Source organism: Georgenia sp. X1117 (assembly GCF_057784635.1).
The window spans coordinates 1,995,669-2,109,058 of the sequence record NZ_CM173492.1; the positions used below are offsets into that span (position 1 = coordinate 1,995,669).

Annotated in this window: 100 protein-coding genes, 3 pseudogenes and 1 other annotated feature (2 of these 104 cut by a window edge); of the genes and pseudogenes, 48 read left to right on the forward strand and 55 right to left on the reverse strand. The window is 72.3% G+C overall.

Annotated features, from left to right (window positions below; translation table 11 throughout):
* Nucleotides 1-488: the 3' portion of a CueP family metal-binding protein gene (locus AC3D3D_RS09200; protein WP_463663608.1), read on the forward strand. Its footprint begins 88 nt before the window's first position; 488 of the gene's 576 nt are visible here — the last part of the coding sequence; the start codon falls outside the window, past its left edge; it ends in the stop codon at nt 486-488.
* An 85-nt stretch (nt 489-573) separates the two neighbouring features.
* A protein-coding gene (locus tag AC3D3D_RS09205) for an IS3 family transposase (protein ID WP_463663609.1) occupies nt 574-1,766 on the forward strand; the annotation gives its coding sequence in 2 pieces (ribosomal slippage) (nt 574-858 and nt 861-1,766; 1,191 coding nt in all).
* Here AC3D3D_RS09205 and AC3D3D_RS09210 read toward each other — a convergent pair.
* The 4 genes from AC3D3D_RS09210 to AC3D3D_RS09225 all read right to left on the reverse strand — a co-directional run bounded on the left by AC3D3D_RS09210 (nt 1,754) and on the right by AC3D3D_RS09225 (nt 5,786).
* The gene (locus tag AC3D3D_RS09210) at nt 1,754-2,020 is read right to left on the reverse strand and encodes a DUF4193 family protein (protein WP_488512634.1); all 267 of its coding nucleotides are present in this window, start codon (nt 2,018-2,020) and stop codon (nt 1,754-1,756) included. The genes AC3D3D_RS09205 and AC3D3D_RS09210 overlap by 13 nt on opposite strands.
* Before the next feature lie 76 nt (nt 2,021-2,096).
* Complete coding sequence (locus tag AC3D3D_RS09215) at nt 2,097-2,375, reverse strand: metal-sensitive transcriptional regulator (protein WP_463663617.1); 279 nt, start codon at nt 2,373-2,375, stop codon at nt 2,097-2,099.
* A gap of 63 nt (nt 2,376-2,438) precedes the next feature.
* Nucleotides 2,439-5,534, reverse strand: coding sequence for a heavy metal translocating P-type ATPase (locus AC3D3D_RS09220; protein ID WP_463663611.1), 3,096 nt, complete (start codon nt 5,532-5,534; stop codon nt 2,439-2,441).
* 3 nt (nt 5,535-5,537) lie between these two features.
* Complete coding sequence (locus tag AC3D3D_RS09225; RefSeq protein ID WP_463663612.1) at nt 5,538-5,786, reverse strand: heavy-metal-associated domain-containing protein; 249 nt, start codon at nt 5,784-5,786, stop codon at nt 5,538-5,540.
* A 350-nt stretch (nt 5,787-6,136) separates the two neighbouring features.
* Here AC3D3D_RS09225 and AC3D3D_RS09230 point away from each other — a divergent pair, with 350 nt between their 5' ends.
* Both AC3D3D_RS09230 and AC3D3D_RS09235 read left to right on the forward strand, forming a co-directional pair.
* Complete coding sequence (locus AC3D3D_RS09230; protein WP_324653796.1) at nt 6,137-6,907, forward strand: prolipoprotein diacylglyceryl transferase; 771 nt, start codon at nt 6,137-6,139, stop codon at nt 6,905-6,907.
* A 26-nt stretch (nt 6,908-6,933) separates the two neighbouring features.
* The gene (locus AC3D3D_RS09235) at nt 6,934-7,104 is read left to right on the forward strand and encodes a hypothetical protein (RefSeq protein ID WP_463663613.1); all 171 of its coding nucleotides are present in this window, start codon (nt 6,934-6,936) and stop codon (nt 7,102-7,104) included.
* On the opposite strand, the gene AC3D3D_RS09240 is transcribed toward AC3D3D_RS09235, so the two are convergent.
* The 3 genes from AC3D3D_RS09240 to AC3D3D_RS09250 all read right to left on the reverse strand — a co-directional run bounded on the left by AC3D3D_RS09240 (nt 7,096) and on the right by AC3D3D_RS09250 (nt 9,658).
* On the reverse strand, nt 7,096-8,238 hold the full coding sequence (locus AC3D3D_RS09240; protein WP_463663614.1) for a HAMP domain-containing sensor histidine kinase: 1,143 nt from the start codon (nt 8,236-8,238) through the stop codon (nt 7,096-7,098). The two genes, AC3D3D_RS09235 and AC3D3D_RS09240, sit on opposite strands and share 9 nt — an antisense overlap.
* Entirely contained in the window at nt 8,235-8,948 is a 714-nt protein-coding gene (locus tag AC3D3D_RS09245; protein WP_463663615.1) for a response regulator, read from the reverse strand. The genes AC3D3D_RS09240 and AC3D3D_RS09245 overlap by 4 nt, the downstream gene beginning before the upstream one ends.
* Nucleotides 8,949-9,061: 113 nt before the next feature.
* Entirely contained in the window at nt 9,062-9,658 is a 597-nt protein-coding gene (locus AC3D3D_RS09250) for a M15 family metallopeptidase (RefSeq protein ID WP_463663616.1), read from the reverse strand.
* 368 nt (nt 9,659-10,026) lie between these two features.
* On the opposite strand from AC3D3D_RS09250, the gene AC3D3D_RS09255 reads away from it, so the two are divergent.
* From AC3D3D_RS09255 to AC3D3D_RS09265, 3 genes are all read left to right on the forward strand, one after another.
* A protein-coding gene (locus AC3D3D_RS09255; protein WP_463662667.1) for an IS3 family transposase occupies nt 10,027-11,291 on the forward strand; the annotation gives its coding sequence in 2 pieces (ribosomal slippage) (nt 10,027-10,318 and nt 10,318-11,291; 1,266 coding nt in all).
* Nucleotides 10,305-10,448 (forward strand) — a sequence feature (AL1L pseudoknot). It overlaps the preceding gene by 144 nt.
* A 60-nt stretch (nt 11,292-11,351) precedes the next feature.
* A complete protein-coding gene (locus AC3D3D_RS09260; protein ID WP_463663598.1) occupies nt 11,352-11,786 on the forward strand; it encodes a carboxymuconolactone decarboxylase family protein in 435 nt (144 codons plus the stop codon).
* A gap of 92 nt (nt 11,787-11,878) precedes the next feature.
* The gene (locus tag AC3D3D_RS09265; protein ID WP_463663597.1) at nt 11,879-12,217 is read left to right on the forward strand and encodes a GNAT family N-acetyltransferase; all 339 of its coding nucleotides are present in this window, start codon (nt 11,879-11,881) and stop codon (nt 12,215-12,217) included.
* A gap of 149 nt (nt 12,218-12,366) precedes the next feature.
* On the opposite strand, the gene AC3D3D_RS09270 is transcribed toward AC3D3D_RS09265, so the two are convergent.
* From AC3D3D_RS09270 to AC3D3D_RS09290, 5 genes are all read right to left on the reverse strand, one after another.
* Entirely contained in the window at nt 12,367-13,161 is a 795-nt protein-coding gene (locus AC3D3D_RS09270) for a methyltransferase domain-containing protein (protein ID WP_463663596.1), read from the reverse strand.
* A gap of 235 nt (nt 13,162-13,396) precedes the next feature.
* The gene (locus tag AC3D3D_RS09275) at nt 13,397-13,792 is read right to left on the reverse strand and encodes an ectoine synthase (RefSeq protein WP_463663595.1); all 396 of its coding nucleotides are present in this window, start codon (nt 13,790-13,792) and stop codon (nt 13,397-13,399) included.
* Nucleotides 13,793-13,880: 88 nt separating this feature from the next.
* Nucleotides 13,881-15,146 (reverse strand): diaminobutyrate--2-oxoglutarate transaminase, encoded by a 1,266-nt coding sequence (gene ectB, locus AC3D3D_RS09280; RefSeq protein WP_463663594.1) that lies wholly within the window; start codon nt 15,144-15,146, stop codon nt 13,881-13,883.
* Between the two features lie 166 nt (nt 15,147-15,312).
* Entirely contained in the window at nt 15,313-15,753 is a 441-nt protein-coding gene (gene ectA, locus AC3D3D_RS09285; protein WP_463663593.1) for a diaminobutyrate acetyltransferase, read from the reverse strand.
* Between the two features lie 248 nt (nt 15,754-16,001).
* A complete protein-coding gene (locus AC3D3D_RS09290; protein WP_463663592.1) occupies nt 16,002-17,009 on the reverse strand; it encodes an aldo/keto reductase family protein in 1,008 nt (335 codons plus the stop codon).
* 68 nt (nt 17,010-17,077) lie between these two features.
* Here AC3D3D_RS09290 and AC3D3D_RS09295 point away from each other — a divergent pair, with 68 nt between their 5' ends.
* Nucleotides 17,078-17,764, forward strand: coding sequence for an SRPBCC family protein (locus tag AC3D3D_RS09295; RefSeq protein ID WP_463663591.1), 687 nt, complete (start codon nt 17,078-17,080; stop codon nt 17,762-17,764).
* 46 nt (nt 17,765-17,810) lie between these two features.
* Here the strand turns inward: AC3D3D_RS09295 and AC3D3D_RS09300 are convergent, their stop codons facing one another.
* From AC3D3D_RS09300 to AC3D3D_RS09310, 3 genes are all read right to left on the reverse strand, one after another.
* A complete protein-coding gene (locus tag AC3D3D_RS09300; RefSeq protein WP_463663590.1) occupies nt 17,811-18,206 on the reverse strand; it encodes a DUF3021 domain-containing protein in 396 nt (131 codons plus the stop codon).
* A gap of 140 nt (nt 18,207-18,346) precedes the next feature.
* Entirely contained in the window at nt 18,347-19,258 is a 912-nt protein-coding gene (locus tag AC3D3D_RS09305; protein WP_463663589.1) for an SDR family oxidoreductase, read from the reverse strand.
* A gap of 125 nt (nt 19,259-19,383) precedes the next feature.
* Nucleotides 19,384-19,902, reverse strand: coding sequence for a ferritin (locus AC3D3D_RS09310; RefSeq protein ID WP_463663588.1), 519 nt, complete (start codon nt 19,900-19,902; stop codon nt 19,384-19,386).
* 90 nt (nt 19,903-19,992) lie between these two features.
* On the opposite strand from AC3D3D_RS09310, the gene AC3D3D_RS09315 reads away from it, so the two are divergent.
* The gene (locus tag AC3D3D_RS09315; RefSeq protein ID WP_463663587.1) at nt 19,993-20,652 is read left to right on the forward strand and encodes a GOLPH3/VPS74 family protein; all 660 of its coding nucleotides are present in this window, start codon (nt 19,993-19,995) and stop codon (nt 20,650-20,652) included.
* A gap of 28 nt (nt 20,653-20,680) precedes the next feature.
* Here the strand turns inward: AC3D3D_RS09315 and AC3D3D_RS09320 are convergent, their stop codons facing one another.
* Nucleotides 20,681-21,580, reverse strand: coding sequence for an HAD-IIA family hydrolase (locus AC3D3D_RS09320; RefSeq protein WP_463663586.1), 900 nt, complete (start codon nt 21,578-21,580; stop codon nt 20,681-20,683).
* Between the two features lie 165 nt (nt 21,581-21,745).
* Here AC3D3D_RS09320 and AC3D3D_RS09325 point away from each other — a divergent pair, with 165 nt between their 5' ends.
* The 5 genes from AC3D3D_RS09325 (at nt 21,746) to AC3D3D_RS09345 (ending at nt 26,390) form a co-directional block, all read left to right on the forward strand.
* On the forward strand, nt 21,746-22,573 hold the full coding sequence (locus tag AC3D3D_RS09325; protein WP_463663585.1) for an IclR family transcriptional regulator: 828 nt from the start codon (nt 21,746-21,748) through the stop codon (nt 22,571-22,573).
* Nucleotides 22,574-22,792: 219 nt separating this feature from the next.
* Nucleotides 22,793-24,007: a 4-hydroxybenzoate 3-monooxygenase gene (locus AC3D3D_RS09330; RefSeq protein ID WP_463663584.1), complete on the forward strand. Its 1,215-nt coding sequence runs from the start codon at nt 22,793-22,795 to the stop codon at nt 24,005-24,007.
* A 73-nt stretch (nt 24,008-24,080) separates the two neighbouring features.
* Nucleotides 24,081-24,908 (forward strand): protocatechuate 3,4-dioxygenase subunit beta, encoded by an 828-nt coding sequence (gene pcaH, locus AC3D3D_RS09335; protein ID WP_463663583.1) that lies wholly within the window; start codon nt 24,081-24,083, stop codon nt 24,906-24,908.
* Nucleotides 24,898-25,578: a protocatechuate 3,4-dioxygenase subunit alpha gene (gene pcaG / locus AC3D3D_RS09340; RefSeq protein ID WP_463663582.1), complete on the forward strand. Its 681-nt coding sequence runs from the start codon at nt 24,898-24,900 to the stop codon at nt 25,576-25,578. The genes pcaH and pcaG overlap by 11 nt, the downstream gene beginning before the upstream one ends.
* Entirely contained in the window at nt 25,575-26,390 is an 816-nt protein-coding gene (locus AC3D3D_RS09345) for an alpha/beta fold hydrolase (protein WP_463663581.1), read from the forward strand. The genes pcaG and AC3D3D_RS09345 overlap by 4 nt, the downstream gene beginning before the upstream one ends.
* A gap of 143 nt (nt 26,391-26,533) precedes the next feature.
* On the opposite strand, the gene AC3D3D_RS09350 is transcribed toward AC3D3D_RS09345, so the two are convergent.
* The 4 genes from AC3D3D_RS09350 to AC3D3D_RS09365 form a co-directional block, all read right to left on the reverse strand.
* Nucleotides 26,534-27,748, reverse strand: coding sequence for an FAD-dependent monooxygenase (locus AC3D3D_RS09350; RefSeq protein ID WP_463663580.1), 1,215 nt, complete (start codon nt 27,746-27,748; stop codon nt 26,534-26,536).
* 193 nt (nt 27,749-27,941) lie between these two features.
* Nucleotides 27,942-29,669, reverse strand: coding sequence for a (2,3-dihydroxybenzoyl)adenylate synthase (locus AC3D3D_RS09355; RefSeq protein ID WP_463663579.1), 1,728 nt, complete (start codon nt 29,667-29,669; stop codon nt 27,942-27,944).
* 14 nt (nt 29,670-29,683) lie between these two features.
* Entirely contained in the window at nt 29,684-30,769 is a 1,086-nt protein-coding gene (locus AC3D3D_RS09360) for a quinone oxidoreductase family protein (RefSeq protein ID WP_463663578.1), read from the reverse strand.
* Entirely contained in the window at nt 30,766-31,671 is a 906-nt protein-coding gene (locus tag AC3D3D_RS09365; protein ID WP_463663577.1) for a fumarylacetoacetate hydrolase family protein, read from the reverse strand. The genes AC3D3D_RS09360 and AC3D3D_RS09365 overlap by 4 nt, the downstream gene beginning before the upstream one ends.
* Before the next feature lie 98 nt (nt 31,672-31,769).
* Between AC3D3D_RS09365 and AC3D3D_RS09370 the strand changes: the two genes are divergently transcribed.
* Nucleotides 31,770-32,513, forward strand: coding sequence for a GntR family transcriptional regulator (locus AC3D3D_RS09370; protein ID WP_463663576.1), 744 nt, complete (start codon nt 31,770-31,772; stop codon nt 32,511-32,513).
* Here AC3D3D_RS09370 and AC3D3D_RS09375 read toward each other — a convergent pair.
* Nucleotides 32,510-33,427 (reverse strand): VOC family protein, encoded by a 918-nt coding sequence (locus AC3D3D_RS09375; protein ID WP_463663575.1) that lies wholly within the window; start codon nt 33,425-33,427, stop codon nt 32,510-32,512. The two genes, AC3D3D_RS09370 and AC3D3D_RS09375, sit on opposite strands and share 4 nt — an antisense overlap.
* 164 nt (nt 33,428-33,591) lie before the next feature.
* Nucleotides 33,592-34,560, reverse strand: coding sequence for an ABC transporter substrate-binding protein (locus AC3D3D_RS09380; protein WP_488512635.1), 969 nt, complete (start codon nt 34,558-34,560; stop codon nt 33,592-33,594).
* Between the two features lie 431 nt (nt 34,561-34,991).
* On the opposite strand from AC3D3D_RS09380, the gene AC3D3D_RS09385 reads away from it, so the two are divergent.
* The 4 genes from AC3D3D_RS09385 to AC3D3D_RS09400 all read left to right on the forward strand — a co-directional run bounded on the left by AC3D3D_RS09385 (nt 34,992) and on the right by AC3D3D_RS09400 (nt 38,600).
* Nucleotides 34,992-35,771, forward strand: a complete 780-nt coding sequence (locus tag AC3D3D_RS09385) for an ABC transporter ATP-binding protein (RefSeq protein ID WP_463663573.1) — start codon at nt 34,992-34,994, stop codon at nt 35,769-35,771.
* A 113-nt stretch (nt 35,772-35,884) separates the two neighbouring features.
* On the forward strand, nt 35,885-36,670 hold the full coding sequence (locus AC3D3D_RS09390) for an ABC transporter permease (RefSeq protein ID WP_463663572.1): 786 nt from the start codon (nt 35,885-35,887) through the stop codon (nt 36,668-36,670).
* Entirely contained in the window at nt 36,667-37,743 is a 1,077-nt protein-coding gene (locus tag AC3D3D_RS09395) for an ABC transporter substrate-binding protein (RefSeq protein ID WP_463663571.1), read from the forward strand. The genes AC3D3D_RS09390 and AC3D3D_RS09395 overlap by 4 nt, the downstream gene beginning before the upstream one ends.
* Nucleotides 37,740-38,600, forward strand: coding sequence for a substrate-binding domain-containing protein (locus tag AC3D3D_RS09400; RefSeq protein WP_463663570.1), 861 nt, complete (start codon nt 37,740-37,742; stop codon nt 38,598-38,600). The genes AC3D3D_RS09395 and AC3D3D_RS09400 overlap by 4 nt, the downstream gene beginning before the upstream one ends.
* A gap of 104 nt (nt 38,601-38,704) precedes the next feature.
* Here AC3D3D_RS09400 and AC3D3D_RS09405 read toward each other — a convergent pair whose 3' ends face one another.
* The 3 genes from AC3D3D_RS09405 to AC3D3D_RS09415 all read right to left on the reverse strand — a co-directional run bounded on the left by AC3D3D_RS09405 (nt 38,705) and on the right by AC3D3D_RS09415 (nt 40,362).
* A complete protein-coding gene (locus AC3D3D_RS09405; RefSeq protein WP_463663569.1) occupies nt 38,705-39,076 on the reverse strand; it encodes a thiol-disulfide oxidoreductase DCC family protein in 372 nt (123 codons plus the stop codon).
* A 33-nt stretch (nt 39,077-39,109) separates the two neighbouring features.
* Nucleotides 39,110-39,898, reverse strand: coding sequence for a cyclase family protein (locus tag AC3D3D_RS09410; RefSeq protein WP_463663568.1), 789 nt, complete (start codon nt 39,896-39,898; stop codon nt 39,110-39,112).
* 65 nt (nt 39,899-39,963) lie between these two features.
* Entirely contained in the window at nt 39,964-40,362 is a 399-nt protein-coding gene (locus AC3D3D_RS09415; protein WP_463663567.1) for a RidA family protein, read from the reverse strand.
* A 225-nt stretch (nt 40,363-40,587) separates the two neighbouring features.
* On the opposite strand from AC3D3D_RS09415, the gene AC3D3D_RS09420 reads away from it, so the two are divergent.
* Together AC3D3D_RS09420 and AC3D3D_RS09425 are read left to right on the forward strand one after the other, a co-directional pair.
* Nucleotides 40,588-42,438: a thiamine pyrophosphate-binding protein gene (locus AC3D3D_RS09420; protein ID WP_463663566.1), complete on the forward strand. Its 1,851-nt coding sequence runs from the start codon at nt 40,588-40,590 to the stop codon at nt 42,436-42,438.
* A 126-nt stretch (nt 42,439-42,564) separates the two neighbouring features.
* Entirely contained in the window at nt 42,565-43,362 is a 798-nt protein-coding gene (locus tag AC3D3D_RS09425; protein WP_463663565.1) for a sulfite exporter TauE/SafE family protein, read from the forward strand.
* 163 nt (nt 43,363-43,525) lie between these two features.
* Here the strand turns inward: AC3D3D_RS09425 and AC3D3D_RS09430 are convergent.
* Nucleotides 43,526-44,375, reverse strand: a pseudogene (locus tag AC3D3D_RS09430) (IS481 family transposase); the annotation flags it as partial.
* 61 nt (nt 44,376-44,436) lie between these two features.
* Here AC3D3D_RS09430 and AC3D3D_RS09435 point away from each other — a divergent pair.
* A pseudogene (locus AC3D3D_RS09435) lies at nt 44,437-45,623 on the forward strand (IS3 family transposase).
* A 31-nt stretch (nt 45,624-45,654) separates the two neighbouring features.
* Here the strand turns inward: AC3D3D_RS09435 and AC3D3D_RS09440 are convergent.
* Nucleotides 45,655-45,792: pseudogene (locus AC3D3D_RS09440) on the reverse strand (helix-turn-helix domain-containing protein); the annotation flags it as partial.
* A 110-nt stretch (nt 45,793-45,902) separates the two neighbouring features.
* Nucleotides 45,903-47,867, reverse strand: a complete 1,965-nt coding sequence (locus AC3D3D_RS09445; RefSeq protein ID WP_463663398.1) for a BCCT family transporter — start codon at nt 47,865-47,867, stop codon at nt 45,903-45,905.
* Between the two features lie 227 nt (nt 47,868-48,094).
* On the opposite strand from AC3D3D_RS09445, the gene AC3D3D_RS09450 reads away from it, so the two are divergent.
* From AC3D3D_RS09450 to AC3D3D_RS09460, 3 genes are all read left to right on the forward strand, one after another.
* The gene (locus tag AC3D3D_RS09450) at nt 48,095-49,564 is read left to right on the forward strand and encodes an AI-2E family transporter (protein ID WP_463663399.1); all 1,470 of its coding nucleotides are present in this window, start codon (nt 48,095-48,097) and stop codon (nt 49,562-49,564) included.
* 222 nt (nt 49,565-49,786) lie between these two features.
* Complete coding sequence (locus tag AC3D3D_RS09455; RefSeq protein ID WP_463663400.1) at nt 49,787-51,361, forward strand: FAD-dependent monooxygenase; 1,575 nt, start codon at nt 49,787-49,789, stop codon at nt 51,359-51,361.
* Nucleotides 51,362-51,410: 49 nt separating this feature from the next.
* Nucleotides 51,411-51,809 carry an acyl-CoA thioesterase gene (locus AC3D3D_RS09460; RefSeq protein ID WP_463663401.1) on the forward strand — a complete coding sequence of 133 codons (399 nt, stop codon included), beginning with the start codon at nt 51,411-51,413 and terminating at the stop codon, nt 51,807-51,809.
* A 152-nt stretch (nt 51,810-51,961) separates the two neighbouring features.
* Here the strand turns inward: AC3D3D_RS09460 and AC3D3D_RS09465 are convergent, their stop codons facing one another.
* From AC3D3D_RS09465 to AC3D3D_RS09480, 4 genes are all read right to left on the reverse strand, one after another.
* Nucleotides 51,962-53,188 carry an acetyl-CoA C-acyltransferase gene (locus tag AC3D3D_RS09465; protein WP_463663402.1) on the reverse strand — a complete coding sequence of 409 codons (1,227 nt, stop codon included), beginning with the start codon at nt 53,186-53,188 and terminating at the stop codon, nt 51,962-51,964.
* On the reverse strand, nt 53,185-53,841 hold the full coding sequence (locus AC3D3D_RS09470; RefSeq protein ID WP_463663403.1) for a 3-oxoacid CoA-transferase subunit B: 657 nt from the start codon (nt 53,839-53,841) through the stop codon (nt 53,185-53,187). The genes AC3D3D_RS09465 and AC3D3D_RS09470 overlap by 4 nt, the downstream gene beginning before the upstream one ends.
* Before the next feature lie 3 nt (nt 53,842-53,844).
* A complete protein-coding gene (locus AC3D3D_RS09475) occupies nt 53,845-54,654 on the reverse strand; it encodes a CoA transferase subunit A (protein WP_463663404.1) in 810 nt (269 codons plus the stop codon).
* Between the two features lie 187 nt (nt 54,655-54,841).
* Nucleotides 54,842-55,834 (reverse strand): ABC transporter substrate-binding protein, encoded by a 993-nt coding sequence (locus AC3D3D_RS09480; RefSeq protein WP_463663405.1) that lies wholly within the window; start codon nt 55,832-55,834, stop codon nt 54,842-54,844.
* 336 nt (nt 55,835-56,170) lie between these two features.
* On the opposite strand from AC3D3D_RS09480, the gene AC3D3D_RS09485 reads away from it, so the two are divergent.
* The 3 genes from AC3D3D_RS09485 (at nt 56,171) to AC3D3D_RS09495 (ending at nt 58,630) form a co-directional block, all read left to right on the forward strand.
* On the forward strand, nt 56,171-57,106 hold the full coding sequence (locus tag AC3D3D_RS09485; RefSeq protein ID WP_488511907.1) for a beta-keto acid cleavage family enzyme: 936 nt from the start codon (nt 56,171-56,173) through the stop codon (nt 57,104-57,106).
* A complete protein-coding gene (locus AC3D3D_RS09490) occupies nt 57,103-57,648 on the forward strand; it encodes a cupin domain-containing protein (RefSeq protein ID WP_463663407.1) in 546 nt (181 codons plus the stop codon). Before AC3D3D_RS09485 ends, AC3D3D_RS09490 begins: the two co-directional genes overlap by 4 nt.
* A gap of 103 nt (nt 57,649-57,751) precedes the next feature.
* Entirely contained in the window at nt 57,752-58,630 is an 879-nt protein-coding gene (locus tag AC3D3D_RS09495) for a PaaX family transcriptional regulator (protein ID WP_463663408.1), read from the forward strand.
* A gap of 110 nt (nt 58,631-58,740) precedes the next feature.
* On the opposite strand, the gene AC3D3D_RS09500 is transcribed toward AC3D3D_RS09495, so the two are convergent.
* The gene (locus AC3D3D_RS09500) at nt 58,741-59,439 is read right to left on the reverse strand and encodes a GntR family transcriptional regulator (protein WP_463663409.1); all 699 of its coding nucleotides are present in this window, start codon (nt 59,437-59,439) and stop codon (nt 58,741-58,743) included.
* Nucleotides 59,440-59,551: 112 nt separating this feature from the next.
* Here AC3D3D_RS09500 and AC3D3D_RS09505 point away from each other — a divergent pair, with 112 nt between their 5' ends.
* The 7 genes from AC3D3D_RS09505 (at nt 59,552) to AC3D3D_RS09535 (ending at nt 70,612) form a co-directional block, all read left to right on the forward strand.
* Nucleotides 59,552-60,526, forward strand: a complete 975-nt coding sequence (locus tag AC3D3D_RS09505) for an ABC transporter substrate-binding protein (protein ID WP_488511910.1) — start codon at nt 59,552-59,554, stop codon at nt 60,524-60,526.
* Nucleotides 60,527-60,565: 39 nt separating this feature from the next.
* Nucleotides 60,566-61,816 (forward strand): flavin-dependent oxidoreductase, encoded by a 1,251-nt coding sequence (locus AC3D3D_RS09510; protein WP_463663411.1) that lies wholly within the window; start codon nt 60,566-60,568, stop codon nt 61,814-61,816.
* A gap of 63 nt (nt 61,817-61,879) precedes the next feature.
* The gene (locus AC3D3D_RS09515; RefSeq protein WP_488511912.1) at nt 61,880-63,706 is read left to right on the forward strand and encodes an FAD-dependent monooxygenase; all 1,827 of its coding nucleotides are present in this window, start codon (nt 61,880-61,882) and stop codon (nt 63,704-63,706) included.
* Nucleotides 63,707-63,885: 179 nt separating this feature from the next.
* A complete protein-coding gene (locus AC3D3D_RS09520; protein WP_463663413.1) occupies nt 63,886-64,791 on the forward strand; it encodes a VOC family protein in 906 nt (301 codons plus the stop codon).
* Between the two features lie 117 nt (nt 64,792-64,908).
* Nucleotides 64,909-65,784 carry a fumarylacetoacetate hydrolase family protein gene (locus tag AC3D3D_RS09525; RefSeq protein ID WP_463663414.1) on the forward strand — a complete coding sequence of 292 codons (876 nt, stop codon included), beginning with the start codon at nt 64,909-64,911 and terminating at the stop codon, nt 65,782-65,784.
* A 243-nt stretch (nt 65,785-66,027) separates the two neighbouring features.
* Complete coding sequence (locus tag AC3D3D_RS09530; RefSeq protein ID WP_463663415.1) at nt 66,028-67,641, forward strand: DEAD/DEAH box helicase; 1,614 nt, start codon at nt 66,028-66,030, stop codon at nt 67,639-67,641.
* A 130-nt stretch (nt 67,642-67,771) separates the two neighbouring features.
* Complete coding sequence (locus AC3D3D_RS09535; protein WP_463663416.1) at nt 67,772-70,612, forward strand: alpha-amylase family glycosyl hydrolase; 2,841 nt, start codon at nt 67,772-67,774, stop codon at nt 70,610-70,612.
* A 77-nt stretch (nt 70,613-70,689) separates the two neighbouring features.
* Here the strand turns inward: AC3D3D_RS09535 and AC3D3D_RS09540 are convergent, their stop codons facing one another.
* Nucleotides 70,690-71,982: an integrase core domain-containing protein gene (locus tag AC3D3D_RS09540; protein ID WP_463663417.1), complete on the reverse strand. Its 1,293-nt coding sequence runs from the start codon at nt 71,980-71,982 to the stop codon at nt 70,690-70,692.
* 192 nt (nt 71,983-72,174) lie between these two features.
* On the opposite strand from AC3D3D_RS09540, the gene AC3D3D_RS09545 reads away from it, so the two are divergent.
* Together AC3D3D_RS09545 and AC3D3D_RS09550 are read left to right on the forward strand one after the other, a co-directional pair.
* A complete protein-coding gene (locus tag AC3D3D_RS09545) occupies nt 72,175-72,768 on the forward strand; it encodes an L-2-amino-thiazoline-4-carboxylic acid hydrolase (protein ID WP_463663418.1) in 594 nt (197 codons plus the stop codon).
* Nucleotides 72,765-74,117 carry a M20 family metallo-hydrolase gene (locus AC3D3D_RS09550; RefSeq protein ID WP_463663419.1) on the forward strand — a complete coding sequence of 451 codons (1,353 nt, stop codon included), beginning with the start codon at nt 72,765-72,767 and terminating at the stop codon, nt 74,115-74,117. Before AC3D3D_RS09545 ends, AC3D3D_RS09550 begins: the two co-directional genes overlap by 4 nt.
* 60 nt (nt 74,118-74,177) lie before the next feature.
* Here the strand turns inward: AC3D3D_RS09550 and AC3D3D_RS09555 are convergent, their stop codons facing one another.
* A complete protein-coding gene (locus AC3D3D_RS09555; protein WP_463663420.1) occupies nt 74,178-74,570 on the reverse strand; it encodes an ectoine synthase in 393 nt (130 codons plus the stop codon).
* A 235-nt stretch (nt 74,571-74,805) separates the two neighbouring features.
* Here AC3D3D_RS09555 and AC3D3D_RS09560 point away from each other — a divergent pair, with 235 nt between their 5' ends.
* The 3 genes from AC3D3D_RS09560 to AC3D3D_RS09570 all read left to right on the forward strand — a co-directional run bounded on the left by AC3D3D_RS09560 (nt 74,806) and on the right by AC3D3D_RS09570 (nt 78,163).
* The gene (locus AC3D3D_RS09560; protein WP_463663421.1) at nt 74,806-76,146 is read left to right on the forward strand and encodes an Nramp family divalent metal transporter; all 1,341 of its coding nucleotides are present in this window, start codon (nt 74,806-74,808) and stop codon (nt 76,144-76,146) included.
* 36 nt (nt 76,147-76,182) lie between these two features.
* Nucleotides 76,183-76,818 (forward strand): HdeD family acid-resistance protein, encoded by a 636-nt coding sequence (locus AC3D3D_RS09565; protein WP_463663422.1) that lies wholly within the window; start codon nt 76,183-76,185, stop codon nt 76,816-76,818.
* 94 nt (nt 76,819-76,912) lie between these two features.
* The gene (locus AC3D3D_RS09570) at nt 76,913-78,163 is read left to right on the forward strand and encodes an MFS transporter (protein ID WP_463663423.1); all 1,251 of its coding nucleotides are present in this window, start codon (nt 76,913-76,915) and stop codon (nt 78,161-78,163) included.
* A gap of 12 nt (nt 78,164-78,175) precedes the next feature.
* Here AC3D3D_RS09570 and AC3D3D_RS09575 read toward each other — a convergent pair whose 3' ends face one another.
* Entirely contained in the window at nt 78,176-81,478 is a 3,303-nt protein-coding gene (locus AC3D3D_RS09575) for a DEAD/DEAH box helicase (RefSeq protein WP_463663424.1), read from the reverse strand.
* A gap of 218 nt (nt 81,479-81,696) precedes the next feature.
* On the opposite strand from AC3D3D_RS09575, the gene AC3D3D_RS09580 reads away from it, so the two are divergent.
* The gene (locus AC3D3D_RS09580) at nt 81,697-81,912 is read left to right on the forward strand and encodes a hypothetical protein (RefSeq protein WP_463663425.1); all 216 of its coding nucleotides are present in this window, start codon (nt 81,697-81,699) and stop codon (nt 81,910-81,912) included.
* On the opposite strand, the gene AC3D3D_RS09585 is transcribed toward AC3D3D_RS09580, so the two are convergent.
* The 4 genes from AC3D3D_RS09585 to AC3D3D_RS09600 form a co-directional block, all read right to left on the reverse strand.
* Nucleotides 81,872-82,891, reverse strand: a complete 1,020-nt coding sequence (locus tag AC3D3D_RS09585) for a helix-turn-helix transcriptional regulator (RefSeq protein WP_463663426.1) — start codon at nt 82,889-82,891, stop codon at nt 81,872-81,874. The genes AC3D3D_RS09580 and AC3D3D_RS09585 overlap by 41 nt on opposite strands.
* Nucleotides 82,892-82,955: 64 nt before the next feature.
* Nucleotides 82,956-83,759 carry a hydroxymethylpyrimidine/phosphomethylpyrimidine kinase gene (locus AC3D3D_RS09590; protein ID WP_463663427.1) on the reverse strand — a complete coding sequence of 268 codons (804 nt, stop codon included), beginning with the start codon at nt 83,757-83,759 and terminating at the stop codon, nt 82,956-82,958.
* 139 nt (nt 83,760-83,898) lie between these two features.
* Entirely contained in the window at nt 83,899-84,747 is an 849-nt protein-coding gene (locus tag AC3D3D_RS09595) for an aldo/keto reductase (RefSeq protein ID WP_463663428.1), read from the reverse strand.
* A gap of 198 nt (nt 84,748-84,945) precedes the next feature.
* Nucleotides 84,946-86,667, reverse strand: a complete 1,722-nt coding sequence (locus tag AC3D3D_RS09600; RefSeq protein ID WP_463663429.1) for an AI-2E family transporter — start codon at nt 86,665-86,667, stop codon at nt 84,946-84,948.
* A 98-nt stretch (nt 86,668-86,765) separates the two neighbouring features.
* Between AC3D3D_RS09600 and AC3D3D_RS09605 the strand changes: the two genes are divergently transcribed.
* Entirely contained in the window at nt 86,766-88,151 is a 1,386-nt protein-coding gene (locus AC3D3D_RS09605; RefSeq protein ID WP_463663430.1) for a UTP--glucose-1-phosphate uridylyltransferase, read from the forward strand.
* Nucleotides 88,152-88,437: 286 nt separating this feature from the next.
* Here AC3D3D_RS09605 and AC3D3D_RS09610 read toward each other — a convergent pair whose 3' ends face one another.
* Nucleotides 88,438-88,707 (reverse strand): WhiB family transcriptional regulator, encoded by a 270-nt coding sequence (locus AC3D3D_RS09610; protein ID WP_463663431.1) that lies wholly within the window; start codon nt 88,705-88,707, stop codon nt 88,438-88,440.
* A 124-nt stretch (nt 88,708-88,831) separates the two neighbouring features.
* Here AC3D3D_RS09610 and AC3D3D_RS09615 point away from each other — a divergent pair, with 124 nt between their 5' ends.
* A complete protein-coding gene (locus AC3D3D_RS09615; protein ID WP_463663432.1) occupies nt 88,832-89,491 on the forward strand; it encodes a hypothetical protein in 660 nt (219 codons plus the stop codon).
* A 67-nt stretch (nt 89,492-89,558) separates the two neighbouring features.
* Here the strand turns inward: AC3D3D_RS09615 and AC3D3D_RS09620 are convergent, their stop codons facing one another.
* Entirely contained in the window at nt 89,559-91,052 is a 1,494-nt protein-coding gene (locus tag AC3D3D_RS09620) for a gluconokinase (protein ID WP_463663433.1), read from the reverse strand.
* 140 nt (nt 91,053-91,192) lie between these two features.
* On the opposite strand from AC3D3D_RS09620, the gene AC3D3D_RS09625 reads away from it, so the two are divergent.
* Entirely contained in the window at nt 91,193-91,957 is a 765-nt protein-coding gene (locus AC3D3D_RS09625; RefSeq protein ID WP_463663434.1) for a dihydrofolate reductase family protein, read from the forward strand.
* Between the two features lie 67 nt (nt 91,958-92,024).
* On the opposite strand, the gene AC3D3D_RS09630 is transcribed toward AC3D3D_RS09625, so the two are convergent.
* Nucleotides 92,025-92,867, reverse strand: a complete 843-nt coding sequence (locus AC3D3D_RS09630; RefSeq protein WP_463663435.1) for an SDR family NAD(P)-dependent oxidoreductase — start codon at nt 92,865-92,867, stop codon at nt 92,025-92,027.
* Nucleotides 92,868-92,977: 110 nt separating this feature from the next.
* Between AC3D3D_RS09630 and AC3D3D_RS09635 the strand changes: the two genes are divergently transcribed.
* Nucleotides 92,978-93,691, forward strand: a complete 714-nt coding sequence (locus tag AC3D3D_RS09635; protein ID WP_463663436.1) for a TetR/AcrR family transcriptional regulator — start codon at nt 92,978-92,980, stop codon at nt 93,689-93,691.
* Between the two features lie 118 nt (nt 93,692-93,809).
* Nucleotides 93,810-94,955, forward strand: a complete 1,146-nt coding sequence (locus AC3D3D_RS09640) for a glycerol dehydrogenase (RefSeq protein ID WP_463663437.1) — start codon at nt 93,810-93,812, stop codon at nt 94,953-94,955.
* A 40-nt stretch (nt 94,956-94,995) separates the two neighbouring features.
* Here the strand turns inward: AC3D3D_RS09640 and AC3D3D_RS09645 are convergent, their stop codons facing one another.
* Nucleotides 94,996-95,610, reverse strand: a complete 615-nt coding sequence (locus AC3D3D_RS09645) for a 1-acyl-sn-glycerol-3-phosphate acyltransferase (RefSeq protein WP_463663438.1) — start codon at nt 95,608-95,610, stop codon at nt 94,996-94,998.
* Nucleotides 95,611-95,693: 83 nt separating this feature from the next.
* Here AC3D3D_RS09645 and AC3D3D_RS09650 point away from each other — a divergent pair, with 83 nt between their 5' ends.
* Nucleotides 95,694-96,347: a CYTH domain-containing protein gene (locus AC3D3D_RS09650; protein WP_463663439.1), complete on the forward strand. Its 654-nt coding sequence runs from the start codon at nt 95,694-95,696 to the stop codon at nt 96,345-96,347.
* Between the two features lie 130 nt (nt 96,348-96,477).
* Here AC3D3D_RS09650 and AC3D3D_RS09655 read toward each other — a convergent pair whose 3' ends face one another.
* The 3 genes from AC3D3D_RS09655 to AC3D3D_RS09665 are packed head-to-tail and all read right to left on the reverse strand — an operon-like array spanning nt 96,478 to nt 99,820.
* Nucleotides 96,478-97,539 carry a zinc-dependent alcohol dehydrogenase family protein gene (locus tag AC3D3D_RS09655; protein ID WP_463663440.1) on the reverse strand — a complete coding sequence of 354 codons (1,062 nt, stop codon included), beginning with the start codon at nt 97,537-97,539 and terminating at the stop codon, nt 96,478-96,480.
* A gap of 45 nt (nt 97,540-97,584) precedes the next feature.
* Nucleotides 97,585-99,204, reverse strand: coding sequence for a patatin-like phospholipase family protein (locus AC3D3D_RS09660; RefSeq protein WP_463663441.1), 1,620 nt, complete (start codon nt 99,202-99,204; stop codon nt 97,585-97,587).
* A 28-nt stretch (nt 99,205-99,232) separates the two neighbouring features.
* On the reverse strand, nt 99,233-99,820 hold the full coding sequence (locus tag AC3D3D_RS09665) for a TetR/AcrR family transcriptional regulator (protein ID WP_463663442.1): 588 nt from the start codon (nt 99,818-99,820) through the stop codon (nt 99,233-99,235).
* A gap of 232 nt (nt 99,821-100,052) precedes the next feature.
* Here AC3D3D_RS09665 and AC3D3D_RS09670 point away from each other — a divergent pair, with 232 nt between their 5' ends.
* A complete protein-coding gene (locus AC3D3D_RS09670) occupies nt 100,053-102,737 on the forward strand; it encodes an MMPL family transporter (protein WP_463663443.1) in 2,685 nt (894 codons plus the stop codon).
* A 150-nt stretch (nt 102,738-102,887) separates the two neighbouring features.
* Here AC3D3D_RS09670 and AC3D3D_RS09675 read toward each other — a convergent pair whose 3' ends face one another.
* The 8 genes from AC3D3D_RS09675 to AC3D3D_RS09710 all read right to left on the reverse strand — a co-directional run.
* Nucleotides 102,888-103,844, reverse strand: coding sequence for a DUF4037 domain-containing protein (locus AC3D3D_RS09675; protein WP_463663444.1), 957 nt, complete (start codon nt 103,842-103,844; stop codon nt 102,888-102,890).
* A complete protein-coding gene (gene ilvA / locus AC3D3D_RS09680) occupies nt 103,841-105,100 on the reverse strand; it encodes a threonine ammonia-lyase IlvA (RefSeq protein ID WP_463663445.1) in 1,260 nt (419 codons plus the stop codon). Before ilvA ends, AC3D3D_RS09675 begins: the two co-directional genes overlap by 4 nt.
* 82 nt (nt 105,101-105,182) lie before the next feature.
* Nucleotides 105,183-105,992, reverse strand: a complete 810-nt coding sequence (locus AC3D3D_RS09685; protein WP_463663446.1) for a copper resistance CopC family protein — start codon at nt 105,990-105,992, stop codon at nt 105,183-105,185.
* A gap of 82 nt (nt 105,993-106,074) precedes the next feature.
* On the reverse strand, nt 106,075-107,559 hold the full coding sequence (locus tag AC3D3D_RS09690; RefSeq protein ID WP_463663447.1) for a DUF2079 domain-containing protein: 1,485 nt from the start codon (nt 107,557-107,559) through the stop codon (nt 106,075-106,077).
* A complete protein-coding gene (locus AC3D3D_RS09695) occupies nt 107,556-110,444 on the reverse strand; it encodes a lysylphosphatidylglycerol synthase domain-containing protein (RefSeq protein ID WP_463663448.1) in 2,889 nt (962 codons plus the stop codon). The genes AC3D3D_RS09690 and AC3D3D_RS09695 overlap by 4 nt, the downstream gene beginning before the upstream one ends.
* A gap of 10 nt (nt 110,445-110,454) precedes the next feature.
* On the reverse strand, nt 110,455-111,432 hold the full coding sequence (locus tag AC3D3D_RS09700; RefSeq protein ID WP_488511924.1) for an IS481 family transposase: 978 nt from the start codon (nt 111,430-111,432) through the stop codon (nt 110,455-110,457).
* A 117-nt stretch (nt 111,433-111,549) separates the two neighbouring features.
* Entirely contained in the window at nt 111,550-113,034 is a 1,485-nt protein-coding gene (locus AC3D3D_RS09705) for an SPFH domain-containing protein (RefSeq protein ID WP_463661868.1), read from the reverse strand.
* Nucleotides 113,027-113,390, reverse strand: partial view of an SPFH domain-containing protein gene (locus tag AC3D3D_RS09710; RefSeq protein ID WP_463661869.1) — the 3' end only. It continues 1,379 nt past the right edge of the window; the window shows 364 of its 1,743 coding nt (coding positions 1,380-1,743); its start codon lies off the right edge, out of view; its stop codon occupies nt 113,027-113,029. Before AC3D3D_RS09710 ends, AC3D3D_RS09705 begins: the two co-directional genes overlap by 8 nt.

Sequence of the window (113,390 nt, forward strand, 5' to 3'; positions counted from 1 at the left end):
AGGGCGCTGAAGAAGGGTTTCTCGCCGCCCACGGCCTGGACGGGATGGAAGTCCCGGAGATGATCGACCATCTTGACCGCCTGGGCGGTCAAGAACGCCCCACCAGCTACATGGCATCCATCCGGTCGGAGGAACTGCTGTTCTCCGACGGGCAGCAGGACCTCGCCCTGGACATGCCTGACGACCTGTTCTACCTCTCCGTGGCCCCGTACGTGAACCAGACGCACGACTGCTACTACCACAGCCTGACCACCTGCCAGGGGGAGCTCACCGGCCAGGACATCCAGGTGCGGATCCTGGACCAGGCAAGCGGTGAAGAGCTCGTAAACGACGAGATGACCACCTTCGACAACGGCTTCGCAGGCTTCTGGTTACCGCGCGACGTCGAAGGAACCATCGAGATCACCTATGACGGCTTGACGGGAACGGCGGACTTCTCCACCACCGACGACGGGGCCACGTGCCTCACAGACCTTCAGCTCGCCTGACCCCACCGCATGCATGGGGACTGCTGCACGGATAGGTGACATCTGATCTGTGGTGCCGAACGGTGCCACTGGAAGGATGTAGACCGTGCCGAAGCCGTATCCCAAGGAGTTCCGCGACGACGTCGTGCGTGTCGCGAGGAACCGTGAGCCGGGCGTCCACCTGAAGCAAATCGCCGCCGACTTCGGCATCAGCGAGTCGTGCCTGACGAACTGGATGAAGACCGCCGACGTCGAGGACGGTAAGAAGCCCGGCACGACGTCAACCGAGAACGCCGAGCTGCGTGAAGCGCGGAAACGGATCCGGCTGCTGGAGCAGGAGAACGAGGTCCTGCGCCGCGCGGCCGCGTACCTGTCGCAGGCGAACCTGCCGGGAAAATGATGTACCCGCTCGTCCGCGAGCTGGCCGGCGACGGGATTCCCGTCACGGTGACGTGCCGGGTGCTCAAGATCGCTCGCCAGCCCTACTACCGCTGGCTCGCCAACCCGGTCACCGACTCCGAGCTCGAGCAGGCCTACCGCGCCAACGCCCTGTTCGACGCCCACCGAGACGACCCGGAGTTCGGCTACCGCTTCCTGGTCGACGAAGCGCGTGAAGCCGGTGAGCCCATGGCCCAGCGGACCGCATGGCGGATCTGCTCCCGGCAGGGCTGGTGGAGCGCGTTCGGCAAGAAGCGCGGCAAGAACGGCAAGAGGCCGGGCCCGCCGGTGCACGACGACCTGTGCGCCGTGGTCGACGACAAGGGCCGGACCCGGCACGAGTTCACCGCCGCCGCAGCCAACGAGCTGTGGCTCACCGACATCACCGAACACGGCACGGGCGAGGGCAAGCTCTACGTCTGCGCGGTCAAGGACGTCTACTCCAACCGCATCGTGGGCTACTCCATCGACTCCCGGATGAAGTCCCGGCTGGCCGTCGCAGCGCTCAACAACGCCGTCGCTCGCCGCGGCGACGTCGCCGGCTGTGTTGTTCACTCAGACCGCGGATCTCAATTCCGCAGCAGGAAACACGTCCACGCCCTCAACCGCCACGACATGGTCGGATCGATGGGCAGGGTCGGCGCAGCCGGGGACAACGCCGCCATGGAAAGTTTCTTCAGCCTGCTCCAGAAGAACGTCCTGGACCGCCGCTCATGGGCCACCCGCGAAGAGCTCCGGATCGCGATCGTCACCTGGATCGAACGGACCTACCACCGACGCAGACGGCAGGACGCTCTCAGACGGTTGACCCCCATCGAGTACGAGACCATCATGACCACCCCAGCCACTCAGGCAGCGTGACCCAACCTGTCACCTATCCGTGCAGCAGTCCCGGACGCGCACTCGCTGCACACCGGCTGGCCGGCGTCGTGGTAGGCCAGCTGGCTGTGGTGGTGGACGAGGAAGCACCGGGCGCAGAGGAACTTGTCCTGCTGGCGTGGCACTACCGCCACGGTCAGCTCCTCACCGGACAGGTCCGCGCCGGGCAGCTCATACTGCTCGGCCTCGTCGGTCTCCTCCTGGGGCGCCGGCGCTGCCGCGACCAGCGCGGCCAGCGGCGTCGTGTCGGGCGCCTCCTCCTCGCGGGGGCGTGGGGCGTCGTAGTCGATGGCCACGGGGTTTCCTCCTCCTTCAGCTGCGGACCAGGCGGGCGATGGCGTCGGAGGCTTCCTTGAGCTTGGCCTCCTGCTGGAGCTCGCCGGCTTGGGCGGCGTCGAGCAGGCAGTGGGCCATGTGCTCCTCGAGCAGCGCCAGGGCCACGCTCTGCAGCGCCCGGGAGGCGGCCGAGACCTGGGTGAGGATGTCGATGCAGTACTTGTCCTCCTCGACCATGCGGGCGATGCCGCGGACCTGGCCCTCGATGCGGCGCAGCCGGATGAGCAGGGCCCGTGTGTGCTGGTCGGTGGTCATCCTGATCGCCTCCGGGATCTCCGTGGGCACCAGCGTGGTGCCGGTGCCCACGGGGTGTGTGGGTTAGGGAGCCACCGAGGTGGCGTATCGGGCCGGGTCTGCGCGGAAGGTCTGCGCGCAGTGGGTGGAGCAGAAGTGGTAGGTCTGGCCCTCGTGCTCGGCGCTGTCGGCGGCCGATGCCGGGTCGATGCTCATCTGGCACACGGGGTCGGTGACCTGTTCAGAGCTGTGGGACATGGTGTTCTCCGTTCCTTGTTCGTCGTCGTGCCCGACCTCCACCACCGGGTCGGTGGCGGGGGCGTTGGTGACCTCGGGGATGGGCCGAGGGGTGAAGGCGCGCAGCCGGTTGGCGTTGGCGACCACGGACAGGGAGGACAGGGCCATCGCGGCCGCGGCGATCATCGGGCTGAGCATCAGGCCGAGCGCGGGGTAGAGCACCCCGGCGGCGATCGGGATCCCCATCGCGTTGTACATGAACGCGAAGACCAGGTTCTGCCGGATGTTGCGCATCGTGGCCCGGGACAGGTCCACCGCGGTGACCAGCCCGGACAGTGCCCCGGAGATCAAGGTGATGTCGGAGGACTCGATCGCCACGTCGGTGCCGGTGCCGATCGCCGAGCCGACGTCGGCTTGGGCCAGGGCCGGGGCGTCGTTGATGCCGTCACCGACCATGCCCACCACGCGGCCCTCGCCCTGCAGGCGCTTGACCTCCGCGGCCTTGTGCTCGGGCATGACCTCGGCCACCACCCGGGTGATGCCGACCTGGCGGGCGATGGCCGCGGCGGTGGCGCGGTTGTCCCCGGTCATCATCACCACGTCGATGCCACGCTTCTGCAAGGCGGCGATGGCGGCCACCGACCCGTCCTTGAGTGTGTCGGCCACGCCGATCACCCCGGCGAAGCGCCCGTCGACGACGGCGAACACCGGGGTCTTGCCGTCCGCTGCCAGCCGGTCCGCGGCGTCGGTCTGCGGCTGCACCCCGACACTGGCCAGCAGGCGCCGGTTACCGACGAGGACCTCCCGGCCCTCGACCAGGGCACGCACGCCCTGCCCGGTGACCGAGTCGAACGCGGTCACTTCGGGAAGTTGCAGGCCGCGGTCCTCGGCGCCGGCGACGATGGCGCTGGCCAGCGGGTGCTCGGAGGAGCGCTCCACGGCCGCGACGAGGCTGAGCAGCTCGATGTCGGTGAAGCCCTCGGCGGGCAGCACGTCGGTCAGGGCCGGGGCCCCCTTGGTGATCGTGCCGGTCTTGTCCAGCACCACCGTGTCGAGCTTGTGCGCGGTCTCCAGCGCCTCGGCCGACCGGATGAGGATGCCGGCGGTGGCTCCCTTGCCGGTGCCCACGGTGATGGACAGCGGTGTGGCCAGCCCCAGCGCGCAGGGGCAGGCGATGATGAGCACGGAGACCGCGGCGACCAGGGCGAAGATGAGTGCCGGTGGGGGACCCACGAGGGCCCAGACCACGAACGCCCAGATCGCGATGACGATCACCGCGGGCACGAAGTAGCTGGAGACCTTGTCCACCATGCGCTGGATCGGGGCCTTGGAGCCCTGCGCCTGGCGCACGAGGGTGATGATCTGGGCCAGCATCGTGTCCGCACCGACCTTGGTGGCGGTGTACCGGAAGGAACCGGTCTGGTTGATGGTGGCGCCGATGACCTCATCGCCGGGGGACTTGGTCACCGGGATCGGCTCCCCGGTGACCATCGACTCATCCACCGTGGAGGTGCCCTCCACCACCTGCCCGTCCACCGGCAGCTTCTCCCCGGGACGGACCACGACCACGTCACCGGCGCCGACCTCGTCGATGGGGATCTCCAGCTCCTGCCCGGCGCGCACCACCCGGGCGGTGCGCGGCTGCAGGCCGATCAAGGTCCGGATCGCTTCACCGGTGCCGGCCTTGGCCTTGGTCTCCAACAGCCGGCCCAGCAGGATGAGGGTGATGATGACCCCGACGGCCTCGTAGTAGACCTGCCGGGTCTCCACGGGGAGCAGCCCGGGGGCGAACGTGACGACCAGGCTGTAGCCGTAGGCGGCGATCGTGCCGAGGGTGATCAGGGAGTTCATGTCCGCGGTGCGGTGGGACAGGGCCAGCCACCCGGTCTTGTGGATGGGCCAGCCGGTGTAGAACATCACCGGGGTGATCAGTGCCAGCTGCACCCAGGGGTTCATCAGGAAGTCCGGGACCCACGCAGCGGAGAAGAACTCCACCGCCATCACCGCCAGCACCACCGGCAGGCTCAACGCGGCCCCCAGCAGCACCCGCCGGCGCAGGCCGGTGATCTCTGCGGCCCTCTCCCGCTCCTCGGCGTCCTCCTCCGGTGCCACCGGCGATGAAACCGTCACCGGTGGCGGGGAGTCCTGACCGGTGGAACCGGTGTGCGTGCCCGTGTCGGTGCCGGGTGAGTCACCGACCTCGAGGGCGCCGTGCAGCATCCCCATCCCGCAGGTGAACTCATACCGCCCTTCGGGAAGGGCCGCAACGTCCAGGACAGTGCTGCCGAAGGCCGGCACCGCCACGTCCACGTCGAGGGCCGGGATGGTGAATCGCTCAGAGCATGCCCCGTTCTCCTGCCGGACCAGGACCAGCTGTGCCGGTACACCGGGGGCCAGCCGGAGGACCTGGGGGTGGTAGCCGCCGCGAATCCTCACCTCGGCCACCTGCACACCGTCCACCAGCTCCCCGTGCCCGAGCTCGCTTGCCGGCGCACCGTGGTGGTCATGAGCGGAGGGCCGCTCGGCCACGGCAACCGCCGTGCCTACGCCGGCGGCTTCAGTCCCCGGCTCACCGACGACCCGCACCCTGCCCTGGAGCATGTTCATCGCGCACGCGAAGCCGTACTCCCCGGCGGAGGTGGGGGTGAACTCCACCGCGGTGACGGTGTTGGCCGGCAGGCTCTGGTTGATCTTGAAGTCCGGGAACATCACCCGGGAGGAGCAGTCCCCGCTTTCTTGCCGGTCGAACAGCAACCGCACCGGCATCCCGGCTTGGACCTCGATGAGGTCGGGGCTGTAGCCGCCCCTGACGGTGACCGTCACTTCTTGCACGCCGTCGGCGACGTCGGCGCGGCGGGACTTCTTCGGGCCGAAGAAGTACCACATCAAGAACGCGGTCAGTACGACACCGCCGGCTATCACTGACCAGTCAAGCACACTCATGACTCACACCTCCGTAGATGTTGCTGACGCGGCAGCCGGGGCGGACAGGGAGAACCCGGCGTCCTCGACCGCGGCACGGACGACCTGCGGCGGGAGGGCGGGGCTGGCGGTGAGCGCCAGACGCGACTCGCCATCTCTGACCAGATCGAGCGCGACGGTCCTCAAACCGGCCAGGTGGCGCACCCGCTCCAGCAGCCGAGCCAGGCACACCTCGCAGGTCAGCCCCCACACCCGATACACCTTTGTCTTCACAGTCCCGCTCCTTCCTCCTTCTATACCCATGCTGGGTATGGGTGCTACCCAACCACCGACATGTGTCCATGCCGCCGCAGGGATGATGAAGAATCCATGAAGACCGATGGTGCGGCGGCTGGGAACGGGGGAGCGGTACACCAGGCCACGGCCAGATCCCCACTGTTTGAGGTCTCCCAGCTAGGCGACACTCCTGCGCTTCGCTATCGGAAGCGTGCGCTCACTGCCTTAAGCAAACCTTCATCCAACGGCGCACGCCTTCTTCGTGAACGTTGGTCATCGTGGTGTGAAAGACGCCGCCGGCTGACCTGGCGATGCGTCACACGAGGATTGGGGAGAGCGTGCGTCCGGTGTTGTTCACGATCCTCGGGATCGATGTTCAAAGTTACGGAGTGAGCAAGGCGGCCGCTGCCCTGGTTGCTGCGTGGCTGCTGGGTCGGGCCTTCGAACGGCGGGGCTTGAAGAAGGATTCCGCCCACGCGTTGGTGCTGTGGGCCACGGTCTGGGGGTTCGTCGGCGCGAAGGTCTACTACTTGCTCGAGCAGTACCCGGCCATCACCGTGCACGACCTGGGTGGGATGGGGTTCACCTGGTACGGAGGCCTGGTGGGGGGCGTCATTGCGGCCCTGGTCGTCATCAGGCGCCACCGGCTGCCGGTCGACGTCGTCGCTGGGGCGGTCGCCGTACCTCTGACGGTGGCGTACGGCATCGGCCGGCTGGGCTGCTTCGTCAGTGGTGATGGGACCTACGGGCGTCCCACCGATCTGCCGTGGGGGATGGCCTTCCCCTCGGGCGTGGTCGCCACCGATGTGCCCGTCCATCCCACCCCGCTGTATGAGGCGATCCTCGCAGCGGTTATCGCCGCAGTCCTGGTGGTACTTGTCCGGCGGTGGGCGCCATTGGCCGTCTTCGGGGCGTATCTGGGCCTCTCGGGCCTGTCGCGTTTCCTGGTGGAGTTCCTGCGGATCAACGATCCGGTGGTCCTTGGCCTGACCCAACCCCAGCTGTGGGCGCTGCTCAGCATCGCCGTCGGCGTCGTCCTGATCGTTCGCAGCGGCACTCAGCAACGGTCTGTGGTCCACGTGGCCCTCGAGCCGGGCGTGCCTGAACCCGTCAGGTGATCGGCTCGGGAAAGGGAGGACTCGTCATGGACATCGACGTTTGGATACTGCTGCTCACGATCTGCCTGGTCTTCGTTGCCCTTGGCGTGTGGGCCATCAGGGCTCTCTTTCCCGGCGTCGAGGCACGGGACGAGACTCGATCGGCCCCAAAGTTGGTAGAGCAGACAGCTGCCAAGGAGACCACGCCGTCAGGTTGAGCGGGGCTGCGGCCGGTGCGTGGCGTCGATGGGCAGCTCGACGGTGAAGACAGCGCCGTGGCCTGGGCCGGCGCTGGCCACGGTCACGGTGCCGCCGTGGGCGTGGACGATTGAGTGGACGATGGCGAGCCCGATGCCTGACCCGCCGTGGGCGCGGTCCCGGGCGGCGTCGGCGCGGTAGAAGCGCTCGAAGAGATGCGGCAGGTGCTCGGCAGCGATCCCGGTGCCGGTGTCCCGCACGGACAGCCGCAGCGTGGAGCCTGCCCGCTTGGCTCCGACCACCACCCGGCCGCCCCGCGGGGTGTGGCGCACCGCGTTGTCCAGCAGGTTGGTCAGCACCTGCCCGAGCCGGTCGGGGTCCGCGGTGAGGACGCTCTGGCGTGCCGCGTCCGTGGCCTCGACCGTCAGGTCGACGCCCTTGTCGGCGATCCGGGCACCGGCCTGCGCGACGGCGTCATCGACGAGCGCGCCCACCGGCACGGACTGCCAGTGCATGCTCAGGCGTCCCTCCCCGGCCGCGGTCACCAGGGCGATGTCCTGGGCCAGGCGCGCCAGGCGCGCGACCTGCTCGCGCAGCATCCCCACCGTTGGCTCGTCGGCTGCCACGATCCCGTCGAGGATGCCCTCGAGGTATCCGTCGAGCGTGGCCACCGGGGTGCGCATCTCGTGGGCGAGGTCGCTCAGCATCCGTGTGCGGGTCTGTTCGATCTCGCTGAGGTCGGCGGCCATGGTGTTGAACGCGCCGGCGAGGTCGTCGAACTCGGTGCCCATGTGGACCTCGGGGACGCGGGCGGCGTAGTCACCGCTGGCGACCCGGGCGGCGGCCCGCCGCACGCGCTCCAGTGACCTGGCGATACGCCGGGTGAGGAAGACGCTCACGACGACCGAGGTCAGGAGGGCGGCCAGCAGCGCCAGGGACAACGCCAGCGTCCACGCCGCGGTGAAGGCCTGCTCGGCGTGGGCGACGACCGACGAGTCGGAGGGCTGGGCCATGAGCATGTGGTCGTGGAAGATCTCCGGGCCGATGGCCGAGGCGACCGCCCACGCGGTGCCGGCCGCGACGAGGATGACCGCAACGATCGCGGCGAGGAGCCTGGCGCCCAGCCCCCACCGGCGGCGCGGTGCGGGGCTCACTGCCCGCTTCCCATCCGGTATCCCACGCCCCGCACCGTCCTGATGAACTTCGGGGCGGCGGCGTCGTCCCCGAGCTTGCGTCGCAGGTGGGCGATGTGGACATCGACGAGGTGCTCATCGCCCACCCAGCCCGGTCCCCACACCGTCTCGATGAGCTGGCGGCGGGAGAAGGCCATGTTCGGGCGGCTGGCGAGGGCCGCGAGGACGTCGAACTCGGTACGGGTCAGCCCCACGGGCTCCCCGTCGATGAACACTTCCCGGCCCAGAAGGTCGATGTTCAGTGGCCCGAACGACGTGCCGGCCCCGTGCGGCCCGGTGTCCTGGCGTGGGCGGCGCAGCATGGCCCGCACCCGGGCGACGAGCTCGCGTGGGCTGAAGGGTTTGGTGACGTAGTCATCGGCGCCGACCGACAAGCCGATGAGCTTGTCGACCTCCTCCACCCGGGCGGTGAGCATGATGATGTAGCAGTCGGAGAACGTGCGCACCGTGCGGCAGACCTCGATACCGTCGACGCCGGGGAGCCCGAGGTCGAGGACGATCACGCCCGGGTGCCACTGGCGGGCCCGGGCGATCGCGTCGCTGCCGTCTCCGGTGACCTGGACCTCGAAGCCGTGCCGCTCGAGGTAGCTAGCGACCAGTCGGGCCAGCGGGGCTTCGTCGTCGACGACGAGCACGCGGGGCAGGTTCACGTCAGTAGGGACCGCAGTCATGCCGTTCATTCTCGCCGTCGGCGTGGCGATCGGTTCCAGGCTCGCTGGACCTCAGGCGCGTCCGGGCAGATGTGAGCATCGCGGCAGCTGTCGCGCCTGAGTGGGTTCCAGCGTCAGGAGGGTTGGAACGCCCAGTGCCAGGGCTCGCGCGGGGTGTCCTCGACGAACCCGAAGCGTGCGGCGTTTGTGCGCATCCATGCCTGCGCTGATGCGTCCAGGTCGAGGTCCACGGCCATTCCCCAGCCGTGCTGGCTGGTGCCCGGCTTGGCGCCCAGGCCGCCCTGGGAGTACAGGCCCTTGCGCCGGACGACGTCGACCTGCACGTCGTAGGAGCGGTAGGAGTCAGTGACACCGATGGCTACCCCGTCGGCCGCAGCTGCGGACAGGAGCTTCTCGAAGGACTGGGCGGCGGGCGCCCAGAGTCGGTGGCCGGTGGTGCCCACCGGTTCGAGAGCGTCACGCGGGATGCGGCCGTTGCCGTACGCCGCGAGGTCGACCGGCACGCCGTCAGCGTTGACCCGGAACCCGGACCCTCCAAGGTTGGAGGTGCCGGCAGCTGAAGTCGGGGCAGTGTCGGCGACGACGCCGGCGAGGACCTGGGAGAATGCCGCGGCCGAGCCTGCAGCTGGCGCCACGCGCGGGGGCGAGAGCGAGCCGAGGGTCGCCTCGATCTGCGCCATGCGCTGCGAGATGGCGAGGATCCCGTCCACCAACACTCCGTTCGTCGCCTACTACGTCTTATCGGCGGACAGCCGCCTCTCCTTAGCGAGAACCGCCGCCTCCCATCACCGCTGGAGCCGGGAAGCCGACCGGTCTCGCGGAGGTGGGGGCCGTCAGCCGTTGTGCCGACGGGCGCCGCACCCACCCGGCCTGCTGGGATCTATGCCGCACCGAGCCGTACGCGCAACGCGGTCATTGCGCGGTCCAGCGCGGTCGTGGCGGGATCGAGCGCGAAGAGGTGCCCACCGAGCCGCTGAAAACCGAGGGACTCCCACACGGGAGCCAGGGCCTGCGCGCCGGCCTCCCTGTTGCGCCCCGGGTCTGATGGAGGCTCTCATTCCACGGAAGGATGAGAGTCATGGCTGCACCGAGGAAGTACCCGGACGAGCTGCGTGAGCGCGCGATCCGGATGGCTGTCGACCTAAGGCGTGATCCGGCCGCCAAGACCGGCGCGCTGCGTCGGGTCGCTGACCAGCTCGGGATCAACCCCGAGACCCTGCGCAACTGGGTCACCCAGGCCGAGGTCGATGCCGGCGATCGGCCCGGAACCACGACGGCGGAGCAGACGCGGATCACCGAGCTCGAGCGTGAGGTTCGCGAGTTGCGGCGGGCGAACGAGATCTTGCGGACCGCGTCAGCGTTTTTCGCCGCGGCGGAGCTCGACCGCAAGATCAAGTGAGTACCGCGGTGCTGGTCGACTACATCGATCAGCACCGCGAGGCGTTCGGAGTCGAGCCGATCTGCAGGGTCCTTGCCGGTGCAGGGATGCAGGTCGCTCCGAGCACGTACTACGCGGCCAAGACGCGGACGCCGTCGCGCAGGTCGGTCACCGACGCGGCCACGACGACCCTGATCGAGCAGGTGCACGCGGAGAACTACGGCGTCTACGGTGCCCGCAAGGTCCATGCCGAACTGCGCCGGCGCGGGCAGCCGGTGGCGCGCTGCACGGTCGAACGCCTCATGCGAACCGCCGGGCTGCGCGGCATCAGCCGCGCCAAGGGGCCACGCACCACGATCTCGGGCAGCGGGCCCGAGACCCGCCCGGACCTTGTCGAGCGCGACTTCACCGCCACCGCCCCGAACCGGCTGTGGGTCTGCGACATCACCTACTGCCGCACGTTCTCCGGCTGGGCGTATGCCGCCTTCGTCACCGACGTCTACTCCCGCCGGGTGGTCGGCTGGCAGCTGTCGAAGTCGCTGCGCACCGATCTGGCACTGGACGCCCTGGAGATGGCGATCTGGACCCGCACCCGCGACGGGCACGACGTCACCGGGCTGACGCACCACAGCGACAAGGGAGTCCAATATGTCGCTATTCGCTACACGCAACGTCTGGCCGAGGCCGGCGCGGTCGCCTCGGTTGGCTCGACGGGCGACTCGTATGACAATGCCGCCGCTGAGGCGTTCAACTCGTTGTTCAAGGCCGAGCTCGTGCGCAACAAGGGGCCCTGGAAGACGATCGACGACCTCGAGATCGCCACCGCGGAGTACATCGACTGGTTCAACCATCGACGCTTGCACGGCGAGATCGGCATGGTCCCGCCCGCCGAGCTCGAGGACACCTACTACCGTCACAACACCGCTCCGACTACCGTCGAAGCGTCAGTTCCGAGCCTCCACTGAACCCGGGGCGCAACAGACATCACCGAGGCCCACCGCGTCGTGTACCGGGCGGCCAACGGCATGGCGCGCGCCGCCGGGCAGGCGGCGGAGGCGGCGGGGATCGGCGCCGACGTCGTCGAGCTCGTCGACGTGCGCGTCTCCCAGATCAACGGCTGCGCCCGGTGCCTGAGCGTGCACGTGCCCCGCGCCCGGCGGGCCGGGGTCACCCAGCACCGGCTCGACGTGCTGCCCACCTGGCGGGAGGCGTCGGGGTTCACCGACCTCGAGCGGGCGGCCCTGACGATCGCCGAGCTGACCACGAACCTGCCCCACGGCGCGGCCCTGGCCGCAGCGGGCGGGCCCGCCCGGCGGGCCGGGCTCACCGACGACCAGGTCGCGGCCCTGGTGTGGGTGGCGATCGCCATCGGCGCGTTCAACCGGATCTCGGTGATGTCCGGCCACGACGCGCTGGCGCCGCGCGAGCAGGACGCGCCCGGAGGGTCCGGAAAGGCCTGACACCGACCGCACGGGCACCGACGGGACCGACACCGACGGGACCGGCATGGACGGGCCGGCGACAGGCCGGACCACGAGGAAGGGAGCGAGCGATGAACCACGAGGTCGAGATCGACGGGCAGGTGCCCACGGTCCGCAACGACGCCGAGGCGAAGCGGTACGTCGTCGAGGTCGACGGCGAGGTGCTCGGCCGCATCGACTACCGCGTGCACGGCGCCGACGTCGAGCTCACACACACCGAGGTCGACCAGGACCGTTCGGTACCCGGGCTCGCCCGGCTGCTGGTCGACGAGGCGCTCGCGGACCTGCGCTCGCGCGGGGCCGGTGTCCTGCCGCGCTGCCCCTACGTGCGCGGGCTCATCGAGAAGAACCGAGCCGAGTACATCGAGCTCGTCCCCGAGGGCCGGCGCGCCGAGTTCGGCCTGGCCTGAACCGTCCGGCGACCTGGCGACCTGGCGACCTGGCGACCTGGCGACCTGGCGACCTGGCGACCCGGCGACCCGGCGACCTGGCGACCCGGCGACCTGACGGCCCGGCGTCGCGGGCGCCGATGGGCGGGCGGCCGGACGCCGTCCCTGCGTCAGCCCGCCGGCGGGACGTGGGCGACGACGAACACGCGCCGGAACGGCATGACCACGCCGACGTCCGACGCCGGGTAGGCCGCCCCCAGGCGCCGCCCGTACTCGTGGCGGAAGTCTTCGCGGAGATCCTCGGGCAGGGCCTCGAGCGTGGGACGTGCGCCCGTCCCGCTCGCCCAGGTCAGGACCGGGTCGTCACCGTTGAGGACGTGCAGGTAGGTCGTCGACCAGGCGTCGACGGCGCAGCCCAGCCCGGCCAGGACCTCGAGGTAGGTGGCCGGTGCGTGCGCGTGGGGCGCGGCGACCTGCGCCGTGTACGTCGCGTAGGGCTCCTGCGCCGCGAGCTCCTCGCGGATCGTGTGCATCGGCGAGTCGTGGTTGCCCGGGACCTGGAAGGCGAGACAACCGCCCGGTCGGACCGCGCCGACGAGCGCGGGCATGAGGTCGAGGTGGCCCGGGACCCACTGGAGGGTCGCGTTGGTGACGAGCACGTCGACGGGCGGGGTGGTCCGCAACCAGTCGCGCAGGTCCGCGTGCTCGAACCGCAGGCGCGGGCCGCCGTGGTGCGCGGCGGCTGCCAGCATCTCGGCGCTGGAGTCGACGCCGACCACCTGTGCGCCCGGCCACCGGGCGGCCAGCGTCGCGGTGAGCTCGCCCGGCCCGCACCCCAGGTCGGCGACGTCGCGCACCTCGCCGGCGGGGATCGTCGTGCGGACCCGGGCCAGCAGGTCCGTGTGCGGGCGTGCCCTCTCGTCGGCGTAGACGTCGTAGAGCTCGGGGTCCCAGGTGTGCGCCATCGGTGCTCTCCTCGCGTGGTGGGGGGATCACCTCACCACCGAAAGTATCTCGACGTCAAGATACTTTTGCGGGAGCGGGAGCGGGAGCGGGAGCGGGAGCGGGAGCGGGAGCGGGAGCGGGAGCGGGAGCGGGAGCGGGAGCGGGAGCGGGAGCGCGGGCGACGGAACCGGCGGACGTGCGACGGCCGGGCCCGCAGATGCGGACCCGGCCGTCGTGGTCGGTGCGGGGTCGGCGTCAGCCGGCGTCCTCGGCGATGAGCGGGTAGACCCCGTTCTCGTCGTGGACCTCGCGGCCGGTGACCGGCGGGTTGAACACGCACACCGTCTTCATCTCCGTGCGGGGGCGCACGATGTGCTTGTCGTGGTCGTTGAGCAGGTACAGCGAGCCCGGGGCGAGCTGGTGGACCTCACCGGTGGCGAGGTCCTCGATCTCCCCCTCGCCCTCGGTGATGAACACGGCCTCGATGTGGTTGGCGTACCAGAACTCGTTGACCGTCCCCGCGTAGAGGGTCGTCTCGTGCACGGAGAAGCCGACCCCCTCCTTGGCGAGGATGATCCGCTTGGAGCGCCAGTTCGGCGTCTTGATGTCGGCGTCGGTGTCGGTGATCTCGTCGATCGTGCGGACAAGCATGGGGACCTCCCGGTCGTCGGGGTCGAAGGGGTGGGCGGCGTCGGCCCGGCGGTGCGGGGCGAGCTGATGGTGCGGGGAGCGCCGGAGGTCAGCGGCCGAGGACGGCGGCGACCGAGGCGTCGATGACGTCCAGGCCGCGAGCGAGCTCGTCGTCGGTGATGGTCAGCGCCGGCAGGAACTTGACGACCTCGCTGGAGGGACCGGAGGTCTCCACCAGCACGCCGCGCTCGAAGGCCTCGGCGCAGACCTCGCCCGCGCGCTCGGCGTCGGTGAACTGCAGCCCGCGGGCCAGGCCGCGGCCCTTGGCGGTGAGGCCGGCGTCCGGGTAGCGCGCCACGATCTGGTTGAGGCGGCTCTCGATGTAGGCGCCCTTGGCGGTCGTCCCGCGCTCGAGCTCGTCGTCGCTCCAGTAGGTGCGGATCGACTCGGTGGCGGTGGCGAAGGCCGGACCGATGCCACGGAAGGTGCCGTTGTGCTCGCCGGGCTCCCAGATGTCGAGCTCCGGACGGATGAGCGTGAGCGCCATCGGCAGGCCGAAGCCGCTGATCGACTTCGACAGCGTGATGATGTCCGGGACGATTCCCGCCTCCTCGAAGCTGAAGAAGCCGCCGGTGCGGCCGCAGCCCATCTGGATGTCGTCGAGGATGAGCAGGATGTCGTGCTCCTTGCACAGGGCGGCGAGCTTGCGGAGCCACTCGGCGCGTGCGGCGTTCATGCCGCCCTCGCCCTGGACGCTCTCGACGATGACGGCGGCCGGCTCGTTGAGCCCGCTGCCGAGGTCCTGGAGCAGGCGCTCGAAGTAGAGGAAGTCCGGGTACTCGTCGTCGAAGTAGTCGTCGTACGGCATCGGGGTCGCGTGCACGAGGGGGACGCCCGCGCCGCCGCGCTTCATCGAGTTGCCCGTGACCGACAGGGCGCCGAGCGTCATGCCGTGGAACCCGTTGGTGAAGTTGATGACCGACTCGCGTCCGGTGACCTTGCGGGCCAGCTTGAGGGCGGCCTCGACGGCGTTGGCACCGCCCGGGCCGGGGAAGGCGACGCGGTGGTCGAGACCGCGCGGCTCGAGGATCTTCTCGTGGAAGGTCTGGAGGAACTCCCGACGCACGTCGGTGAACATGTCGAGGCCGTGGACGACCTTGTCCTCGGTCAGGTGGTCGATGAGCACCTGCTTGAGGCGGGGGTTGTTGTGCCCGTAGTTCAGTGCACCGGCGCCGGCGAAGAAGTCGATGAACTCCTTGCCTGTCTCATCGGTCATCACGCTGCCGCGGGCGGTGGTGAAGGTCGTCGGCCAGCTGCGCGAGTAGCTGCGGACGTTGGACTCGAGCTCGGTCGTGGGCGGGGTCGTCGTCGTCATGCGGGCTCCTGTGTCGGTCTCGTCGTCGGGCGCGTTCGGTGTGCAGGGCATGCGGTGTCGCTCAGGTGGGGGGCGGGGGGTCAGAGGTGCGGGGCGTGGCTCCGGGGCGGCGGTGGTGCTCGGGCCCGGGCGGTCCGCGCGTGGCGCTCGGCCGGTGGGTGCGGGGTCAGCCGCCGCGGCGTGCCAGCGGGGCGATGACGAAGAGCTCCTCGCCGTCGTGCCCGTCGGGGAAGTCGGTGGCGAGGAAACCCTCGGAGACGGTGACCTCGGCGCCGTGGCGCTCCGCGAAGGAGCGGAACAGGCGCCGCGAGGCGGTGTTGTCCGCGGTGATCGTGGTCTCGAGCGTGGTCACGCCGTCGAGGTCCGCGACGAGGGAGTCGAGCAGGCCGGCGGCGACGCGGCGTCCGCGTGCGCGCTCGTCGACGGCGACCTGCCAGAGGAAGAGGCGCTCGGGCGCCTCGGGCTGCCGGTAGCCGACGGCGAAACCGACGACCTCGCCGTCCAGCAGCGCCACCCGCGAGGTCGCCGTGAAGTCCTGGGCGAGCAGCAGGTAGGCGTAGGAGGAGTTGAGGTCGAGGGTCTGGGAGTCTCGCGCGACGCGCCACATGCCGGCGCCGTGCGACCGCGTGGGGCGGAGAATCTCGACGGGCCCCGTCGAGGGTGGGTTGTCGTCGATCAGTGTTGTCGATGGCCTCATAAGGAACTTCCACGATAACGGATCGACCTTCGCTGACCTGCGGTTATCCGAGACCTGCGTCACGTCCGCGCGAAGTCTTGACCTAATCGTGACCTGGCGCCGGGGAGGATCCGTGGCGCCGACCACGACCGCTGCCCCCGTCCCGGGGGCGCTCCGCGTCAGCTCGGGCGCTGCCTCGGCGTGCGCTCGGCGGTCCTGGCGGGATCGCGCTCGACGACGTCGCCGAGGACCTCGTCGATGCGCGCCATGAGGTCGGCCTCGAGCCGGACGCCTGCCGCCGCCACGTTCTCGGTGACCTGCTCGGGCCGGGAGGCGCCGACGATCGCCGCGGCGACGTTCTCGTTCTGCAGCACCCAGGCGATCGCCAGCTGCGACATCGACAGGCCGGCCTGCTCGGCGAGCGGTCGCAGCCCCTGGACCCGCGTGAGGATCTCGGGCGTCATCCACCGTGAGATGGCGCTCCGCGTCGACTCGTGCGCCGCGCGCGAACCGGCCGGCACCTCGGCGTCGGGCAGGTACTTGCCCGAGAGCACACCCTGGGCCATCGGGCTCCACACGATCTGGGAGACACCGAGCTCCTCGGAGGCCGGGACCACCTCGCCCTCGATGACCCGCCACAGCATCGAGTACTCGGGCTGGCTGGAGATGAGCTGGAACCCGAGCTGGCGCGCGAGTGAGACGCCGTCGCGGATCTGCTCGGCGGTCCACTCGCTGACGCCGATGTAGAGCGCCTTGCCCTGGCGCACGACGTCGGCGAAGGCCTGCATCGTCTCCTCGAGCGGCGTCTCGGTGTCGTAGCGGTGGGCCTGGTAGAGGTCGACGTGGTCGGTGCGCAGGCGGCGCAGCGAGGCGTCGATCGACTCCATGATGTGCTTGCGGGACAGGCCCGAGTCGTTCGGGCCCTTGGGGCCGGTCGGGTTGTAGACCTTGGTGAATATCTCCAGGGACTCGCGACGCTCGCCGGCCAGTGCGTCGCCGAGGACGGACTCGGCGCGGGTGTTCGCGTAGACGTCGGCGGTGTCGAAGCTGGAGATGCCGGCGTCGAGGGCGGCGCGCACGCACGCGGCGGCCACGTCGTTCTCCACCTGCGAGCCGTGCGTGAGCCAGTTGCCGTAGGTGATCTCGGAGATCTTCAGGCCCGAGCGGCCGAGGTAGCGGTGGTCCATGGTTGCCAGCGTAGGTGTGCGGTCCGGGCGCCGCGCGGCCGGGCTCGGGCGGTCACTACGGTGGGGGCATGTCCGAGGACGAGCGCGCGAGGACCGGTCACGAGCACGCGGGCCACGAGCACGCGGGCCACGAGCACGGTGACGACGGGCACGAGGGCCACTCCCACGGGGCCCCGCTCGACGCGGACGACCCGCGGCTGCTGCGCGTCCAGCAGCGGATCGACGAGGCCCGCGCGGCGGTGCGGCCCTCGGGCCTGCCCGCCCCGACGGCGACCGGGACGGTGCGGCCCGGGCGGGCCCCGGGGACCGTTGAGCTCGTCGTCTCTCGCCGGCTGCCCGTGCCGCAGTCCGTCGCGTGGTACCGGCTCGTCACCAGCGACGGCCTGGCCCGTTGGTTCGGGCCGATCGACGGCGACGCGGCCTCGGGCCGCGTCGAGCTCACGCTCCTGGCCGAGGAGGGCCACCCCGTGCAGGAGGTGGAGATCCTCGAGTGCCGCGCACCCTCACGCCTGGTGGTGCGCAGCGGGGGAGCGGACGGCTGGGTGCTGGCGATCGACCTGCAGTCCGACGTCGAGGCCTGCTACGCCAGCCTCACCCACGTCGACATCGACCCGGCCATGGTCGGCGAGGTGGGGCCGGGCTGGGAGTACTACATGGACCGCTGGCTGGCCGCCGAGGGTGGCGGCGACCCGGGCGCCGTCGACTTCGCCGAGTACCACCCGGCGATGGCGGAGCACTTCACCGCCCAGCTCTGACGGCCACGATGTCGGGCGATCCCGTCCGACGGCGCCGACGAGAAAGTCATTCCGCCGACGTGCGGGGGCGGTTCCTGCGTCGCTCGAGAACGGTGACGACCAGGAAGGCGATCGGCCAGAGCAGCACGCCGGACAGCACGAAGACGCCGATCGCGAGCAGCCAACCGACGCCCGTGGACAGGTCGAACCAGCCGCTCAGCAGGATCGCCGGAAGTACCGTCACCGCCATCACGGCGATGTGGATCAGCGTCCGCCTCGGAAGGCTCCACCGGTCGACCTGGTAGATGACCGAGGCGCCGGACACCGCGGCGATGATGACGCCGACGGCGAACGTCGAACGCGCGTTGTCCGTGTCGCCCTCGGCGAGCAGCAGCGCGCCGATCCCGCCCATGATGACGAGTGGGATGCCGACGAGAAGAAGAATCTTCAGGGGCAGCCGCATGCGTCCACGCTAACAACGAGAGAGATCCCGGACGGGGCATCGCCCGGACCGCAACGTCCGCCGGTTCGCCGGTTCGCCGCCAGGATCACCGCGTGCCGGGACGGCTGTGGACGCGCATCGACGCGCCGGACGAGCCGGTGTCAGAAGACCGGCTTGCCGCCGGTCACGCCGAGCACGGTCGCCGACACGTAGCTCGCGTCGGCGGGGGAGGCGAGGAAGACGAACGCCCCGGCGAGCTCCGCGGGCTGTCCGGCGCGGCCGAGCGGGGTGTCACCGCCGAAGCCGGGCATGGACTCACCTCCCTTGGTCGCGGGCTGGAGCGGCGTCCAGATCGGGCCCGGGGCGACGGCGTTGACGCGGATGCCTCGCTCGCCGAGCTGCTGAGCGAGGTTGACCGTGAGGTTGTTGATCGCCGCCTTCGTCGAGGCGTAGTCGATGAGCGACTCCGACGGGTCGTAGGCCTGGATGGACGAGCAGTTGATGATCGACGACCCGCGGCCGAGGTGCCCGAGCGACTCCTGGGTGACCCAGATCAGCGCGCGGATGTTGACGTCGAGGATGGTGTCGAGCTGCTCGGTGGTCACGTCCTCGATGCCGCCCGCCCGCTGCCGCGCCCACTGGGCGCCCGCGTTGTTGACGAGGATGTCGAGGCCGCCCAGTCCTGCGACGGCGTCGCGGACCGTCGCGCGGGCGGTCGACTCGTCGCGCAGGTCCCCGGGGAGGAGGACGCACCGCCGGCCGGCGCGCTCGACCCACGACGCGGTGTCCTCGGCGTCGGCCTGCTCGGCCGGCAGGTAGGACAGGGCGACGTCCGCGCCCTCGCGGGCGTATGCGATCGCGATCGCGCGGCCGATCCCGGAGTCCCCTCCCGTGATGAGTGCCTTGAGCCCCGCCAGACGGCCGCTGCCGCGGTAGGACTCCTCGCCGTGGTCGGGGACCGGGTTCATCTGCGCGGTCGAGCCGGGCGGTGCCTGCTCCTGCTCGGGGAACCCGCCCTCGTCGCCGGCCAGGTCCCGTGCGTTCCCATCCACCTCGTACAGGTTCTCGGTCATGCGTCGAGGCTGGCACGGGAGCGACGGGGGCGCCACCGGTGGGGATCCCCGACGACGACGGGCGCCGACGGCCGCGTGACCGAGCGGTTCGCGGCGGTGCGTGCCGCCGTCCGGAGCCGGCGCCGTCAGTCCTCGTTCTCGGTGGACCCGCCCTCGCGGCGGCCGAGCTCGTCGTCGAGGCGCAGCAGGCCCGGGCCGTCGTCGCCGACGAGCTCGATGCGGGCCAGCACCTCGCCGACCGTGGCCTCCTCCTCGATCTGCTCGTCCACGAACCAGTTGAGCAGCGGGCGGGCGTCGATGTCGCCCTCGGCGTCAGCCGCCCGATAGAGGTTGCGGATGGACTCCGAGACGATCCGCTCGTGCTCGAGCGCGGCCGCGAACGCCTCGGCGGGCGTGAGGCCGGCCTTGACGTCCGGCTGCTCGACGGCGCCGATCGTGGGGTGGTTGCCCCGGTCGACGACGTGGTCGATGAACTTGTTGGCGTGCACGATCTCCTCGTCGGCCTGGTGGCGCAGCCAGAGCGCCATGCCGGGCAGGTCCTGCACGTCCATCTCGATGGCGAGCTGGCGGTAGGCCTGCGAGGAGGCGAACTCGAGGGTGATCTGGTCGTCGAACTTCTGCAGCAGCTCCTCGGAGATCTTCATGGACCGAACCTACGACTGTCGGGTCTCAGCCTCAAGAGTGCTGGGTGTCCTCACCGCGTGTGCCGGCCGCGGGCTCGCTACTGTCGGTCCATGCTCATCACCGAAGAGCTCTTCCTGCTGCTGACGAGGGACGACGGGAAGAACGAGTCCTCCGGCACCTATGTCGCCTATGGACTCGCCGGTGCGGTGCTCGCCGACCTCATCCTCGCCGGTCGGCTCAGCCTTGACGACGCCAAGGACCCGCGGATGACCGTCGTCTCGGGTCCGGCGCCCGGCCACCCCGTCCTCGACCTCGGCCTGGAGGCGCTCGAGGGACGTGACGGCAAGCGGCTGTCCTCGATGATCACGGGCGGGCGGATCAAGGCTGAGCAGGTCGTGGGCCGTTCCCTGGAGGCAGCGGGTGTCGTGACGATCGAGGAGAAGCGGCTGCTGGGGATCTCCCGGTTCCGCTACCCGGTGGCCGACCCGGGTCCCGAGGAGCAGGTCCGCGCACGGCTCGACTCCGTCCTGCGCGGGCAGCGGCCGGCCGACGAACGTGACGTGGCGGTCCTGGCCATCCTGCGCGGGCTGGACTGCGCCCCGAAGATCCTCGGTGACGGCGCGGGCGGGCTCTCGCGCCGGGAGCTCGACCGCCGGATCGAGGAGCTCGCCGCGTCCGACCCGACAGGCACGGCCGTGCACCGCAGCGTCCAGTCGATGGCAGCCGCCCTCTCGACCGCGGCGATCATCCCCGTCATCACCTCGACCTGAGCGGCGCCGGGGGACCGGCCGCGACCCGTCAGTCGGCGGTCTGCTCCTCGGCGGTGCCCTTCTTGCGGAGCCGATCGGTGAGCGAGGTGGGCTTCGACGCTGCCGCCGACCTGCGGGCGTGCTTCTGCACCAGCGGGACGACGTCGGCGATCGAGGGGAGGACCTTGGTCGCCTGGTAGGGGAAGCGGTCGACCATGTCGGGGCGGGTGGAGCCCGTGAGCACGAGGATCGTGCGCATGCCGGCCTCGAGGCCGGACTTCACGTCGGTGTCCATGCGGTCGCCGACCATGACCGTGTTCTCGGAGTGGGCGTCGATCCGGTTGAGCGCGGAGCGCATCATCAGGGCGTTCGGCTTGCCCACGAAGTACGGCGTCTGGCCGGTCGCGGCGGTGACGAGGGCGGCGACGGATCCGGTGGCCGGCAGGGTGCCCGACGGGGAGGGGCCCGAGACGTCGGGGTTGGTGGCGATGAACCGGGCGCCGTTCTCGATGAGACGGATGCCGCGGGTGATCGCGGAGAACGAGTAGGTGCGGGTCTCGCCGAGCACGACGTAGTCCGGGTCGCGCTCGGTGATCGTGTACCCGGCCTCGTGCAGGGCGGTGGTCAGGCCGGCCTCGCCGATGACGTAGGCGCTGCCGCCGGGCCGCTGGGTGCGCAGGAACTCGGCCGTCGCGAGGGCGGAGGTCCAGATCGCCTCCTCGGGCAGGTCGATGCCCGAGGCGAGCAGGCGGGCGCGCAGGTCGCGCGGCGTGTAGATCGAGTTGTTGGTGAGCACAGAGAACGGCAGGTCCGCGCTCTTCAGTGCGTCGATGAAGTCGACAGCGCCGGGCAGGGCGCTCTCCTCGTGAACGAGAACGCCGTCCATGTCGGTGAGCCAGCTGTCGACGGGGGAGATCTCGTCGAACGAGGGCAGGTGGGGCGTGTTCATGCGTCCAGTCTCCCGGGTTCGTGCCCGCGGGGTAAGGACCCACGGCACCCCGGCGCGGTGAACCGAGTCACCGGAACGGCGGTCTGTCAAGAGTGGCGATCGATCACGTGTCGTACGCCTTGCCGCGAGGTGACCGGACGTCGCGGGCGCCGATATCCTCGAGCGATGGTCGCGGACGGCCGGCGGGTCACCGGCGACACCACCTTGGACCGCCTCATCCGCATCCTCGACGCCTTCGACACCGACCGGACGACGCTGACCGTGGCGGCGCTCGCCAAGCGTGCGGAGCTCCCGGTCCCCACCACCTACCGCTGGGTCGAACGCCTGGTGGCGGCGGGTCTGCTCGAGCGGGGGGAGGGCGGCAGCGTCGGACCGGGCATGCGGCTGTGGGAGATGGGGGCGCGCTCGGCGCCGAGCACGTCGCTGCGCAACGCGGCGATGCCCTACATGGACGACGTGCAGGCCGTGCTGCGCCAGCACACCCAGATCGCCGTGCTGGACGAGGCCGGGGTGCTCGTCCTCGAACGCCTCTCCGCCCGGGGCGCGGTGCCGAACCAGGCGGCCGTCGCCGGGCGGCTGCCGACCCTGACCACCTCCCTGGGGCTCGTCCTGCTCGCCTTCTCGCCGACGCGCGTCACGGAGGGCTACCTCGAGCGGCACGCCGACGAGCTCGGGGCCCCGCAGGTCCCCCCGGGCTCGGCACCCGGGCGGCGCTCCTCGCGCGGCAGCGCCGAGAGCGTGGTCAACCCGACGGAGGCGGAGCTGCGCCGGCAGCTGGCCGCGGTGCGTCGGCAGGGCTGGGCCGCGGTCGACGGGCGGCTCGACACCGAGACCACCGGCGTGGCGGTCCCCGTCTCCGGGCCGACCGGGCCGCTCGTCGCCGCCCTCGGCGTCGTGGTCCCGCGGACCTTCGAGCTCCGCCAGGGACTGGCGCCCATGCTCATGGCCGCCGCCCGGGGCATCGGCCGCGCCGCAGCCCGGGCCCGGGACTGACCCCGGCGGCGGAGGGCGCCCGGGGTGGTCGGCCCGCCTCGCGACGTCGGGATTCTCACCGGGTGAGAATCGCTGACCTGTCGCCGCGTCATCTCCTCCACACTGGTGACGGACGGCCGCGGCAGGGACGACGCGGCCGCGGTCGCCGCGGACCCCGTGGCGCCGGTCGGCCCACGACGGGCCCGGTCCACGACACCGTCCCGCGACGAAGGAGCTCTCGTGGCAGAACCCGCCTCGGTCACGTCGACGACGGTCGGCATCGTCGGCGGCGGCCCGGCCGGGCTCATGCTGTCCCACCTCCTCGCGCGGCAGGGCATCGCCAACGTCGTGCTCGAGTCCCGCGACCACGAGAGCATCGCCAACACGCACCGCGCCGGGATCCTCGAGCAGCAGGCCGTGAGGATGCTCGTCGACAGCGGCGTCGAGGGGCGGGTCCTCACCCACGGCGACGAGCACGCCGGCATCGACCTGCGGTTCAACGGCGAGTCGCACCCCGTCGACTTCCCCGACCTCGTCGGCGCGACCGTCACGCTCTACGCCCAGAACGAGGTCTTCGTCGACCTCGCCGCCGCCCGTGCCCGCGACGGCGGGGACGTCCGCTTCGGCGCCGAGGTCGTCGAGCTGTCCGGGCTGCGCACGTCCAGCCCCGTCATCCGCTACCGCGACACCTCGCCGGGGGCCGACCCGGCGACGCTGCACGAGGTGCGCTGCGACGTCGTCGTGGGGGCGGACGGTTCCCGCTCCTTCTGCCGCCGCGCCGACGGGGCCGAGACGGGCCACCGCGACCACCGCGTCGAGTACCCCTTCGCCTGGTTCGGCATCCTCACCGAGGCCCCGAAGTCGGCGCCGGAACTCATCTACGCCAACTCCCCCCACGGCTTCGCCCTCATCTCCCAGCGCTCGGAGACGGTGCAGCGCATGTACTTCCAGTGCGACCCGGACGAGCGGGTCGAGGACTGGTCCGAGGACCGGATCTGGACCGAGCTGCAGCGCCGCGTCGACGGCCCCGACGGCTTCGAGCTGAAGACCGGTCCGATCTTCGACAAGACGGTGCTCGGGTTCCGCTCGTTCGTGCGCGAGCCCATGAGCCACGGCAGTCTCTTCCTCGCCGGCGACGCCGCGCACACGGTCCCGCCCACCGGCGCCAAGGGGCTCAACCTCGCCCTCGCGGACGTCAAGGTCCTCTTCGAGGCGCTCGACTCCTACGCCACCACCGGCTCGCGGGACCTCCTCGAGGCCTACAGCGACACCGCCCTGCGCCGCGTGTGGAAGGCGCAGAACTTCTCCTACTGGATGACCTCGATGCTGCACACGCACCCCGGGGCCGACCCGTTCGAGACCCGCCGCGCGCTCGGCGAGCTCGACACCGTCACCTCCTCGAGGTACGGCCAGCAGTACCTCGCCGAGTCCTACACGGGCTGGCCCCACGCCTGACCCGCACCCCCACCCACCCGCGCACGGGGAGCGACGCCCCCCGACCGACCGGCGATCCGAAGGAGGATCATCCGTGAGCACACCCACCGACGAGCGTGCACCGGCCCCCGACGACGAGAGCTTCGACCACGCCCACGTCCTCGACCCCGCCGCCACCCAAGACTCCCAGGAGACGATCAGCGAGGAGATCGTGGCCATCCATGCGCGCGCCACCGGGGAGACCCAGCCGCGCGTCGACTTCCCGCCCTACCGCAGCTCCCTGCTGCGCCACCCGACCAAGGCCATGCACCACGCCGACCCGGAGACCATCGAGCTGTGGTCCCCGGCGTTCGGGCACCGCGACGTGCACGCCGTGGAGTCCGACCTGACGATCCAGGGCGACGGCGAGCCGCTGGGGGAGCGGATCGTCGTCAGCGGCCGCGTCCTCGACGGCGACGGCCGCCCGGTGCGGGGCCAGCTCGTGGAGATCTGGCAGGCCAACGCGTCGGGGCGCTACGTGCACAAGCGCGACCAGCACCCGGCGCCGCTCGACCCGAACTTCAACGGGATCGGCCGGACGATCACGGGCGACGACGGCAGCTACCGGTTCACCACCATCAAGCCGGCCCCCTACCCGTGGAAGAACCACCACAACGCCTGGCGCCCGGCCCACATCCACTTCTCGCTGTTCGGCACGGACTTCACCCAGCGGATGATCACGCAGATGTACTTCCCGGGCGACCCGCTGTTCAGCCTCGACCCGATCTTCCAGACGATCACGGACCCGGCGGCGCGCGAGCGGCTCGTCGCCACCTACGACCACTCGGTCTCCACGCACGAGTGGAACACCGGCTACACGTTCGACATCGTGCTCACCGGCAGCCGGCGCACCCTGACGGAGGAGGACGTCGATGCGCATTGACGAGACGCAGCTGCGTGCCGCGCAGGAGGGCCGCGCGCCGCTGACCCCCACGCCCGGCCAGACCATCGGCCCGTTCTTCGGGTACGTGGATGCCTACGGCCCCGTCTACCTGCCGTTCCCCGACGGCAACCACCTGGTCCCGCCGGGCAGCCGGCGCGCCGTGCGCGTGACCGGCACCGTCTACGACGGCAACGGCGACCCGGTCCCGGACGCGCTGCTCGAGATCTGGCAGGCGGACGAGGACGGCCAGGTCGTCCAGGAGACCGGCTCGCTCGTGCGCGACGGCTGGACGTTCACGGGCTGGGGCCGCGCCGCCGTCGACAACGTGGGCACCTACACCTTCTCCACCGTCGAGCCGGGCCCGACCGAGCCCGGTGCGGCCGCGTTCATCCACCTCGTGGTGTTCGCCCGGGGGCTGCCCAACAAGCTGCACACCCGCATCTACCTGCCCGAGGACACCGCGGCGCTCGCCGCGGACCCCCTGCTGAGCTCGCTCCCCGAGTCCCGGCGGCGCACGCTGATCGCCGAGCGGCTCACCGACGGCTCGCTGCGCTTCGACGTCCACCTCCAGGGCACCGGCCCGGACGCGGACGACGAGACCGTCTTCCTGCAGTTCCCCGGCATCGACTACCCGACGCCGGACGGGCCCGCCGGAGCGGAGCAGGGGTGAGTGGGGTCGACCTCACCGCGACCCGTCTGACACCGCCCGGTGGCTGGGAGGGTGGGCAGGGGCCGGGAGACCTGCTCGTCGTCGGCGCCGGCCTGGGGACCGGGGTGTCGGCCCTGTGGGGCGAGTGCGCGGCCGCGCTGGCGGGCCGGTTCCACGTCGTCGGGTGGGACCTGCCAGGCCACGGGCTCTCCGCGCCCCGCGACGAGCCGACGTCGGTCGGCGATCTCGCCGACGCCGTCGCCGACCTCGTGCGCGACCTGCGCGCCTCGGGTGAGGTGCCCGACGGCGCGCGCGTCGGCTACGCCGGCGTGTCCCTCGGCGGCGCGGTCGCCCTCCGGCTCGCCGTCGACCACGGCGACCTGCTCGACGGCGTCGCCGTCGTCTGCTCGGCGCCCAGGATCGGCGAGGCGGCGCAGTGGCGCGAGCGGGCCGTGTTCGTCGCCGCCTCCGGCACGCCCTCGCAGGTGGAGGGCTCGGCCCGGCGGTGGTTCGCCCCCGGATTCATCGAGCGGCACCCGGACCGGGCCACGCGCCTGCTGCACACCCTCCAGGAGACCGACCGGCACTCCTACGCCCGGATGTGCGAGGCGCTCGCGGAGCACGACCTGCGGGACCGGCTCGGCGAGATCACCGTTCCGGTCCTCGCGGTCCACGGGGAGATGGACCAGGTGTGCCCGCCCGCGGACGGCGAGGCCGTCGCCGCGGCGGTGCCGGACGGTAGGGCGGTCGTCGTCGACGGCGTCGCGCACCAGGCGCCGGCCGAGGACCCCGCGGGCGTGGCCCAGATCCTCGCGGAGCAGCTGCTGCGCTGAGCGGGCCGGCGCGGTGCAGGGTCGGGCCCGCCGACCTCAGCCTGCCGAGGTGGACCGAACTCGGTCGAGGACGACCTCCGCAAGGTCTACCTCGACCGAGAAGGGTCTACCTCGGCGCTCAGGGCGGACGGTAGGCGGCCGCGCTACCCGCGCCCCACCGCCGCGAGCGCGACGGCCTCCGCGTCATGGCCGTAGATCCACCCGTTGGCCACGAGCGGGTCCCCGTCCGCCAGGCGTGCGTCCCGCTCGACCTGGGCGTCGCCGTCGGGCAGGTGGTTGGCGTGCACCCGTCCGTGGCTGATGCGCTGGATCTGCGCCGTGCGCTCCCGGCGCAGCTCCTCGTAGCGGACGAGCGCGCCGACCGGGTCCTGCGGCGTGGCCGACAGGGTGACCGCGAGCGTGGCGGCGTCCTCGACCGCCTGCGCCGCGCCCTGGGCGTAGAAGGGGAACTGGGGATGGGCGGCGTCGCCGAGGAGGGTGACCCCGCCGAAGCTCCACCGGGGCAGCGGCGGCCGGTCGAGCAGCGCCCACCGGCCGACCCGCCCGGAGCGGTCGATGAGATCGGTGACCCGGCGGTCCCAGCCGGAGAACTCCTGGCGGAACTGCTCGACCGTCGTCTCGGCCGTCCACGCGTCGTCGCGGTTGTCGCCGGCGGGCCCGAACGCCACGACGTTGACGAGCCTGCCCACGCTCACCGGGTAGTGCACGAGGTGGTGGTCCGGCCCGAGCCAGAGGGTGTGGACGGGCGCGAGCGCCTGCGGTGGGGCCTCGGCGGCCGGGACGAGCGCCCGGTAGGCCACGATCCCCGACGGCTCGGGGTCCTCCGGCGCCGCGACCTGGGCGCGGATGACGGAGTGCACTCCGTCCGCCGCCACGACGACGTCGGCCTCGTGGCCCGACCCGTCCGCGAGGTCGACCCGGTAGTGGTCACCGACCTCGCTCACACCCACCGCCCGCGCGCCGAGGGTCACTCGGTCCTCGGGCACCGCCCCGCGCACGGTCTCGAGCAGGTCCGCGCGGTGCAGGGTCCACGTCCGCTCGCCGTAGAGCCGTTCGCAGGCCGGGTCGAGGTCCTCGCTCGCGAGCACCGTCCCGTCCGACCAGCGCTGGAACTGCCATGCCGCGCGCAGCGGCACGGCGTGGTCGCGGAGGTGCTCGAAGCGACCGAGGCGGCGCAGGAGCCGCACGATGTTCGGCGCGGCGACCACGCCGGCGCCCACCTCGCCCAGCTCACGGGCCTGCTCGAGGACGTGGGCATCGAGGCCGTGGCGGCGGAGGAACGCGGCGGCGGCCAGGCCCCCGATCCCGCCGCCCACGACGGCGACGCGAGGGACACTCGTGCGGTGCGAGGCGGTCATGGTGGTCCTCTCTGCGGGGGACGGGCGGCGCTGCCCGACGCCTCGATGGTGGCGCGCGGCCCCGCGCCGGTTCGACCGTGGCCGGTGGCTGGACGAACGACATCTCCCGGGTCGCCCGATCGGCGTCGACCCCGAGCGCGGCGGGTGCTCGCCAGCGTGTCCAACCACGGACCACCGCCCGGCACCGTGCGGGTCAGTCCTCCGGCAGCCCGAGCCGGGTGCGGATGTCGCCGCGGAGCTGCTTCTTGTTGATCTTGCCGACCTTGGTGGTGGGGAGCTCGTCGACGACGACGAGGCGTTCGGGGTGCTTGAAGCGGGCGACTCCTGCCTCCTCCATCAGGGAGCGCACCTCCTCCAGCGTGATGGTTCGGTCGACGTGGGCGACGACGTACAGGCAGACGCGTTCGCCGAGCGTCTCGTCCGGCATCGCCACGGCGGCAGCGAGGCGTACGCCGGGGTGGTGGAAGGCGAGGTTCTCGACCTCCTCGGCGGAGATCTTCTCGCCGCCGCGGTTGATGAGGTCGTTGTCCCTCCCCTCGACGACGAGGTTGTCCCCCTGCCATCGGCAGATGTCCCCGCTGCGGTACCAGCCGTCGGCGGTGAAGGCGGTCGCGTTCTTCTCCTCGGCCCGGTAGTAGCCGCGCAGCGTGTAGGGACCCTGGGTGATGAGGACCCCGGGCTCGCCGGCCGGGACGTCGGTGCCGCGGTCGTCGACCAGTCGCACCTCGTCGAGTGCGCTGATCGGGCGTCCCTGGGTCGCGATGATGGTCTCGTCCGGGTCGTCGAGGCGGGTGACGTTGATGAGTCCTTCCGCCATGCCGAAGACCTGCTGGAGCGTGCAGCCCAGCACCGGGCGGACGCGGCGAGCGGCCTCGTCGACGAGCCGTGACCCCCCGACCTGCAGGACCTCCAGGGAGGACAGGTCGTGGGACCCGTCGCCCTGGTGGGCGTCCATCCAGCGGATCGCGACGGCCGGGACGACCGCGGTGTGGGTGACCTGCTCGGCCTGGATCGTCGCGAGCGCGGCTGCGGGTGACGGCGTCGGCAGCAGGACGGTTCGGGCCCCGGCCATGAGGGTGCCGAGCACGCCGGGGCAGGCCAGGGGGAAGTTGTGCGTGACGGGTAGCGCGACCAGGTAGACGGACTCGGGTCCGAGTCCGGCGAGCGGGGCACAGGTGCGCGCGTTGTAGGAGTAGTCCTCGTGGGTGCGGGGGATGAGTTTGGGGACTCCCGTGGTCCCGCCGGACAGGAGGAACAGGGCGATCGCGTCCCCGGCGGGTTGCTCGGCGTCCCAGCGGGCCCGGTGCGCGGCTGCCGTCGTCTCGTGTGCACCGGCCGGTCCGTCGGCCCCGAGGGAGGAACCGGCCCCGTCATCGTCGCCGGCCCCCGGGGCGGCGCACAGTGCGGTGAGGTCGATGCCGCTGCTCGCGGCGCCGGAGGCGAGGACCGCGACGTCGTGGTCCTGCTCCGCTGCGACGCGGTGGGCGAGTGCCTCGTGGTCGAAGTCGCGTACGCGGGCCGGAACGGCGATCGCGCGTGCCTCGCTGTGGGCGAGGAAGTGCGTGAGCTCGTGGTGGCGGTGGCCCGGAAGGGCGAGTACCGGGACGAGACCGGCGCGCAGGCAGGCCAGCAGCAGGACCACGGCCTCCCACTCGTTCGGCATCTGCACGACGATCCGGTCCCCGGCCCGGAGACCGACGTCGTCGCGCAACCGGCTCGCGCAGGCGTCCGCGCGCGCGATGAGGTCCGCGAACGTCAGTCGGACGGTGCCGTCGACGAGCGCCGTCTCGGAGGTGTGCGCGTCCGCCGCCGCCCAGAGGTGGGACCCGAGGGACCGCCCGTCCCATGCTCCGGCGGACCGGTAACGCTTGGCCAGGTCGCTCGGCCAGGTGATGAGCCCGTCGGCGCGTTCCGTGGTCACGGGTGTGGCTCCTCTCAGGAAACGGTAATGACGACGCGGCCGAGGTTGGCGTCACCCTCGACGTACCTGTGGGCGTCGACGATGTCCTCGAGCGCGAACGTGCGGTCGACGACCGAGCGGAAGCCCTCGGCCGCCTCCCGCCACGCCTGGGCGGTGGTCTCCAGGTTGCCGGTCTTCACGCCGACCACTCGCTGCCCCATCCCGTACAGGCGCTGGAGGTTGACGGTGACCTCGCGACCGAGGAAGGCCCCCGACGAGACCACGGCGCCGCCCGGCGCGAGAACCTCGAGCGAGTGCCGCCACACGGTCGGCTCGCCGAGGTTGTCGACGACGACGTCCGCACCCTTGCCGCCGAAGCGTCGGCGCACCTCCTCGACGAAGCCGTCCCGGGTCGAGTCGAGGACGTGCTCGAAGCCGAGGTCGGAGAGCTGGCGACGCTTCGTCTCCGCGCGTGAGGCGACGACCACCTCGTGGCCGCGGTGCTTGGCGAGGAGCGCCGTCGTCGAGCCCAGCGCGGAGGCGCCGCCCTGGACGACCACGCGACCGCCGGGCCGAAGACCGGCCCGCTCGAACTGGTTGACCGCCACCGAGCCCGCGAGCGCGATCGCGACGGCGTCGACCGGCCCGATGCCGTCGGGCACCGCGAACGCTTGCGCGGCGGGCACGGTGGAGTACTGCGCGTCAGCGCCCGGCAGGTGGGTGCCGACGAGCTTGAGCCCGGGCGAGGCCTCGGGGAAGCCGGCGCGTGCGGCGTCGTCGTCGCCCGGGGCGATGGCCGGGAAGACGGCGACCCGGGTGCCGACCGGCGGGCCGTCGACGCCCGGTCCGAGAGCCGCGACCCGCCCGACGTGCTCGGCACCGAGAATGTGCGGGAAGACGAAGTGCGCGTAGGGGTGATTCCCGGACCGGGCCACGACGTCGAGCAGCCGACCGATGCTGACGGCCGCGACCTGGACGAGGATCTCACCGGGGCCGGGTTCCGGCCTCGGGATCTCCTCGACGCGCAGGACCTCGGGGCCGCCGAACTCGCGCAGGGGGACGGCGAGCATGGTCGGCGGGACGTGCCGGAGCTCCGGCCACGAGTGCGTGTCGGAGATCATCGTTGAGCCTCCAGGTGTCCAGTGATGTGGGTGGTGATGGAGCCGAGAGAATGGATCGCAGCCTTGACGGTGTCGCCGGGGCGCAGGAAGACACCCGTGGCGGCACCGACGCCGGCCGGTGTGCCCGTGAGGACCAGGTCACCGGGCTCCAGGGTGAGCTGCCGGCTCGCCCCGACGAGGAGGTCGAGGACTCCGATGACCATGTCGGCCGTCGTCGACTCCTGCTTGACCTCCTCGTTGACGGTGAGCCGGACGCCGAGGTCCTGCGGGTCCTCGACCAGCCAGGCGGGGGTGAGCCCGGGGCCGATCGGGCAGAAACCGTCCTGGCCCTTGTGCCCGAGCCAGTCGTGGGCGAACGGCGGTCCGACGGCGTCTGCGCGGGTGAACGCGCCGCGGTCGGAGAGGTCGTTGGCCACGAGGTAGCCGGCGATCGCCTCCCGGGCCTGGTCCGGGGTCGCCGCCGTCAGACGACGACCCAGGACCACGCCGAGCTCGACCTCCCAGTCGACCCGGTCGCCGCGGATATCGACCCGCGCGCCGTCCCCGACGATCGTCGTCGTCGGCGGCTTGAGGAAGAAGAACGGCGGGACGGCGGGGGCGGGCTCGTCGACGCCCATCTCCGCGCAGTGGGAGGAGTAGTTCGCTCCCGCGCACAGGACCTTGCGCGGGTACGTCAGCGGCGCGAGCACCGGGACGTCCGGCAGCGGCGCGAGACGGTCGAGGTCGATCTCGCGCAGCGCGGGGGAGAACTCGTCCCAACGGTCGAGCACCTCGGTGAGGGCGAGCCCGGCGAGCGGTGCCGGCGCCTCGAGAAGGATGCCGTCCTTGCGTCGCACGACCGTCACGGGGAGGCCGGACGATGGGTCCGGCACCTGAGCGAGCGACCAGAGCTGGGTGGTCACGGGCGGGCTCCTTCGATCGGGAGACGAGCGGGGTACGGGCAAGTGCGTACACTTCCTTCTCGTGCGGCCCGGCAGACGGGCCGAGGAGGAGGGGGACGGTGGCGCTGCCCGACGGTCTTCGGCGTCCGATGCTCGGCAATCCGCGGCACGCGGCCCTCGACGTGTACCGGCACCTCAAGCAGCTGATCGTCGAGGGTGACCTCTCGGAGGGCACCGAGCTCAAGCAGGCGGAGCTCGCCCGGCTCTTCGACGTCAGCCGGACACCGCTGCGCGAGGCCTTTCGCATGCTGCAGGCAGAGGGCTACGTGGAGTACACGCCCAACCAGCGCGGACGGGTACGCGGCCTCAGCGCGCAGGAGGTCGACGAGCTGTACGGCTCGCGGATCCTGCTGGAGTCGCTCGGCGCGCGCGTGACGGCCGGCCGGCTCACGGATGCCGAGGTCGATCGTGCGCACGAGCTGCTCACGCGCCTCGACGACGCGCACCGGCGCGCGGAGATGTCGCAGTGGCTCGCGGACCACCGCGAGTTCCACCGCGTCTGCGCCGCACGCACGGGGCAGACGCTGCAGGACACGGTGAGCACGTTCCATGAACGAAGCTCGCGGTACATCCGTAGCTACCAGCGCATGCACCCCGAGGCGTTCGCGCGCGGCCATGCCGAGCACCAGGAGATCCTGGCGGCGCTCGAGGAAGGTGACCCCGATCGTGCGGGCCACGCGATGGCCGTGCACCTCGAGCACTCGAGCCGTGCGATGCTCGGCGACATCGACGCGGCCGTGGAGCCGCACGCGATCACGCAGGCGCTGGCCATGGCGAAACGGCGTTCGGACGACCACGCCTAGTGCTCCATGAGCGCCGGATTGATGGGCCCCCAGCTGTTGACGGCCATGAGGTCGACCTCCCACGTCTTCGGGTACTGCGGGAACTCGGTGTGCCAGGGACGAGGCTCGAAGTACCCCTTCTCCTCGTCCACGATCTGGTCGAGCTGGGTGAACAGCTCGATGAGATGACCGTCCGGGTCGTAGTGGTAGCTGAAGACGTTGTGGCCCGGCCCGTGGCGCCCCGGCCCCCACTCCAGGTGGTACCCGTTCTTCGCCAGGTGGTCGAACATCGTCTGCTGGTGGTAGAGGTCGCGCATCTCGTAGGCGATGTGATGGAGGCCGGTCCTCTTCGTGCTCTCCATGAAGTTCGCCGCGTGATGGTCGGCGTTGCACCGCATGAAGACGAAGAAGTCGCCGATGGTGTCCGACCACCGGAACCCGAGGAGCTGCTGGTAGAAGGACTGCATCTCGCGCAGGTCGGGGACGAAGGCGGCGACGTGGCCCAGCTTGTTCGGGCGCAGGGGAGTGTGGCCCTCCACCCCGCTGCCCGACTGCTGGTCGAACAGGTGGATCGGCACACCGGTGCTCGGTTCCTTCAGCACGAGCACGTCGGGCGTGGACGGGGCGATGTCGGAGCGACGTTCGACCTCGTAGCCGGCGGCCCGAAGGTTCGAGAGTGCGGTCGAGAGGTCGCCGCTGATCTCGTACCCGACGGATGAGCGCGCGACTGCCTCTGCCGATCTCGTGACCACCACGGAGTGGTGGTCGAACGAGGTGGTCAGGTAGGCGGTGTCTCCGGCGTGCTCGACGAGCGCGAAGTCGAGCACGTTCGTGTAGTAGTCGACGAGCCGATCGACGTCGGGGGTGTCGAACTGGACGTAGCCCAGCTTGGTGACGGTGACTGCGGAGGGGGTCTCACCTCGAAGGTCGGCCATGTGCTCTCCCGTGGGTTGGTTGGACGGCGACGGCGCCTACCGGGTGAAGGGCGAATAGCGTCGCACTAACTGTATACACTTGTGACGGTCGGGGGAAGTGGTGGCGGCGGAGCGGGTGGCGGCGACGGGCCCGGGCCGTCACCCGGACTCGTCCGGCCGGGACGTCAGCCGTCCGGCAGCAGTTGCTCCATCGGGATGCCGGACACGAGCATGCCTTGGTCGAGCATGAGGTCCATGACCGTCTGGATCTCCTCGGCCGTGATGGTGTCGTGGTAGGCCGGCGGTACGAGGTTCGCCTGGACGTCCGGCGGCAGCTCCATGTAGGTGGAGAGGATCTCGCGGGTGGCGTCCGGGGTGTCCTGGGCGAACGCCTGCGACTCGTTCATCGCCGCGGAGAACTGCTCCACCAGCTCCGGGTCGGACTCCATGAGCTCGTGCGAGGTGAAGTACACGGCGATGTTGAAGTTCTCGTCGATCGGCGTGTAGGCGGACGTGATCGAGACCAGCCCGGCGTTCTGGGCGAGTGTGACAAACGGCTCCACCACGAACGCCGCGTCGACCTGGCCGTTCTCGATCGCCGCGGCCATGTCCGGGAACGGCAGCTCGGTGAACTCGATGCCCGCGTAGTCGGCGCCGGCTGCTTCCACCACACCGCGCACCGTGGCGTCGCCCACGCTGTTGAGCGTGTTGACCGCGACCCGTGTCCCCTCAAGGTCCGCGGCCGACTCGATGCCGGAGTCGGGCGAGACGACGATACCGGAGGTGTCGGCGTCCGCATCGCCGGTCGAGCTCGACGCGTTGGCCACGACGGGGAGGGCGAAGCCGTTCTCGTGGGCGCTCAGCAGCGCGACCGTGTTGCCGAAACCGAAGTCGTACTCGCCGCTCACCACGCCGGGCACGGCCACCGCGCCGCCCTGAGGTGTACTGCCGAGCTCGACGTCGAGCCCGTGCTCCTCGAAGATGCCCTCCTCGATGCCGAGGTAGAGCGGAGCGGTGTCCACGATCGGCATGGCGACCACCGAGATCGTGGTCAGCCCGTCGTCGTGAGGATCGCCGTCGCCGCCCGCGATGCCGCCCTCGTCGGTGTCGTCAGAGGCGGGTGTCTCGCCGTCGTCGCCGCACGCGGCCATCATGAGTGCCAACGCTGCGATCGTGCTGAGTGCTGTCAGGTGCCTACGCATGGAGTCCTCCCGCATCGCGATGCCCGGCTCGACGTCGAGCCGTGGCTCATCCTGTATCGCGTTGGCGATTAGCGTCAAGATTGTGTCGCAGGTTGTGCGACGCCCCCTCATTCACGGACGGACGAAGCTTGGCTGAATCGTGATGTTCTTGCGCGTGGCGACCCGAGAGCGTCGAGCGTCGACACGAACTGAGGGTGTACGCACCCTCCCCAAGGTGTATACACTCACTGCTCACAGCAACACCGTCGGTTCGTCGTCGCACCACGGGGCGGGTGGCAGCGACCTCCCGGAGGGCCGGTGGATCGCGTGCCGGCGGGTGCGCGGTCAGCGATGCCTGGCCCGCCGGACAACCCACTCTCTGACGACTTGCGAAGGAGCAAGGAATGTCGACTGCAGCACCTGCCAGGCCTGTGACCGCAGGCGTCGAGATCCGATCGGTCGGGAAGGAGTTCCCGGGCGGGGTGGTGGCGCTCGAGGACGCCTCGTTCGACGTGCCGGAGGGGACGTTCGTGGCCCTCGTGGGACCGAGCGGCTGCGGGAAGTCGACCCTCCTGCGGCTGGTGGCCGGGCTGATCGAACCGAGTGGAGGGTCGGTCACGTACCACGGGGAGCGGGTCGTCGAGCCGAGGGACGACATCGGCTTCATGTTCCAGAAGCCGAACCTGTTGCCGTGGAAGACCGCGCTCGAGAACGTCATGCTCCCGGCCGACATCCGGGGCACGAGCAGGCGAGAATCTCGGCCGCTGGCGCAACGCATGCTCTCGATGGTCGGCCTGGAGGATTTCGCCTACCACTATCCGTCGCAGCTGTCGGGCGGGATGCAGCAGCGAGTGGCGCTGTCCCGACTGCTCTCCACCGGCGCGAACCTGCTGCTCCTCGACGAACCCTTCGGAGCGCTCGACGAGTTCACGCGGGAACGCCTCAACCTCGAGCTCCTCCGCATCCACGACGACCTCCGGCACACCACGGTCTTCGTCACGCACAACATCAGCGAGGCGCTCTTCCTGGCCGACCGGGTCGTCGTGATGTCGGCCCGGCCCGGGCGGGTGAGCGACGTGATCGACGTGCCGTTCGGCCGCTCCCGCACGATGGACATCCAGCGCGACCAGACGTTCGTCGACCTCGTGTTCCGGATCCGCGGCGTTCTTGGGCACCACCTGTGAGCGCGACGGTGACGGGCCCTCCCGCGGTTGCGGAGGGCGCACAGTCGAACCGGTCCGCGCCGCGGCGCCGTCGCACGGCACTCGGACGCGTCGGGCCGCCGCTGGTGTTCCTGGTGGTGCTCGTCGTCGCCTGGGACCTCCTGGTCCGCTACGGCGTCGTGAGCGACTACATCCTGCCGCTACCGGTCGACATCCTGGTCGCGTTCGGGGACCTCGCCTGGAGCGTCGCGCTGTGGCAGCACGCTGCCGTCACCACGTACGAGACGGTGGCGGGTTTCGTCCTCGGATCCGGCGGGGCGTTCCTGCTGGCCGTGCTGTGCGCGCTGTCGCCGCTCATCCGCACGACCATCTATCCGTACATGATCGCCCTGCAGGTGACACCCCGCATCGCCATCACGCCGATCATCATCGCCTGGCTCGGCTTCGGTCCCAACCCGAAGATCGTGCTGGCCGCCACCATCTGCTTCTTCCCGGTCTTCATCAACACACTCACGGGCATGCTCAGCGTCGACGCCGAGCAGCGCGAGATGTTCCGGTCCCTACGCGCCAGCAAGTGGCAGACCTTCCGCCAGCTGCTCCTGCCGAGCTCGCTGCCGATCACGTTCGCCGGGCTGAAGACGGCCATGACGCTCGCGCTCATCGGTGCGATCGTCGGCGAGTTCGTCTCCGCCCAGGAGGGCCTGGGGATGCTGGTCCAGCGCTACACCTCCCAGCTCAACATGTCGGCCGCCTTCGCCGTGCTCATCTTCCTCACGCTTCTCGGCCTCGTCCTGTACCTCGTCATGGAGATCCTCGACCGGGTCTTCGTCTTCTGGAGCCACGACCACCAGCTCGTCGCTCGTACCCGCCGTCTCCGTGCCCGCCACGACCGGGCCGCCAGCACCCAGGAGTCATCATGAGCCGCATACGTCCGCTCGCCGCCCTGACCGTCGCCGCCACGTTCGCCCTCGCGGCGTGCGGTGGCGGGGACTCGACCGCCGACGCCGAGAACGGCGACGGTGGGGGCGACACGACCGCCATCACCTATCTGTCACCGGTACCGCCGTCGGTGTTCATGTTCCCGGCCTTCGTGGCCGAGGCGCTCGGCTACTACGACGAGGCCGGCATCGACTTCACCTACGAGAACATCGGTGAGGACGTCTCGATCACGTCTCTCCTGGTCAGCGGCAATGCCGAGGTCGCCGGGCCCGGCGCGACCGAGGTGTTCCAGGGCCTGGACGCGGGCCAGGAGTTCGTGGTCGTCTACGACCAGACCAAGGTGGCCGCGGAAGGCATCCGGGTGCTCGCCGACAGCTCCGTCCAGTCGGTGGCCGACCTCGAGGGCATGACCGTGGGGACGGCCGACGACCAGGTGCGTTCCCTCCTGGCCGTCGCGCTCGACGCCGAAGGCCTGAGCATGGACGACGTGGACACCGCCGCCGTCGGCACGAGCGCAGCGACGGTGCTCAACGCGCTGGAGGGCGGCAGCATCGACGCGTACGTCGGCAGCGTCCTCGACTTCGCGGCACTCCAGGCCGCCGGCATCGAGCTGCGCGACATCACGCCGGAGGATCTGGCCGAGAGCCCTGCGACGTCGTTCGCCGTGACCCCCGAGTTCCTCGAGGGCAATCGCGAGGCGCTCGAGGGGTTCGTCCGCGCCTGGTCCATGGCGCTGCACGCCGGGCAGGAGTCCCCCGAGCTCGTCGAGGCAGTCATGCGCGAGGCGGCCCCGGAGGAGTGGCAGGACGACGAGCTCGGGGCGGCGACCCTCGACGTCGCCTTCGAGCTCCAGCGGCAGGGCCCGGACGGCTACGGCAGCATCGAGACGGAGAGCTGGCAGGACGCGATGGAACAGGCCGTCCTGGCCGGCGACATCCCCGAGGCGATCGAGCTGGACTCGTTCATCGACGACTCGTTCATCGAACCGGCCAACGACTTCGACCGCGCCGAGGTCGAGGCGGACGCAGCGGCGTGGCTCGAGGAGAACACGTGAGCCGCCTGCGCACCGTCCGGACGGCGATCTTCCCGAGCGCGGCGAGCGTGCACATCTGGCACGCGCAGGCTTCGGGGATGTTCGAGGAAGCCGGGCTCGAGGTCGCGGTGCATGAGGTCCGGTCGTCGACGGAACAGCTGGCGCTCTGGGGCGCGGGCGAGGTCGAGGTCATGCATACCGCCGTCGACCACCTCTTCGGCCGCCGAGAGCGCGACCCGGTCGCCGTCCGACGGGAAGGGCTCGGTGCGTTGACGGTCTATGGCGTGGAGGGGGCCTTCGACGCCGGGAGGACGGCACGTTGGGCTGTCGACGCGGCTGACAGCGCCTTTGCCTTCGTGCTCCGAGCGGTCCTCTCGGCTGCGGGCCTCGAGGTGCGCGGAGAAGACCTGTACGAGGTCGGCGGCACCGCCCAACGGTGGAAGGCCCTGAAGGACGGGAACGCGGATGGTGCGACCCTGCACGCACCGTTCGACACCTGGGCACGACGGGCTGGGCTTGTCGAGATCGGTAGCCACCTCGACCATCTGCCGCACCTTGCGACCACGGCACTTGTCGCGTCCCGGCACGAGCTCGATTCACCGGGAGTCGCCGCGTACGTCGATGCGCTCGACCGGTCGCGTCAGTGGCTGCTCGACGCCGGGCCCGAGCCGATCGCGGCGATGCTCCGGGACAAGAGCTGGGACCAGGAAGCTGCGCTCGACGCGGCGACGGCCATGTGCTCTGACGCGGGTCTGGCCGCCTGGTCGGGACTCGCGACCGGTGTCGAACGCGCATTCGAGCTACGAGAGCGCTACGGCTCCCCGGTGGTCCGCTCGGCGGAGGACGTCGTGGTTGAAGCCCCGATCCGGGCCACCTGAGGGGCGTGACACTTCGCTCGCGATGCGCCGGTCGCCTACTCGCTCGCTCCGCGCACCGACTTGCGGCCTGGTCTCCGCGTTCCGCGGCAACAGCCGCGAACTGCTCATGGAGCGGTCGGTACCGCGCACGCATCGGTGCGACCCGGCAGCCGGCCGCGGTTCCGGGCGACGACGCCGTAGAGCGCGACCGCGAGCGGCCGCACCGGCCGCGCGTCGAGCACGGCACCCGCCACCCGCAGCCACGCCGGACCCGTGCGGAGGGCGGCGGCGATCGCCCGTGCCCCGTATCTGACCTCGCCGGACGGGAGGACGAACGGGATCTCCCGGGTCGCGCGATCGGCGTCGACCCCGAGCGCGGCGAGGTGCCCCGGTCGCATCGGCGCGATGCCGCAGGTCATGCCGCGGCGGGCGAGCCACAGGGCCAGGCGCGTGCACACGCCGCAGTCGCCGTCGTAGAGCAGATGGCCGTCGGGCATGCCCCCACGCTACCCGGGGGTCCCGGCGGCCGCTCAGCGCTCGACGAGCGCGAGGACGCGCACCGGCGAGCCGGACCCTCCGACGATCTTCAGCGGCGCGGTGAGGATGAGCGCCCCGGTCGTCGGGAGCCGGTCGAGGTTCTGCAGCTGGGCCAGCCCGTACTTGCCCGCGCCGAGGAAGAAGTGGTGGCAGGGGAAGAGCGGGTCGAACCCGGCGGCGGCACCGGCGTCGGTCCCCACCGTCTCCACGCCGAGCCCCTGCAGCGGCGTCTCCTCGGCGACCCAGCGGGCGGCGGCCGAGGACAGTCCGGGGCTCGTCGGCCCGGAGTCGGTGCGGTTGATCATCTCCTCCTGGGTGATCCGTGCCGACCAGCCCGATCGCACGAGCAGCCACCCGCCGTCGGGCAGGGAGCCGATCTCCTCGGCGAAGGCCTGCACCCGGTCGACGTCGAGGATGTAGCCCGGGTCCGCCTCGACCTCGGCGGTGATGTCGAGGACGACGGCCGGCGCGACGAAGGCGCGCAGCGGGACCGACGAGATGTCGTCGCCGTCCTTGCCGCTGACCCAGTGGTTGGGCGCGTCGAAGTGGGTGCCGGTGTGCTCGCCGGTGCGGAAGTTGTTCCAGTACCAGGCGGGCCCGCGGTCGTCGTACCGGCTGATCTCCTCCAGCTCGAAGGGCGCGGTCTGGCCGAACTGCTCGGGCAGCTCGAGGACCGGGGTCTGCGCGGTCAGCGGGGCGGTGAGGTCGATCGTCTCCACCGCCCCCGAGCTCAGCGCGGCGGTGAGCGCGGAAAGGACGGACGGCTGCTGCGGTGCGGTCACGGTGGTCTCCTTGGGGAGGCGGTGCGGTCGGTGGTGCGGGCGGTGGCGTGGGACGTGGTGGCCCGTCAGGGCACGACGGCGGTGGCCTCGATCTCGACGAGCATGCCCGGTACGGCCAGCCCGGTCACGCCGATGATCGACTGGGCCGGGTGCTGCTCGCTGCCCTGGACCTCCTCGATGGCGGCGGTGAGCGTGGCGAACTCGGTCGGTCGGGTGGTGTAGACCGTGCGGCGAACGACGTGCTCGAAACCACCGCCGACCGAGGCCAGCGCGATCTCCAGGTTGCGCATGGCGTGGACGGTCTGCTCGTGCAGGTCCTCCCCGCCGAGGACCTCGAGGTCCGGACCCAGCGCCGCCTGGCCGGCGATGTACACCGTGCGGCCGGGCGGGGCGATGGCGACGTGGCTGAAACCGGGCGCCGGGTGCAGCTCGGCGGGGTCGACGAGCTCGCGCTCCTCGGACATGGTTCTCTCCTCCGGGGGGTGAGGGGTCGTGGGTGGATGGCGGTCGGGGGCGGTCCACGCCGCGTGACCGGGGGGATCGCCGGTCGACGTCGACCGGCCGTCACCTGTCCGCCCCCCCAGACAGCGGCGCCGCGCGATGTGTTGTGCGACACCATAGAGCGGCAGGCGGTGGCGCGGAGCCCCGTCTCACTCGGGCGGTACGGATCCGACGACGAGAGGTGCGCGATGACCGAGGACGTGGCCGGGGGCCGACAGGTGGACGCTGCGGTGCGACCGGGCGCCGACGCCGCGCCCGCATCGACCGAGACACCTGCACCGGCCGGGTTGCCCGACGGCGCGACCGTCGCCGACCTCGTCGGCTGGGCGCTGGCCCGGCTGGGGGTGGGCCACTGCTTCGGCGTCGTCGGCTCGGGGAACTTCCACGTCACCGCGGCCCTGCGCGCCCACGGCGTGCCGTTCACGGCCGCGCGGCACGAGGGCGGCGCCGCCGTCATGGCCGACGCCCACGCGCGCATGTCCGGACGCGTCGCCCTGGTCTCCGTCCACCAGGGCTGCGGACTGACGAACGCCCTGACCGGGATCGTCGAGGCCGCCAAGTCGCGCACCCCGATGATCGTGCTCGCCGCCGAGACCGCGGGCGCGGCCGTGCGGTCGAACTTCGCCGTCGACCAGCCCGGGCTCGCCCGCGCCGGCGGAGCCGTCAGCGAGCGCGTGCACGGCGCGGGCAGCGCCCTGGCCGACGTCGTCCGGGCCTTCCGCACCGCCCGCGACCAGCGGCGCACCGTGGTGCTCAACCTGCCGCTCGACGTCCAGGCTCAGCCCGCTCCCGCCGTCGACGCCCGGCTGCTCGACCTGCCGCCCACCCGCACCGTGCGACCGACCGCCGAGGCGGTCGATCGGCTCGCCGACCTGCTCGAGCGCGCCGAGCGGCCCGTCCTCGTCGCCGGCCGCGGTGCCCGCGCTGCCGGCCCGGAGATCCGCGCGCTCGCCGAGCGCTCCGGCGCGCTGCTGGCGACCTCCGCCGTCGCCAAGGGTCTCTTCCACGGCGACCCCTTCGACCTGGGCATCTCCGGCGGCTTCTCCTCCCCGACGACGGCGGAGCTCGTCGCGGGGGCGGACCTCGTCGTCGGGCTGGGCTGCACCCTCAACATGTGGACGATGCGCCACGGCCGCCTCATCGGCCCGGACGCCACCGTCGTCCAGGTCGACGTCGAGGACGAGGCGCTGGGGGCGAACCGGCCGGTCGACCTCGGCGTCCTCGGGGACTGCGCCGAGACCGCCCGTGCGGTCACCGCCGAGCTCGACCGGCGCGCGGCCGGAACCGTCGACGCCGGGACCGGCGACGCCGGACCCGGAGATGTCGGGACCGGCCGGCCCGCCCCCGACCGGCGCACCGGCCCCGGTTACCGCACCGCGGAGGTGCGCGGGCGGATCGCCGCCGGCGCCCGCTGGCGCGACGTCCCCCACGACGACGCCTCCACCGGCGAGCGGATCGACCCGCGCACCCTCACCGCCGCACTGGACGACCTCCTCCCGGCCCAGCGGGTCGTGTCCATCGACTCCGGCAACTTCATGGGCTACCCCAGCCAGTACCTGTCCGTGCCCGACGAGAACGGCTTCTGCTTCACCCAGGCCTTCCAGTCGATCGGCCTGGGGCTGGGCACGGCCATCGGCGCCGCCCTCGCCCGACCCGACCGCCTGCCGGTCCTGGGCACCGGCGACGGCGGCTTCCTCATGGCGATCTCCGAGCTGGAGACCGCCGTCCGGCTCGGCCTGCCGCTGGTGTGCGTGGTCTACGACGACGCCGCCTACGGCGCGGAGGTCCACCACTTCGGCGTCGACGCCGAGGGGGCGCCCACCGGTGCCGACCTGTCCACCGTCACCTTCCCCGAGGTGGACCTGGCGGCGATCGCCCGCGGCTACGCCGCAGACGGCGTCACCGTGCGCACCCGGGAGGACCTCGACGCCGTGCGTACCTGGCTGGCGGGGGAGCGGGACCGCCCGCTCGTCGTCGACGCGAAGATCACCTCCGACGGCGGGTCCTGGTGGCTCCAGGAGGCCTTCCGCGGCCACTGACCCGGGCATGCGCCCGGACGCATGCCCGTTCGCCCCCCGGCCCGCTGGCGCGCGACCTCCCGGCGAGGGCTACGGTGTCGGGCGGACCGGACGCTCAGCCCGTGTCCTCGCCGACCCGGAGGATCCATGGAGCTGACCGAGCTCGCCCTGCTCGCCCTGGCCGCCGTCGGCGCCGGTGCCATCAACGGGGCGGTGGGCTCGGGCTCGCTCGTCACCCTGCCGGTGCTGCTCGCGCTGGGCCTGTCCCCGGCGACGGCGCTGATGACGAACGCGATCGGGATCCTGTTCTCCGCCGTCGGGGGCACGGTGCGCTACCGGGACGACCTGCGCGCCGAGCGCCACGAGATCGGCCCCCTCATGGTCTCGGCCGCGGTCGGCGCCGCCCTGGGCTCGGTGGCGCTGCTGCTGTCCCCGCCCGGTGCCCTGCGCGTGGTGGTGCCGGTGCTCATCGTCGTCGCGATCCTGCTCGTCGCCCTCCAGCCCTGGTTCGTCGGCCTGCTGGCCCGCCGGCGCGAACGGCGGGTCGCGGCGGGTCTCGCCTCCCCCGACGCCCATCCCTACCGGGGCGCGGGACTGCGGGCGTCCCTGTTCGGCGCCGCGATCTACGGCGGCTACTTCACCGCCGCCCAGGGGATCCTCTACATGGGGCTGCTCGGGGCGTTCACCGGGCGCCCGATGCGGCAGGTCAACGGCGTGAAGAACCTCCTCGGCGCGATCGTCAACCTCACCGCCGCCGTGCTGTACACGGGCGCCTTCTTCCTCGGTCACGCCGAGGTGGTGTGGGTGGCCTCGCTGGCAATCGCCCTCGGTTCGGGCATCGGCGGGTACCTGGGGGCGGACGTCGCCAAGCGGCTCCCGTCGGCGGTGCTGCGCGCGATCATCATCGTCGTCGCGCTGTTCGCGCTGGTGCGCGAGCTGGTCTGACCTGAGGCGGGCCACGGCCGGACCGGATGGGGCCCCTCGACCTGCGGACCCGATCCCAGCGGATCCGAGCGCCGCGGGCCCGAGATCTGCGGACCCGAGACGTCGCGCCCGGGGCAGGTCGACCACCTGCCCCGGGCGCAACGTCATCGGTCCCGTGCGGTGACTAGTTGTTGTGTCCACGCAGGTTGGGTACGAGGTCGGCTGGTGATCTGCCGCCGAGTGCGGTGTGACCGCGGTGGTGATTGTAGGTGTGGAGCCAGTCGGTGAAGCTTCCAGCACGGTCTGACTCGGAGGAGTAGGGCCTGACGTAGGCCCATTCCTCGAGGAGGGTGCGGTTGAACCTCTCCACCTTCCCGTTGGTCTGGGGGCGGTAGGGCCGGGTTCGTTTGTGCGCGATGGTCTCGCCGAGGGCGTTGGCGAAGGTCCGGGAGCGGTAGCAGGCGCCGTTGTCGGTCAGTACCCGCTGGACGGTGACCCCGACCGAGGCGAAGTAGGCGTTGGCACGCTGCCAGAATGCGGCGGCGGTCTCCTTGCGTTCGTCGGTGAGCAGCTCGCTGTAGCCGAGCCGGCTGTGGTCGTCGACGGCGTTGTGGATGTACCAGTAGCCGATCTTGCCGCGCTTGGTGTTCTTCCGTCCGACTGCCCTGCCCAGCACCCTGTGGCCGCCGCCGTCGGGGATCTTGCCGAGCTTCTTGATGTCGACATGGACCAGGTCGCCGGGCGCGTCGTGGACATAGCTGTTGACCTTGCGCCGGGACCACTTGATCCGGACCCCGGACCCCGGTGGCCGGGTCGGTCCAGGCCAGCGGCGGGCAGGCGTAGCGGCGCAGGATCTTGTGCACCGTGGAAACCGCCATCCGCAATCGGTAGGCGATCCGAGCCGGCCCCCAGCGCCGCGAGACCCGCAGCCCGATCACGCGCCGCTCGACACGGGTCGCGGTCCGATGGGGCGAGAGAGCCGGCCGGGAGGATCGATCTACCAAGCCGGCGCGGCCCTCGGCCAGGTACCGATCGGGTCTGCTGAAGGTCTGGTTGACTTCCTGACTGCTCTGCGAAGCGGAGAGGATGGTCCTCGTGCCGAAGATCTACTCAGAAGAGCTCAAGGCCAGCGCGCTGGAGCTGCTGGATCAGGGAATGACTCAGAAGCAGGTGTGCCAAGACCTGGGGATGTCGAAGTCGGCGCTGCAGGCCTGGGTCAACGAGTCTCGCCTGCGAGAACGCGGCTTCGAGCCCGCTCACGGGCAGAGCGCCGGGGACGGTGGCGAGCAGACGAGGATGCTGAAACGGATCCGGGAACTGGAGCAGGAGAACGAGATCCTGCGCAAGGCGACCGCGTATCTCTCGCAGGCCAACCTCGCCCCTGGGCAGTCGCGCCCAAAATGATCTACCCGCTGGTCCTTGACCTTGCTGCTGCCGGGATCCCGGTCGCGGTGACCTGTCGGGTACTCGGCTTCTCCAAGCAGGGGTTCTACCAGTGGCGCGCGAACCCTGTCAGTGCTCGGGACATCGACGAGGCCTATCTGCTCAATGCGGCCTATGACATCCACGCCGACGATCCGGAGTTCGGGCACCGGTTCATCGCCGACGAGCTCCAGGCCGCCGGTCACGTGGTCTCGGAGCGGCGCGTATGGCGGCTGTGCTCCCAGCAGCGGCTCTTCTCTGCCACCGTCCGACGAAAGAAGCGCTACGGCCGACCCGGCCCACCGGTATGCGATGACCTGCTCGAGCGGGACTTCACCGCCGAGAGCGTCAATGCCAAGTGGTTGACCGATATCACCGAGCACCGCACCGGTGAGGGCAAGGTCTACCTGTGCGCTGTCAAGGACGCCTGCTCGGGCAGGATCGTCGGCTACGCCATCGACGCCCGCATGACATCGGACCTGGCCGTAGCAGCCGTGCAGGACGCGGTCGCACGCCGCCATGGAGCAGCCGCGGTGGCTGGCTGCATCGTCCACAGCGACAGAGGGTCGCAATTCCGTTCCCGGAAGTTTCAGCTCGCTCTCAAGCATCGCGGTCTTGTCGGTTCCATGGGGCGGGTGGGGGCTGCCGGGGACAACGCGGCGATGGAGAGCTTCTTCGCCACGCTGCAGAACAACGTGCTCGACCGGAAGCGATGGGCCACCCGCGACGAGCTCCGACTCGCGATCGTGCACTGGATCGAGCGGACCTACCACCGTCGCCGACGGCAACGTCGACTCGGCAAGCTCACTCCGATTGAATACGAACTCGCCCACCACCAGGCCGTCACACTAGCGGCCTAACCCCGAAGTCAACAGAACCTTCAGCAGACCCATCGGCCCACCTCCTGGCCGTGGTCACCGAGCAGTTCCACCGCTCGGCAGCACGGGCCAGCGTCCATCCCTTGTCAACGACGAGCTGGGCCAGTCGCAACCGACCAGCAGGGGTTAATCGAGCGTTAGCGTGGGACACGAAGGCCTCCGGTTTGTGAGATGCGAATGCTTGGTCGCTTCACACCTCACCCGGAGGTCTTCGTCATCGTCTAGCAGCCACGCCGTACCTAACGTCCGTGGACAGAACAACTAGTCCTCGGTCTTGCTGCGGCGGGTGCGCTCCGCGCGGTTCTCCGAGCGGCTGAACAGCCCGCGGCTGCGGGAGAGCCGGTAGTCGATCCGCGTGTCGACGTAGTGCTCGACCTCCGGGTATCGCTCGAGGGACGAGGCCGTCATCTCGCTGGCGGCCTTCATCCGCCGGAGGAGCTCCTCCCGCTCGATGATCCGGGTGTCGACGCTGAGCGCCCGGATGTTCGCCCAGCACATGAGCAGCAGGACGATGGAGAACGGCAGCGCCGTCGCCAGTGCGGCCGCCTGGAGGGCACCGAGCCCGCCGGCGAGCAGCAGGGCTGCGGCGACGGTCCCCTCGACGACTGTCCACAGCACCCGCGACCACACCGGCGGGTTCGGGTGGCCGCCGGAGGCGAGCATGTCCACGACCAGGGAGCCCGAGTCGGAGGAGGTGATGAAGAAGATCGCGATGAGCAGGATGCCGGCGATCGAGAAGACCTCCCCGGCCGGCAGATCGCCGAGCACCCGGAACAGGGCGGCCTCGACGTCGACCTCGCCGTCGACGACGAGGTCCCCCTCCCCGAAGAACTGCCGGTACAGACCGGTGCCGCCGAGCACGGCGAACCAGAAGAAGCCGACGATCGTGGGCACGAGCAGGACGCCGGCGATGAACTGGCGGACGGTGCGCCCGCGGGAGATGCGGGCGATGAACACGCCGACGAACGGCGACCAGGAGATCCACCAGCCCCAGTAGAAGATCGTCCAGTCGCTGTACCAGGTGCTCGCGCCCTCGCCCCGGTAGTAGGCCCCGACGTCGAAGGTCATCCCGATGACGCCGGCGAGATACGCGCCGAGGGACTCGACGAAGTTCTGCAGGAGGAACACCGTGGGACCGAGCAGCAGCAGGCTGATGAGCAGGATGCCCGCCAGCGAGAGGTTGGCGTTGGACAGGATCTTGATGCCGGCGCCGAGGCCGCTGACCACCGAGATCATCGCCAAGAGGGTGATGACGACGATGAGGATGACGAGCAGCGTGTTGTCGACCGTGTCGACGATGCCGATCTCGGCCATGCCCGCCGAGATCTGCCCGACCCCCAGGCCGAGCGAGGTCGCGACGCCGAACACCGTGCCGAAGATGGCGAGGATGTCGATGAGGTCGCCGGTCCACCCCTTGACCCGGTCGCCGAAGATCGGCTCGAGGGCCCAGCGGATGGACACGGGTCGTCCGCGGCGGTGGATGGCGTAGGACAGCGCCAGGCCGATGATCGCGTAGATGGCCCAGGGGTGCAGGCCCCAGTGCAGGTAGGTCTGGGCCATCGCGTTCGCGCCCATCGTGGCCTCGTCACCCGACCAGCCGGGCTTGGGCTCCGCCGTCGCGAAGGTCAGCGGCTCGCCGACGCCGTAGAAGACAAGGCCGATGCCCATGCCGGCGGCGAAGAGCATGGCGAACCAGGACAGCACCCCGAACTCGGGCTTCTCACCGTCGCGACCGAGCGGGATGTTGCCGAGCCGGGAGGCGCCGATGCCGATCGCGACGACGACGAAGGCGCCGACGGCCAGCATGTAGTACCAGCTGAGGTTCTCGGTGATCCAGGACTGGATGCCGGTGAACGTGGTGTCGGTGAAGGACGGGAAGGCGATGGCGATCGCGCAGACCACCACGACCACGATGAGCGCGGGGTAGAAGACCCGTGGCGCGACGTTGCCCCAGCCCAGGCGGACGCCGTGCGCGCGGAGCTTGTCGGCGATCTCGTCGTCGGAGTCGTCGTCGCCGACGTGCACCTCCTGGGGGAGGTGGACCGTCTCGGGCAGGTCCTCGTAGCCGGGCAGGTGGATGGCCCCGTTGCCGCCGTCGACGCGGGTGCTGTCCGCCGTGCCGTCGTCGGTCGTCGTCGCTGCGGTCGTCGTGGCCCCCTCCCCGGGGACGTCCGAGGGCGCGGCCGGGTCCTGGCCGTGCGGTGTGCGGGGATCGTTCGTGGTCACGTGATGTCCGTCTCGTCGCCTGTGGTCGGGTCCACCACCGTTGTGCACGGGACGCGGCTCGCGCAAGTGCTGCCCCAGGTCGAGGGCCCTGCGAAGGTGCGGACGGCCGGGCCCCGTACGGGCTCCGGACGGGTGGTGGGCAACCGGACGACGGCGTGCCGGGCGCGACCGGGCGGCCTCCCTTATGGTGACGAGACCCGCTCCTCCGCCGAGAACCTTGGACCAGCATGACCTCCTCCGACTCCTCCGCCGCCGGTCAGGGCCACGCACCCGAGAGCGAGGCGCCCGAGGGCGCGCCGCCGCGATCGGACGGCGCAGCAGCGCCGGATGACGCCGCCGCGGCCGGCACCCCGGCCGCAGCCGATGCCGCGGCCGACTCCGTGACCGACTCCGTGACCGACGGCCCCTCTGCGCCGGGCTCCCCGGCCGCGCCCGGTGACGGCACCGCGCCGGCCGACGAGGATCGGCCGTCGGCCACGCCCGCCGGGCCCGGGCGGCCGAGCGGCGACCGTCCGGGGCGCACCACCGACGACGACCCCGGGCCCTGGTCGGACGTCATGGGTCGGATCGGGTCGCGGGCGGCCCAGGTCCTGCTCATCGCCGCCGTCGCCGCCGGCGCGATCTGGCTGCTGCTGCAGGTCAGCCTGGTGGTCATCACGATCCTGGTCGCGCTCATCCTCGCGGCAGCCGTCGCCCCGTCCGTGCGCTGGCTCGTCGGCAAGGGGTGGTCCCAGATCCTCGCCACCGCCGCGGCCTTCGTCGGCATCCTCCTCGTGCTCGGCGGGGTGATCACCGGCGTGGTCCTCGCCATCCGTGCCGAGTGGGACGAGCTCGCCGAGTCCGCGGCGGAGGGCTGGCAGTCGTTCCAGGCCTGGCTGGACTCCGGCCCGTTGCCGGTGGACACGAGCATGCTCGACGACGTCGTCTCGCAGATCGGGGGCGCCCTGACCAGCGGGGGTGCCGCGAGCGGTCTGGCCACCAGCACGTTGAGCGGCCTGTCCGCCGCGACCCAGTTCGTCACCGGCCTCGTGCTTATGGTCGTCGTGCTGTTCTTCCTGCTCAAGGACGGCCCGAGCATCGTCAACTTCTCCCTGCGGTGGTTCCGCGGCCCCACGCGCGCCAAGCTCGCCGAGTCGGTCGACCGGTCCGCGGAGGTCCTCGGCGGCTACGTGCGCGGCACCGCCACGGTGGCCGCGGTCGACGCGATCCTCATCGGTATCGGTCTGGCCGTCGTCGGGGTGCCGCTCGCGCTGCCGCTGGCCGTGCTCGTCTTCATCGGCGCGTTCATCCCGATCGTCGGTGCGACGGCCACCGGCATCCTCGCCGCGCTCGTGGCGCTCGTGGCCAACGGGCTCGTCGACGCGCTGATCGTCGTGGCGATCGTGGTCGTGGTCAACCAGGTCGAGGGCAACTTCCTCCAGCCGGTGGTCATGGGGCGGACCCTGTCCCTGCACGCGCTCATCGTCCTGCTCGCCCTGACCATCGGCACCCTCGTCGGCGGCATCGTCGGCGCCGTGCTCGCCGTGCCCTACACGGCCGTGGGCTGGACGCTCGTGCAGATCTGGACCGACCGCTACCAGGCCGGCGAGGACCCGGTCCTGGGCAAGGACCCGCTGAGCCCGAGGAGCCGCGCCGCGGCCAAGGCGACCGACAGCCAGCGCCGGCGCTACGCACTCATGCGGCGCTCGCTGCGCTAGGGCGAGGAGCTGGGTTCGACCGACGAGGTGTCGACGGACGAGGTGGCGACCGAGAGGCCCGCCGGCCGCCAGTAGGACGAGTATCCGCGTGGCCGCGTCGGAGTGACCCCGAAAGAACCCACACATTTCACCGCAGAACGCCCATCTGTGTCAGATTCTTGACGACCTACGTAAAAATGATACACACTTCGGTGGTATCGGTCGACCAGAGGGAGCGCTCACATGGCACGCACGATCGCGGTCGTCGGTGGTGGGCCGGGAGGCCTGCTGTTCGCCCTGCTCCACCGGAGCCGGCACCCCGAGGACCGGGTGGTCGTGCACGAGCGCAACCGGGCCGACGACACCTTCGGCTTCGGGGTCGTGTTCTCCGACGCGACGCTCGCGGGCATCGACGCCGTCGACCCGGTCCTGCGCGACGCGCTGACGCGGCACGGCAGGAGCTGGGACGAGATCGAGGTCCGGGCCAAGGGTGAGCGGCACCGGATCCCCGGGAACGGCATGTCGGCGATCCCCCGCCGGCAGCTGCTGCTCTCCCTGCAGGAGCGGGCGCGGGCGGAGGGCGTCGAGCTGCGCTTCGAGTCCGCGGTGTCGTTGCTGGCCGATCTCGGCGGGTACGACCTCGTCGTCGCCGCCGATGGCGCGAACTCACGGGTACGGGCCGAGTTCGAGCCCGAGATCGGACCCGCGTACGAGGAGGCGTCGGCCCGGTTCATCTGGTTCGGGACCACCTACGAGTTCGACGGGCTGACGTTCGTCCACGAGCCCTCGGAGCACGGGTTGTTCGCCGCGCACGGGTACCCGATCGCCCCCGGGCTCTCCACGTTCCTCGTCGAGACCGACGAGGACACCTGGCGGCGGGCCGGCCTCGACGCCTTCGACGTCTCCGCGCCCCCCGGTCCGAGCGACGAGCGTTCCCGGGCCTTCCTCGAGGAGCTATTCGCCGACCAGATCGACGGTAACCCGCTCGTCGTCAACAACTCGCGCTGGGCCAGCTTCCGCACGCGGCGGGCGCGCGCGTGGTCCGCCGGCAACGTCGTCCTCCTCGGCGACGCCGTCCACACCGCGCACTTCTCCGTCGGCTCCGGGACGAAGATGGCGATGGAGGACGCGATCGCGCTCGTGGACGCGCTCGATGCGCACGGCGACGACCACAGCGCCGCCTTCGCCGCGTACGAGGCCGCCGCCCGCCCCGCCGTCGAGCGGATCCAGGCGTCGGCCCGGCCCTCGTTGTCCTGGTGGGAGCGGTTCGGGCTCTACCACGAGCAGCTCACGGCCGCGCAGCTGACCTTCCACTTCATGGCGCGCGTGATGTCCGCCGGCCGGATGCGACGCCGGGCCGAGGACTTCGTCGAACGCTCGATCGCCGACTGGCGGGCGCGGCACGAGGGGCACGGCCCGCTCGACACCCCGCTCGAGCTCGCCGGGACCACCGTGCCCGGCCGCCTGCTCGTCCACGACCCCGCGGGCGCCACGCTCTCGGCGGAGGGCCTCACACTCCCGGTGCGCGAGCAGGCCCCGCCCGACGGCGACGCCCGGCCGTGGGTGCTCGCCGTGGACGTGCCCGACGACGAGTCCGCCGTCCCCGCCGTTGTCGCCGACGCGCGGGAGCGAGGCAGGTCGGCGGCCGCGTTCCTCGTGGACGGCCCCGCCGCCCTCCCCGTGCGCCTGGTCGCCGAGGACCTGAGGTTCGGCGGCGGCACGCCCGTCGTCGTCGGCGGCGTCGCGGACGAGGACGCCGCGCTCACCCACGTCCTGGCCGGCCGCGCCGACGCGGCCGCACAGGCGAGCAGTTCCTGACCGTGCGGGGCCGCGCCGCGGACCCGCCCCGAGGCACCCGAGGAGAGACATGCGCAGCCACCGGTACCGCACGACCGTGAGATGGGTCGACACCGATGCCAGCACCCGGATCCACAACACCGCGGTGCTCCGCTGGGCGGAGGCCGCCGAGCACTCGCTCTACGAGCTGGTGGACCCGGGCATGGGCGTCGAGGGGTTCCCGCGGCGCAAGGTCTCCGCGACCTTCCACCGCCCTCTGGCGCACCGGGACCCGGTCGACGTCGAGCTCACGGTCGCTCACCTGGGCACCTCCTCCGTCGGGTACTCTTGGACGATCTCCAGCGGTGACGCCGTGTGCATCGAGGGCGAGCACGTGGCGGTGCACGTCGACGCCTCCGGACGGCCGGCGCCCCTCCCGGCCGCCCTGCGTTCGGCGCTCGAGCTCGACGAGACAAGCGGCGCCGAGTGAGCAGCTCCGACTGAGCGGCGCCGCCCGATCGACGGGCGGCGCGGCCGGCGGTGCGGCGGGTGCGGACGAGAACTCGTCACCACGCACGAGCGGCCCCGGACATGGTGTCCGGGGCCGCTCGTCGTCGGTGCGGGACGCTGCCCGCGAGGGGGTCAGGCCTCGAGGAGGAGGGCGTCGCCCTGTCCGCCGCCGCCGCACAGGGCGACGGCGGCGCGTCCGGTGCCGTCGGCGTGGAGCCGGTGCGCGGCGTGCGCGGCGAGCCTGGCCCCGGAGGCACCGATGGGGTGGCCCAGGGCGATGGCGCCGCCGTCGGGGTTGAGGCGCGCGTCCCCGGGGTCGATGCCGAGCACGGCGGCGCTGGCGATCGAGACGGCGGCGAAGGCCTCGTTGATCTCGATGTGGGTGAGGTCGGCGGTCTCCCAGCCCTGGCGCTGCAGGGCGGTGGCGGCGGCGTTGCCGGGCTGGTCGTGCAGGGAGGTGTCCGGTCCGGCGACCTGCCCGGCTGCGCGCACGGTGGCGAGCACCTCCCACCCGTTCTCCTCGGCGACGGACCGGCGGGTCAGGACGAGCGCGGCGGCGCCGTCGCTGATCTGCGAGGCGTTGCCGGCGGTGACCGACCCGTCCGTGCGGAACGCGGGCCGCAGCCTCGCCAGGGACTCAGGCGTGGTGTCCGCGCGCAGGCCGTCGTCGGTGTCGACGACGGTCTCGCCCTTGCGCGAGGTGACGGTGACGGGGGCGATCTCGGCGTGGAACCTGCCGGCCGCCTGGGCGGCGGCGGCCCGCTGGTGCGAGGCCGCGGCGACGGTGTCCTGCTGCTCGCGCGTCAGGCCCGGGTGGTCGGCGGTGGTGTAGTTGTCGGTGTCCAGGCCCATCGCGTTGCCGGACCGGGCGTCGGTCAGGCCGTCGTGGGCGAGGTGGTCGACCGCGGTGCGGTCCCCGTAGGCCCATCCCTTGCGGGTGCCACCGAGCAGGTGGGGTGCCTGGGACATGGACTCCTGGCCGCCGGCGACGACGACGTCGGCCTCGCCCAGGCGCAGCACCCGGGCGGCGTCCGTGATCGCGGCCAGGGAGGACAGGCAGACCTTGTTGATCGTCGTCGCGTGGGCTCCGGGGTGGACACCGGCCGCGAGCGCGGCCTGCCGGGCCGGGTTCTGGCCGGCGCCGGCCTGCAGGACCTGCCCCATAAGCACCACGTCGACGCGGTCACCGGACACTCCGGCCTGCGTGAGCGCCGCCCCGATCGCGTGGGCCCCCAGGTCGACGGCGGACAGGGTGGCCAGCTGGCCGTTGAACCGGACGAACGGGGTGCGGGCGGCTCCGACGACGACGACGTCGTCGGCGCCTGCCGCGGTGGCGGGCTCCGTCGAGGCCGCGCTCACCTCTGGGCCCCGGCGAGCTCGTCGGCCACGGTCAGGTCCGCACCGGTGGCGGCCACGACGTCGTCGACCGTGACGCCGCCGGCGACCTCGACCAGCACGAGCCCGTCCGGGGTCACGTCCAGGACGCCGAGGTCGGTGATGACCCGGTCGACCACGCCCGTGCCGGTCAGCGGCAGGTCGCAGGCGGTGAGGATCTTGGGCTCGCCGGCCTTGTTGGTGTGCTGCATGAGCACCACGACCCGCTTGGCGCCCTGGACCAGGTCCATGCCGCCGCCGGGTCCCTTGACCATCTTCCCCGGGATCATCCAGTTCGCCAGGTCGCCGCCGGCGGAGACCTGCATGCCGCCCAGGATGGCGACGTCGATCTTCTCCCCGCGGATCATGGAGAACGACATCGCCGAGTCGAAGAACGCCGCGCCCGGCACCGTCGTCACGGTCTGCTTGCCGGCGTTGATGAGGTCAGGGTCGACCTGGTGGTCGTAGGGGAAGGGCCCCACCCCGAGGATCCCGTTCTCGGACTGGAAGCTCAGCTCCACCCCGCCCGGCAGGTAGTTCGGCACCAGGGTCGGCAGCCCGATCCCCAGGTTGACGTAGTCGCCGTCGCTCAGCTCGCTGGCCGCACGCGCGGCCATCTGCTCCTTGCTCCACGCCATCTCTCAGCCCTCTTCCTCGCGCACGGTGCGCTTCTCGATCGGCTTCGACCCCTCGGTGGCCGGCGCGTGCACCATGCGGTGCACGAACACCCCCGGCAGGTGGATCTCGTCGGGATCGATGTCGCCCGGCTCGAGCAGCTCCTCGACCTCGACCACCGTCACCCTCGCCGACATCGCGGCCAGCGGGTTGAAGTTCCGGGACGACTTGTTGAACACGAGGTTCCCGTGCCGGTCGCCGGCAAGGGCGTGCACCAGGGCGAAGTCCGCCCGGATCCCTTCCTCCAGCACGAAGGATCGCTCCTCGCCGTCGACGACGAACGTGCGCGTCTCCTTCGGCGCGGACGCCTTCGCCACCGTCCCGTCCGCGTTGTAGACCTGCGGCAGTCCCCCGAGCGCGAACTGCGTCCCCACGCCCGTGGGCGTGTAGAACGCCGCGATCCCGGACCCGCCCGCGCGCAGCCGTTCCGCGAGCGTGCCCTGCGGGTTGAGCTCGACCTCCAGCTCCCCGGACAGGTACTGCCGCTCGAAGGACTTGTTCTCCCCGACGTAGCTGGCGACCATCTTCCGCAACCGCCCGGCCCCCAGCAGCACGCCGAGGCCGAAGTCGTCCACGCCGCAGTTGTTCGACACCACCGTCAGGTCGTCCGCACCCTGCTCCAGCAGCGCGTCGATCAGGGCGACCGGGTTGCCCGACAGGCCGAACCCGCCCACCGCCAGCAGCGCGCCGGAGGGGATGTCCGCCACCGCCTCCCGCGCCGAGCCCACCACCTTGTCCAGACCCCGGGCCGTCCCCCGGGCCGTCGTCGTGCTCATCGATCGACTCCTTCGTCGTGGTTGTCGTGCGGTCCGGTGGTCCCGGCGGCGGGCGCCGCGAGGACCCGCCAACCTGAACCGACCGTCAGGTTGGCTCGATCGTGCCAGTCCTGTCTCGTTCTGGCCATCATCGACGTCGATACCTGGCGGCGCCGCGGTGATACCTCGGAGCGCCGCGCGCGGGCGCCTACCCGTCGGCCAGCAGCATGTCCTGCGCCGACAGCGCCTCGGGGATCACGCCCTGGTCGGCGAGCATGTCGATGACGACCTGGAGCTCCTCGGCGGTGATCGAGTCGTGGAACGCCGGCAGCACCACCTCGGAGCGCACCTCCTCGGGGATCTCGGTGTAGGTCTCGAGGATGTCCCGGGCTTCGTCCGGGTGCTCCTGGGCGTACGCCTGGGCCTCGTGCATCGCGTCGGCGAAGTCCTGCGCGAGCTCGGGGTTCTCCTCGGCGAGCTGCTGCGAGGTGAAGTAGACGGCGATGTTGAGCGCGGGGTCGACCGGGACGTACGGCGACGTGAGATAGGTGAGCCCCGAGCCGGCTGCGATCGTGACGAAGGGTTCGACCACCCAGGCGGCGTCCACCTGGCCGTTGAGCACGGCGTTCGGGGCGTCGGGGAAGGCGAGCTCGACGAACTCGATCGTCGAGCCGTCGCCGCCGTCGGCGTCGACCGTGGCGCGCACGGAGGTGTCGCCGATCGAGTTGAGCGTGTTGACGGCCACGGTGCGGCCCTCGAGGTCCGCCGGCGAGGTGATGTCGCTGTCCGGCGCGACGATGATGCCGGAGGTGTCGGCGTCCGCCTCGCCGTTCGAGCTCGACGCGTTGGCCACGACGGTGAGCGGCAGCCCGTTGGAGACCCCGGTGATGAGCGCGGGGGAGTTGGAGAAGCCGAAGTCGTACTCGCCGCTCGTCACCCCCGGGATGGTGACGGCGCCGCCCTGGTTCGTCTCCTCGTAGGTGACGTCGAGCCCGTGCTCCTCGAAGATGCCCTGCTCGAGTCCCAGGTAGAAGGGGGCGGTGTCGACGATCGGCATGACCTGCACGGTGATGGGCGTGAGCCCGTCGGCGCCCTCGAAGGGCGTCTCCGCACTGGTGGCGTCGTCACCCGACGAGCCGCAGGCGGCGAGGGTGAGGGCGGCTGCGACCGCCACGGCGGTGGCGCTGTAGAGCCTGCGCATGCGGTCCTCCTCGGGGGACGGTGCGCCCTCGTCGGCGCCCGTGTCGAGAAGTATGTGCGTCGAGGGCGGTCGACGTCAAGAAGTTGTCACATGTGAGTCGGTCTCGGTCGGATCCGATGCGTCCGGGATGACGTCAGCCTGTGGCAAGAGGGCCGAAGCGAGGTTCCGAGACGTGTGCGGCGAGCCCGTCGCGACCGAGGCGTCTTTCTGTGTGACGAATCCTTGACGCATCGTATGAGAGTGGTACACGATTGACCCGATGCGGCCCACGGTCGCCGCACGCGAAGGCTGCGCATCGCAGCGGACAGCGCCGTCCCACCCAGGAGGTACCAGGTCATGGCATCAACGATGACCCAGCACGTGAAGCCACGGAAGATCATCCTCACGGTCGCCCCGACCGGCGGCATGGCGACCAAGGAGCAGAGCGAGCACCTGCCCGTCACGCCGGACGAGATCGCGGACGACGTCGCCGCCTGCACCGAGGCCGGCGCCTCGATCGTGGCGGTGCACGCCCGACGTGAGGACGGGCTGGCCACGTGCAACCCGGACATCTACTCCGCGATCAACGCCAAGATCCGTGAGCGCGGCAGCGACATCATCATCAACAACTCCACCGGCGGCGGCATCTCCGGCGACATGCCGGAGTGGTCCGACACCGGCATGTACCGCCTCAAGCTCGAGGAGCGCATGAAGGGCCTGGAGGCCCAGGGGGTCGAGATGGCGACCTTCGACGCGTGGACGGCGATCGCCAACCACAACGGCAACCACTACCTCTCCTACACCTCGGCCTCGCAGAACGACGAGCTCGCGCACGCGATGAAGGACCGCGGCATCAAGCCGGAGTGGGAGGTCTTCAACCACGGCCACATCCTCGGCGACACGACCCGCCTCATCTCCACCGGGTTCGACGCCGCGCCGTTCTGGATCAACATCGTCACCGGCGGCGACAAGGGCTTCCAGTCCGCGATGCCCTACACCCCGACCGCGCTCAACCAGATGGTCGACCTGCTCCCCGAGGGTTCCGAGCTGTGCGTCTCCGGCATCGGCCCGAGCCAGCTGCCGGCGCTCGCGCACGCGATCCTCGTGGGCGGCCACGCCCGCGTGGGGCTCGAGGACAACCTCTACTACAGCCGCGGCGTCAAGGCGACGAACCTCCAGCTGGTCGAGCGCGCCGTGCGCCTCATCAAGGAGCTCGGGCACGAGGTGGCCACGCCCACCGAGGCGCGCGAGATCCTCGGCCTGCCCGCCGACGGCCGCGGGGCGAACTGGTGAGCGGGCACCACGAGGAGGACATCCCCAAGACCGAGGGGCATGTCGAGCCTGCGCCGCAGACGCGCCGGTTCCGTCGCCTCGTCACGGGCCTCGACGACGACGGGCAGTCGGTCGTCGTGGTCGACGAGCTCAGCCCGCACCGGCAGGTCACGGCCGGCACGCCGACCTTCGTCCACACCGAGTTCTGGCGCGAGGAGACCACCCCGGTGGTCAACGAGGGCCCGCCGGTCGACCGCATCACCACGCCCATCACGATCACCCCGCCCGCCGAGGGCTCGGTGTTCCGGGTGCTCGAGTTCCCGCCGGACTCCCACTGGGACCACAACGAGGGTTTCGCCGAGCGGATGATGCACACCACGGCGTCGATCGACTACGCGATCGTCCACTCGGGCGAGGTGTACGCGGTGCTCGACGGCGAGGAGCGTCTGATGACCGCGGGCGACGTGCTCGTCCAGCGCGGCACGCGGCACGCGTGGTCCAACCGCTCGGACGAACCGGCGATCGTCTACTTCATCCTCATCGGCGGGTCGATCGCCTCGTGAGGTGCGGCAGGCGGCCAGGCGCGTGGGGACGACGCCCGCCCGGCCGGGCCGCTGCCCGCACGGATGCCGCCCCCGGTCGGCCCGGCGCTCGTAGGATTGCCGGATGAGTGTCCGCTCCGTGATCCTCGACGTCGTCGGCTACTTCGTGAGGTTCGCGGGCGGGTCCATCGGGCTGTCCCCGCTGTCGGAGCTCCTCGGCGCTCTCGACATCCAGGCCGACGCGACGCGGGCGACGATGACGCGACTGCGGTCCGAGGGGTGGTTCACCTCGACGAAGGACGGTCGCCAGGTCACCTACACGATGACCCCGCACCTGTACGCCATCGTCGACGAGGGGCGCGAGCGCATCTTCGCCCGCCGGACCGAGCCGTGGTCGGGGGAGTGGCACGTCGCCCTCGTCTCCGTGCCGGAGGCGGGCCGGGCGGTGCGGGAGTCGCTGCGCAAGCGGCTGACGTTCCAGGGCTTCGGTTCCCCGGCGCCGTCGACCTGGATGTCCACCACGGACCGGCGCGCGGAGGTCGACGCGATGGCGCTCGACCTCGGCATCGACGACACCGACGGCGTGCGGATCATCCAGATGATGTCACGCACGGACTCGGTCGCACTCGACCGGCAGATCGCCCGGCAGTGCTGGGACCTCGACCGGCTCAACGACGGCTACCGGCAGTGGCTCCGCGACTGGCGGCCCCGGGTCACGACCTTCCGGGCGCACCCGCCCGATGGGCAGGCGGCGCTGGCCGAGCTCATCGAGTTCGTGGGGACGTTCCGCAAGTTCCCGTTCGACGACCCCGACCTGCCGGCCGAGCTGCTGCCGGCGACGTGGCACGGCACGGCAGCCTTCGACCTGTTCCACGATGGGCTCCGTCCGATCGTCGGGCCTGCCGACGCGTTCTTCACGGAGGTCACCGGCATGGTCGCCGAGCGTCCCGCCTCGATGTGGGGCAACCACCTCGCCGCCCGCACGGGGCTGAGCGCAGGCTGACCCGCGGGGAGGCATCGGTCTCCCCGCGCGGCGCGCGAGCGCCATTGCCACATGCCCGGACCGGCACGGCAGGTCGACTCGTCCGTGTCACCTGCCGGTGCGGCTGCCGATCAGGCACTCTCGTCCGCCGCCTCGGGCAGCAGCCCCGCCTCGACGATGACGTCGACCGTGCGGGAGTAGTGCGCGGTGAGCAGTGCCGCCGCCCGCTCCGTATCCCGGGCGAGCACTGCCTCGGTGATCTCGGCGTGCTCCCGCTCGACGTCGCGCTGCTGAGCCGTTGGCGACGGAGCCGCCCATCGCCGGTAGAGCTCGGTCTGCGCGGCGAGGTTCGTGCACAGGGTGATGAGTGGTTCGAAGCCGCACGCCTCGACGATCGTCCGGTGGAAGGCGCGGTGCGCGGCCGACCACTTCTCCGTGATGTGCGCAGGGTCCTCGGAGCCGCGTCGCGGCGTGCCGGCGAGCCGGTGATGAGCGGCTACCACCTCGGACTCCCAGGCAAGGTCCCCGCGCTCGATCGCCATCTCGACCGCAAGAGCCTCGTTGTAGCGTCGCATCGTCGTGAGGTCCGCGAGCTCGCTGAGCGAGAGCCGGGGAACGAAGAACCCCCGGTTGGGTTCGACACGGACGAATCCTTCAGCCGACAGCCGCAGAAGGGCCTCGCGTACCACCGTCGTCGAGGAGCCCATCTCTGCGGCGATCGCTGCCGGCGCGAGCCGCGCGCCCGGGACGTAGCTCCCCTCGAGGATCCATGAGCGCAAGGTTCGGTGCGCCGCGTGCATGCGCGTCTCTGATCCGTCACGTCGAGCCATTGCCCCAGTCTATCCTAGGACTAATAATCGATTATCTGTTGACGGGACGACTATCGCGCCGTAGTGTTCTGCGAGCCGCGCGTCCCGCGGCGCTCTCGACGACGAGGAGTCAATGATGCGGACCACCATGCTCAGGAGAGCCCTCGTGCCGGCAGTTGCGATCGTCGGACTCGCTGCTTGCGGCGCCGGCGACACGGACGACGAGGGGGGCGACGGTTCGGGCGAGCTCGAGACGGTCCGTCTTGGGGTCTATCCCGGTGCGACCTTCGGGTCGGTCGACCTCGCTATGGCGGAAGGCATCTTCGAGGAGCACGGCATCGAGATCGAGATCACCACCAATGCCGGAGGCGCCGCGGCAGCGGCAGCGCTCTCCTCGGGGTCGCTCGACGTCGCTGTCGGGAACCCGGTATCAGCGATCCAGGCCGGCCATCAAGGAATTCCCATTCAGATCATCGCGGGATACGGGATCGATGGTCCGGAACTGGACGACTCCGCCGCCGTCGCTGCACTCGCGAACCATGGCGTGGAATCGGCGTGCGACCTCGAAGGGCGGTCGGTGGCCGTGAACTCGCTCGGTGGTCAGCTGGAGCTGAGTATTCGCGAGTCCGTGCGCCTGGACGGTTGCGATGACGGCGCTGTCGAGTTCGTCGAGATGGGCTTCCCCGACATGCCGCCCGCACTGGACGCCGGGCTCGTCGACATGATCTGCGTCTCGCAGCCCTTCCTCGGAGACGTCCTCGAGCACGGCGGAGAGGTCGTGCTCGAGCCGGAGAACACGGCTGGAATGGGTTCTCCCAACCTTGTCACGTTCGCGTCCAACAGCTGGGTCCAGGAGGAGCCCGAGGTGGTCGACCAGTTCCTTGATGCGTGGGCCGAGGCTCTCGACTATGCCCAGGCGCACCAGGACGACGTCCGGGATCGTCTGCCGGAGTTCATCGACATGGATCCCGAAGTTGCGGACGGACTTCCCCTTGCGCCGGTCTCAGCGGAACTGGACAGGGAGGGCCTCGCACACACTGCCGGGTTGATGACCGAGTTCGGCATCATCGACGGTGAGGCCGACCTCGATTCGATTGTCCGCAACTAGATCGAATCTACATCTCGGTCAAACCTGGAGATTCACGACATGCGAGTGGCAATCATCGGCGCGGGTGTGGCGGGACTGACCCTCGCCCTCGCGCTGCAGAAGAACGGCATCCGGCCTGTGGTCTACGAGGCGGCGCCCGAGATCCGGCCGATCGGCGCAGGCGTCAACCTCATGCCGCACGCGGTGCGTACCCTGGCACGCCTGGGCGTCGCCGATGAACTTGAGCGACGCTCGATCGAGACCAAGGAGTGGGCGTTCTTCAACCGGTTCGGACAGCTGGTGCACGAAGAACCCACCGGACGGTATGCGGGGTATGCGCACCCCGCTCTCTCGATCCACCGGGGCGACCTCCAGCTGACGCTGCTCGAGACGGTGCGCGATCGGCTCGGCCCTGGCGCGGTTCGGCTGGGGATGCAGGCGACAGGATTCTCCGACAGGGGGGACGGCGGACCAGTCGTCCTCCACCTGCAAGATGCCGACGGACAAGCGGTCGACGTCGAGTGTGACGCGTTGGTGGGTGCCGATGGTGTGCACTCCGTGATCCGGCGGCAGCTGCACCCCGACGAGGGCGAGCCCCGCTACTCCGGCGTCACGATGTGGCGCGGCACGGTCGAATGGGACAGCTTCCTCACCGGCGCATCGTTCGTCCGGATCGGTTGGCTGGCCTCCGGAAAGGTTGTGGTCTACCCCGTTCGAGAGACAAGCACGCCGGGGAAGCAGCTCATCAACTGGGTGGCGGAGATCGAAGCGCCGCAACGAACAGATCGCGCGTGGAACGCTCGTGGCCAGCTCGAGGACTTCATCGATGTATTCGACAGCTGGACGTACGACTGGTTGGACGTCGTCGGTATGATCCGCGCAACGGATACCGTCCTCGAATATCCCATGGTCGACCAAGAACCGGTCGACAAATGGTCCTTCGGGCGAGTGACATTGATGGGTGACGCCGCGCATCCGATGGTGCCGCGGGGCTCCAACGGGGCCGGGCAGGCGATCCTTGACGCTCCAGCTCTTGCGCACGCTCTTCACTCACATCCGAACGTCGCCGATGCGCTCATCGCGTACGAGGCCGAACGGTTGCCCGCAACGTCGAAGGTAGTGCTTGCCAACCGGGAGGCAGCGCCGGACACCGTGCTTCGGTTGGTGTACGAACGGACGGGCGACCAGCCGTTCGACCGCATCGAGGACGTGATCGCGCCGGAAGAGTTCTCGCAGATCACCGATCGCTACAAGAAGATCGCCGGATTCGACACGGAGACCCTCGCTGCCTTGGACGCAGACGGTGTCTGAGTCGACCCGGACGGCCGTCCACGTGAGTGCCATGCTCGGGGACAGAATCGACGGGAGGCGGTGATGGGCTCGATGGACGCCTTCTCCTCGGCTTCCCGTACCGAGAGAGGTGAGCAGGCCTCGCCACCGGACGATCAACGGGGAACGAACCTTGACACGGACGTTGTCGTCGTCGGGGCGGGCCCGACCGGTCTCACCACGGCACTTGCGCTCGCCCGCATGGGGATCGACGTCCAAGCGGTGACGCGCTATGGCTGGCTGTCAAACTCGCCGCGGGCGCACATCACCAACCAGAGGGCGATGGAGGTCCTTCGAGACCTGGGCGTCGAGCGTGAGGCGCTCGAGCTCGGTGCACCGTGGGACCAGATGGGTGACACCCTGCTCACCACGTCGTTCGCGGGTGAGGAGGTGGCGCGCATCCGCGCCTGGGGCACGGGCGACGGCGAGCACGGCCGCTACGTGGCCGCCAGTCCGTCGCCGATGCTCGACCTGCCGCAGCCCAGGCTCGAGGGCGTGCTGGTCCGAAACGCCGGCGAGGCCGGCGCCAAGATCCGCTTCTCCACGGAGTACCTGGGGCATGAGCAGGTTGGCGATCGTGTCGTGGTCACCCTTCGCGACCGCCTGTCCGGGGCGACCTCCGAGGTGCGTTGTCGTTACCTCGTGGCGGCAGACGGCGCCCGATCTCAGATCGTCAGTGCCGAAGGACTGCCGTTCGAGGGACAGATGGGGCGCGCGTCGACGCGGTACGTGCGATTTCGCGCCGATCTCACGCATCTTGCCGCACACCGACCCGCCATTCTCTACTGGATCGTCACGCCAGGGGGAGCGTTCGGGGAAATCGGGCTCGGCCTGCTACGGAACGTGCACTCCTGGGACGAATGGATCGCGGGATGGGGATTCGACCCGGAGGTGCCGGGAGCGGCTGCCGACCTGCCCGACGACGAGGCCATCGCCCGTGTCCGTGAGCTCGTCGGTGAACCGGAGCTGTCGGTCGAGCTCATCGATCAATCGACATGGCACGTCAACGAGGCGTACGCGACGACGTATCGGTCGGGACGCGTGCTCGCCGCGGGGGATGCGGTGCACCGCCACCCGCCGTCGGGCGGCCTGGGATCCAACACATGCATACAGGACGCGTTCAACCTCGCGTGGAAGTTGACGTACGTCCTTCGCGGATGGGCCGAACCTCACCTGCTCGACTCCTACTCCGACGAACGGGTGCCCGTCGGCAAGCAGATCGTGCAGCGCGCGAACGCATCGCGCCGCGACTATGAGGAGATCCGGTCTGCGTTGCGGTTCGACCTCGGTGTGGACCGGGAGTCGGTGCTGGCACGGCTGGACGATCCGACGGAGGACGGCCGCACGGTCCGCGACGAGCTCGGGCGGGCGCTCACCACCAAGCACCTCGAGTTCAACGCTCACGGCGTCGAGCTCAACCAGAGATACGCCTCAACCGCAGTGGTCCCCGATGACGCCCCACCGGAGGACTGGTCGGGGATCGATCGTGAGCTGGTCGCCCGGGCGACGACCCGCCCCGGTGCCAAGCTCCCGCACGTGTGGCTCGTCGGGGCGGACGGACGGAGAGTGTCCACGCTCGACCTCGTGGGCAGGGGCCGGATGACTGTCCTGACCGGCCGGTCGGGGACGGCGTGGAGCGAGGCAGTCGAGCGGCTTGGCCTGCCGTTCCTGGACGCACTGATCATCGACGCCGGCGGAGCCCGAGATCTCTATCGCGACTGGCAGCGCGTCCGCGAGATCGACGAGGACGGTGCCCTGCTCGTGCGCCCGGACGGCTATGTCGCCTGGCGGCACGCCGACGGGGTGCAGGACGTCGACCAGGCGCACCTCCTGCTCGCCACGGCGTTCACCACGATCCTCGGCCGACAGTGAAGGAGAAGTCGCGATCGCGACGTGCCATCGCCGCTGGGCCTGTGCTGAGGGCTCACCATCGCCGAGCGATCCCGTGACACCGAGGTGAGCACGGAGACGCATTCTGCGTCGAGCCGAACATCGATCGACGAATATGCCAGCGACTACCGGCCCCGAGCCGGTCGAGTGAGAGGACCGCGATGACAGACGACGAGAAGATGCCCTCGGTGCCGACCCCCCGCGCCGTGAGTGAGATGGGGTACATCGCCATCCGGACCACGGACCTCGAGTACAGCGTGCAGATCGCCGTCGACGTTCTCGGCCTGCATGTCACTGCCCGCGAGCCCGGCCGGGCGTACCTGTCCGCCGCCCCCGTGAGCCACGAGATCGTCTACATCGCTGCGGACCACAACGCCGTCGACCACATCGGCCTCAAGGTTCGCGACAACCAGGCACTCGTGGAGCTGTGCGCCTCGCTGACGGCCGCGGGCCGTCAGATCGCGGCCGAGGGCCCGTTGACGCCGAACGTCGAGAGCGGCTTCGCCGTCGTCGGGCCGGACGGCTTCGTCTTCTCCCTCTACGAATCGATGGATGGCCAGGACACTCGCCCTGCTGCGAACCCGACGAAGCGGTTCGGCCACGTCAACCTCCACGTCTCCGACCTCGCTGATGCCCACGCGTTCTTCGTCCGGGACCTTGGCTTCATGACCTCGGACATCATCGGGAACATGGGTTACTTCCTCAGGTGCAACTCCGAGCACCACGGGGTCGCCCTGCTGGCCGGCCCGGGCAAGCTGCACCATCACGCCTGGGAGATGCGCGGCGTCGGCGACATCACGGAGGTCCTCGACCGGCTCGACCGGCTGGGGGAGCGGCGGGCGGTGTGGGGGCCCGTGCGCCACGGGGCCGGGCGCAACATCGCCGGGTACTACGTGGAGCCGCCGGGCGACGTCGTCGAGGTGTACACGGACATGGACCAGATCTACGACGACTTCCGGCCGCCGATCGTGTGGGAGGACGGCGACGACAGCTGGATCAATCGATGGGGAACCTACCGCGGCGACAACTTCCGCAGCCATGGGATCCCCGCCGCGCCGCTCGTCTGACTTGGCACCATGCGAACCGGCCGACCGGCGAACGTTCGCACCGCGCACAGGACGTAGCCCTGGACGTCTCTCACACGACCAACAACCCGCACGACCCGACTGCCCAGGAGGCATTCCATGCGTTTCCTCACCTTCACGACCGCTGCCCTCGCCCCCACATGGGGCGCGATCGACGGTGACGACGTCGTCGTCCTCGGCCCCGGCGGCGCAGACCTCGCACCGACCCTGGCCGACGCCATCGCCGGCGGCCCGCTCCCGGCCGACGTCGCCGCGCTTCCCGCCGGTGCGGCGCGCGTGGCTCTCGCCGACGTCGCTCACCTCCCGGTCGTGCCCCGGCCGGGCAAGATCGTCTGCGTCGGGGTGAACTACGCCGCGCACGCCGCCGAGGCCGGCCGCGAGCGCCCGCCGGCGCCTACCCTGTTCGTCCGCTTCGCCGAGTCGCAGATCGGTGCGGGCGCCGACGCGATCCACCCGACGGAGTCGGAGAAGTTCGACTACGAGGGCGAGCTCGCCCTCGTCATCGGCACGCGGGCGTACCGCGTCTCCCCCGACGACGCCCTCGGACACGTCGCCGGCTACGCGCCGTACAACGACTTCACGGCCCGCGACTGGCAGCGAGCCACGCCGCAGTGGACCGCGGGAAAGAACTTCGTGGGCACCGGCGCCTTCGGGCCGGCGCTGGTCACCCCCGACGAGGTCCCGGACCTGCTCGACTCGACCCTGACGACGCGCGTCAACGGCGAGGTCCGACAGCAGGCGAAGATCGCCCAGCTCACCTTCACGATCCCCGAGCTCATCGCCCACATCTCCACGATCACCCCGCTCGAGCCGGGTGACGTCGTCGTCACCGGCACGCCGGGCGGCGTCGGCTTCTTCATGGAGCCGCAGGGGCTGCTCTCGGACGGGGACGTCGTCGAGGTCGAGATCGGAGGCGTCGGTACGTTGACGAACACCGTGCACCGCCGCGTCGCGGAGCTGCCCACCTGGCTCTGATCCCCTGCTGGCCGCGGGCGCCCCTACGCCGGAGGTGTCCGCGACCGCAGTGGGCCCGCGGGGAGACATCGGTCTCCCCGCGCGGCGCGGGGCCCGCCGTGCCGTAGAGTGCGGGGCGCAGTCCGCCACCTCCTCGTCCCGGGCTGCCGGTGCCGCGGCCCAGCCGCCACCAGCGCCCCCGCAGCGACCCGCGCGGGCCGAGCGCCCCGGACGGGGACACGGACGGACGGACAGCACCGCCTCATGACCTCAGCCTTCGCACGCCTCGGCGTGCCCGCCACCCTCACCGCGGTCCTCGACCGCGCCGGCATCACCACCCCCACCCCGATCCAGGCCGCGACGCTGCCGGACTCGACCGTGGGTCGCGACGTTCTGGGCCGGGGCCGGACCGGCTCGGGCAAGACCTACGCGTTCTGCCTGCCGCTCGTCGCCCGCCTGGCGGCCGTGGCCCGGCCCCGGCGCACCTCCGGCGGCCACCCGCGCGCGCTCATCCTCGCGCCGACCCGTGAGCTCGTCCTGCAGATCACCGAGACCCTCGACCCCCTCGCGAAGGCTGCAGGCCTGAAGACCCGCACGGTCTTCGGCGGCGTCGGGCAGAACCCGCAGGTCAGCGCGCTGCGCTCCGGCGTCGACATCCTCGTCGCCTGCCCGGGCCGCCTGCTGGACCTCATGGGCCAGGGCGAGGCCGACCTCGGGGGCATCGAGGTCGTCGTCCTCGACGAGGCCGACCACATGGCCGACATGGGCTTCCTGCCGATGGTCCGCCGCATCCTCGACGCCGTTCCGCGGAGCGCCCAGCACCTGCTGTTCTCCGCGACGCTGGACTCCGGTGTCGACGTCGTGGTGAAGAAGTACCTCACCGACCCGGTCGTGCACGAGGCGGACTCGGCGACCGCGCCCCCGCCGGCCTCGGCCCACCACGTCCTCCAGGTCCGCGAGGACGAGCGCATCGACGTCGTCTCGCACCTGGCCGCCGGCGCCGAGCGCGCCATCGTCTTCACCCGCACCAAGCACGGCGCCAAGCGCCTGACCAAGCAGCTCGGCTCGCGCGGGCACACCGCCGTCGAGCTGCACGGCAACCTCGGGCAGGGCGCACGCCAGCGCAACCTCGACGCCTTCCACTCCGGATCGGCCCCCACGCTCGTCGCCACCGACATCGCCGCGCGCGGCATCCACGTCGACGACGTCGCCCTGGTCGTGCACGCCGACCCGCCCACCGAGCACAAGGCCTACCTGCACCGCTCCGGCCGCACGGCACGCGCCGGCGCCTCGGGCACGGTGGTCACCCTCTCGACCGACGCCCAGACCCAGGACGTGCGCTCGCTCATGCGCAGCGCCGGCATCCGTCCGACCATGCACCGGGTCCGTCCCGGGGACGCCGTGCTCGCCGACATCGCCGCGGGTACCGCCGAGGAGTCGCCGGTCGACCTCGGCGCCGCCGGTGGTCAGGGTGGTCGTGGCGGCCCGGGTCGCGGCGGGTCCGGCGCCCCGGGTGGGGCCCAGGGCCGCACGACGGCGAGCGGCGGCTCGCGCCGGCGGCGCGGCGGTCGCGGACGTGGAGCGGGCGGCCCGGCCGGAGCCACGAGCGGTGGCACCCGCGGCGAGGGCCGCGGCAGCAGCGCGCACGGTGGGGGTACGCACGGTGGCAGCGCCCGCGGTGGCCGCCCCGGCGGCGAGGGCCGCGGCGGCCGGTCCCGTGGGGGTCAGCCCGCCGGCGGTCAGGGCCGTGGTGGCCAGGGCCGCGGCGGCCAGGTTCACGGCGGTGAGCACCGCCAGGGTGCGGCGGGCGGTTCCGGTGACGGCGGCGGCCGGCGCGGACCGCGTCGCGCCACGCGACCGGCCGCCGGCTCGCACTGACCTCACCCGGCTCTCGACGATCTTCCGTCTCGCGCTGCCCCTCAGGTTCCCGCTGACCTCGGGCGCTGCCTGACCCGCCGCGGCAGGTCGATCCCGAGCGCCCCGGCGTCGCCTCCGTCACAATGGGCCCATGGCACGCAGCGACGGACGGTCCGACGGCGTGGGCAAGGCCCTCGTCCTCCTGGCCGCCGCCGCGGGCGCCGGTGTCGTCACGGTGGTGACGTCGCGCCGGCGGCGGCCCGCGTCGGGGTGGCGCACGCGCCGCTCGCGCGAGACGCTCCTGCTGGGCGCGCGCCCGCAGGCCCCGCAGATCGAGGCGGCCCCCGGGACGAGTCAGCGGGCCGACCCGCACCCGACGGCGGACCGTCCCCTCGCTGCCGACACCCCCGCACCGGCGGGCGCTTTAGGGCCGCTCGGGGCCGACGCCCCCGCACCCGCCGCCGCGGCCCGACCCACCGGCGGCGCCGGACGACACCGCAGGGCAGGACCACCGACGACCGCCGAGGAGGCCGCAGTGACCCCACCCGTACCCGGCCCGGACGCCACGGCGCCGGACCCGGCCGGCCCGAGCCCCGCCGTCGACGCCACCGACCCCACCCCACCCGACCTCACCCCGCCCGACCCCTCGGCGGTCCGTCCGCTGGACGAGGGGAGCTGGGCGGACGCGGACTTCCCCCTCGGCGCCCACGTCGACGCAGGCGGCGCCACCACCTTCGCCGTGCACGCCCCGGCGGCCACCCGGGTGCTGCTGGAGATCTACCCTGCGGCCACCGGCGCGGACGCCGCCGTCGAGCTGGAGACCCGGCGGGGCGCCGACGGCGTGTGGCGCGCCCGCGCCGCGGGCGCCGGCCACGGCACCCTCTACGGCTACCGCGCGTGGGGACCGGGCTTCGACGTCGACCCGGCCTGGACCCGCGGCGGCTCGGCAGCCGGCTTCACCGCCGACCTCGACGAGGTCGGCAACCGCTTCAACCCGAACAAGGTCCTCCTCGACCCCTACGCCGCCGAGATCACGCACAACATCGGCGCCGACGTCCTGGCCGAGGCCGGCGGCAGCCCCGAGGACCTCGCCGGCGGCCCGGAGCACAACGCCGCCCACGGCCGCCCCCGCCGTGAGGTGGACACCGGGCGGATCGCACCGAAGGGGATCGTCGTCGTCGACGACACCTCCACCGGGACCCGCCCCTACCTGCCGCCCGAGGGCACGAGCATCTACGAGGCGCACACCCACTCGCTGACCGCCCACCCCAGCGCCGCCACCCTCGGCGATCTCCTCGCCGGGCGCCTCGGCTTCCGCGGCGTGCGCAACATCGACGACGACGCGCGCGGCACCTACAAGGGCGTCGGCCAGCTCGCGCCCTACCTCAAGGGGCTCGGCCTGACGACCCTCGAGCTGCTGCCCGTCCAGGCCACCGACACCACCGCCCGCCCCGGCGACGACGGCACGTCGAACTACTGGGGCTACATGACCCTGGCGTTCTTCGCCCCCAACCGCGACCTCGCGAGCGACCGCAGCCCGGGCGGGCCGACCCGCGAGTTCAAGGAGATGGTCCACGCCCTGCACGAGCACGGCATCGAGCTCTACCTCGACGTCGTCCTCAACCACACCGGCGAGGGCGGCAGCTGGGGCGGGGACCCGAACACCTCCGCCTTCGTCTCCATGGGCGGCCTGGCCACCGCGGAGTACTACGTCCAGACCGAGGATCATGTCCTCGTCGACGGGGCGACCGGCACCGGCAACCAGGTGAACTTCTCCAGCGACGTCACCCAGCGGCTCGCCCTCGACTGCCTGGCGCACTGGACCGACGTCATGGGGGTCGACGGCTTCCGCTTCGACCTCGCCCCGGTCCTCGGCCGCACCCCCGACGCCGCCGCGCGCGAGGACTGGGAGCGGCAGAAGCAGTTCCACCCGGTCCACCCGCTGCTCACCGCCGTGCGGGACCTGGCCGCCGACCGGCGCATCGAGGTCATCGCCGAGGCCTGGGACCTGTGGGGCTACGAGGTGGGCAACTTCCCCGCCGGCTGGGGGGAGTGGAACGGCCGCTACCGGGACGCCGTGCGGGACTTCCTGCGCGGCGAGGGATCGACGATGGCGTTCGTCGAGCAGGTCAACGGCGACTGGGCGGCCTTCCACGACCAGGGCGGGCCGGCCCGGTCGATCAACTTCGTCACCGCCCACGACGGCTTCACCCTGCTCGACCTGGTCTCCTACAACGACAAGGTCAACGACGGCCCCTACCCCTTCGGCCCCTCCGACGGCGGCGCGGACGGCAACCGCTCCTGGGACTCGGGCGGCGACCACGCGCTGCGTCGCGCCCGGCTGCGCTCCTTCCTCACCGTCCTGTTCCTCTCCCGCGGGGTGCCGATGATCGTCGCCGGCGACGAGCTCGGCCGCACCCAGAACGGCAACAACAACCCCTGGTCGCTCAACTCCGTGGGGATGTGGACGAACTACGCCTTCGCGACGTCGAACCACCCGACCGCACTGCCGGTGGATCCCACCGGCGAGGTCGAGGCCGCCTACCACGACAACGTCGGGCCGGCCGCGACCCCCGAGGGCGTGAGCCCCGTCCTCCCGCTCACCCAGGCGCTGGCCCACCTGCGGCGCGTCGAGCCCGCGCTGCGCCAGCGCGAGTGGGGCGGCATCCACCTCGACGACGGCGACGTCACCTACCTGTTCACCTCGCCCGACGCCGCGCGCGGCACCGAGGAGGGCGACCGTGCCGTGCGGGTGCACATCGACGGCTCGCCGGTCGGCGGCCACGACTATCTGATGTGCATCAACATGAGCACCGAGGTCGTCGACTTCGCGCTCGGCCAGGAGCACCACGACCAGGCCTGGCGGCGCGTCGTCGACACGGCGCCCTGGGCCGAGGAGCACGGCAACGTGTGGCCCACCCCGGAGGCGGAGCGGGTCGAGGGGCACTACGCCGTCCAGCCCTGGACGGTCGCGGTCCTCCAGCTCGCCTGACGAACGCCCGCCCACTTCCCACGGTCCCCTTCTCGCGAGTGAGCACTTTTTTGTCTCGACGTCGAGACTGTGATGTCTCAGGACATCGGTGACGTTTGGTGTCTCAGGACATCGGTGACGTTTGATGTCTCAGGAGATGGGTAACGGTTGGGTTGGTTGGCCATGAATCCGCGGGGTTGTCCGTTGCCGACGTAACGGGTTCCTGGGGCCGGCCGTGGACAGCGGCGGATGCTCTCGCCGTCGGCGTTGAAGAACTCGACGGTTGTCGGGTCCCAGGTGATGTGGATGGTCTGCCCGGCGTGGTCCTTGCTGAGGATGAAGGCGCTCCCGGCGACGTAGACGATGCCTCTGACCGAGGCGACCCGGGTGGCCTGGCCGTGGGTGGTCTTCGGTGCCGGGACCTGGGGTATCGGCTCGGGTCCGGGCTCGGGCTCGGGAGCTTTGGCGGTGGCGTCCCAGGCATGACGCGGCGTGATCCGCCCGGGCAGGCCCTGGTGGGGGCGTTGGGTGTTGTAGATGTTCTCGAACTCCTCGAGCAGTTCTTGCATCGCGGCCAGATCGGGGGCCAGCTCGCGGGCGTCGAGCCAGCGGCTGGTGGTCTGGTGATGGCGTTCGGTCTTGCCCTGGGTGGTGGGCTTGCCGGGCTTACCGGTGATGGTGTCCACCCCGAGCCGCTGCAGGTAGTCCACGAGCTTGCCGCGTCGTTTGCGCCGGGTGGGGTTCAGCGCGGAACCGTTGTCGCTGAGGAACCGTTGCGGGATCCCGTGACGGGCGATCGCGGTACGTACCACCGCCAGGACCGCCTCGGAGGTCTCCCCAGGGGCGGCCAGCGAGGCCAGAATCATGCGGGAGTGGTCGTCGATGACCTGCAGGACGGTGCCCTCCCGCCCGCCGGCCAGGGGGTAGGTGAACCCGTCCAGCTGCCACAGGCAGTTCGGTGCCGGATAGACGAACCTGCGATACGAAGCTCGCGGTCGTTTGCGTGGCTCGGGATCGACCGCGCCGGATGCGAGGAAGATCCGGGCCAGCGTCGCCCGTGAGGGCGGGGTCAGGCCTAGATCGGCCATCTTGTCCATCACGCTCAACGGCCCGTGATCCAGCCCGCTGCGGGCCAGCTCGGTACGCACCGCCAGCGCCTGCTCGATCACCTCCGGGGCCGTCCTGGTAGGTGACCGGGCCGGGCGGCGAGAGCGCGGCGCCCAAGCGGCCATGACGCCCTCCTGGGCGGCCCGGGCCCGAATCGCGTAGAAGGACTTCCGACTGATCTGGTGCTTGGCGCAGAACGCGGTCACCGCCCCGCGGGGTGCCTTATCCGGCCACTGCGTGATCGCGAACCGAACACTGCTGCTGATCTCCCTGGACCGTCCCATGGGCCATATCGACCACCAGAAGTGTCACCACGAACACCAGACATACCGTCACCGATGTCCTGAGACAGAACCGTCACCGAAGTCCTGAGACTTCACAGTCTCGACGTCGAGACAAAAAAGCGCTCACTCGTCATCGGCATGAGGAGGCGGACGAGGCTGGCCGCGGGGATCGCGGTGGCGGACACTGACGTCATGAGTGAACGGAACGACCACGACGCGCGTCAGGACGGGCCTACCGCCGACGACGACCTGCCCATCCTCACGCGGCGTCGCATCGAGGCCGCGATCCTGGCCCCCGTCTACCGGATCCTCGTGCGCGACCTCGGTCAGGAGCGGGCCAGGGAGATCCTCACCGAGGCGATCCGCGAGGACGCGCGCGCCCAGGGGGCGCGCCTGGCCCGCCGCGAGCCGGGCGGGTCGAACCTGCGCACCTTCATCGACCTCCAGGACCTGTGGAAGGCCGACGACGCCCTGCAGACCGAGACCCTCGAGGCCACCGAGGAGGTCTACTCCTACGACGTGCACCGCTGCCGGTACGCGGAGACCTACCGGGAGATGGGGCTCGGCGAGATCGGCGAGCTGCTCTCGTGCACGCGGGACTTCGAGTTCCCCTTCGGCTACGACCCGAGCATCACCCTCGAGCGGACCCAGACGATCATGTCCGGCGCCTCGCACTGCGACTTCCGCTACCGCCGCCCCGCCGGTGCGCCGAACGCCCACACCGACGAGCGGGTGCACGACTCCGGCGAGGTCGCGCACGTCGCCGCCGAGGATCGCGACCGGTGAGCGGTCGGCCCGGGCCAGCCGTCGGGCCGCAGATCGACGGCGAGCGGCTGTGGGCCGACCTCGACCGGGTGAGCACCTTCGGGGCCACCGACGCCGGCGGGCTGCACCGGCTCGCCGCGAGCCCCGACGACGCCGAGGCGCGCGCCTGGCTGCGCGCGAGCGCCGAGGAGCTCGGCGCCCACGCGCGTCTGGACCGGGTCGGCAACCTCTTCCTGCGCCGGCCCGGCGGCACCGCGACCGCGTCCGGCGCCGCGGCGACCGCGGCGAGCCCCGCCGGCGACCCGGCGGACACCCGCGCCATCCTCGTCGGCTCGCACATGGACTCCCAGCCCATGGCCGGGCGGTACGACGGCGTGTACGGCGTCGTCGCCGGTCTGGCCGTGCTGCGGGCGCTCGAGGCGGCCGGTCACGCGACCCGGCACCCGGTCGAGGTCGTCGACTGGACCAACGAGGAGGGTGCGCGCTTCGCCCCGATGATGGGCGGCAGCTCGGTCTACGCCGGGAACCTGCCCGCCGAGGAGGCGCTCGGCGCCGTGTCCCGGGCCGGGCTCGACGTGCCCGGCGCGCCCGAGGGGCTCACGCTGGCCAAGGCGCTCGCGGACATCGGCTGGGCCGGCACCGACACCGTCACCCCCGACGAGCACGGCGCCTACCTCGAGGTCCACATCGAGCAGGGCCCGCTGCTGGAGGCCGAGGGGATCAGCGTCGCCACCGTCACCGGCGTGCAGGCCATGGCCTGGCTCGAGGTCGACCTCGTCGGGGCCGCCGCGCACGCGGGCACCTTCCCCATGGAGTCCCGCAGCGACGCCCTGGTCGCGGCGGCCCGCGTCGTCACCGCCGTGCGGGACATCGGTCTGGCCCGCCCGCAGGTGGGGCGGGCGACGGTGGGCCGCCTCGTCGTGCGGCCCGGCTCGCCCAACGTCGTGCCCGGGGGAGCGGGACTGACGGTCGAGCTGCGCCACCCCGACGCCGCCGAGCTCACCGCGATGATCGCCGAGGTGCGAGGCGCGGTGGCGGCCGCGGCCACGGGCGGGGTCACCGCCGATGTCACCCTCACCTCCCGGGCCGAGCCGGTGACCTTCGACGAGGCGGTGACCGACGTCGTCGAGCGGTCCGTGGCCGCGCACGGCCACCCGCCGCGCCGGCTGGTCTCGGGCGCGGGGCACGACGCCGTGCAGGTCGCCTCCCGGGTGCCGTCGGGGATGCTGTTCATCCCCTGCGTCGACGGGGTCTCGCACGCCGAGGCCGAGGACATCACCCCGGCGTGGGCGCTGGCCGGCGCCCAGGTGCTGCTCACCGCGGTGCTCACCCTCGACGCCGAGCTCACCGGCCCCACGAACGACGAGTGAGCACTCTTCTGCCTCGACCGAGGCAGAAGAGTGCTCACTCGTGGGAGAACCGGGGCGGGGTCAGTCCTCGCTGGGGGCGTAGGAGGAGAAGCCGCCCGGGGCCAGCTCGTGCGCCTCGTCGCCGTTGATCGGCGGGTTGAAGATCGAGACGAGGATGAGGTCCTCGTCCTCCCCGCCCTGCAGGAAGTGGGCGTCGTGCTCGTCGAGCACGTAGATGACGCCGGGGGTGATCTCGTAGCGCGTCTCGCGGTCCGCGCTGACGACGTAGCCCTTGCCGCCGATGCAGTAGCAGGCCTCGAGGTGGTTGCGGTACTGGAGGGCCGCCTCCGTGCCCTTGCGGACCACGGTGTGGGCGACGGCGAAACCCATGCCGTCCTTCTTGGTCAGCACCCGCTGGCTCGTGCCCTGGCCCCACTCGACCTTGGGCACCTCGTCGATCGACCGGATGAACATGCAACCTCCTTGACTCATGGGCGTCCGCCGTCGCCGCGTGGACCGCGGCCCCGTCACGGCGCCACATCGATCCTAGGTCCGTCCGCATCCGGCGGGTGGTCGACCCCGCCCGCCAGGTGGGACGAGCGCGCCTCGGTATGACAGCGCTCTCGTCAGGGCATAGTGTCCCGCGCAACCGATCTGTCATCGTGGCGGTACAGGGCCGCCCCCGGTCCAGGTCCGTGAGGAGCCCCCCATGCCGAGCGACGACCCGCAGGACAGGAACGGCGGCGCGCACGCCGCGCACCCCGAGCGGTCCGAACCGCTGACCGCCGGCGAGGCGGTGACCCAGGGCGCGGACGCGCAGGTCTCGGGCCGGCGGACCGGCTCGCGCTTCGGCCCCGGCCTCATCATCGCCGCCTCGTTCATCGGCCCGGGCACGATCACCACCTCGATCGTCACCGGCGCGAGCTACGGCTACGCCCTGGCCTGGGCGATCGTCTTCTCGATCATCGCCACAATCATCCTCCAGGAGATGACCGCCCGGCTCGGCCTGGGTACCCGGCGGGGGCTCGGCGAGGCCATGCGCGAGGTGTTCGTCTCGCCGGTGACCCGCCTGCTCATGGTCATCCTCGTCGTCGCGGCGATCGGCATCGGCGGCGCCTCCTACGCCGGCGGCGACACCTCCGGCACGGCGCTGGCCGTGACGAACGTGATCGACGTCGACCAGCGCGTCGTCGTCGCCGTCCTCATCGGCGTCATCTTCGCGCTGCTGTGGACCGGCAGCTACAAGGTCATCGAGAAGGTCCTCATGGTGATGGTGGCGATCCTCGTCGTCGTCTTCGTCATCACCGCCGTCATCGTCAAGCCGAACGTGGGCGACCTCCTCCAGGGCATGTTCGTCCCCTCGATCCCCACCGGCGCCATCCTCACCACCATCGCCCTCATCGGCACCACGGTGGTGCCCTACAACCTCTTCCTCCAGGCCCAGCTCGTCAAGGAGAACTGGGGCGACGTCCCCGTCGACCGGGCGATGAAGGAGGCCCGCACCGACACCGCCGTCTCGATCGGCATCGGCGGCCTCATCACCCTGGCCGTCATGGTCACCGCCGTCGGCTCGATGTTCGTGCGCGGCATCGCCGCCGAGGAGGGCACCGACCTCGCCGAGGCGCTGCGCCCCCTGCTCGGCGACGCCGCCCCCTGGGTCTTCGCCCTGGGCCTGTTCGCCGCCGGCTTCACCTCCGCGATCGCCGGCCCGCTCGGCGCCGCCTACGCGATCACCGGCGTACTCGGCAAGGACAGCAACCTGCGCTCGTGGCCGGCCCGGATCACCTGGGTCACCGTCCTCCTCGTCGGCGGCATCATCGCCCTGACCGGCTTCAACCCGATCCAGATCATCGTCGTCGCGCAGGCCGCCAACGGCCTGCTGCTGCCGATCGTGGCGATCTTCCTCATGATCGTCATGAACAACCGCAGGCTCATGGGCAAGTACCGCAACGGGCCGGTCGCCAACGTGCTCGGCTGGATCATCGTCGCCGTCGTCGTCTTCCTCGCCGGCTACCAGTACGCCGACATCTTCGGCCTGCTGCCCGGGTAGTGCGCCGGCCGGACGGGGAGGGTGTTGACTGGCCCCATGGTGGACCGACGCGACCCCGTCCGGCAGATCTTCCGCACCTCCTGGCTCGCCACGGCCGGCCGCGGCATCGCCGCGGTCGCCGTCGGCGTCGCCATCATGCTGTGGCCCGGCGCCATGATCGACGCCGTCATCCAGCTCTTCTCGATCTTCCTCATCGTCGACGGCGCGCTCAACATCGTCGGCGCGCTCGGGGTCGGCCTCGACGCCCGCAACCAGGAGCCCGACCGGCCCACCCAGAAGGTCCTCACCATCGTCCTGGGCGTGCTCGAGCTGGCCGCCGGGGTCCTCGGCCTCCTGCGGCCCGGCGACGTGGCGACCTACATGATCACCGTCATCGGCATCTGGGCCGTGGTCATGGGCCTGTGGGAGCTGATCGTCGCGCTGCGCGCCCGGAAGTACGTCACGGGCGTGCAGCCGCTGGTGATCGCGGGGGCCTTCTTCGTCCTCGGCGGCGCATTCGTCATCTGGCGGCCGTGGGTGGGCCTCGAGGTCGTGGGCTGGTCGATCGCGATCGGCGCCGTCGTCTGGGGGGTCCTGCAGGTCGTCATCGCGCTGTCCGTGCGCCGGTGGATCGCCAGGGTCGACGACCGGCTCGAGGTCGACCGCCGGCCCCCGCGCACCGTCGACGGCTGAGCGCTCGGTCACACGGCGTCCGGCGGGGCATATCCGGCGCCGGGGTCGCGTTGCAGGATCTCGGACCGACCCGCACCTCATCGGAGCGCACCCCATGCTGAGCACCGCACGTCGCAACCTCGCCCTGTTCACCCTCGCCCTGGGTGGCTTCGGCATCGGCACGACCGAGTTCGCGACGATGGGGCTGCTCCCGCAGATCGCCGACGAGCTCGTGCCCCGGCTCGCCACCGACCCCACCGCCGGCATCGCCGACGCCGGCTGGCTCATCACGGCCTACGCCCTGGGCGTGGTCGTCGGCGCCCCGACCACCGCGGTGGCCACGGCGCGCATGTCCCAGCGCACGCTCGTGCTCGTCCTGGCCGCCGCCCTCGCGCTGGCCAACCTTGCCAGCGCGCTCATGCCGACCTTCGAACTGACGATGGCCGCCCGGTTCCTGGCCGGTCTGCCCCACGGGGCCTACTTCGGGGTGGCCTCCCTGCTGGCCGCCCGGCTCATGGGGCCCGGCCGGCAGGGCGCCGGCGTGGCGATCGCCCTGTCCGGCCTGACCGTGGCCAACGTCGTCGGCGTCCCCCTGGGCACGTGGCTGGGCCAGGAGGCCGGCTGGCGCTGGGCCTACGGCGCCGTCGCGGCCATCTTCACGATCACGGTGCTGCTCGCGCTGCGAACACTGCCCGCGGTCCCCGGCAACCCCGACCGGCGCCCGATGCGCGAGCTGGCCGCGCTGCGCAACCCGCGCCTGTGGCTCATGCTCGCCGTCGGCGCGATCGGCTTCGGCGGGTTCTTCGCCGTCTACTCCTACATCGCGGAGGCCGCCACGCGCACCGCCGGGCTGCCCGAGGGCGCCGTGCCGTGGCTGCTGGCGACCCTCGGCGTGGGCATGGTGGTCGGCAACATCATCGGCGGCCTGGCCGGGGACCGGGACCTGTCCCGCACCGTGCTCATCGGCTTCGGCGCCCTGGCCACGGCCATGGCCCTGTACGCGCTGCTCGGCGGGCACCCGGTGCTGATCTTCGTCATCGCCCCGCTCATCGGGCTCAGCTCCTCGGCGCTCATCCCCTCGGTCCAGGCGCGCATCATCGCCATCGCCGGCGAGGCGGAGCTGCTCGGCGCGGCCCTCAACCACGCCTCGTTCAACGTGGGCAACTCCCTCGGCGCCTGGCTCGGTGGCCTCGTCATCGCCGGCGGCTTCGGCTACCTCGCGCCGGGCTGGGTGGGGGTGGCGCTCACCCTCGTCGGAGGCGTGCTGCTCGTGGTCAGCCTGCGCCTGGACCGCACCGGGAAGCAGGACGGGGCCGGCCCGTCGGCCCCGGCGGCGCCGGCCGAGCACGCCCTGGCCCGCGGCTGACGCCAGGCCCGCTCAGTCCTCCAGCAGGGAGCGGACCTCCTCGGCGGTGAGCGGGGCCGCCATGCCGCCGCCGTCGCCGACGACGCGCGCCACGAGGTCCCGCTTGCGCTCCTGCAGGGCGAGGACCTTCTCCTCGATGGTGCCCGCGGAGACGAGCCGGTAGACGTTGACGCGGCGGTCCTGACCGATGCGGTGGGTGCGGTCGACCGCCTGGCTCTCCGCCGCCGGGTTCCACCACGGGTCGAGCAGGTAGACGTAGTCGGCCTCGGTGAGGGTGAGGCCGAAACCGCCGGCCTTGAGGGAGATGAGGAAGACCGGCGCCTCGCCGTCGCGGAAGGCGCTGACCACCGAGTCGCGGTCCCGGGTGGAGCCGTCGAGGTAGAGGTGGTCGATGCCGGCCTTCGCGAGGCGGTCGCGCACCGCGCCGAGGAACGAGGTGAACTGGCTGAACACCAGGACCCGGTGCCCCTCGGCGAGCACCGCCTCGAGGTGCTCGAGCAGGGTGGTGATCTTCGTCGAGGCCTCACCCGGGGTGCCGGACCGGTCGGCGAGAGCGGGGTCGAGGGCAGCAAGCCGCAGCGTGGTGAGCGAGGAGAGCACGCTGACCCGGTTGCGCCCCAGGTCCTCGAGCAGCCCGAGGATCCGCTGACGCTCGCGCTGCAGGTGGCGGTCGTAGCTGCGCTGGTGGGCCGGCGAGAGCTCGACGTAGACGACCTGCTCCTGCTTGGGCGGGAGGTCCCGCTCGACGAGCTCCTTGGTCCGGCGCAGCAGGAAGGGACGGACCCGACGGCGGAGCTCCTCCAGGGCGCCGGTGGTGTCGGTGCCGGACTCGATGGGCCGGCGGAACTTCGTGGTGAACACGTCCGAGCGCGGCAGCAGCCCGGGGGTGACCAGGGCGAGGATCGACCACAGGTCGCCGACGGAGTTCTCCACCGGCGTGCCCGTCATCGCCAGGCGGCGCGGGGCGCGCAGCCGGGACACCGCACGGTGGGTGGCCGTGCGCGGGTTCTTGACGAACTGCGCCTCGTCGAGGACCAGGGCGGAGAAGTCGACCTCGGCCAGGGCGTCGGCGTCGAGGCGGACGATCGCGTAGGAGGTGACGACGATGTCGGCGTCGGCGACGAGGTCGCGCAGGTCCTCCTCCCGTCGCGCACCGGTCGCGCGCACCGGGACCACGCGCAGGTCGGGGGTGAAGCGCTCCGCCTCGTGCACCCAGGTGCCGATGACCGAGGTGGGGCACACGACGAGGACCGGCCCGGCGCCGTCGGGGGCCTGCCCGACCTCCCCGCGCTCCTTGCCGCGCTGGATCGCGGCGAGGGTCTGCAGCGTCTTGCCGAGGCCCATGTCGTCGGCGAGGATCCCGCCGGCGCCGGCGTCCCACAGCATCGACAGCCAGGAGTAGCCCTCGGCCTGGTAGGGCCGCAGGGTGGCGTCCAGCCCCGACGGCGGGGCGGGCGTCGGGCGTCCGGCGATGTCGGCCAGCGCGCCCAGGGCGGCGCTCCAGGCCGCGGTCTGCTCGTCGAGCAGGTCGAGGTGGGCGAGCTCCTCGAGCTGGTCGGAGCGGTAGCGCGAGACCTGCACGCTCCCCGACGGCGCGTCGGCGATCTCGCGGGACTCGCCGACGAGGCGGCGCAGGGCCTCGAGCTCGGGGGTGTCCAGCGGGAGGTAGGTGCCCGAGGGCAGCACGACCAGCTCCGCGCCGGTGGCCAGCGCCTGGATGAGCTCGTCGACGGGGACCTCCTCGTCGCCCACGCGCACGCTCACCCGCAGGTCGAGCCAGTCGGTGGGGGCGGCGAGGTCGCCGGCGGCGGAGATGCTCACGGTGGCGGCCTCGGTCGCGGGCCGGTAGTCGGCCGCGTCGCCGACCACCTCCACGACGATGCCCGCCTCCCGCGCGCGTGGCAGCACCCGGTCCGAGACGAGCGCGGTCTGCGCGGGCCCCAGGTCGACGACCGCCTGCTCGGCCGGCCGCAGCCCGGGGATCTCGTCGAGCTCGCGCCCGACCGCGGTCAGCAGGGCGTGCTCGCGGGCGTGGTCGCGCGGCACCTCGGTCGCCGAGCCGCTCAGGGCCACGTCGACCGACTGCCCGCCGCCGACGTACCGGAACCCGAGCTCGACGCGGCTGCGGTGCGCGGGGCCCATGGTCATCCGCAGCAGCACGTGGGGCTCGAGCGCCTCGGGCACCTCGACCGAGTCGTCGGAGGAGGTCACCGTCAGCCGCTGGCGCAGGCGGGGCAGGAAGCCGTGGGTGAAGCGGACGCGGTCGGCGTCGGGGATGGTCATCGAGCCCACCGTGGCCTCCCGCAGGGGCGGGTCGACGGGGTGGTCGAGCGGGGCGAGCAGGATGTCGGTGCCGGTCAGCCGGACCGAGACCCCCGACGCCGGGTCGCCCTCGAGGGTCGCGCGCCGGGAGTCCCCGGCCGGGGCCGCGAAGGGCCCGACGACGACGGAGTGCCCGCCGCCGCGGTCGACCTCGACGAAGGGGCTGATGCGGATCCCCTCCTCGTCGGAGGTGAGGTCGATGCCGAGGGAGGCCCCCGGCGCCAGGCGCACCTGCCCGACGCCGGTGCCGCCGACGAGGTCGATGCCGGCGACGTAGGCCTGCACCAGGGCGGCCCACCCGTTGGGGTCGAGCTCGTCGAGGTAGACCTCCTCGGCGCGCTGCCACTCCGGCCGGGTGCCGTGCGCGCTGGCCTTGAGGTGGGCCAGCGCCCGCACGTGCTCGGGCACGAAGTCCTGGGCGGAGTAGCCGGTGGTGACCGAGGACCACGAGCGGCCGCCGGTGAGCCAGCGGCCGGTGCGACCCCGGACCACCGGGCGCAGCCGCAGCCGCGGGACCGAGACCTGGGGCGCGCCCAGGGCCCGGCGCGGCGTGCGCAGGCCGGAGGTGCGCTGGACCTCGCTCAGCTGCAGGCCGAGGGGGGTGAGGTCCGCCCCGGCGCGCGGGTCATCGACGATGGCGGTGAGCACGTCCTCCCAGCGGCGACCCGGCGCGCTGCGGCGGGCGCGGTCGCGCAGGTCGAGGAGCAGCGCGCCGACGTGCTTGCAGCCGTTGCCCACCGGGCAGGTGCACGAGCCGTGCCACACCGTGCCCTGCCCGTCGCCCTCGGCGCGGACGACGACGGTGTAGGTGTCGCCGCGCGAGCCGGTGACCTTGGCGATGATGACGGTGCCCTCGGGGTTGGTCGTCGCCCCGCCGACGTTGCCGGCCGAGAAGAGGCGGCGGGCCCGCTCGAGGGTCAGCTCGCCCAGTCCGGCCTCGAGCTCCGCATCGGAGAGCTCGCTGACCCACTCGAGCACGACGTCCTCAGGCACCCAGACACTCTAGGTCGCGCCACCCACGCCGTGCTTCCCCCCGGTCCGCGGGGGTCGCCGTCGCCGCGACCCCGGTGCGGTGACCGCGGGGCGGCGCCACCGGACCGTGGGGAGAACTCCCCATGGCGGCGGGATGCGCGCACTGGGAAGGTCATGACCGTGTTGTGGATCACAGCACGCCCCGTCCTCAGCCGCCCCCGAGCCCACCTGGAGCAGCCATGTCCACCGACCCCGCCGCGCGACGCGGCTCCCGCCCCGACCTCCGACTGCTCACCACCGTGGCGCTCGCCCTGACGATCGTGTGGGGCGTCGGCTGGGTGTGGGCGGGCGACACCTCGTTCACCGACCTCTACCTGTGGATCGGCGCCTCGGTCCTGGCGATCCTCTGGGTCGTCATCGGCGTGTACTCCCAGCGGGGTCCGCGCGAGCGCTGACGCCCGGGCCCTCCTCGATCGGTACCTCCTCGATCGGCGCGACCGCGAGCCGGTCGCGCAGCGAGCCCAGCATCGCGGCGACCTCGGCGTCGCACCGCACGGACCACCCCCAGCCGGCGGGGATCCACAGCAGGGCGACCAGGACGTCCTGCGGCAGGCGACCGGTGACGGTCCATCGCGTGGCCTCGCGGCCGTCGACGACCTCGGCCCGTGCGTCGGCGGCCCAGTGCCCGACGGCGTCCACCAGCGCGCTCACCGGCTGGTCGAGCAGGATCTCGGCCCGGTGCGTCGGCCGCACGAAGTCGGCGAAGCGCGCCTCGACCTCCTCCTCGGTGATCTCCCGGGGGGCGAACCGGGCACCCGTGCGCCGCACGCTGCCCAGCCGGTCGAGCCGGAAGGTGCGCCAGTCCGCCCGGTCGACGTCGTGGCACAGCAGGTACCAGCGCCCCGAGCGGACGACCAGCCGCTGCGGTTCGACGTGGCGGCGGCTCTCCCGGCCGTCCTTGTCGCGGTAGTCGAAGCGGGCGCGCTCGTGGTCCCGGCAGGCGAGGGCGAGCTCGCCGAGCACGTCGGGTGCCGCGCGCGGCCCGGAGCCGAGGTCGACGACGTGCTCGGTGAGGGCCGCCGCCCGGCGTCGCAGCGGGGCGGGTAGCACCTGGTCGAGCTTGGCCATGGTCCGCGCCGCGGCCTCCGCCCCCCGGCCGGCCACCGCCGCCGTGCGCAGGCCCACGGCCAGGGCGACGGCCTCGTCGTCGTCGAGCAGGAGCGGGGGGAGGGTGGCCCCGGCGGCGAGCTGGTACCCGCCCTCGGCGCCGGGGGCGGACTCGACGACGTAGCCCAGCTCGCGCAGCCGGTCGACGTCGCGGCGCACGGTGCGCGGGCTCGTCCCCAGGCGCTCGGCCAGGTCTGGACCCGACCACCAGCGGTGGGACTGCAGAAGGTCGAGCAGCCGCAGGAGGCGGGCGGTGGGGTCCGACATCCCCTCATCCTGCCGGAGGATGAGGACAGGAGCTGACCGCGTCGTCGGGACGGCCGGGACCGCATCAGCGGGTGTAGGCGCCCTGCCAGACGGTGTCGAAGGGGGTGTTCGCGCTCACGCGGGCGTGGATACCGGCGGTGACCATGTCCTTGGCGACCCGCACGGCGTCGGGGACCGGGGTCCCCTTGGCGAGCTCGGCGGTGATCGCGGCGGCCACCGTGCAGCCGGCGCCCGAGACGCGGTGCTCGCCGATCTTCGGGGCGGTGAAGACCTGGACGTCGGTGCCGTCCCACAGGACGTCGACGGCCTCGTCGCCCGGCAGCTCGACGCCGCCCTTGGCGTAGACGTACTGCGGCCCGTGCGAGCCGATGACCTTGGCGGCCTCGATCAGCTCGTCGACGGTGCCGATGGAGTCAGCGCCGGACAGGATCGTCGACTCGAAGACGTTGGGGGTGATGACGGTGGCGAAGGGGAGGATCTGCTCGCGCAGCGCGTTGTCGGTGTCCAGCGCGGCACCCGGCTCCTGGCCCTTGCAGATGAGGACCGGGTCGACGACGACGTGGTCCCACTCCTGCGCGCCGAGCCCATGGGCGACGGTGTCGATCGTCGCGGGCGTGCCGAGCATGCCGATCTTGACCGTGCGCAGCGGGTGGGTGGCCGTGGCGGCCTCGATCTGGTCGGCGATGACCTGGGGGTCGACCGGGACGAACCGGTGGCCCCAGCCGTTCTTCGGGTCGAAGCTGACGATGCAGGTCAGCGTGCCGACGCCATAGACGCCGAGCTGCTGGAACGTCTTGAGGTCGGCCTGGATGCCGGCGCCGCCGGTCGCCTCGGAACCGGCGATGACGTAGGCGAGGGGGACGGACACGTCGATTGGCCTCCGAACAGGGGTCTTCTCGCCCGGTCGGGCGAGCCAGGAGGGCGACGATACGCCCCGCGGCCCCGGGCAGTCACGGCGTGGGCGGCGCGTCCCGCGATGCGGGAGGCCGGCCGCCCACGCCGTCGACTCAGGGTCGGATCTGCGAGCGGTCGAAGGTCGCGGGGTCCTGGCCCACGCGGTCCGCGGAGTCCATCGCGTCGAGCACGGCCATCTCCGAGTCGCTCAGCTCGAAGCGGAACAGGTCGAGGTTGGCCTGGATCCGCGCCGGGTTGACGGACTTGGGGATGACGATGTGGCCGTGCTGGACGTGCCAGCGCAGCACCACCTGGCCCGGGGTCACCGCGTGGGCGTCCGCGAGCTCGGCGACGGCCTCGGACTGCAGGTCGGCGCCCTGGCCGAGCGGGGAGTAGGCCTCGACGGCGATGCCCGCCGCGCGGGTGGCCTCCAGCGTGCGGAGCTGCTGGTAGGTCGGGTGGACCTCGATCTGGTTGACGTCGGGCAGGATCCCGGTCTCCTCGGCGAGGCGGTCGAGGTGCTCGGGCAGGAAGTTGGACACGCCGATCGAGCGGACGGCGCCGGAGTCCTTGATCTCCGCGAGCGCGCGCCAGGTCTCGACGTACAGGTCCTTGGTCGGGACCGGCCAGTGCACGAGGTAGAGGTCGACGACGTCGAGGCCCAGGCGCTCCTGGGAGTCGGCGAACGCCTTCAGTGCCTGGTCGTGGCCCTGCTCGCCGTTGCGGAGCTTGGTGGTGATGAACACGTCCTCGCGCTTGAGGCCCGAGGCGCGCAGGGCGGCGCCCACGCCGGCCTCGTTGTTGTAGGCGGCGGCGGTGTCGATGTGCCGGTAACCGGCCTCGAGCGCGTGCTCGACGGCGGCCTGGGTCTCCTCCGGCGGGATCTGGAACGTGCCGAACCCGACCTGCGGGATGGTCACGCCCGAGGCCAGGGAGACGGTGTGGTCGTCAGCAGGAGTCATGCCACTGTTGTAGTGGCCCGGGGCCCGGACGGCGACCCGGGACCACGTGACGGGACGGCGCGTCGCGGTGCCGGCACCCGCCTGTCGGCGGTCGGGTTGGCCTCTGTGTCTTGCCAACTCCGACCTGTCAACCGGCTGGGTCACCTGTCAATCGACAGAGTCGGTTGAGAGGTCGCTCTACCGATTGACAGGTGGGGTCTAGGGGCGGTGCGGGTCGGGTCCCGCGCCGTCGTCGGGCCCGTCGCCGGTGTCCCCGCCGTCCGCGTGGTGCCCGTCCGAGGAGGGCCGCTGCTGCGTCGGCGTGCCCTCGGTGCGCGCGGTCGTCGGCCGGGTGGGGCGCGTGGGGCGTGTGGCCCGGGGCGAACCGGCGTCGTCGGCGTGCTGCTCCGTCGGCGCGCCCTCGTCGGCGTGGGCCCCGGCGGTGCCCTCAGGACGCGACGCTCCCGGCGCGCCCGAGCTGGCCGGCCGGGACGGGTCGGCGGGGTGCCGAGCCTCGCCGGTGTTCTGCGCCGTGCCGGCCGAACCCGCGCCGCCGGCCGCACCCGTGCCGGCCGCACCCGCACCGGCGGACCCCGCCGCACCGGCCGAACCCGCACCGCCCGCCCCCGTCGCACCGGCGGACCCCGCGCCCGCGCCACCGGAGGTGCGCTGCGCCGTCGGGGTCAGGGGGTGCGAGCCGCCCATGCCCTCGGCGCGGGCGCGACGCAGCTCGCCGACCGTGATCTCGCTGGACAGCCGGCGCGAGCCCTCGGACGATCCCGACGCACCCGGCTCGGCGCCCTCCTCGGCCCGCGGCACGCGGCCGCGGCGCTCGGCCCGCAGGCGCGCGGCGGCGTCGAGCTCGGCCTGGGTGCCCTCCACCTTCTTGTCCCCCGCCTGCAGGAAGACCGCGATGAACTTCGTGCGCGGGTCGGAGTCGACGAGCACCGCCTTGGCGAACAGGGTCAGCGGCACGGCGAGGATCGCCCCGAGCGGGCCCACGATCGCGGTCCAGAAGACCAGGGAGACGAACGTGACGGTCGAGTTGAGGCCGACGGCGTCGCCGGTGACCTTGGGCTGGATGAAGGTCTGGAAGCCGTTGTTGATGACCGTGTAGGTGACGATCACCCAGATCATCGTCGAGGGACCGCCGTCGAGTAGGCCGATGAGCGCCGGGGGCAGCAGGCCGATGAAGAAGCCGACGTTCGGGATGTAGTTGGTGACGAAGGCGAACAGGGCGAACGTCCACGGCAGCGGGACGTCGAGGACCATCAGCGCGATGCCGTCGCCGACCGCGACGATCGCGCCGAAGACCGTCGAGACGATCCAGTACTTGCGCACCTGCGAGGAGAAGGCCGTCAGCGACTCGGTGAGGTAGGGGGCGGCCTCGCGCAGCGACTCGGTGCGGCCCCGCACGTTGATGGTGTCGAAGCCGAGGAAGGCGGTGATGACGACGAACAGCACAGCCTGCGACCCGGTCGAGGTCAGCGCGTTGGCGATCTGGGTGACCACGCCGACGATCTGGTTGAAGTCGAAGTCCTCGAGGTAGGTCTCGAGGTTCGACACCTCGAGCCCCAGGCCCGAGAGCCATGCCAGGACGTCGGTGTACATGCGCTGGAAGGTGCCGCCGTACTGGGGCAGCAGCTGGCTCGTCTCGGCGACGCCGTAGGCGATACCCGCCAGGATGGACAGCAGGACGACGTAGACGACGAGCAGCGTGAGCAGCGTGGCCAGCCACCCGGGCAGGTGGAGGTACTTGCGCAGCCACACGATGAGCGGCCGGGCGGTGACCACCATCGTCACGCCGAAGAAGGCCGGCGCCACGATCGAGCTGATCGTCTGGATGCCCGCCATCGCGATGACCGTCGCCGCCACGACGACGATGGCGACCATCCCGATCGGGACGCTCGCGCGCGTCTCCTCCTGCGGGCTCGCAGTCATCTGTCCCTCCATCGTGGCAGCCGGACGCCGATCCGCTCGGCGACCGGGCTCATCCTGCCAGGCGGGCGCGGGGACCGGAGCCTGGGTACCGTGCGGGGATGACCGAGAACGGCCTCGAGAGCGCCCTGGCGCGCATGACGGACGCCGGCACGTCCGCCACCGCCCGGCGCGTGTTCGCCTCCTACTACGACGACCTGGTCCGGGGCGCCTCGGGCACGATGCCCGAGTCCGACCTGCGCCCGCTGGACGACGTCCCCCGGCTCGCCGACGTCGAGGTGGACGAGGAGGCCGCCGACGCCGCCCTGCGGGCCACCGCGCTCGTGCGGCTCAACGGCGGGCTGGGCACGTCGATGGGGATGACCGGCCCCAAGTCGCTGCTGCCGGTGCGCGGGGAGCGCACGTTCCTCGACGTCGTCGTCGAACAGCTGCGCGCCGCCCGGGAGTCCTCGGGGGCGACGCTGCCGCTCGTGCTCATGCAGTCCTTCCGCACGCAGGGGCCCACCCGCGAGGCGCTCGCCGCGCACCCGGACGTCGCGGTGGAGGGGGTGCCGCAGGACTTCGTGCAGAACCAGGTGCCGCGGCTGCGCGAGGACGACCTCGCCCCGGTGGACTGGCCGGACGACCCCGAGCTGGAGTGGGCGCCGCCGGGCCACGGCGACCTCTACACGGCGCTGTACGACCTCGGCCTGCCGCGCACCCTGCTCGACGCCGGCTACCGCTACCTGTCGGTGTCCAACATCGACAACCTCGGCGCCGTGCCCGACGGGCGCCTGGCGGGCTGGTTCGCCGCGAGCGGCGCCCCCTTCGCCATGGAGGTCTGCCGCCGCACGCGGGCCGACCGCAAGGGCGGCCACCTCGCCGTGCGGGTCGCCGACGACCAGCTCGTCCTGCGTGAGGTCGCCCAGACCGCCGACGAGGACCTCGACGCCTTCCAGGACGTGACCCGCCACCGCTACTTCAACACCAACTCGCTGTGGTTCGACCTCGAGGCGCTCGACGCGGCGCTCACCGAGCACGACGGCGTCCTCGGGCTGCCGCTCATCCGCAACGTCAAGACGGTCGACCCCGCCGACAAGACCTCGACGCGGGTGGTGCAGGTCGAGACCGCGATGGGCGCCGCCATCGAGCTCTTCGAGGGCGCGGTGGCGGTCGAGGTGGGCCGCGAGCGGTTCCTGCCGGTGAAGACCACCGACGACCTCCTGCTGGTCCGCTCCGACGCCTACGAGCTCGGGGCGGACGCGCGCCTGCGGGCCGTCGCGGACCCGGTCCCCGACGTCGAGCTCGACCGCGACGTCTACAAGCGCGTCCCCGAGCTCGACGAGCGCTTCCCGACCGGCCCGCCGTCGCTGCGCTCGGCGCGCTCACTGCGGGTCGAGGGCGACGTCACCTTCGGCGCGGACGTGCAGGTCCTCGGGGACGCGGTCGTGCGTGCCGAGGAGGTCGGGTCTCGCGTGCCCGACGGCGCGCGCCTCGGCCAGGGGTGAGCGGCCGGCGTCGTGGGCGGGCCCCGGCGTCGGGCCTGAGATCGGCGTCGGGCTTGGGACCGGCGGGGTGCGGATCGTGCGGTTGCGGACCGTGCGGAGCCCCGTCGCTGACTGTGCCAGGAACCGGAACGGCCGGTGGTGGTCCGTGGACCACCACCGGCCGTACGGTGACGCCTTCGCTCCCCCCGGACCGTGACGTCACCTTCCGTGTCGAGGACGGTGGGTGCGGGTACCAGTCGCACCCACCGTCCTCATCCCCCGTCCCTCACGAGGCGGCCCACCCGCCTCATGCAGCGACGACGCGGCGCTCCTTGCGGATCGCCCTGCGCTCCGACGGCGTGGTGCCGCCGAAGATGCCGAAGGGCTGGTTGGTGCGGAGCGCAAACTCGTAGCAGGCCTCGGCGACCGGGCAGGAGGCGCAGACGGCCTTCGCGCGGGCGACCTGCGCGTCGACGGCCTTGCCCTGCCCCTCGGGGAAGAAGTCGTCCGTCGGGAGGTCGATGCACGCACCCTGGACTCGCCAGTTCGGGTCGGTGTCCTCCGTGAAGCTGTTCATGGGGACCACTCCACGTCCCGAACCTGGGTGGAGGCTGGGAATGGGCGCACAATCGTCTGCGAATCTCGGGTGGCGCTATCTTTCTTCACGCATGCACGGCCCCACGGACGTCCAGGAGGACACCATGACCAATCCCAAGATCGTCGCGCAGGCGGGGGAGATCCTCGGCCACGCGCCGGAGGACGCCGTGCTTCTCCTGCCCCGGGACGGTGCGCAGTGGATCGCGAGCAGCATGGAGCGCACGCCCAGGAAGCGCTCGATCGGCTCCGTCCTGGCCGACTCGATGGTCAAGAACGAGGTCCGTCCCGGTGGGCACGTCCTGGGGCTGCCCTTCCCGCCGGAGAACCCGGTGGTGTGGGCGCTGACCCCGGCTGCGGCGGTCTGCATGGACACCGTCGCGGCGTTCGCCGGCCGCTGGAAGCCGGCCCGGGTCTTCGCCTCCTTCGACTATGCCGCCCTGGACCGCGTGTGGCACGAGAAGACCGGCATGAGCATGTTCGGCGTGCACGTGACGATGCGCGACGGCAACCACTGGGAGTTCAGCATCGGCAAGGGCGAGCTGAAGAAGCACTACCTGGCCTTCGAGCAGGAGCTGCTGGCGCGCATCGCCCGCGCCGGCGAGCAGGGCGCGCGCGCCCAGGCGGCGGGCGCCGTCGGCCAGGCGCCGCAGGCCGGCCAGGGCGGGGACGGCCTCTGGCAGCCGGGGCCGCCGCAGGGTGCGCCGCACGGTGAGCCGGGCCAGTGGCAGCCGGGGCCGCCGCAGGGGCAGCCCGGCCGCTGGTAGACCCGCGACGCCGGGGCCGTGGCTGCCGGGGGCTCGGCTGAGCGGGGTTCGGCTGGGCGGACCGCCGCTACAGCGGGGTGACCGCCTGGTAGGCGCGCTCGAGCTCGGCGAGCCGGTCGGCGTAGTGGGCGGTGCGCTCCGGGACCGGGGTGCAGGTCGGCCCCGTCGTCCCCTCGGCGCGCTCGACCCCGGGCGCGACGACGCCCAGGGCGGTGAGCGCGGTGCCGCGCAGCGTGGAGCGCTTGAAGGTCACGGGGGTCACCGGCGCCCCGACGACGTCGGCGAGCAGCTGGGCGAACTCCGGCAGCTCGGCGATGACGCTCCCGCTGACCCGGATCTCCTCGGGCAGCCCGGCGACCTCCCGCAACTGGCGGGCCACCCGGGCATAGCTGAGCGCCACGCCCTCGAGCACGCCGCGGGCCAGGTCGGTGGGGGTGTGGGCGGCGGTGATGCCCAGGACGCTGGCGCGCGCCCCGGCGGCCCAGCCCGTCGAGCGCTCGCCCGAGAGGAAGGGCAGCACCAGCGGCGTCGTGGCGGACGGCTCGGGAGCCAGGACGGCGGACAGCTCCTCCGCGACGCGCAGGTTCTCCCGCACCCAGGCCACCGCACGGCCGACGTCGCTCAGGGCGCCACCGAGCAGCGTGCGCCCGGCGTCGACCCGGTAGCCCCACAGCCCCGGCGGCAGCGTGGCCGGGACCGTCTCGACGAGCACCCGCATCGCGCCCGAGGTGGCGGCCGAGATGACGGCGACCTTCCCGGAGGTGCCGCCGGCGCCGAGGTTGGAGCCCAGGCCGTCGGGGATGCCGGGGAACCACTGGGCCGACGCGAGGGCCGGCCAGGTGCGGGCGAGGGACTTGCTTGCCTTCGACGTCGGGGTGACCGGCTCGGCGGGGTCCTGGATCGCGGAGAGCTGGGCCCGGCGGATGCCGGAGAGCCGGAGCAGCTGGGTGTCCCACTCGCCGGTGCGGCGGTTGAGCAGGCCCGTCCAGGCGGCGGTGGGCGTGCTGGCCACCGCCACCCCGAGCAGCCGCAGGTGCACGTACTCCGCCAGGGACATCCACCGGTCGACGCCGGCGAACAGCTCCGGCTCGGACTGCCGCAGCCAGCGCAGGCGCGGGGCGAGGTAGCTCGAGTGCAGCCGCGCCCCCGTGCGCTGCTGGACCTCCGGCTCGCGCACCTTGGTGCGCAGCTCGGTGACCTGCGCGGTGCAGCGGGCGTCCGCGTAGGTGTAGCAGGGCGTGCAGGCGCGCCCGTCGGCGCCGACCCCGACCAGGGAGGAGGCGAAGGTGTCCAGCGCGACGCCGGCCACCGCGTCGGCGTCCAGGTCGGCGGTGACCTCGGTGAGGATCTCGGAGATCTCGGCCACGACCTGGTCGGCGTCGATGACCGAGGTGCCGTCGACGTCGGTGGTGAACTGGTGCGGCACCTTGTGGCGGGCGCCCTGCACGGGGCGACCGGCGGCGTCGTAGAGCCCGCCCCGGGAGGCGGTCGAGCCGACGTCGAGCGCGAGGACCAGGGGCTGGGTGGCCGCGTCGGGCGTGGTGCGGAAGGCGTCGGACATGGCTCTCCCTCGGGGGTGGCGATCGCGAACACGGTAGCCGCACGTGCGCGATGGTCGCGCCAGATGGGCGCAGGGCGGTCGTCGGTGCTGCCGTCCGGCCGCGCGACGCGGGGGTCGTGACGGCTCGCTAACCTGGCCGGATGGAGCCGACCGTGACCTCGACCGCACCGGGATCGACCTACGAGCGGATCTGGCCCGAGCCGGCGGTGCTGTCCGCCGCCGAGCTCCAGGCGACCTACCGGGAGCCGGGCGTGCGGTCGAACATGGTGACCTCCGTCGACGGCTCCCTCACCTTCGACGGTCGCGCCGGCGGACTGTCCGACCCCGTCGACCAGGCCCACCTCCTGCTCGCGCGCGGGGCGGCAGACGTCCTGCTCGTCGGCGCCGGCACCGTGCGGGCCGAGGGCTACGGGCCGGTGCGGGTGCCCGAGGAGGTCGTCGAGCGCCGTCGCGCGGCCCGGATGAGCGACCACCCCCGCCTCGCCCTCGTCTCCGCGACCCTCGACCTCGACCCGGGTGCGTCGATGCTGGCCGAGGCCCCCGAGCGCCCCATCGTCCTCACGGTCACCGGCGCGCCGGCGGAGCGGGCGGCGGCGCTGGCCGAGGTCGCCGAGGTCGTCCACCTCCCGCCCCGCGAGGGCGGCGGCGTGCACGGGGCGGCGGCCGTCGCCGCCCTGCGCGAGCGGGGCCACGAGCGGATCCTCACCGAGGGCGGGCCGACCTTCCTCGGCGCCCTGGTCACCGACGGCGTGCTGGAGGAGTTGCTCGTCAGCTACTCCCCGCTCGTCGCCGGCGGCACCGGGCAGCGGATGGTGCTCGGCGCGCCTGAGGAGGCCCGCCGCCTCGAGCTGGTCTCGCTGCTGCGCGCCGGCGACCTGCTCATCGCGCGCTACCGGGTGCGGTAGGGCGCGGCCGGGAGCGACCGGCTGCGGCTTGCGCGGCCGGCTGAGGCCTGGCGCGACCCGCGCCGGGTCAGCGGTCGGCGTCGATCGACCAGTCGACGCCGAGGAGCTCGGCGCTGAGGTCGAAGTGCCGCTCGGCCACCCCGGGCCGGCGGGCCGCACGGTTGACGAGGCCTGGGCGACGCCGGTCGTTGTAGTACGTGCCCGAGCGCCAGACGGTGCCGGGTACGCCGTCGACGAAGTACGCGAGGTGCGCCCCACCCGACGACGGCGGGCTGAGCACCTTCCGGAGCGCCCCCTGGTAGACCCGGCCGAGATACCCGCCCGTCCCGGACGCGAAGCTCGTCCCGACGATGCCGGGGTGGAAGGCGACCGTGGACACTCCCCGGGCGTGGAACCGAGCGTGCAGCTCCTGGGTGAAGAGGATGTTCGCCAGCTTGGCCGTGCCGTAGGCGCGGTTGGGTCGGAAGCCCGACCAACCCTGGATGTCGTCCAGGTCGAGCCGGCCGTAGAGGAGGTTGCCGACGCTGGCGGTGGCCACCACGCTCGCGCGGCTCTCGATCAGCCGGTGGCGCAGGAGGTTCGTCAGCAGGTAGGGGGCGAGATGGTTGACCTGGAAGGTGAGCTCGAAGCCGTCGACGGTGCGGACCGGCCCGTCGAGGAGGCCGCCGGCGTTGTTGGCCAGGACGTCGATCCGGTCGAGCGAGCGCTCGAGGTCGGCGGCGAGCTCGCGGACGTCGTCGAGCCGGGAGTGGTCGGCCACGCGGTGCTCGGCGCCGACCCGCTCGGCGACCGCTCGGGTCTTGTCCGGGTCCCGTCCGACGAGGACCAGGCGGGTGCCCGCGCGGGCGAGCTGCTGCGCGGCGGCGGCGCCGATGCCGTCGCTGGCTCCGGTGAGGACGATCGTGCGCATGAGGACCCCCGACGGGTGACGCTGCTCGTGGACCTGCCCGCTCCGGGCCGGCTGCGGTGACGCTAGCACATGTGAAACGAAGACGTTTCGTATCAGTTAGGCTGGTGTGCATGGAACCCACCTCCGGTGCACCACGGCGGGGACGCCCGGTCGATCCCACCCTCGGTCCCGCGATCCTCGAGGCGGTCCTCGACGTCCTCGCCGACGGCGGATATGCCGGGCTGACCACCGCGACGGTGGCGCGCCGCGCGGGCGTCTCCACCGCGACGCTCTACCGGCGCTGGCCCACCAAGCGCGACCTGGTCCGCGCCGCGGCCGGCATGGTCGCCGGGTCCGAGGAGGACGTCGACACCGGGAGCACCGCGGCCGACCTGCGGGCCATGCTCGAGCACAAGAGTCGCGCCCTGGCCGGGCGGGTCGGCGTCGCGCTCGTCGCGCTCGTGGCCGAGTCCCGGCACGACGACGAGCTCGCCGACGTCGTGCGGGCCATCACCCACGAGCCGACGCGGGAGCGGCTCGGGGCGATCCTCGACCGGGCGGCGGGCCGGGGGGAGCGGCCCGCCGCGGACGCCGACTCCGCCACGGTGCTCGTCCTCGGGGCGATCATGGCCGGCCTCGCCTTCGGCGGAGGGGGCGGTGGCAGCGGTGAAGGTGGCCCTGGTGGCGCCGACGGATCTGGCGGCCCGGCGGGCTCGGCGGCGGAGGGTCCGCTCGACAGCGGCCAGGTCGAGCTCCTCGTCCGGGCGCTCGCCGCCGAGGGCGGCGCAGCCGGCGGCGCTGCGGCCGGGGGGACCGACCCCGGAGGCCCGCCCTCCGGCGACTGACCCGCAGGACCTGGTCTCCCGACCCGCGTCCCCGGGACCTCCGGCCCTCGAGGACGGGTGCGCCGGCTCGTAGCGTCGAGGTGTCAGCAGTATCACGCACCAGTCAAGGGAGAGCCTCATGTCCGAGCGTCCGCTCATGTCCCTCATCGCCCCCTCGCGCTACAGCCAGGGCCGCGGGGCGATGGCCAGCATCGGCACCGAGCTGGCCCGGCTGGGCTCCGTGCCGATGATCGTGGCCGACGACGTCGTGTGGGGCATCGTCGGGGAGACCGTCACCGATTCGCTGACCTCGGCCGGGCTGCCCGTCCACCGGGTCCCCATCCAGGGCTACGCCACGGGCGCCACGATCGACTCCCTGGCCGAGCGGGCCGGCGAGCTGGGCGCCGACGTCGTCGCCGGCGTCGGCGGCGGCTCGACGATCGACGCCGTCAAGGCCGCCGGGCACCTCGCCGGCACCCGCTGGGCCTCGGTGCCCACCATCGCGTCCACCGACGCGCCGTGCTCGGCCCTGTCCGTGGTCTACACCGCCGAGGGTGCGATGGAGGAGTACCGCTTCTTCCCCCGCAACCCCGACCTCGTCCTCGTCGACACCCAGCTCGTGGCGAACGCCCCGGTCCGCCTGCTCGTGGCCGGCATCGGCGACGCCCTGGCGACCTGGCCGGAGGCGCGCGCGGTCGCCCGTGCGCAGGCGAGCACCATGGCCGGCGGAGCGGCGACCATGTCCGCCAAGGCGCTCGCCCGGCTGAGCTGGGAGATCCTCCACGAGGACGCGCTGCCCGCGATCGCTGCCGTCGGCCGCAACGTGGTCACCTCCGCCGTCGACCGCGTCGTCGAGGCCAACACCCTGCTCTCCGGCCTGGGCTTCGAGTCCAGCGGGCTGGCCGGCGCCCACGCCATCCACGACGGCCTGACCGCCGTCCCGCAGACCCACCACCTCACCCACGGCGAGAAGGTCAACGTCGGCACCACCACCCAGCTCGTGCTCGAGTCGGCGCCGACCGAGGAGCTCGACGACTTCATCCGCTTCACCACCCGCGTCGGGCTGCCGAACACGCTGGTCGAGGCGGGCATCGACGTCGACGATCTCGACTCCCTGCGCACGGTCGCCGAGGCGGCCACCGCCGAGGGCGAGACCATGGCCAACATGGACGTCGACGTCACGGTGACCACGCTCGTCGACGCGCTGCGCTTCCTCGACGACTATTGCGCCCGGGTGCGCGCGGACGCGGGGCTGCCGGCCCCGGCGCCCATGCACCAGCACTGAGCGCAGGTACCGGGCGGTCCCTCGCCGTCGTGCCCCGTGCCTAGCGGCCCGGCTCGGTCCCCGCGAGCTCGGCCGCGTCCTCGACGGCGAGGCGGGGCGGGGTCGAGTGCTCGGGCACGATGGCGGTCTTGTCCGCGTAGAAGGCGCGTAGCTGGTCCATGTCGGCGGCGACGTCGCCGGTGAGGTGCAGGGTCGGGCCGATCCCGGTGGTGCGGGTCGAGGCGTCGAGGAAGCCGAGGATGACCGGCAGGTCGGCCTCGCGGGCGATGCGGTAGAAGCCGGACTTCCAGTGCTCCCGGCGGGCGCGCGTGCCCTCGGGCGTGATGACCAGGTGGAAGGTCTCGCCGCGGCGGGCACGCCCGACCAGGTCGGCCACGAGGCCCTCGGGGTTCTCCCGGTCGACGGGGATGCCGCCCATCGCCCGGAAGAACGCACCGGGCAGGCCCTCGAAGTACTCCTTCTTCATCAGCACCTTCGGCGTGAGGTCCCGCGACCAGGCCACCCCGAGCATGAGGACGAAGTCCCACCGAGAGGTGTGCGGTGCACCGATGAAGATCGCCCGCGGCTCGTGGACGTCGGGCGCCACCAGGCGGTAGCCGGCGACCCCCAGCAGGGCCTTGGCGAGCGTGCGACGGGCGAGACGGTTGAGGGCCACGCGCACCACGCTACTGGCCGCGCGTGCGCCGTGCCCGCCGCGTGCTCCCGCGGCTCGTGGCGGGGGAGCGCTAGGTTCGGGGGATGAGCGAGACCGGGTACGGCGACTTCGAGTTCGAGCGGAAGTTCGTGTGCGCGGCGCTGCCCGAGGTGCTTCTCGCCGAGGCCGACCCGGTGCTCATCGTCCAGTCCTACCTGCTGGCCGAGGACGGCTACGCCGTGCGGGTCCGGGTGCAGGCCCCGGGCGCCGGGCTGCGGCCCGACGACCTCGTCGACACCGCCGCGGTCCTCGATCGCGTGGACGCCGACGTCCAGTTCGCGGCGATGACCGCGAAGGGCCCGCACGTCGGGGGGACGAGGTACGAGGCCGAGCGCGAGCTCGACCCGGGTGTGGCCGTCGAGCTCGTCCGCCGCGGGCGCGTGCGCGTGGTCAAGCTGCGGCACTCGATCTGGCTGGGCCACGACGGCTGGGTGGTCGACGAGTTCGCCGGCGAGAACGCGCCCCTGGTGGTCGCGGAGTGCGAGCGCGGCGGACCGGTGGTCGACCTCACCGTGCCCGACTTCTGCGTGAGCGAGGTGACCGCGGACGAGCGCTTCGGCAACGAGTACCTTGCCGTGCACCCCTACGCCACGTGGCGCGACCGCTTCGAGCGGGAGCTCGCCGTCACCGGCCCGGTCTTCTCCCAGGAGTTCGGCCGCAACCGGCTGCCCGGCACGGGCACGCCGGGTCACTGGTAGCAGCGCGCTCCCGCGCTGGCCTTTCCGCGAGACATGGGTCTGTGTCTCGAGAACATGCCCCGAGCCCATGCTCTCGAGACACAACCCGATGTCTCGATGATGGAGAGCGTGGACAGCAGGTGGCGCGGGGCTAGGGGCGCACCATCACCTTGATCTCGCGGCGCTCGTCCATCGCCGCGTAGGCCTCCGCGACGTCGTCGAGGGGGACGGTCGCGGTGAAGACCACGCCAGGCTCGATGCGGCCGGAGCGCACGTCGGCCAGCAGCTCGGGGATGTAGGCGCGCACCGGTGCGACGCCGCCGGCCAGGCCGATGTTGCGCCCGAACATCGAGCGCGGACGGATGCCGCGGGTGACCCCGTTGGGCACGCCCACGTAGCCGACCGTCCCACCGGGCCGGGCGCTCGCGATCGCCTGGTCCATCGACTCGTCGGTGCCCACCGCCTCGAGCACGACGTCCGCGCCGGGCACCCCCAGCAGCTCCGCCAGCTCGGCCGCGCCCTCGTCCCCGCGGGAGGCGACGACGTCGGTGGCCCCCAGGCTGCGGGCGAGCTCCTGGCGGTCGGCGTGCCGCGAGAACACGACGATCCGGCCGGCGCCGAGGCGCTCGGCGGCGATGACCGCGCTCAGCCCGACGGCGCCGTCCCCGACCACGGCGACCGTCTCTCCCGCGGTCAGGCCGGCGGCGACGGCGGCGTGGTGGCCGGTGCCCATGACGTCGGACAGGGCGAGCAGGTGGGTGAGCAGCGTGTCGTCGACGTCGCGCTCGGCCACGCCGGCGGGCACGAGCGTGCCGTCGGCGAGGGGCACCCGCACGGCCTCGGCCTGGCAGTGGCCGGTGGGCAGGCCGTCGCCGTCGGGGGCGCCCCAGAAGCCGCCGCGCTCGCAGGAGGTGTGGATCCCGTGCCGGCAGGCGAAGCACTCCCCGCACGAGTAGGAGAAGGGGGCGATCGTGACGTCGCCGGGCCGCACGGTGGTGACCTCGGCGCCGACCTCCTCGACGACGGCGACCATCTCGTGGCCGATCGTGCGCGGCTCGCGCACGGGCACGACGCCCCGGTAGTGCCACAGGTCCGAGCCGCACACGCAGGCGGCGAGGACCCGGACCACTGCGTCGGTGGGGGCCAGCAGGGTCGGGTCGGGGCGCTCCTCGACGCGGACGTCGTGGGCGGCGTGCAGGACGGTGGCGCGCATGGGACCAGCGTGCCAGGAACCGCTGCGGGGTGACGTGCCGGGTCGTCAGGCGCCGTCGTCGGCGGGCCCGGCGTCGAGGTCCCACACCGGGGCCGCGTCGATCTGTTCGCCGTGGGTCTCCCACGAGCGCCACCAGAGGTCGGCGTCGGCGGGCACGTGCGCGGCGGGGACCCGCTCCAGGTGGTGGCGGACCTGCCGCTTGACCTCGGTCAGCTCCTCGACCAGCGCGTCGCGCGAGTCGCGGGCGGGCTCGCGCTGCAGGAGCCGGCGCAGCTCGGTGCGCAGGTCCATCCGGTGGGCGGGCGGCGCGGAGGCCCCGGAGCCGCCGGCCGTGGCGAGCCCGGCCAGGCCCGAGGACCCCTCGGGGGCCGCCACCCGGCCCGAGCCGTCGGGGGCCAGCAGCAGCTCCTCGATCTCCCAGGCCCGACGCCGCGCACGCACCACCGCGCTGCCGTCCTCCTCCTCGGCCTCGCTCGCACCGTGATGGGTCTGCGCCGCGCGGAGCCACCCGTGGTCGGCCATGAGCGCGGTCAGGCCACGGTCCACGGTCATCGTGTCGTGCACGTCGACGGTGGCGTGGACGACCTTCGCCCCGGCCTCGCGGGCGAAGACCACCTCGTCGCGCAGCTGCTCGTCGGACATGATCGACGTGCCGGCGCGCATCATCACCGAGACGATGTCGGTCCCCACGGGGGAGTCGCCGGCGTCGGCGCCGGGCGGGTGGCAGACGATCGCCCAGGCGTCGGTGACGCCGATCTTGTCCAGCACGACGTCGGCGGGCAGGTTCTCGCGCACGCCGCCGTCGATGTAGTGCTCGCCGGCGATGGGGATGGGGTGGAAGACGGCCGGGATCGCGCACGAGGCCCACACCGCCAGGGTGAGGTCGTCGGTGGTCACCGGCTCGCCGTCCTCGCCCCGCAGCGGGACGTCCCCCCGGTCGCGCAGGACGCCGTCCTGGTCGGTGAAGCGCAGCTCGCCCGACTGCAGGCCGACCATGGCCACGCGCAGCACCGTGCCGGCGGCGCGCACGCGGTCGGGGTCGAAGGTGGTGGTGTCGATGAGGGCGTCGACCACCGGTCCGGGCGTGTACATCGCCCCCGCCTGGGAGGCGCCGCGCAGGATCCCGGCCAGGTCGCCGCCGGCGCGCCCGAGTGCCGGGAGGTTGCCGATCATCTGCATGACCTGCGCCGCGGTCCAGCCGGGGGCCGGGGCGGGCTCCGTCGCCGCGACGGCGGCCCGGGCCTCGGCGGCCGTGGTGGGCGTCTGACGCGGCTCGGCGGCGGCCCGGTCGGCGGCCCCGCAGTTGATGGGGTCGAGGAGCTGGAGGTAGCGCGGGCCGCGCTCTGTCAGCGCCTTCCACCACGGCTGGGGCGTGAACATCTGGTCGGGGGAGTCCATCTGCCGCCACATGGCGTCGAGGTGGTCGAGCCACGCGCGCTGCTCCCCGTGCCCGCGGCCCTGGGCGAGGACCGCGGCGACGATGGCGCCCGCGGAGGCCCCGGCCATGACGGTCGGGGCGATGCCGACCTCGTCGTAGAGGTAGCGCAGCGCGCCGAGGTGGAAGTCCGCACGGGACCCACCACCGGAGAGGATGAGGCCGGTGGCCCGGTTGCGACATCGGGACAGGGTCGGGACCCACCGGCCGGGGGACAGGCGGCGACTCATGCCCCCACCCTAGGTGTCGCCCGCGCGGTCAGGACGGCCGCGGGCCGAGGATCGCGAGGACGACCCGCTCGGCGTCGCCGGGGCGCGGGCGGGCCTGGCTGATGGCCCGCAGCACGATGGCGCCGACCAGGGCCTCGGCGAGCTCGGCGAAGGGGGCGCCGGGGTAGAGGTTGGGTGCCGTGCCCACGGCCTGCTCGAGCCGCCGGGCGAAGGTGTCCTCGTCCTCGCCCGAGAGGTGCTCGTAGATCCGCAGCGCGACGCCGGGGTTCGCGGTGGCGGCGGCGAGCAGCGAGCGGATGACGCGTTCGCTCGCCGGGTCGATGAGGGTGGTGAACAGGTCGTCGAGCCAGCCGGTGAGGTCGGCGTAGATGTCGCCGGTGTCGGGCATGTCCGCCGTGCCGTCGAGCAGCCGGCCGTCGACCAGCGCCTCGGTGAGGACCTCGCCCTTGGAGCCCCACCAGCGGTAGATGGTCTGCTTGCTCACGCCGGCGGTGGTGGCGATGGCCTCCATCGTCAGGCCGTCGTAGCCCCGCTCGACGAACAGCGCCGCGGTGGCGTCGAGGATCGCCGACCGCGCGGCCTCGCTGCGGACCGGCCCGCTCCGGGTCGCACTCATTTCTCTTGTGGCCTCCTCGTCCCGGTCGACATCGTATCGACGGCCACCCCCGGTGTGACCGGTCGCACCGCCGTCGAGGTCCCGCTCGCCTTGATGAGACGGAACGTCTCGTCTTAGGTTAGTCGAGGCGTCCGCGGGGTCTCTGTCCCCGAGACGGCGCACCGACCGTGGCGAGTGCCCGGCGGTGGCCGGCCCGCGACGCGCACCCGACGACGACACGAGAGGCACCCCCATGGCCGAAGGCCTGTACCGGCTCGGAAAGTTCGCGGCCCGACGCGCCTGGACGGTGCTCGTGGCCTGGCTCGTGGTCCTGGGGGTCGCCGCCGGCTCCTTCGCCGCGTTCGGTGGCACGCTCTCGACCTCCTTCGACATCCCCGGCACCGCCTCCGGCGAGGTCATCGACGAGCTGGCCGAGGAGATGCCCGAGCTGTCCGGCGCGACCGGCACGGTGGTGTTCACCTCGAGCGACGGCGAGGCCCTCGACGAGGACCAGCGCGCCGAGATCGCCGAGCTCGTGGCCGGGGCCGAGGGCCTCGACGACGTCACCGGCACGCTCGACCCCTTCGCCGCCGAGGAGCAGCGCGCGGCGCAGGTCACCGAGCTCGAGGACGCGGCCGCCGAGATGGAGGCCGGCCGCGCCGAGCTCGCCGCCGGCACCGAGGAGGCCGACGCCGGTCAGGCCGAGATCGACGCCGGGCTCGCCGAGCTCGAGGCCCAGCAGGACGAGATCGACGCCGCCCGCGAGCAGCTCGAGGCCGCCGGGCTGCCCACCGACGAGATCGACGCCGGTCAGGCCGAGCTCGACGGCGCCCGCGAGGAGCTCGAGGCCGGTCAGGCCGAGCTCGACGTCGCTCGCGAGGAGCTGGCCGCGGGGCAGGCCGAGCTCGAGGCCGGCGAGGTCCAGCACGGGCTCGGCACCTCGCTGCTCGAGCACTCCGAGGGCATCCGCACCGTCTCCGAGGACGGCTCGACCGCGCTGGCCACGATCACCTTCTCCGAGCAGGCCATCGAGCTGCCCGAGGAGTCCCGCCAGGGCGTCATCGACCACTTCTCCGGGGCCGACATCGAGGGTGTCGACATCGAGCTCTCCTCCGACATCGCCCAGGGCGTGCCGGAGATTCTCGGTATCGGCGAGGTCATCGGCGTCGTCATCGCCGGGATCGTCCTCGTCGTCGTCCTCGGCTCGGCCCTGGCTGCCGTCTTCCCGATCGTCACCGCCATCACCGCCGTGGGCATCGGCATCCTCACCGCCCTGTCCTTCTCCGGCGTGGTCACCATGACCTCGGTGACCCCGGTGTTCGGCGTCATGCTGGGACTGGCGGTCGGCATCGACTACGCGCTGTTCATCGTCAACCGGCACCGCACCCAGCTGCTCGCCGGCATGGACGTGCGCGAGTCCGTCGGCATGGCCAACGGCACCGCCGGCACCGCCGTGGTGTTCGCCGGCGCCACGGTGGCGCTCGCCCTGCTCGCGCTCAACGTCGTCGGCATCCCCTTCCTCGGGCTCATGGGCACCGTCGGTGCGGTCGCGGTGGGCTTCGCCGTGCTGCTCGGCATCACCGCCGTCCCGGCGATGCTTGGCCTGGCGGGCACCCGGATCCTGCGGCGCAGGGCGCGCGAACAGCGCGAGGCGGCGATCGCCGAGGTGCAGGCGGCCGGCGACGGCTCGGCCGGTGCGGCCGGCGACGGCGCCCGGACCCGACCGACCCCCATGCGCACGGGACGGGCGATCCTCACCACCGTCGTCGGCGTCGTGGCTCTCGCGGTGCTGGCCATCCCCACGATGTCCATGCGCCTGGGCCTGCCGGCCGGCGACTCCGAGCCGGTGGACTCCACCGCCCACCAGGCCTACGTCCAGATCGAGGAGTCGTTCGGGGCCGGCGTCAACAGCCCGCTGCTGGTCACCGCGAGCCTGCCCGATGGCGTGGACGAGACCGGCCAGCTCGAGGCGCAGGTGGCCGTGGCCGACGAGCTCGCCGCCCACGACGACGTCGTCGCCCTCGCCCCGATCGGGGTCTCCGAGGACGGCTCGCTGGCCTCCTTCCAGGTGATCCCCACCGAGGGCCCCAACGCCGAGTCCACCGCAGACCTTGTCCACGACCTGCGGGCCCTGCCCCCGATCGACGGCGACATGGAGCTCGGCGTGGCCGGACAGTCGGCCATCAACATCGACATCTCGGAGTCGCTGGCGGACGTCCTGCCGACCTACCTCGCGGTCGTCGTCGGGCTCTCGCTGCTCATCCTCGTCACCGTGTTCCGCTCGCTGCTCGTCCCGCTGGTGGCCACGGCCGGGTACGTCCTGTCCGTGCTGGCGACCTTCGGCGTGACGACCGCGGTGTTCCAGTGGGGCTGGGGCGCGGAGCTGTTCGGCATCGCGACGCCGGGGCCGCTCATCAGCTTCCTGCCCGTCATCCTCGCCGGCGGCCTGTTCGGGCTCGCCATGGACTACCAGCTCTTCCTGGCCACCGGCATGCGCGAGGCGTTCGTGCACGGTGCGCCGGCCCGGGTGGCCGTGGTCGAGGGGCTCCGGGGCGGACGCCGGGTCGTGGTGGCCGCGGCGCTCATCATGACCGCGGTCTTCGCCGGGTTCATTAGCGCCGACGACACGATGATCAAGACCTTCGGCCTGGCGCTGGCGGTGGGCGTGGTCCTCGACGCCTTCATCGTGCGGCTGCTGCTCATGCCCGCCGTCATGCACCTGCTGGGGCGCTCGGCCTGGTGGCTGCCCCGGTGGCTGGACAAGATCCTGCCCCGGGTCGACGTCGAGGGTTCCGCCCTCGAGCGCCGGCACGCCCAGATGACGGGTGCCGAGGCCGAGGCTGGGGCCGTGGCTGTGGCCGAGGAGGCCGGCTCCGTGGACGAGCGGGAGTCCGAGGCCGGTTCCGGCGGCAGCTCCGCGAAGCACCGGAAGGACTGACTCGAACGGCGCCGCGGCCCGCCCTCCGCGGGCTCAGCTCCGCCGGCGCAGGCTCGCGAGAACATGGGTCGTGTCTCGAGACGATGCCCTCAACACATCGTCTCGAGGCACAACCCATTGTCTCGACGAAGGTGAGGGCGGCGGCCAGAGTCAGGTGGCCGGCCGGAGCACGTCCGGGAGCTCGGTGCGCAGCCACACCTCGATCGCGTCCACGAGCGCCGTGACCGCTCCGACGACCCGGTCCGGCTCGGCCGCCGAGGTGAGCACCGCCGTCGTGCGTGCGGAGAAGCCCTCGGGCAGCGAGGCGCACAGCTCGGGCACCAGCGTGCCGAGCCGCTTCTCGCCGGGGTGGGGGACCCGGTTGGCCGCGAGCACGAGATCGTGCACGACGCCGAGCAGCTCGGCCACCCGGTGGTTGAGCGCCACCAGGTCGCCGCGCCCCGCGGCCGTGGCCACCTGGGCCGGCAGGCTCGTGATCGTGCCCCGCAGCAGCGGCCACCCGTGCCCGACGACGGCGCGCCGCAGCTCCTCGGGGTAGGCCACCGAGGCGCGCTCGCGGGCGCGGGCGAGCCAGCCGTCGGGGTCGGCCAGCGGCAGCCAGTGCCGGACCGTGTGCCAGTGCGCCGTCGTGTACCCGACGGCGGGCTCGTGCCGGTCGAGCACGGCGTCGAGGCGGTCCTCGACCCAGGCCGCGTCCCAGAACATGACGTCGAGGTCGAGGCCGCTCGGATGCGTGTAGAGGTCGGTGGTGTCCCAGTAGCGCTGGTCCAGGTCGAGGCGGCGGGCGCCCCCGAGCGCCTCGACGACGGCGAGCCGGGCCGCCACGGCCGGCGGACCACCGGCGCTGATCACGTAGAGGTCGACGTCGGAGGCGGCGTCCTCCCGGCCGGTGGCCAGCGAGCCGCCGGCGGCGACCCCGACGACGCCGTCGAGGGCCGCGTAGGCCTGCGCCGCGGCGAGGACCAGCCGGGTGGTGTCGCTCAGCCCGTCGGTCGCGGGCGGGCCGCCGGGACCACCGGCTGCCGGGACGCCGTCCGCCGGACCACCGGCCGCCGGACCGCCGGCAGCGCCGCCACCCTCCGGCGAGCCGGTCCCAGCGGTGCTCACAGCAGCATCTCCAGCACCCCGCTGCCGTGCGTGAGCCGTTCGATGCGCATGGGGGCCTGCTCCATCCGGCGCTCGAGCCCGGCGAGGTCGGTCGCCCGGGCCAGGTCGATCCCGACCAGTGCGGGCCCGGTCTCCCGGTTGTTCTTCTTGGTGTACTCGAAGTGGATGATGTCCTCGTCGCCGGACAGCGTCTCCTCGAGGAAGGCGCGCAGCGCGCCCGGCTCCTGCGGGAAGGTGACGAGGAAGTAGTGCCGCAGCCCCTCGTGGATGGCCGAGCGCTCGACGATCTCGGCGTACCGCGAGACGTCGTTGTTGCCGCCCGAGATGAGGCACACGACCGGTCCGGCGCCCCCGACGTCGATGAGGCCGGTGGCCACCGCGGTGGTCGCGAGCGCCCCTGCGGGCTCGGCGATGATGCCGTCGGTCTGGTACATCGCCAGCATCTCGGTGCAGACCGCCCCGGTGGGTACCGAGACGACCTCGTCGACCAGCCGGCGGGCGATCTCGAAGGGCACCTCGCCGATCCGGCCGACGGCGGCACCGTCGACGAAGGCGTCGACCTCCGGCAGCCGCACCGGCCCCCCGGCGGTGAGGGCGGCCTGCAGCGACGCTGCCCCCTCGGGCTCGACGCCGACCACCCGCACCCCCGGCGCGCGGTTCTTCAGCGCGAGCGCGACGCCCGCCAGCAGCCCGCCGCCACCCACGGGCACGACAACGACCCCCGGCTTCTGGCCCCGCTCGGTCATCTGCTCGGCGATCTCGACGCCGACGCTGCCCTGCCCGGCCACGGTCAGCGGGTGGTCGAAGGGGTGGACGTAGGTCAGGCCCTGCTCGTCGGCGAGGCGGCGGGCGTGCTGGTCGGCGTCGTCGAAGGGGCCGTCGACGACGACGGTCGAGACCCAGCTGCCGCCGATCTCGGCGATGCGGGCCCGCTTCTGCCGCGGGGTGGTGCCGGGCAGGACGACGGTGCCGTGGATCGACAGCCGTGCGCAGGACAGCGCGACGCCCTGCGCGTGGTTGCCGGCCGAGGCGCAGACCACGCCCGCGGCGCGCTGGTCGTCGTCCAGCGCCGACATCACCGTGTAGGCGCCGCGGACCTTGTAGGAGCGCGTGACCTGCAGGTCCTCGCGCTTGATGAGGACCTGGTGGTCGACGGCCTCGGAGAGTCGGGCGTCGACCTCCAGCGGGGTGCGGCGCACGACGGGGCGCAGGAGGTGCGCGGCCCGGCTGACGTCCGTGGCGGTAGGAGCGCTCATCGCCCCATCGTGGCACCGGCGAGGTCCGGCGCGCGCGGGCGTCTGGCGGGTGACCGGCGCGCGGGCAGGCGTCCCACCCCGGTCAGGCGTCCGTGGCGTCCTGCTCCGCGTCGCCGGTCCCGGAGCCGCGCCGGCTCATGAAGAACCACACCGCCGCGCCGGCGACGAGGACGAGCCCGGCACCGATCCAGGGCAGGAGGCCCGAGCCGGAGTCGTCGTCCTCCTCGTCGGTGGTGGCCGCGTCGTCGGCCGGCTCGGAGGCGGCGTCGGCCGCGCCGTCCGTGGCGCCCTCGTCGGTGCCGGCCGCGTCGTCCGCCGCGGCGTCGTCCTCGGTCCCGGCGTCCTCACCGGAGTCGCCGTCCTCGGTGGCGTCGTCCTGCGCGGCGTCGCCGTCGTCGGTGCCCGCCGCGGAGGTCTCCTCGTCCTGACCGGCCCCGCCGGCCTCGTCCGACGGCGTCTCGTCGTCGGTCGGCTCCTCGCCGCCGGCACCGGAGGCGGTCACCGTGAAGTCGATCTCGCCCTCGATCCGGTGGCCGTCGGAGGAGATGACCGACCACACGAGGGTCTGGTCACCCTCGAGCGCGGGCAGCTCCCAGACCGCGTCGCGCCCGTCGTAGGTCGGCTCGGGCAGCTCGGTCTCGGTGCCGTCGGCGTCGCGCAGCACCGCCAGCGCACCGCTGGGGGTGATCTCGGCGGAGAAGGTGAGCACCGCCTCCTCGGGAGCCTCCTCCAGGCTCGCGCCGTCCTCGGGGTCCGAGCTGATGAGGGTGTCGTGGGCGTGCGCCGGGACGGCGGTGAGCACGAGTCCCGCGAGCGCCATCAGCATCACCACCCACCAGGCGCGGCTCCGCGCGACGGAGGTCGGCCGGGTGCTGGCGAACGCGTGCGACATGGGTTCCTTCCTCGGTCCTTCGGCCGCCTGCACGGCGGCCCCGACCACCATAGGACGCCGCGGCCGGGCGAGCGTGCGGGCCTCAGTCCCGCGGACCGACGAGCCCCGCCACCGCGTAGCCGTCGACGTCGTAGACCACCTGGAAGTCCCAGCCCGGGAAGGTGCGCTCGGCCACCGACTCCACGTCCTGCCCGGCGGGCTCGCGCCGCCAGGTGTCGAGCACGACGGCGTCGGGCACGGGGTTGCCCTCGTTGCCGATCCAGTGCACCCGCGCGTGGGGCACGAGCCGGTCGAGCAGGAAGATGTCGGCCACGACGACCGGCTCGTCGCCGGAGCGGGGCTCGACGGCGCCGGCCGCCTCGACCGCCCCCTGCGCGGCCGCCACCCGCGGGCTCGGCTCGGGGACGCCGCCCGCGAACGTCGACACCAGCGGCAGGTGGCTGCCCAGCACGAGCGTGCTCGTCGCGGCGGCCACCGCGGACGCCCAGCGCACCTGCACGTGATGGCGGCGCAGGACGTCGACCAGGGCGGCCGCGACCACCGGCATGAGGATCGCCGAGTAGTGCCACTCCCAGCCCCAGTAGTAGGGCACGTTGCCGAGGAACCGCCAGCCCAGCGTCGGCACGAGCAGCCACGTCAGCGGCGAGCGGACCCCGAGCACGCCGGCCGCGAGCACGAGCAGGGCGAGGGTGGCGACCTTGACCGGCGGCCACAGCACCGTCACCACCGTGGCGAACAAGTCCGCGTGCTCGTCGCCCAGGCGGTCGACGTAGTCGTAGCTGCCCGCGGGGTTGAGTGCCGGGAGGATGACGAGGACGGTCGCCACCAGCCAGACCACGCCCCAGGCCACCAGGGCCAGCCCGATGCGGCCGGCGCGGCTGCGTGCGGCGGCGTCGAGGCGCTCGAGGAGCGGTCCGCCGACCGGGGCGGCCCGCCAGAGCAGGACCGCGCCCAGGACGGCGACGGTGAGCCCGAGGTCCTCCTTGACGAGCACGAGCGGGGCGGCCCACAGGGCGGTGGCCAGCGGCCGGCCCCGCAGGAACGCGGCCAGGGCCATCGCCAGCAGCGGCACGCCGAAGGCGATCTCGTGGAACTGCACCGCCGCGGCGCCCTGCAGTCCCCAGGAGAAGGCGTAGGCCACCCCGACGAGCGTGCCCACCGCCCGGCCGAGCTTCTCGCGCGCCACGGAGGTGATCGGCCACGCCGACAGCCCCAGCAGGACCGCCTGGGTCACCAGCAGCGTCCACCCCGAGGGGTGCAGGGCGTAGAGCGGGCCGAGCAGCACGAGGATCGGGTGGAAGTGGTCGCCGAGCAGGTTGAACCCGTGGCCCTTGATGTCCACGATCGGCGCGCCGCCCTCGCTGTAGGCGCGGGCCAGCTGGGTGAAGATGCCCAGGTCCCACGACGGCGTCGCGACGTCGCGCCAGCCCGGCCAGGCCAGCGCGACGTAGGCGGCGCTCGCGGACAGCACGACGACGGCGGGCACCACGAGGTCGTCCCACCGCCGGGCGGTGGCCGGGTCCGCGGTGGCCGGCCGGTCGTCGGGCCGGCGGGCCGCGGCGGTCACACCAGGTTCTTCCGACGCAGGTAGGTCAGCGCCACCCAGCCCACCGGCACGCGTCCCCACATCGTCAGCACCCGGTAGAGCAGCGCGACCGACAGGGCGGTCGCGGGCGGGATGCCGGCCACCGTGAGGCCACCGGTGAGGGCCGCCTCGACCGGGCCGATGCCGCCCGGCGAGGGCACGAGCGCGCCGACGGAGTTCGAGACGAGGTAGGTCAGCGCGAGCGTGGCCAGCGGCAGGGTCTCGCCGTAGGCGGCGAGGCAGAGGCCGAAGGTGGCGACGTAGCAGGCGGTGAGGATGAGGTTGCCGCCCACGCCGACGACCAGCCGTTGCGGGCTGGAGACCAGCCACATGAGGCGGGGCCCGATCTGCTTGATGGTGGGGGCGGCCTTCGACCACACCCAGCGCCGCACGGGCGGCACCGCCATCGCGATTCCGACGATCGCGATGACGGCTGCGGCGCCCCACAGCACCGAGCCGCTGGGCAGGCTCAGCGTCCCCACCGACCCGGTCGCCAGGCCGACGATGACCAGGAGCAGGACCGTGGCGACGAACTGGAAGACCTGGACCAGCGCGACCGAGGCCACCGCGAGCGGCGTGGGCACCTTGTGCTTGGCGAGGAAGCGCATGTTGACCGCCGCCGGCCCGATGCCGGCGGGGGCCACGAGGGCGACCAGCGCACCGGCGGCCTGGGCCACGACCGTCTGCCCGAACGGCAGCCGCGCGGGCGAGAAGGCCATGAGCGACATCGCCGCACCGATGTAGGTGGCCAGGCCGAAGGCGTAGGCCACCGCCATGAGGGTGGGGTCGCCCGAGCGCAGCGTCGACCACACCTCGGAGAAGTTGAGCGAGGAGATGAGCACGTAGGCCAGGACGAGCAGCAGCGTCGTCATCACCACGGTCGAGACCGAGAATCGCGCCAGACGGATCGGCGGCACGTCCGCCGTCGGGACGAGGGCGACGAGCGTGTCCCGCAGCGAGCCGAGGAGCTGCGGGTGGCGGCGCACCGCCTGGCGGGTGGACATCGGCAGCGCCACCCGCTGCAGGACCGGCGCCACGGCCGCCATCTGCTCGCGGGTGAGCACCCGGCCCGCGGAGGCCAGCGCCCGTTCGGGGCCGGCGACGACGCCGAGCAGCGCCAGGGTCTGGGCCAGGTCGAGGCGGCGGGACATCTCGGGGGCGGCCACCTCGCCGGACTCCCAGCCGGTGAGCCAGACCGCCCCGGAGCCGTCGACCTGGACGTTCTCGGCGGTGAGGTCGCGGTGGGTGAGCCCGCGGGCGTGGGCCCGGCGCAGCTGGCGCCACACGTCGTCGAGGACGTCGTCGCCGAGCTCGTCGTCCTCGACCTCGTCGATCGGCCGCAGGTCCTCGACGTGGTCCTGGACGATGAGCACCGAGTTCCGGTACGTCGTCACCGAGGTCAGCGCCGGTGTGCGGGTGCCGGCCGAGGCCGCGGCCAGGGACATGAGCGCCACGCGCCCGGTGGCGTCCTGCAGGGAGGTGACGGGGCGGCGGTCGATGCCGCGCAGCCGGACGGCCTCCCAGATCGAGGACAGGAAGCCGACGACCTGCCGGTCGCCGTCGAGCAGGCGGACGTCGTGACGGTGGCCGGCGGCGTCCCACACGGCGTACTCGCGGCCGGGGGCGGCGGTGCCGTCGGCATCGGGGTGCGCGGCGGAGCCGGCGCGGGCGAGCAGCGCGGGCACGTCGGTGACGGGGTCGGTGCGGATCGTGTCGGACCCGGCGGCGTCGACCGCGGCCATGAGGGACTCGGCGGTGGGCGGTTCCTCGGAGTCGAGCATCCCCCCGACACCCGGGTTCTCACCGGTCGCGTCGTCCTGCGCGGCGGTGCGGCCCGCGCCGCGACCGGAGGGGGTGGGGGGATCGATGTAGCCCAGCGGCGCGTCGGTGGTCACCGTCCAGGCACTGACGTTCGCGTTGCGGCCGGGCTTGTCGAGCCGCACGACGGCGGTGGCGTCGACGCCGGCGCGCCGCAGCCCGCGCACGAGCGCGGTGCCCGTGGCCCGCTCGTGGACGACGCCGTCCGCGTAGCGCACCCCGTACCCGGCGATCGACCCGATGAGGACGGCGACGATCGCGCCCGGCAGGGTCTGCCCGCCCTGGATGATCTGCAGGGCCAGCACCACCCACAGCAGGTTCCACGACCAGCGGGCCAGGCGGTTGGCGGTGGCCGGGCCGACGGCCACGAGCATGCCGGCCAGGGCGGCGATGAAGGGCGACAGCGGCACGCTGGCCCGACCCACGCTGGTGATGGTCAGCGAGGTGAACAGCTCCGAGCCGGTGAGCTGGTCCAGGCCCTCGAGGGCGCCGAGGACGAGGAGGTAGCCGAGCGCGCCGGCGACCACGGCATGCACCGCGGAGCGCCAGCGGCGCCGCCAGAGGCGTTCGGCGAGCACCGCCAGCGGCATGAAGAAGGTGAGCAGGCCCTCCAGGGCCGTCACCGGCAGCTGGAAGAGCTGGCGGAAGAACCCGCTGACCGCGTCCTGGACGTCCTCGGTGACCGCGAGCGTCGTGCCGCGGGCGTAGACGGCGAGCACGAGCACGACCGCCAGGCCGAGCAGGGCGGTGAGCAGCCGGAGCAGGTCCAGGGGCTGGCGGACCCGGGAGTCGAACGCGTCGACGAGCAGGACCGAGCGCCTGGGTGCGCGGGCGGTGGGCGGCGGCACCGGGGTGTCGAGGTAGATCGGCCGCCCGCTGACCGGGTCGATCTGCGGTCCGGGCGGCTCCTCCTCGGGCTCGTCGGCGGTGACCGCGGTGCGGTCGCCCGCCCGGGACGGGAGAGGCGCGGGGGCGGTGGGGGCGGTGGACGAGGGCGGGGCCTCCTCCTCGGGCACGTCGGTGCCCGGCTCGTCGGCCCCGCCTGTCATGCGTCGGAGTCTAGTTGTTGTGTCCACGCAGGTTGGGTACGAGGTCGGCTGGTGATCTGCCGCCGAGTGCGGTGTGACCGCGGTGGTGATTGTAGGTGTGGAGCCAGTCGGTGAAGCTTCCAGCACGGTCTGACTCGGAGGAGTAGGGCCTGACGTAGGCCCATTCCTCGAGGAGGGTGCGGTTGAACCTCTCCACCTTCCCGTTGGTCTGGGGGCGGTAGGGCCGGGTTCGTTTGTGCGCGATGGTCTCGCCGAGGGCGTTGGCGAAGGTCCGGGAGCGGTAGCAGGCGCCGTTGTCGGTCAGTACCCGCTGGACGGTGACCCCGACCGAGGCGAAGTAGGCGTTGGCACGCTGCCAGAATGCGGCGGCGGTCTCCTTGCGTTCGTCGGTGAGCAGCTCGCTGTAGCCGAGCCGGCTGTGGTCGTCGACGGCGTTGTGGATGTACCAGTAGCCGATCTTGCCGCGCTTGGTGTTCTTCCGTCCGACTGCCCTGCCCAGCACCCTGTGGCCGCCGCCGTCGGGGATCTTGCCGAGCTTCTTGATGTCGACATGGACCAGGTCGCCGGGCGCGTCGTGGACATAGCTGTTGACCTTGCGCCGGGACCACTTGATCCGGACCCCGGTGGCCGGGTCGGTCCAGGCCAGCGGCGGGCAGGCGTAGCGGCGCAGGATCTTGTGCACCGTGGAAACCGCCATCCGCAATCGGTAGGCGATCCGAGCCGGCCCCCAGCGCCGCGAGACCCGCAGCCCGATCACGCGCCGCTCGACACGGGTCGCGGTCCGATGGGGCGAGAGAGCCGGCCGGGAGGATCGATCTACCAAGCCGGCGCGGCCCTCGGCCAGGTACCGATCGGCCCACCTCCTGGCCGTGGTCACCGAGCAGTTCCACCGCTCGGCAGCACGGGCCAGCGTCCATCCCTTGTCAACGACGAGCTGGGCCAGTCGCAACCGACCAGCAGGGGTTAATCGAGCGTTAGCGTGGGACACGAAGGCCTCCGGTTTGTGAGATGCGAATGCTTGGTCGCTTCACACCTCACCCGGAGGTCTTCGTCATCGTCTAGCAGCCACGCCGTACCTAACGTCCGTGGACAGAACATCTAGGGCTCACCTGCCGCGACGGCCGGAGCGGCTGCCCTCGACCCCGCCGGAGCGACGGGTCTCACGCCCGCCGACCCCCTGCTCGTCCTCGGGGAACGGCTGCACGACGGGCCCGTCCTCGCCGTCGCCGCCGCTGCGCGTGCCGAGCAGGGACTGCGCGGCCTGCGCGACGTCGTCGGCGTCCAGGCGGCGCGGGGCGCCGGTGCCGGCCCCACCCGAGCCCGATCCGGGACCACGGCCGCCGCGCCCGCCGCCGTCGAGGCCGGGCAGGAGCTGGGCGAGCAGCAGGGTCGACAGGGCCGACGGGTCGCCCGAGGCGCCGTCGGTGTGGACGATGACCGGCCGCGGGGCGTGGGCGGTGAGCGTCGAGCCCACCTCGAGGCGACGGCGCGCGAGCTCGTAGCCGAGCACGGCCCGGTTGTCTCGGTAGGACGTGGCCAGCTGCTCCTGGGCGCGGGCCTCGCCCTGGGCGGCGACGAGGTTGGTGCGCCCCTTCGTCTCGATCTCCCAGCGGACCTTCTGCGCCTCGGTCTCCTGCTCCTCGAGCTGCTGGGCGACGTTCTTGCGGGCCTCGTTGAGCGAGGCGTTGACCTCGACGACCTTGGCGTCGCGGACCTTCTTCGAGCGCTCGATGTCCATCAGCAGGGTGTCGATGCGCCGCTTGCGGGTCAGCTCCCACTCCTTCTCGTAGGCGGAGAGCTCCTTGGCGACCCGCTCGCGGGTGGCGATGTGCTGCTGGTACTGCTCGGGCAGCTGGACGTCGGGGATGTTGCAGCCCATGATCTGCACGCCGTAGCGGGCGAGCTGACGGTTGAGCAGCTCCTGCATGTCGGCGACGTCGGAGCCGCGCAGGTCGTGGGCGCGCTCGGTGCGCACCAGGCGCGAGCGCTGGCGGATGGCGTCCTGGACCGCGTTGGACAGCACGAGGTCGAAGTTGCCGGCGCCGATGGTGCGGACGAACTGCACGGCGTCGTGGATGCGGAACTTGAGGAAGAACTCGATCGAGCGCAGCGGGACGGACTCGGCCGTGGGGCAGGCGAGGACCGGCGCGGTGTAGGGGATCTCGGTGGTGACGTCGACGACGTAGTCCACCCGCTTCCAGGGGTGCCACAGGTAGTGGCGGCCCGGCGGCAACGGGGAGGCGGTGATGGCGCCGAAGGTGGACTGGACACCGACGGTGCCCTCCTCGATCTCGACGATCGAGGAGCGCCACCACCACACGACGGCCAGGGCGATGAGCGCGGCGCCGGCGATCCAGAACCAGAGCGCGCGGCCGCCGTGGTCGTCGACGGCGGACACGACGCCGCCCAGGACGAGCCACAGGCCCACCCCGGCGAGGAACAGCCAGCGCAGCCCGCGCTGGTAGCGGGGGATGACGACGGGCACGAGCGAGCCGCGGTCGCCGCCGCGCAGCAGCTGGGCGACCTCGCCCCACGAGGCCAGGGACTCCTTGATCGACGACATCGAGCGGGTGACGGTCTGCTCAGACATCACGGTCCTCCTCGGTCACGGCGGGCGCGGTGGTGGGGTCCTCGGCAGGCCGGTCGGTGGCCCGGTCGGTGGGCTGCTCGGCGGCCCGGTCGGCGGCCGGTGCGGCGGGTCCGGTCGGCTCGCCGTCGGTGACCGAGCGGCGGATCTCCTCGAGCCGGTCGGCGCCGGGCAGCTCCTCCTCCTCGGGGGGGGCCACGATGGCGACCTCGGTCTCCTCGGGCGGCTCGAGCAGCTCGGCGATGCGGTCCTGCCGCTCGGCGACGCGGGTCTCGATGGCCGCGGCCCGGTCGCGGATCTGCGTGAGCTCCTCGTCGGAGAACAGCTCGAGGTCCGAGCCGCCGACGAGCTCGGAGGCG

Coding starts and splice junctions, on each gene's coding strand:
- AC3D3D_RS09600 (WP_463663429.1), bottom strand. CDS start 86,667: ATGACTGCGAGCCCGCAGGAGGAGACGCGCGCGAGCGTCCCGATCGGG.
- AC3D3D_RS09530 (WP_463663415.1), top strand. CDS start 66,028: ATGACCTCAGCCTTCGCACGCCTCGGCGTGCCCGCCACCCTCACCGCG.
- AC3D3D_RS09655 (WP_463663440.1), bottom strand. CDS start 97,539: ATGCGCGCCACCGTCCTGCACGCCGCCCACGACGTCCGCGTCGAGGAG.
- AC3D3D_RS09305 (WP_463663589.1), bottom strand. CDS start 19,258: ATGACCGAGAACCTGTACGAGGTGGATGGGAACGCACGGGACCTGGCC.
- ectB (WP_463663594.1), bottom strand. CDS start 15,146: ATGACGACGACGACCCCGCCCACGACCGAGCTCGAGTCCAACGTCCGC.
- AC3D3D_RS09685 (WP_463663446.1), bottom strand. CDS start 105,992: ATGTCGCACGCGTTCGCCAGCACCCGGCCGACCTCCGTCGCGCGGAGC.
- AC3D3D_RS09505 (WP_488511910.1), top strand. CDS start 59,552: ATGATGCGGACCACCATGCTCAGGAGAGCCCTCGTGCCGGCAGTTGCG.
- AC3D3D_RS09405 (WP_463663569.1), bottom strand. CDS start 39,076: ATGCCCGACGGCCATCTGCTCTACGACGGCGACTGCGGCGTGTGCACG.
- AC3D3D_RS09500 (WP_463663409.1), bottom strand. CDS start 59,439: ATGGCTCGACGTGACGGATCAGAGACGCGCATGCACGCGGCGCACCGA.
- AC3D3D_RS09220 (WP_463663611.1), bottom strand. CDS start 5,534: ATGAGTGTGCTTGACTGGTCAGTGATAGCCGGCGGTGTCGTACTGACC.
- AC3D3D_RS09415 (WP_463663567.1), bottom strand. CDS start 40,362: ATGTCCGAGGAGCGCGAGCTCGTCGACCCCGCCGAGCTGCACCCGGCG.
- AC3D3D_RS09695 (WP_463663448.1), bottom strand. CDS start 110,444: ATGACAGGCGGGGCCGACGAGCCGGGCACCGACGTGCCCGAGGAGGAG.
- AC3D3D_RS09450 (WP_463663399.1), top strand. CDS start 48,095: ATGACCTCCTCCGACTCCTCCGCCGCCGGTCAGGGCCACGCACCCGAG.
- AC3D3D_RS09640 (WP_463663437.1), top strand. CDS start 93,810: ATGTCCGAGCGTCCGCTCATGTCCCTCATCGCCCCCTCGCGCTACAGC.
- AC3D3D_RS09485 (WP_488511907.1), top strand. CDS start 56,171: ATGGCATCAACGATGACCCAGCACGTGAAGCCACGGAAGATCATCCTC.
- AC3D3D_RS09510 (WP_463663411.1), top strand. CDS start 60,566: ATGCGAGTGGCAATCATCGGCGCGGGTGTGGCGGGACTGACCCTCGCC.
- AC3D3D_RS09290 (WP_463663592.1), bottom strand. CDS start 17,009: ATGGACCACCGCTACCTCGGCCGCTCGGGCCTGAAGATCTCCGAGATC.
- AC3D3D_RS09350 (WP_463663580.1), bottom strand. CDS start 27,748: ATGACCGCCTCGCACCGCACGAGTGTCCCTCGCGTCGCCGTCGTGGGC.
- AC3D3D_RS09300 (WP_463663590.1), bottom strand. CDS start 18,206: ATGCGGCTGCCCCTGAAGATTCTTCTTCTCGTCGGCATCCCACTCGTC.
- AC3D3D_RS09295 (WP_463663591.1), top strand. CDS start 17,078: ATGTCCGAGGACGAGCGCGCGAGGACCGGTCACGAGCACGCGGGCCAC.
- AC3D3D_RS09420 (WP_463663566.1), top strand. CDS start 40,588: ATGACCGAGGACGTGGCCGGGGGCCGACAGGTGGACGCTGCGGTGCGA.
- AC3D3D_RS09540 (WP_463663417.1), bottom strand. CDS start 71,982: ATGGGACGGTCCAGGGAGATCAGCAGCAGTGTTCGGTTCGCGATCACG.
- AC3D3D_RS09385 (WP_463663573.1), top strand. CDS start 34,992: ATGTCGACTGCAGCACCTGCCAGGCCTGTGACCGCAGGCGTCGAGATC.
- AC3D3D_RS09635 (WP_463663436.1), top strand. CDS start 92,978: ATGGAACCCACCTCCGGTGCACCACGGCGGGGACGCCCGGTCGATCCC.
- AC3D3D_RS09360 (WP_463663578.1), bottom strand. CDS start 30,769: ATGATCTCCGACACGCACTCGTGGCCGGAGCTCCGGCACGTCCCGCCG.
- AC3D3D_RS09425 (WP_463663565.1), top strand. CDS start 42,565: ATGGAGCTGACCGAGCTCGCCCTGCTCGCCCTGGCCGCCGTCGGCGCC.
- AC3D3D_RS09660 (WP_463663441.1), bottom strand. CDS start 99,204: ATGAGTCGCCGCCTGTCCCCCGGCCGGTGGGTCCCGACCCTGTCCCGA.
- AC3D3D_RS09245 (WP_463663615.1), bottom strand. CDS start 8,948: ATGACTGCGGTCCCTACTGACGTGAACCTGCCCCGCGTGCTCGTCGTC.
- AC3D3D_RS09395 (WP_463663571.1), top strand. CDS start 36,667: ATGAGCCGCATACGTCCGCTCGCCGCCCTGACCGTCGCCGCCACGTTC.
- AC3D3D_RS09455 (WP_463663400.1), top strand. CDS start 49,787: ATGGCACGCACGATCGCGGTCGTCGGTGGTGGGCCGGGAGGCCTGCTG.
- pcaG (WP_463663582.1), top strand. CDS start 24,898: ATGCGCATTGACGAGACGCAGCTGCGTGCCGCGCAGGAGGGCCGCGCG.
- AC3D3D_RS09610 (WP_463663431.1), bottom strand. CDS start 88,707: ATGAACAGCTTCACGGAGGACACCGACCCGAACTGGCGAGTCCAGGGT.
- AC3D3D_RS09275 (WP_463663595.1), bottom strand. CDS start 13,792: ATGCTTGTCCGCACGATCGACGAGATCACCGACACCGACGCCGACATC.
- ectA (WP_463663593.1), bottom strand. CDS start 15,753: ATGTGGCGCGTCGCGCGAGACTCCCAGACCCTCGACCTCAACTCCTCC.
- AC3D3D_RS09270 (WP_463663596.1), bottom strand. CDS start 13,161: ATGGCGCACACCTGGGACCCCGAGCTCTACGACGTCTACGCCGACGAG.
- AC3D3D_RS09625 (WP_463663434.1), top strand. CDS start 91,193: ATGGAGCCGACCGTGACCTCGACCGCACCGGGATCGACCTACGAGCGG.
- AC3D3D_RS09470 (WP_463663403.1), bottom strand. CDS start 53,841: ATGGCGTGGAGCAAGGAGCAGATGGCCGCGCGTGCGGCCAGCGAGCTG.
- AC3D3D_RS09545 (WP_463663418.1), top strand. CDS start 72,175: ATGAGTGAACGGAACGACCACGACGCGCGTCAGGACGGGCCTACCGCC.
- AC3D3D_RS09565 (WP_463663422.1), top strand. CDS start 76,183: ATGGTGGACCGACGCGACCCCGTCCGGCAGATCTTCCGCACCTCCTGG.
- AC3D3D_RS09495 (WP_463663408.1), top strand. CDS start 57,752: ATGAGTGTCCGCTCCGTGATCCTCGACGTCGTCGGCTACTTCGTGAGG.
- AC3D3D_RS09310 (WP_463663588.1), bottom strand. CDS start 19,902: ATGAAGATCTCCGAGGAGCTGCTGCAGAAGTTCGACGACCAGATCACC.
- AC3D3D_RS09595 (WP_463663428.1), bottom strand. CDS start 84,747: ATGACTCCTGCTGACGACCACACCGTCTCCCTGGCCTCGGGCGTGACC.
- AC3D3D_RS09555 (WP_463663420.1), bottom strand. CDS start 74,570: ATGTTCATCCGGTCGATCGACGAGGTGCCCAAGGTCGAGTGGGGCCAG.
- ilvA (WP_463663445.1), bottom strand. CDS start 105,100: ATGAGCGCTCCTACCGCCACGGACGTCAGCCGGGCCGCGCACCTCCTG.
- AC3D3D_RS09615 (WP_463663432.1), top strand. CDS start 88,832: ATGACCAATCCCAAGATCGTCGCGCAGGCGGGGGAGATCCTCGGCCAC.
- AC3D3D_RS09480 (WP_463663405.1), bottom strand. CDS start 55,834: ATGCGCAGGCTCTACAGCGCCACCGCCGTGGCGGTCGCAGCCGCCCTC.
- AC3D3D_RS09665 (WP_463663442.1), bottom strand. CDS start 99,820: ATGAGTGCGACCCGGAGCGGGCCGGTCCGCAGCGAGGCCGCGCGGTCG.
- AC3D3D_RS09705 (WP_463661868.1), bottom strand. CDS start 113,034: ATGTCTGAGCAGACCGTCACCCGCTCGATGTCGTCGATCAAGGAGTCC.
- AC3D3D_RS09580 (WP_463663425.1), top strand. CDS start 81,697: ATGTCCACCGACCCCGCCGCGCGACGCGGCTCCCGCCCCGACCTCCGA.
- AC3D3D_RS09235 (WP_463663613.1), top strand. CDS start 6,934: ATGGACATCGACGTTTGGATACTGCTGCTCACGATCTGCCTGGTCTTC.
- AC3D3D_RS09605 (WP_463663430.1), top strand. CDS start 86,766: ATGACCGAGAACGGCCTCGAGAGCGCCCTGGCGCGCATGACGGACGCC.
- AC3D3D_RS09265 (WP_463663597.1), top strand. CDS start 11,879: ATGAACCACGAGGTCGAGATCGACGGGCAGGTGCCCACGGTCCGCAAC.
- AC3D3D_RS09260 (WP_463663598.1), top strand. CDS start 11,352: ATGGCGCGCGCCGCCGGGCAGGCGGCGGAGGCGGCGGGGATCGGCGCC.
- AC3D3D_RS09525 (WP_463663414.1), top strand. CDS start 64,909: ATGCGTTTCCTCACCTTCACGACCGCTGCCCTCGCCCCCACATGGGGC.
- AC3D3D_RS09585 (WP_463663426.1), bottom strand. CDS start 82,891: ATGTCGGACCCCACCGCCCGCCTCCTGCGGCTGCTCGACCTTCTGCAG.
- AC3D3D_RS09475 (WP_463663404.1), bottom strand. CDS start 54,654: ATGAGCACGACGACGGCCCGGGGGACGGCCCGGGGTCTGGACAAGGTG.
- AC3D3D_RS09520 (WP_463663413.1), top strand. CDS start 63,886: ATGACAGACGACGAGAAGATGCCCTCGGTGCCGACCCCCCGCGCCGTG.
- AC3D3D_RS09325 (WP_463663585.1), top strand. CDS start 21,746: ATGGTCGCGGACGGCCGGCGGGTCACCGGCGACACCACCTTGGACCGC.
- AC3D3D_RS09560 (WP_463663421.1), top strand. CDS start 74,806: ATGCCGAGCGACGACCCGCAGGACAGGAACGGCGGCGCGCACGCCGCG.
- AC3D3D_RS09375 (WP_463663575.1), bottom strand. CDS start 33,427: ATGGCCGACCTTCGAGGTGAGACCCCCTCCGCAGTCACCGTCACCAAG.
- AC3D3D_RS09650 (WP_463663439.1), top strand. CDS start 95,694: ATGAGCGAGACCGGGTACGGCGACTTCGAGTTCGAGCGGAAGTTCGTG.
- AC3D3D_RS09670 (WP_463663443.1), top strand. CDS start 100,053: ATGGCCGAAGGCCTGTACCGGCTCGGAAAGTTCGCGGCCCGACGCGCC.
- AC3D3D_RS09630 (WP_463663435.1), bottom strand. CDS start 92,867: ATGCGCACGATCGTCCTCACCGGAGCCAGCGACGGCATCGGCGCCGCC.
- AC3D3D_RS09320 (WP_463663586.1), bottom strand. CDS start 21,580: ATGAACACGCCCCACCTGCCCTCGTTCGACGAGATCTCCCCCGTCGAC.
- AC3D3D_RS09460 (WP_463663401.1), top strand. CDS start 51,411: ATGCGCAGCCACCGGTACCGCACGACCGTGAGATGGGTCGACACCGAT.
- AC3D3D_RS09315 (WP_463663587.1), top strand. CDS start 19,993: ATGCTCATCACCGAAGAGCTCTTCCTGCTGCTGACGAGGGACGACGGG.
- AC3D3D_RS09570 (WP_463663423.1), top strand. CDS start 76,913: ATGCTGAGCACCGCACGTCGCAACCTCGCCCTGTTCACCCTCGCCCTG.
- AC3D3D_RS09515 (WP_488511912.1), top strand. CDS start 61,880: ATGGGCTCGATGGACGCCTTCTCCTCGGCTTCCCGTACCGAGAGAGGT.
- AC3D3D_RS09215 (WP_463663617.1), bottom strand. CDS start 2,375: ATGACCACCGACCAGCACACACGGGCCCTGCTCATCCGGCTGCGCCGC.
- AC3D3D_RS09620 (WP_463663433.1), bottom strand. CDS start 91,052: ATGTCCGACGCCTTCCGCACCACGCCCGACGCGGCCACCCAGCCCCTG.
- AC3D3D_RS09380 (WP_488512635.1), bottom strand. CDS start 34,560: ATGATGGCCGCGTGCGGCGACGACGGCGAGACACCCGCCTCTGACGAC.
- AC3D3D_RS09535 (WP_463663416.1), top strand. CDS start 67,772: ATGGCACGCAGCGACGGACGGTCCGACGGCGTGGGCAAGGCCCTCGTC.